Raw genomic sequence first — 115,343 nt, 5'->3', positions numbered from 1 at the left:
ACGATGCCCGGAGCCTGGCCTGGCTCCGCGATGCCGAAGACAAGGCCATGAGCTGGATCATCGCCAACCAGCTGCCCGAATACCTCGCCGAGGTCCAGCTACGACGGCTTGCGGAGCTGGAGAAGGTTCGTGACCTGGTGACCAAGCGGCTCAGCTCCGAGAGCGAACGCCTCCTGCTCGACGCCGCCGTGGCATCAGAGAAGGAACAGAAGGGTGAGAAACCCAAGGAATCCTCCGACAGCCTCAACCGCAAGGCGGTCGAGCTCGATGCCCGCCTCCGCAAACGTCTCGCTTTACTTGATCAGCAACAGCTGATGTCGACGAAGCCTCCGCATATCGTGACGGCCGCATTGGTGCTTCCGATCAGGATGCTGGAAGACGATATCCCAGCCGCCGCGCCCATCCACGCCAAGGAGACAAAGGAGGTGGAACGCCGCGGTGTCGACCTTGTCCTGGCCTGCGAGCGCGAGCTGGGGCGCAAACCGGTCGAGCAGGCCTTCAACAACAAGGGTTTCGACATCCTCTCGACCGACACCAACGGTGACACCTACCGGATCGAGGTCAAGGCCCGCATCGAGGGCGCCAAGGATTTCTTCGTCACCCACAACGAAGTTATGACCGGGAAAAACGCCGTGCCGCGCTACCGGTTCGTGCTGGTCAAAGTCGATCCGCGCGGCGCCCAGTTCGACGAGGTACGCTACCTCGACGACCCCTTCGCCACAACGGATCTCGGCGACTTCGAGGCCACCGGCATCCGGGGTGACTGGGCGAAACAATGGGCCAAGGGGAGGCAGCCGTTCTGATAGACCGGGACGACCAGGCTCGCGGTCCACTCGTTGCGGTGTTGAGCAATCCGCCGGTTACCGATGGCCGCCGCACAGCCCGCCGTGTTGATTTGGCCACGATGATCCTGGGCTTCGACGCTTACCGCATCGTCAACATGTTCGCCTGGCCGTCGCACGCGACAGGGGAACTCAACCAGCTCGGGACCGCGGACTCTGGCTGGGCCGAGGCGCGACCGGACATTGTCAGTGCCCTCAACAGTGCGGGCGGAGTGCTCCTCGGCTACGGGTCGACGGCTCCCGTCGGGGCGGCGCGCATTCAGTTTCGTGCTCAGGTCGATTGGCTGAAGGGACAACTGTCGACGCTGATGCTTCCCGTCTGGCAGTTCGGAGATGGGCCAAGGCATCCCTCGCGCTGGCAGCGCTGGACGTATCGCGCACATCCCAATATTCCGTTCGACGAGGCAGTTCGCCTGAGCCTTGTCCCAGTGGGTCACGGACCTGTCGGTGTTCCCACTAGAGTCTGACGCGCAAGTTTGCGGCGCCACGCCGCATTGGTCGAGCCGGGTCTTGAGGCCGCGGAGGAACGAGGATGCACGTGCGTAAGCGGAAGCTCATCGAGGTGGCGCTACCGCTGGAGGCGATCAACAAGGAGTCGGCGCGGGAGAAGTCGATCAGGCATGGCCACCCGTCGACGCTCCACCTCTGGTGGGCGCGACGGCCGTTGGCTGCTGCACGCGCAGTGCTGTTCGCTCAGCTCGTGGACGACCCGTCCGCACGGCCCGAGGAGTTCCCCACCGAGGAGGCCCAGCGCACGGAGCGCGAGCGGCTGCATGAGCTCATTGAAAGGCTGGTGGTCTGGGACAACGTGCGCGACGAGAAGCTCCTCGCCGAGGTGCACGCCGAGATCCTGAAGTCAACCGACGGCAACCCGCCCGCGATACTCGACCCATTCGCCGGCGGCGGCACCATCCCGCTCGAAGCCCAGCGCCTCGGGCTGGAGGCCTGCGCGAGCGACCTCAATCCCGTCGCTGTGCTCATCAACAAGGCGCTCATCGAGATTCCGCCGAGGTTTGCTCATCGACCGCCCGTGTTCCCCGGCGCAGCCGACTCCCAGCTCGGCGGCTGGCCGCGCACGACTGGCCTCACCGAGGACGTACGGCGTTACGGCGCTTGGATGCGCAACCGCGCCGAGGAACGCATCGGTCACCTCTACCCTAAGGCCACCCTGGCCGATGGCAGCGAGGCAACCGTCATCGCTTGGATCTGGGCCCGCACCGTCACCTGCCCCAATCCCGCCTGCGGAATCCAGATGCCACTGGTCCGCTCTTGGTGGCTCGGCAAGAAGAAGGGAAAGGAGGCGTACATCGTTCCGACGGTGGTCGACGACTTCGCAGCACCAGGCGGGCGGCGTGTCGAGTTCAGCATCGGGCGCGACCCGGCTACCGCGCCAACGGGTGAAGGTGACGGCACTGTGGGCCGCACCGGGGCCGAGTGCCTGGCTTGCAGAACTGCGGTTTCTCTCGACCACGTCAGGTCCGAAGGGCGTGGAGGGCGCCTCAGTCAGCAACTGATCGCTGTAGTCGCGGAGGGGAGCCGTCAGCGCGCATACCTCCCGCCGTCGCGTGATCAGGTCGAAACGGCAGCCGTGGAACGTCCGGCAGAGGCTCCGCCAGGTGCACTCTTTGATTGGCCGGGGTACATCAACGTAGTCCGCTACGGCCTGACGGATGTTGCCGACCTGTTCTCCGGTAGGCAGTTGCAGGGCCTTGTTGTGCTCTCGGATCTGGTCGAAACCGTTCGTGAGCGAGTACTGACTGATGCACTCGCAGCGGGGCTACCCAACGGGCCACGCCTCGTCGACCTCGATCAATCGAGCGGCGTCGGACCAGGGGGCGAAAGTGACCCAGCCGCCTTCATCCAGCATTCACCAAGCGCGGAAGCTTATGCCGATGCCATAGCCAGCTATCTCGCGCTCGTCGTCAGCAGAACAGTCGATCGTTCTTCAACCATCGCATCCTGGGATTCTTCACGGGAGAGCATACGTAATACTTTCGGTCGTCTTGGCGTACCGATGACTTGGGACTTCTGCGAAGCAAATCTTCTATCAAATTCATCGGGAGGGTTCGCATCTCAAATCGACTTCTTGACGAACGCAGTCGATTCGCTGCCTGCGCAGACGCCAGGTGTCGCGGAACAAGTTGACGCCGCTAGTCGGGAATATCGGAACGTCGTCGTTTCCACAGACCCGCCGTACTACAGCAATATCCCGTATTCGGATTTTAGCGACTACTTCTACGTCTGGTTGCGACAAATGCTTCGCTCCGTTTACCCCAACTTGTTTTCGACAATGGTGGCACCTAAGACCGAAGAATTGGTCGCAAACCCATATCGTTGGGGCGGCAAGGAAAATGCGCAGAAATTCTTTGAAGAAGGGTTCCGGCAGGTGTTCACCCGTGTTCGGCGCGGGGTGGAATCAGAAACCTCGACGGCGGGGTTCCCGATCACGGTGTACTACGCATTCAAACAGAGTGACACGACAGCCAACGAAACCGCATCAACTGGCTGGGAAACGCTGCTAGAGGGAATGATCCGATCGGGATGGGAGATTACCTCTACATGGCCCATGCGGTCTGAGCTAAGTAACCGATTCCGCGCATCGGGAAGTAACGCTCTGGCATCGTCAATCGTGCTATCACTACGGCCGCGTCCGGAATCCGCGTCGACTACCGATCGACGTGGCTTCATCGGGGCCCTCCAGGCTGAACTCCCGGACGCGCTTCGCAATCTCGAGCAAGGGCAGATCGCGCCGGTCGATCTTCCCCAGGCCGCGATTGGTCCAGGCATGGCAGTGTTCAGTCGCTACAGCGCGGTTCTCGAACCCGACGGCAAAAAGATGACGGTGCGGTCCGCGTTGGCTCGTATCAATGAGATTCTCGATCAAGTACTCAATGAGCAAGAAGGAGATTTCGATTCGACGTCGCGCTTCGCCATCGCTTGGTACCGCCAGCACGGATACGGCGTTGGCAAGTTCGGCGACGCGGACAACCTCGCCCGTGCTCGTAATACGAGTGTCGACACGATGGATCGCGACGAGATTCTGACGAGCCGCGCTGGCAACGTCCAGCTCATCAAGCCATCAGACCTGTCGTTAACCTACGACGTCCTCAAGGACGTGCACACGAGCAACTGGGAAGCCTTTCACCACCTGATTAAGGTGCTGGAGCGTGATGGCATCGCCCCGGCGGGTGACTTCCTGCAGGCGGCCCTGAGCCGCCCCGACGGTGCCATCGACGCGGACCTTGTGAAGGAGCTCGCTCATCTCTTGTTCCGCATCGCCGAAGGGAACGGCTGGACCAAGGACGCACTGAGCTTCAATACGCTGGTCACGAGCTGGCCCGAGATCCTCGAGGTTGCGAGAAGCGTCAAGAAGCCTGCGGCCGATCAGAGTGCGTTCGACTTCGACGAGGGTGACGACTAATGAAGGACCTCACCGCAGGCGAGTACCCGCTGCGCAAGATCTTCTCGAGCGACTACGAGTTTACGATCCCGGACTATCAACGGCCATACGCATGGGGCAAGGAGCAGGCTCTCCAACTGCTGGACGATTTGGAGGGCGCCCTCGTCCGTGACACCGACGAGCCCTACTTCCTGGGGTCGATCGTGTTGGTCAAGACGGGATCTGACCCTCGCGCCGAGGTGATCGACGGTCAGCAGCGGCTGACGACCCTCAGCATTCTCTTCGCAGTGCTTCGTGATCTGACGGATAACTCGAAGCTTGCGGCGGAGCTGGCCAAGGTGGTTGTCGAGCCGGGCGAGATCCTTGCCGGCACTCAGGCGAAGCCGCGGCTGACGCTGAGGAAGAGGGACGCCAAGTTCTTCGCCGACCGAGTCCAGGCCGAGGGCGCTACCGAAAAACTCGTCGCACTCGACGACGCTCACCTCAAGACGGACGCACAGAAGGCGATCCGCGACAACACAACTGTGCTGCACGATCGTCTCGCGGTCTGGTCCGATGACAAGCGGCAGCGCCTCGCGGCCATGCTCGGTACCCGCACTTTCCTGGTCGTCGTGAGCACTCCTGATCTCAACAGCGCGCACCGCATCTTCAGCGTCATGAATGCGCGCGGACTCGACCTCACTCCGTCAGACATCTTCAAATCCAAGGTGATCGGCGACGTACCCGACCAGGACGCCGCCGAGTACGCCGACAAGTGGGAGCAGGAGGAGGTCGACCTCGGCCGCGATGCCTTCGCGAACCTATTCGGGCACGTCCGCATGATCTTCAAGAAGGAACGAGCAACCAAGGTTCTACTTCAGGAGTTCGATGAGCAGGTACTTAGTAAGTACCTGCCGGGCAAGGGACGTGAGTTCGTCGATGAAGTGCTGATCCCGTATTCCGATGCTTACGAACACCTACTGACCCAGAACTATCCCGACGATGTGAACTGGTCCCCGGTGAACAACTGGCTTCGCCGCCTTATTCAGATCGACAACGACAACTGGCAGGCACCGGCGCTGTGGGCCCTGAAGGAGCACGGAAACGATCCCGCGTTCCTGGCGGAATTCCTCCGCAAGCTCGAGCGCCTAGCAGCGAGCATGCTGCTGCGACGCGTGTACGCGACGCCGCGAGGCTCCAGGTACGGCGAACTCCTCAAGCAGCTTGAGAAGGGCGATGGGCTGTCCGCGCCAGCCTTCGACCTCACGCCCGAGGAAGTGGCCGAGACGAAGGACCGCCTAGCTGACCGCCTGTATCTGGTTGCGCCCGTGCGTAAATACGTTCTCCTCCGGCTGGACGACTTGCTCGCCAAGCAGCCCGGCGTCAGCTATCAGCACAAGATGATCACCGTCGAGCACGTCCTACCCCAGAACCCTAAGGGCAGCAGCGGGTGGAAGCAGGACTTCACCGACGAACAACGCCTGCACTGGACGCACCGACTCGGCAATCTGGTGTTACTCAACCGCGCCAAGAACAGTGAGGCGCAGAACTACGACTTCGCCAAGAAGAAGGCGAACTACTTCACCAGCGCGAACGGCAGCGCCGTCTTCGCACTCACGACCCAAGTACTCACGCATGGTGAGTGGACGCCGGCTGTGATCGAGGCCCGACAAGCGGACCTGTTAGCTGTGCTTCATAAGGAATGGGAACTGAACTGACATGGCTCAGAGCAACCGCGACCGTATCGACCGCATGTTCCAAGTACTTGCGCCGGCACTCGACGACTTCATCTCAACCGTCGTTGGTCAGGGCGATCCGTCACTCGGGGCCGCGTGGACCAAGCTCGTTCAGGCCAAGGATGGCAAGAACGGGGCTCCGTCGACGAAGACGTACGACGCCCTGGACCCGCAGGTACAGTTCAGGATCCTGACCGAAGGCAACATCACCACCGGGTTCAAGCCTGGGTGGCGCCCGTTCAATCAAGCCATCGGCCGCAGCGGCGAGACATTTGCCAACGAACTTCGCGAGGTGCGCAACCAGTGGGCACACAACGGCACCTTCACCGATGACGACGCGTACCGCGCCCTCGACACGGGTGAGCGGCTCCTCAAGCTGATCGGTGCCGCGAAGGAAGCCGATGAGGTCCGAGGGATTCGGCACAACCTTCGTCGCGTCACCGCGGACAAGGATGACAAGAAGGTTCTGAAGGCCGCCGTCGACAACCCCGAGGCTGCAGGTCTTCGGCCCTGGCGCGAGGTGCTTCAGCCGCACGACGACGTCGCGACCGGGAACTTCCATGCGTCGGAGTTTGCGGCGGACCTCTACAAGGTCGCCACAGGCGGCGAGGTCGACTCCGACTACGCCGACCCCGTCGAGTTCTTCCGCCGCACCTACCTGACCGAGGGTCTCCGTGACCTGATCGGCCGAGCTGTCCGCCGGCTCGCAGGCGACGACAATGCCTCTCCGGTTATCAACCTGCAGACCAACTTCGGTGGCGGCAAGACGCACTCGATGCTCTCGCTGTGGCATGTGGCGTCGGGCTTGCCGGTCGGCGATTTCCCTCAGGAGACCCAGGAACTTCTCACCGCCAGCGGATACTCAGCCACCAAGGTCAACCGCGTCGCCATCGTCGGCAACCACTTCAGCCCGTCCGGCGTCACGAAGGATGACGGCACCCATGTGAACACGATTTGGGGTGAGCTCGCGTGGCAACTCGGTGGGCCGGAGGCCTACGCGGTCGTCGCTAAGGCTGACCACGACCGGACCCACCCAGGCGACGCTCTCCACGAGCTGCTGGCCAAGTACGCGCCCGCCGTCATCCTCATCGACGAGTGGGTCGCCTACGCGCGGTCACTGGTCGGTCGTGACGACCTTGCCGGCGGCACGTTCGACGACCAGTTCACGTTCGCGCAGTCGCTCACCGAGGCGGCCAAGGGCACCAAGGGCGTTCTGCTCGCGATCTCGATTCCGGCGTCGGAGACAGGCGACGCCAACGACAAGATCGCTGCGGGCAACGCGGAAGAAGTGGGCGGACAGAACGGCCTGGAAGCCCTCAAGCGCCTCCAGAACGTCGTTCGGCGCGTCGCGGACCAGTGGCGCCCCGCCTCGTCCGACGAGGCCTACCACATCGTGAAGCAGCGGCTCTTCAAGCAGCCGGATGCCGCAGCGCTCGCGGCCATCGGCGCGACTGCTCGCGCGTACGTCGAGATGTACCGCAAGTTCTCTGACGACTTCCCGCGCGAATCACGCGACGGAGCCTACGAGGACCGGATCAAGCGGACCTACCCGATCCACCCGGAGCTGTTCGACACCCTCTACGAGGAATGGTCGTCGCTGGAACGCTTCCAACGTACCCGTGGCGTCCTGCGCCTGATGAGTACGGTCATCCATGCTCTCTGGACCGGTGAAGATCAGTCGCCACTGATCATGCCTGCGTCGATCCCGCTTGCCACCGCGAACGTGAACTCCGAGCTCACGCAGTATCTCCAGGACTCCTGGAAGACGATCATCGATGCCGACGTCGATGGCTCGAATTCCGAGCCGGCTCGTATCGACAAGGAGAAGCCGCTCTTCGGTCAGCGGGCGTTGACCAAGCGCCTCGCCCGCACGGTCTTTTTCGGAGCGGCTCCGACGATCGCACCCGGATCGGTCCACAAGGGCATCGGTGCCCAGCGGGTCTTCCTCGGAACCGCGATCCCCGGCGACGTCCCCGGCAACTTCCACTCCGCGCTGACCCAGCTCGGCGACCGCGCGACGTACTTCTACTCCGGTTCGGGCAAGTACTGGTACGACGTCCAGCCCAACATCACCCGCACCGCGAAGGACCAGGCCGAGCGTCTCCACAAGGAGGATGTGTGGGCCGAGATCGTCCGACGACTCCAAGACCAAGGCCGCAAACGAGGCGACTTCGCCGGCGTCCACGTCTGCCCGGAATCAAACGCGGACATCCCTGACACCGACGAGACTCGACTGGTCATCCTGCACCCGAAGGTCGCCCACAAGCGGGGTACGGAATCTGCGGCAAAGGAATTCGCCCACACGGCCACTGAGCACCGCGGCAGTTCGAACCGAACAAACCGCAACGCACTCGTCTACCTTGCCGCGGACGAGGCGCGACTCGAAGAGCTCGAGAATGCGACCCGCGACTACCTCGGATGGACGCACGTACTCGCCAACGAGGCCGACCTCGATCTGACCCAAAACCAGAAGAACCAGGCGTCGCAGCGGGCGGCTCAGGCCGACAAGACTGTCACCGCACGTCTGCTGCAGAGCTTCACGTGGGTTTTGGTGCCCGCGCAGCCCGACCCGGGTGCGCCGTTCCTGATCAAGGAGACCAAGGTCGAGGGTCAGTCCGACGCCCTCGCGGACCGAGTCTCGCGACGGCTGGGCAACGACGGTGATCTTTCGACGCGGCAGGCCGCGGCAACGATCCGCCTCGCAGTCGGCAAGGTCCCGCAGATCTGGAAGGACGGCCACGTCTCATTGGGCTCGTTGTGGAGGCTGTACTCGCAGTACCCCTACATGCCGCGCCTACGTGACCGGTCCGTTCTCGACGCGGGCATCCTCGATCTGCCGATGATCTGGCAGACAGATGCGTTCGCCCTTGCGGCGGGCTACGACGAGGACGCCGGCCGGTACATCGGCCTTTGGACGCCGGAGGACAAGGAGCGCGCGCCGGTCGCAACCGACTCGCTCCTCCTCGTCCGCCCCGACGTCGCGGAGAAGCAGCGCGCGTCCGAACCCGGCCCTGTGCCGGCACCGGGACCCGGCCCCGAGCCGGCTCCGGGTCCCGCGCCGAACCCGCAGCCGGGTCCCGGCCCGACGCCGACTCCGAGGGTCGACATTGCCTGGCCGACGCGCTTCTACGGAGTGAAAACCCTCAACCCCGACAAGATCGCTCTGGAGTTCAAGAATGTTGCCGAAGAGGTTCTCGCGCACCTTCGTTCCGGGGAGAACACCAGCGTGACGGTGCGGATCGAGATCGAGGCGACGGACTCCGATGGCTTCAACGAGAGCCGCGTTCGAACCGTCTCCGAGAACGCGAGGACGCTCAAGTTCGACCAGTCCGGATTCGAGGAAAGCTAGGCCGGCACGGGCTGCGGAGACTGATTATGAACGCGCTTTCGCGCATTCGTCATTCCTAGGGAGGCTGGTCGGGTTCGTCGCCGATGAGATGCTCGGCGATGGACCCATAGCTGATCGCGACCTTGTGTTGAGACTTCAAAGCGCGGGCGGAAGGCGTCCGTCCGGCGGTAGCGGATGTGCCCGCCAGTTGATAGGTGCGGTGTGAAGTGCCGTCGAGGCTGCGCCCTGTCCGCCGCCCCTGTCCTAAGAGAGACAGGGGGGCTTTCGGAACAGGTCTCGCGTAAAGCCTGCTGTTCCGGGTAGTTCCAAACCTGTTCCGAACAGCTCCGAGCTGCGAAACGTGGTGACCTGTTCCGAACACCCAGAACAGTTGCAGGGTCGGAAAACCTGTTCCGAGACCTGTTCTGAGCCCCGTGGTTTGCGATCTTGTCCGGGAACAGGTCATTCGTCGTCCAATACGGTGGTCTGGGCCTTCGCATTCCGTATCCCGACCACGCGGGTCATGAATGCGGCGCTCCGTGTCGGCATGCCGTTGTCTTTCATCCACGCGATGGTCTTGTCTCGGCCAAACACCGGACAGCCCAGCCGGTCGAGTTCGTTCGCCATTTGCTGTTCCGCGTCGATCTGCTGTTGCAGCGTCGGCGCTTCGACCTTCACGGTGACCTGGTGGGTATCCGCGTCGGAGTCGAGTACCACCCGCGCGGCAATCTGCCTCTCGCCTGCCCTGCCTGCCGGACTCGCGCCGCGCACATACCCTGGCCGGTCCTTGCTGATCTCCAGTCGCAGGACGCTGGTCCGCCCCCGCGCAAAAGGAGGATCGTCGGAGCTGACGAGGTAGCACACATCGGCCAGTGCGCGCTTGGACTGCGCACCGATCGCGTAGTTCCCGCGCGTATCCTTCGCCTTGGTCACATGATCGGTGGACACCACGGCCGCGCTGTTTCGCGCGACGGGTTTCAGCAGTCTCTCGGTCCAGATCGCGACGTCGTCGTTGGAATCGCCCTTGAAGCCGAATGTGCTCAGACATGCGGTCACACCGTCGATTACCGCCAGCGCGTAGCCGGTCAGCGTGGCTGTGTCGTTCGCGGTGGGTGGCATCTCCGGCTGTCGATAGTCGAGGTATCGCAGTAGGTCGCCCTTGGGCACACCCATCGCGCGCAGTCGCCCGGTGATCTCGGCGGCGTCCGTCTCGTAGTCGAGGTAGAGAACCCGCTCACCGAGTGCGATCTGTTCGGCGACCGCCTGTAGCGCGATCCAGGACTTCCCTACTTCCGATTCGCCGATGAACGAATGCGCCTTGCCCGGATAGATCAGCCCGATGTCGTCGGATCGGCGCAGTATCGTCGCGCGGGGCGGCTCGTAGTCGTCGGCGAGGACTTCGGCCAGATCGACCTTGCCCCACGGTGAAACCGGCTCCGTCACTGCCGTATCCGTTGACATAGTCGTGTCAACCCCAGCCGCCGGCTCGTCTTCGGTGGTGGTCCGCTCGCGCAGATCCGGGGGCAGCCCCTCCAGTGGCCTGCGCCGCCACTGTGCCTCCCAGATCTTTCCGATCTTCGGCAGGTCGAAGCCGGGGTCGCGCGGTGCCTTCTCCACCAGCACCTTTCGCGCCTCCGCCTCGGTCAGCGTGTTCCAGTGCTCACGGGCGAGTTGCCCCAGCCGCCACGCCGCGTCGGCGGTGATCTTCTGCCAGCCATTGCCTTTCGCGTCGCGCTGGCCCGGCGTCCAGTCCTGCAACTCGCGCAGTTCCTTGCCGATCCTCTCCCGCGTGCTTTCGATATAGCTGTCCACGCGCGCGCGCTGGTTCTCGGTCAGGTCGGCGTATTCGACATCATGCTCACCGGGTGATTCATCTTCGGGTGCGGCGTCGCCCACGCGGGCGGTGCCGACCATCTCCGCGATGTGCGCGCCCGAGTCGTCGGTGGGGCCGTCCTCGGCCAGCCTGTCCAGATCCGGCCGCGTAGTCCATTGGTAGGCACGGATTTCGCCGTCCACCTTCGACTTCTTCCGCGTCGGCGCGATGAACAGGAAACCGCAGCCCGCACCGTCCACGCCCGCCTTGACATCCAGTCCGTTGCTGATGCCGTCGCGGCTACGCACACCAAGTGCTGCGACCAGATCATGACCACCGCCGCTCGGGGTCGCTGCCGTGCCATACGTGGTCGGCCATACTCCGGCGCTGAGCATTCCGTCGCGGGTGACATCGCCACCATGGCGCGTGTCCCAATCCAGCCCATCCAGGCCATGACCACAGACCATGCCCAGTGCGTCGCCGTCGCGGTAGGTGTCGAGCACCGCCGGGTCGGGCTTCGTGTGCTGCCATGCGGTCGGCAGCCGGTATCCGCAGTTGCCGGTGCCTCCGTCCGGGTCCCAATTGCCCTCGGCGTTGGTTGCCTTGGGAGCGACGAAAACCGGGATGCCGTGCTCGATCAGCTTTCGCGCGATCGTCAGGTCGTCTTCGCTCATTCGCGGCCACCGCCCAGCGAAAACGAGCCGGAGAAAACGCGCCGCCCGTCACGGCTGACCGTCAGCGTTCCGAGCACGCCCACACCGAGCGCTGCCGTCAGGAAAGCCCGTTCAGCAGCAGTCAGCGCGCGGGTGTATTCCGTGGCATCGGGATAGCGGGCAAAGAACTCGCGGTCACGGTTTCTGCGCCTGTTGTGTCGGTGTCGAGAGACTCGAGTAGGCTTGCAGACGCCGAACCGAATCTCTCTGGTGTTGGTATTGCCCCCGGTGCTATTGGTCACGCCGGGGGCTTTCTTCGGGCTCATCCGGTACCGCCGCCTTCGGCGTGCTGTGCGGCTTTCTTTTTCGCGCCGTACCGTTCGCGGTCGCGCTCACGCTTCTTCGCCCTGACTTCGGGATTCGACAGCCGTTCGCGGCTTCGGCTCCGGTTGCATTCAGCGTACTTGAGATAGCGCCCGTCTCTATACAATCCAACGTTGGCCAAGACGTGGCCGTTTATGCAGCGGCCCGAATCTCTCGCGCGGACTCTCTCGGCGGTCAAACCGACACCTCGCTTGAGGTTGATGCGATTCGTGACCGCCTCCAAATGCTCAGGTTTCACGCACGATGTATTTCGGCAAAGATGGTCCAGCACAAGCCCTCCGGGAATTTGCCCGCGAAACACCGTGTACGACACCCGATGGGCACGGAAGCCCTGCCCTTTGCGGTCGATATACCCGTAGCCTTTGGAGCTTCTCCGTCCCTGCCACACCCAACACGGGGTCCCGACAACAGGATTCGGTGTCTCGGAGACAACAACATTGGCGTGGATATCTCCGCGTGTGAACAGCCCAGCAGGAATCGGCCTGCACCTCATGCGACACCGCCGCCGAAAGGTCGTAGGACAGCGCCCAGGTCGGTCAGCCGAATCCGAACGGCCTTGGTTCCGAGCTTGTACGCCTTCAGTTTTCCGTCGGCGATGAGACGGCGAATCGTGCGCTCGTCGCAACTGAGGATCGTCGCTGCACCCTGAAGATCTGTGTACTCCGGCGCGGTTACTACTGTCTGCTTCGCCATTGTTTTGCTCCCTGCTTTTAACTCCGAATAGTCACGGACGTGACCGGTCAGATGCTGCAGCAGGAGCGGAAACAGGTGCCCGAGAACACAGCGCCCTCAGAACTCAATAATCTCAGCGGTTCACAGCAGTCACACCATGCGATGTGCCGTGTCGGGTGAAATTGCCTCTACGCCATCACAATTTGCAGAAAACGATGAGCGCAGACAAGAAATGAGAGAGTCGACGCCCCCCAAGGAGATTTATTTCGTGGCGATCTTCGACAACAGCGCCGCGATTTCGGCGTCCCGCCCTTTGGCTACGTGCTGATACCGCAGCGCGGCAGCGGATGTGCTGTGCCCCAGGCGATTCATCAACTCGGCCAGCGTCGCCCCGGTCGCAGCGGCCAGGGTCGCCGACGTATGCCTCAGGTCATGGAATCGCAGGTCACCGCGCCCGGCCGCCTCCCGCGCGGGGTACCACCAGCGGTAGAAAGTCGCCGGGGCCAGGGGCTGACCATGCACCGCCGGAAACAGGAGTGCGTCGGGCTCGGTCCCCACATGGTCGTCCAGATGCGCGGCGACGATCGGGCACAGATGCGGTGGAATGGCCACGTCCCGGCTACCGGCCTGCGACTTCGGTGTCGTGACCTCGAACCCGTCGTCGGTGCGCACCACCCCGCGATATAGGCGAATCTCCCCGGACCACACCGTCTTCCGCTTCTTCTGCTTCGATTCGAGGCGAATATCGCTGCGCCGCAACTCGGTCAGCTCCCCGAACCGCAATGCGCACCACGCCGCCAGCAGCACCATCGCCCGATAGCGTTCGGGCATCGCGGCGGTGATCGTCTCCAGCTCCGGCAACGTGGCGGGGCGAATCTTCACCACGCGCTTGGCGCTTCCGGCACCCCGGATATGGCATGGGTTCGCGCCGATCTTTCCCTCACTCGCGGCGCTTCCCAGGATGGCCCGCACTAGCCCGTAGGCATGGCTGCGCATGGTCGGCCGGTCGGTCAGGGTCACGGCGTGCCAGTCACGGATGTCGTCGGCGGTGATCGAACCCAGCAGCTGCTCTCCCAGCATCGGCAGGATGTTCTTGTCCAGCAGCCGCCGGTAGTGCTCGCGGGTGCGCGTCTTGAGCGGCCGGTGCTTGAGCCACTGCTCGGCGTACTCGCGGCAGGTCACGCGCTTACGATCCGGTGCCTGCGGCGGCTGCCATACCTTGCGGATGATGTCGGCCTGTTGCATCGCCAGCCAGCCGCGCGCGTCCTGCTTGGTGAGGAATGTGGTCGGTGCCTTGTACCGCTTGCCGTCGCCGTCCGGGCCGTAGTACAGCGCCCTGAAACGTCCGCTGGGCAATTTCTGCACCGTGCCGAACGTTCCGGTCTGCCTGGTTTTCCTGCCCTCGCCACGTGCCATCGGGAATCGCCTGTTTCGTGAACTGAACGTGAACTGAGATGTGGCACTCTGTGTCCGAATCTGTCCACAGCTGCCTGCTTACACATCCACTGTACGCGCAGGTCAGAACACTATTTGCGCAAGCAAGGGACTTTCCCGACAGTAGGCTTAGAACTGGTTCAATCCCAGTATCGCGCACCAACGAAGAACAGGTCAGCCCCGGTTTCGACCGGGGCTTTCTTGTATCCGGACCCGAAACGAACGCGTCCGCCGCCCCTCGACTGGGATACGGTCGAACAACAAGCCGAGCGACAAGGAGGGATGTCGTGCGCGATTCGGTAACCGTCCATATGGCGGCGTCGCCGGCGCAGGTGTGGGCGCTGGTCAGCGATGTCACCCGGATCGGCGAGTTCAGTCCGGAGACGTTCGAGGCCCGATGGGTCGGCGGGGCAACGGGCCCCGCGGTGGGGGCGAAGTTCCGGGGGCATGTGCGGCGCAACCAGGTGGGGCCGGTGTACTGGACCACCTGCCGGGTCGAGGTGTGCGAGCCCGACCGCGAATTCGCCTTCACCGTCCTGGGCCCCGGGGGAATGAGTATCAACAGGTGGAGTTACCGGCTCGAGGCGCGCGACGGGGGCACCGATGTCACCGAATCGTTCGAACTGGCGGCGATCGCGCCGTTGCGGCTCTACTGGACGGCGCTCGGCTGGGCGCGCGGCCGGCGCAACCACAACGACATGGCCACCACGCTCAACCGGATGAAGATCGCGGTCGAGCACGGCTGAAGCCGGTCCGGGCTAGCCGGCGAGGTCGACACCCAGCACCCGGTCGAGCACCCGCGCTCCGCTGTCGGTCAACCGCAGCGTGCGGCGGGTGCCGGGGCGTTCCACCCAGCCCGCGGTTTCCATGCGGGTCAGGACCGCGGCGCCGAGCGCGCCGCTCAGATGATGGCGTTGCTCGCTCCAGTCGACGCAGAAACGCAGCAGCGGGCGGCGCCGGCCACGGGCGGCGTCGAGATCCACGCCCAGCTCGGCGAACAGGGGCTCGGCATTCGGGCCCAGGCGGTACGGGTGGTCCGTCATCGGCGCGGAGATCGGATCTCCCTGTGCGCGTGCGGTTCCCGCGACACCGTCGGTCCGGGTCAAGGCCTGCCGATCGAGCAGCGCCTCGGTGACCGCGACGCCCAGCCGACCGGCCAGGTGGTCGTAGCAGCTGCGGGCCCGGCGCAGCGCCGCCGCGCGGGTGGATTCGCGCAGGGAGCGCACGGGCCGCGTCGGCGCCAGCACGGCCAGCGCTTCGATCGCGGCGCCGACCCGCGAATTCGCGATGCGGTAGTACCGGTGCCGGCCGGATCGCTCGACGGTCAGCAGCCCGCCCTCGACCAACCGCGCCAGATGTTCACTGGCTGTGGATGCCGCGACCCCGGATTCCGCGGCCAGTACCGACGCGGGCAGCGCGCGACCGTCCGCCAGGCCGATCATCATGCGCGCCCGGGTCGCGTCGGCCAGCAGGGCGCCGACGGCGGCGATATCGGCATATCCGTAGAGAGGTCGGCGATCGGTCATGATCCGAGTCTGCCGCGACAACACTTCGGTGCCCACCGAACCGTCGTCGCCCGCAGGACGCGGCGACATCCGCCGACCGGTGCGCGACCCGGCTTCGCGACCTTGACTACCGTCCTGGTTCGGCCGACATTGAGGTGGTGCGTGTGCGTGCGGAGGAACTGGATGCGCCACCGACCGAGGGATTCGACCCGATCGGAACGGTCGAGATGACGCTGAGCGCGTTCGGCGCCGGCGACATCCACGGCTCGATCGACGAGATCGCGTACGCCGCCGCCGACCTGGGTGGTGAGTACTTCCACGTCACCGACTCCCTGGGCGCACGGGTCACCGCTGTCGTGTATCGCCGGAGTCGCCGCCGGCGATGGTTCCGCCGCCGGACCTGACTCGCGCCGCCACGGGCGAAGAGCGAAAGAAGCGGCGGGAGATGGATGTTCGTCGTCACGAGCCGCTCCGTCGCCGATACTTCGGTCCGGGCCGAAAGGTTCCGCACCCACACTGCGGATATGACTTCGACTCCACAGGTGCGCAATCCGGCCGTCATCCTCACGGTGATGTGCGCCGGGATGTTTCTGGTGTTGCTGGATGTGACCATCGTGAATGTCGCACTGCCTGCGATCGGGCGTGGTCTGCATACGGACGTCGCATCGCTGCAGTGGGTGGTGGACGGATATGTGATCGCGATCGCGGGACTGCTGCTGGCGGCGGGGACCGTCGGCGATCGGACCGGTCATCGCCGGATGCTGCTGGCCGGATTCGCGGTCTTCGGGCTGGCGTCGCTGGCCTGCGCACTGGCTCCGGCGATCGGCGTGCTGATCGCGGCGCGGGTCGTCCAAGGCGTGGGCGGCGCGCTGCTGTTGCCCAGCACCATGGCCGTCATCGTGGACGCCTTCCCGGATCGGGCCCGACAGGCGAAGGCATTGGGTACCTGGGCGGCGGTCTCCTCGCTGGCACTGCCGGCGGGGCCATTGGCCGGCGGAATTCTCGTGGACCGCTTCGGGTGGCGGCCGGTGTTCTGGATCGCGGTGCCGCTGACGATCGCGGCGACCGTCGCGGCGCGGGCCGTGGTACCGACCACACCAGCACGGCGTGGCGGGCGTATCGATGTGCCGGGGCTGGCCGGGTTCGTCCTCGGCCTGAGTGCGCTGGTGTTCGCCATCATTTCCGCGGGCCACCACGCGGCGACGGCGGTCGTCGGCATCGCGGTGGTGGTCGCGGTGGGCGCTCTGGCGGGCGCCTACGGCTCGGCGCGGCACAGCACGCATCCGTTCCTGCCGGTGGACCTGTTGCGGCACAAGGAATTTCTCGCCCCGAATGTCGTGGCCCTGATGATGAACCTGATCTTCAACGGCATCCTGTTCATCGGCATGCTGTATCTGCAGGACACGCTGGGCCGCTCCCCCGTCGCGGCCGGCGTCAGCGTGCTGCCGCTGGCCCTGCCGCTCGTGCTGCTGGCACCGGTCTCGGGGCGGTTGACCGCCCGGTACGGGCCGCGCCCGGCGATCGCGATCGGCTGTGCCCTCGCGGCCTGCGGTTCCGCGATGCTGCTGACGCTCGACGGCCGCGGTGGAAGCAGCGGACTGCTGCTGAGCTTCACCGTGCTCGGCTGCGGGTCCGGCCTCATCACGACGTCGGTGGTCGCGGCGACGGTCCGCGCCACACCGGCGGACCGGTCCGGGCTGGCGACGGGTGTGTCCAATACCGCACGGCAGGTCGGAACCGCTTGCGGTGTCGCGATATTCGGTGCGGTGGCCGGATCACCGACCGGGGCGCGCTTCGTCGGCGCCATCCACACGCTGGCGATCGGATCGGCGCTCGCGTGGGTGGTGGCGCTGCTGGTCACCGTGTTCGCCATCGAAGCCGGCGGGTCGCGAACGGCCGAAGCGAGCCGACAGGGCCGCCTCACCGAACCGGCTCGCCGCTGAGTCACCGAGCGGCTCGCCGCTGAATCCGGTCACCACATCGGCGGACACGCCCGCGCGCGAGCGCCCGGAACCCGCACGAGGGCATAGGCTTTCGAAAGGACGTGCGAGACAGCGAAAGGCATGTGGTGACCACCAACCGGATCGAGGAGATACAGGCCGGGCTGCTCGACGACCTGCGCGACGGCATCTCCTTCACCTCCGAGCAGATGGCCGACACGCTGGCGGACATGGTCGCGGCCCAGACCGAGGAACGCCCCCGCGACGGCGAGCTGCTCACCCGCCGGCTCGGGCTCGACGGTGCGCGCCCGGAGACCTTGACACTGCTGGGCGCCCGCTTCGAACTGTCCCGCGACCGGGTGCGCCAGCTCTACACGCGGGCGGCGGGGCAACTGCTGCGGCGAGTACAGGCCACCGGCTACCCCGACCCCGCCGTGTTCGCCGGGCAGTATCCGGTCGGCTGGGGCGATCAGCGGCTCACGCGCACGCTGCTCATCGAGACCTACGTCGGAGATTGCGATATCGCCGCCCAGGATCTCGCCTATCTGAAGCTGCGGCTGGCCGGGCATTCGCTCATCGACGCCAAACGGGTCGCGGGTTTCGTCTATCAGCGCATCGCGGGATGGCAGCAGCGTGGCCGGTGGCATCTCGATCGCCCTCGTACGGCCGAACCCACTGCCGGGCAACTGCTTCCGCTGCTGCGGCGGGTGGAATGGCCGAGCGCGGATCCCGACGACCTGCCCGAGCTGCCCATCACGACGGTCGATGCCGACGACGACGCCCGCGGCCACATGTTCGCCGAGAAGCTCGGCCGCGAAACCACATTCGACACCGCGCTGCAGGCCCGGCTGCTGCGCATACTCGACGACGGCGAACAGATCGACAGCTACACCGAGCGGCCCACGGCTGTCGACTTCACCGTCGACGGCGTCGCGGACTCCTACTGCCCCACCGTCGGCGCGCGGCTGACCGACGGACGGGTACTGCTGATCGACGTGGTCGCGTTGGGGCAGTTGGGGTTACACGCCAACCGGGTGCGTCTGGCGGCGGCCCGGGCGCACGCGCATTCCCGCGGCTGGGGGTGGCTGGTGTTCACCGGCAGCCGGCTCGGGGAACCGGATCTGTTGCGGCACACCGTACCCGCTCGCTCGGAGAACATCCTCCGCAACCGGATCGCCACCGGCGCCGTGCACTGGACCGAGTTCCACGGCCTGGCCGACGAGACCGGCCTGGAACCGGTGGACCTGATCGCGCTCGTCCTGCGCCACGGCTGGCGCTGGGATCGTGCCCCGTTCCGGCTGAGCGCGACCTGACCGGTCCTACTTCAGCATGAATCCCGCCACGATGAACGTCACGATCACCAGCATCGCGAAACAGGTCATCAGCTGCCAGTGCAGCACCGCCTCGCGCTGACGCGCGATCCGTACCCGCAAGCCGGCCTCCAGACGGTCGCGGTCGGACAGCCGGCGTTTAACCGCATCCAACTCCCCGGCGACGAGTTCGGCGCGTTCGAGCCGGTGCATCATCTTGTGCATCTGTTTGGCTTTGTCGCGAGTCGCCCTGCGCGCCAACGCCAATTCGGTGCGCTGGTCGAGCAGTTCCTGCCGCTGCTGCGCGATCATCATCGCCTGTGCGTGGGTGTGGGCCTCCCAAGTGCTCACCGTCGCCCACCCTCTCGTGTCCTCGTCCAGATACCCGCAGGCCAACGTGCCCCCGACCCAACCATCGATGAATTCCCTTATTCCCCACGGGGTTTGCCTGTGGCTGAGGATACCGTCGGAATCGAGGTCCAGCCCGCCCGACAATGCCCGGTACTCACAGCCGGCGGCGGCGAAATCGTCCACGCCCAGTGCCGGTATCTGCCCGATCCAGTATCCGGTCGGACACAGCCACAACACCTCGTCACAACCCACCGCCTTCAACCGGGCCGTGCGTTTTCGCGCGTGCTCGATCGAGACCGGCGCGCTGCGCACCTCGATAGCGCACAACCGGTTCCCGCGCCGCCACAGCAGACCCGGCGTCTGCGCACCCAGCGGTTTGTCCACCTCGGCATCGTCGGCGCCCGCCGCCAGCAGCCTGCCGCGCAACCAGTACTTGAGCCGCTGCACATCCCAGTGACAGTCGCCACATCCGGGTTCCCGACACCGGTCACCCGCCTGATGTCCACGCGGATTCGGCTCCACCACAGGCAGTTTCACCGGCTCCAGGGGAGCCAGCGTCGTCGTCTGCTGCCTCGTGTCGGCCCGTTCTGTCGTACTCACGCGACCACTCCCCTACCCGTGCACCAGCGGCCCGTGCGGTCCGCTGTCTCCAGAGTGCCGCACCGGCCAGGGGGCTACACGTCCCCGTGACCGGTTTCGTTATCCAACCGGGAGCCCGACGTGATCATCGACTCCGGTGAACTGCGGAATCGTCCGCCGTCGGACGGCGGCGTAATCGCGACGTTGCGAAGCCGGAACGTCCGCCGCACGGCCTCGGGGCCCGAGCCCTCCGCTACCGCCAACGGGCACTCACCCATTAGGCTGCGCAGATGTTCGACCGCGGATACATTCCTGTATCGACCACCCTGCGGGCCGCCCGCACCGCCAATTCGGTGGCCTTCGCGCTCCAGGGCTTCTTCCTCGCGGTCGTGCTCACCGAACTGCCGCAACAGCGGGATCGGCTCGGGCTCACCGACACCGTCATCCTGGTCGCGGTCGTGATGATCTCCGGCCTGGCCGCCGGCGGCAGCCTGCTCGCCGAGCGGGTGGCGGTGCGCTGGTCGAGCCGGGTGGCACTGCGGGCCGGGCTGACGCTGATAGCGGTGAGCGGGCTCGCGATCGCGGTCGCCCCGAATATCGTGGTCGATCTGATCGCGCTCGGCTGCTACGGGGTCGCTGTCGGCATGGTCGACGCGGGCACGAATATGCAAGCCGTCTTCATCCAGCACGGGTACGGGCGGTTCGTGCTGTCGTCGTTCTACGCCGCGTGGAGTGCCGGCTCGATTCTGGGCGCACTGTTCGTCTCCGGCTGCGAGAAGGTCGGCATCACGCTGCCCTACGCGGTCACCATCGCCGCCGCGGTGGTCGCGGTGGCGAGTCTGGTGTTCGGGCCGCGACTGCTCGGCGCCGGCCAGGCCGAGGCCCAGCCCACCGACTCCGGCCGTACCCCCGAACCCCTTGCGGCCGTTGCGCTGCGGGCCTATCTCGCCCTCGGAATCGCGATGGCGCTGGTGTTCGCGATCGATCTGGCGGTGGGCAACTGGTCGGCGCTCTACCTCACCGACGATCTGCTGTCCTCGTCGGCGACGGCGGCCCTGGCACTGGCCGCCTATCAGGGCGCCTCGCTGCTCACCCGGCTCAGCGGCGACTGGTGGGTGCGCCGCTACGGCGCGCGGGCGGTGGTGCGGGTGGCCGCCGGTATCGGCGTGCTCGGACTGACGCTCGTGGTGGCCGCGCCCGGACCGGCCACCGCGCTGGCCGGATTCCTCATCGCGGGCCTCGGCCTGCCCGTGATCGCGCCGCTGTGCTTCAGCGAGGCCGGTCGGCTCACCGAAGGCCGCGGACTGGACGCGGTGATCGCGCGGCTCAACCTGTTCAACTACGCGGGCACGCTGATCGGCGGCGGCGTGGTCGGTGCGGTCGCCGCCGCGTCGAGTCTGCGGATCGGGTTCGTGATCCCACTGCTGTTCGCGCTCGTCCTCATCGCCACCGCCCGCTTCTTCCGGCCACGTCCGGCGCCCGGCGACCTGTCGGCGACGCACACCGGACATGTTGTACTGGACCCATGACCGAGCAGGAAGTCGTCGTCGACCGCGCCGGACTCTGGGACGCCGAGGAATTGAGCGACGTCGCTACCGCGACGTTTCCCCTGGCCTGCCCGCCGGAGCTGAGCGAGGAGAACATCGGCACCTTCATCGCCGAGGTGCTGTCCGGCGAGCGCTTCGGCGACTATCTGAGCGATCCGCAGCGGATCGTGCTCAAGGCCGTCCTCGGCGGCGACATCGTGGGCTACACCATGCTGATCTCCGGCGAACCGGTCGACGCCGCCGTCGCCGCCCTGATCGAAGCCCGCCCCGCGCTCGAGATCAGCAAGATGTACGTGATGCCCGGCCATCACGGCAGTGGCGTTTCGACCGCTCTGATGAACGCGGCGGTGGATTACGCCCGCCGCGGCGGATATCCGGTGATCTGGCTCGGCGTGAACCAGCGCAACGAGCGAGCCCAGCGCTTCTACGGCAAGCACGGTTTCCGCCGGATCGGCACCAAGACCTTCACCGTCGGCGACCAGTTGTGCCACGACTTCGTGATGCAACGGGAGTTGTGAATCCGGCTGTCGCGCAACCGGATTCCACCCGCGTGCCGAAATCCGCGGTCAGGACAGCAGTTTCGCCCTCAAGGTCGCGATATCGCCGTCGGTCAGCTTCAATCCGTCGTGCACGTAGTTGTCGAAACCGCCGTAGCTGCGATCCACCTGATCGAAGGCGGAATCCAGCGCCGACTGCACGACACCGTTGACCGCGTCGCCCGCGGCGGCGTCGCGGTAGTAGTTCGACAGCAGGAAGTCGTAGTTCACCGTGTGGCGATCCACGCCGAGGATCGTCAGCAGCACGGCCGCGGTCCAGCCGGTGCGATCCTTACCGGCCGAGCAGTGGAACAGCACCGAACCGTCGCTGCCGGCGACGTCGTGCAGGACTCCGGCGAACGCCTCGCTCGCACCGGGAGCCGTGACGAACGCGCGGTACAGGTCGCTGCCGGCACTCAGCGTCGACGCCATGACCTGCGGCGGCGCCTGGCCGATCACATCGCGGATGTTCAGCGTCGCCCCCGCCGGCACCCGGTCCTGCCCCAGCGCGCGCTCGTAGCTCGTGCGCAGATCGTCGACGACCCGCAGTCCGCGCGCGGACAGCGCGGCGGAATCGGCGTCGGACAGTTTGCTCAGGTCGGCGGTACGGAACACCAGGCCGGTCCGGACGACGTGGCCGTCGGTGGTGCGGTATCCGCCGATATCGCGGGCATTCTGCACACTGGCCAGACGCAGTGACCGGTTCTCGGTGTTCACCGCGACCGACGAGGGCGCCGCGGGCGGGTCGGCGGCGACCGCGACACCCAGCGCCGGACCGGTCGCGATCAGGGCGCCGGCGGCGACGGTGGCGGCGAGGCGAATCGAACGATGGGCCATGTCAGCTCCGTTCAGAGGGAAACTGGACAGTCGTCCATGGTGGAAATTCGCCTCCCGACAGTACGCTGTACGAACCGGGCTCAGCCCGCCGGGACCTCGAATCGCGACAACGCCAGCAGGCGCGAGATCGCGCGCAGGTACTTCTTGCGGTAGCCGCCGCCGAGCATCTCCTCGGAGAAGATCTTGTCCAGCGGCGCGCCCGACACGGTGACCGGCGTGCCGGCGTCGTAGAGCCGGTCGGCCAGCACCACCATCCGCAGCGCCACCGCCTGATCGGTGATGGTGTGCACCGCCGAGATGTAGACCGACGACACCCCGGCGATCAGCGAACCGTACTTCGACGGATGCAGCGTGCTCAGGTGGGCGAGCAGCGCGTCGAAGTCGTCGAGCGTGGAATCCGGTGTGGCCGCGGCCTTTTCGGACAGCAGTCCCGGATCGGTCGGCTCCGGCGCGGGCGGCAGATCCCGGTGGCGGTAGTCGGGGCCGTCGACGCGGACGGCGTCGAACAGCGAACCCAGCTTGCGGATCTCGCGCAGGAAGTCCTGCGCGGCGAACCGGCCCTCGCCCAGCTGATCGGGCAGCGTGTTCGACGTCGCGGCCACCGACACGCCCCGCGCGGTCAATTCGGTGAGCAGCCGCGACACGAGCATGGTGTCGCCCGGATCGTCGAGTTCGAATTCGTCGATGCACAGCACGCTGTTGCCGCCCAGCCGTTCCACCGCGTTCGTGAAGCCCAGCGCGCCGACCAGATTGGTGACCTCGCCGAAGGTGCCGAACGACTTCGGGCCGGGCGAAGCGTGGAAGATCGAGGCCAGCAGGTGCGTCTTGCCGACGCCGAATCCGCCGTCGAGGTACAGCCCGGCGCCGTCGACCTGCTTCTTCTTCCCGAACAGGGATTTCCTACCGGCGGCCGCGTGGATCTTGCCGACCCGCGCGGCGAAATCCTCGGCCGCGCGCACGGCCGCGGCCTGGCTCGGCTCCTTGGGGTCGGGAATGTAGGAGGCAAAACTCACCTCGTCGAAGGTGGGCGGGGGCACCATCTGGGCGATGAGTTGATCGGCCGGAACCTCCGGATGACGATCGACGAGGCGTTGTTGCACGCTTGCAGCGTACTGACGTGGTGTGATCGGACCTTATGCAGCGTGTCCCCGATGCGATCCAGTTCACAGCACTGACCACCGACGGTGCCGGCGAGATCACCGACCTGGTTCAGCTCTACACCTATCCGACGGCCCTGGAGCGGCCGTGGATCCGGGTCAACTTCATCGCCAGCCTCGACGGCGCGGTCACCGTCGACGACCGTTCCGGCGCCCTGGGCCGGCCCGCCGACGCCACCGTCTTCGCCATCCTGCGCGACCTGGCCGACGTGATCGTCGTCGGCGCCGGGACCGCGCGCGTGGAGAACTACGGCGGTGCGCGCACCGACTCCCGGCGCCGCATGCGCCTGCACCACCACGGGCTGGGCGGGGCGCGCGACGGTGCGCCGCCGCCGATCGCGGTCGTGACCGCCAGCGCCGCGCTGGATCCGGCCAGCCGGCTGTTCACCGACACCCAGCGCCCGCCGATGATCCTGACCACCGCCGCGGCCGACGGCGAACGCAAACGCCTGCTCGCCGAGACCGGCGCGGAGGTGATCGAGGCCGGGCAGAGCACCGTCACCGCCGCCGACATCCGCCGCGTGCTGGGCGAGCGCGGACTGCTGCGGGTGCTGTGCGAGGGCGGGCCGTCGCTGTTCGGCGAACTGATCGGCGCGAGCGCGGTCGACGAGTTGTGCCTGACCCTCTCGCCGCTGCTGGTCGGCGGTACAGCGGGCCGAATCGCGGTGTCGCCCAATGCCTTGCCGACCCCGATGAGCCTGCGCCACGCACTGATCGACGACGACGGCACGGTGCTGACACGGTGGGAGCGCAGCCGCACCCAAGGCTGAAACGGCGCACCGGACCTGGCAGGCTGTAACGCATGCGTTGGACTCGCGCCGCTCTGCTGGCATCGTCGCTGACGGTTCTGCTGACCACCGCCTGTGGTGCCGGGCCGTCGCAGCGGCCGGGCGTGGCGGTGGAACAGCCGCACGGCGGCTCGGGTCCGGCCACCAGCACCAGCGCCGCGCCGGCGCCGCCACCGCAGGCCCAGGTCCCCAAAACCGATCTCGCCTGGCACGATTGCGCGGCACCCACCTTCGCGCTGCTGGGGACCGGGGCGCCCCCGGCCGGGGTCGGTTTCGATTGCGCGGAGTTCTCGGCGCCGATCGATTCCGGTGGCACCGTCCTGGGCACCTTCCGGATCGCCGCGGTCCGCGCGCGCACACCGCAGACGCCCGCCGACGCCGCGCCGCTGGTGGTGACCTCCGGCGGTGACCGTTCCTCCACCGCCACCGTCGCGGGCCTGGTCTCCGGCCCGGGTGCGGCGATTCTGGCGAGCCGGCCGGTGGTCGGGGTGGACCGGCGCGGTATCGGCAGCTCCCAGCCCATCGACTGCCTGCCCGACGACACCCGGCAGGGACTGGCAGACAACGCCCAGTTCGCGCCCGGTGGCGGCGACCGGGTTGATGCGGTGGCGACACTGAGCCAGAACGCCACCATCGCCTGCCAGGACTTCCTGCAGCCCTATCAGGGCACCTTCGACGCCCCGCACGCCGCCGACGACATCGAACAGCTGCGCAAGCAGTGGCAGGTCGACCACATCGATCTGCTGGCCACCGGAAACGGTGCACGGGTGGCGCTGAGCTACGCCGCCAAATTCGGCGACCGGCTGGCACGGCTGGTGCTCGATTCGCCGGAACCGGCGAACACCGATGCGGTGACCAGGACCGAACAGCAGGTCAAGGGCGCGGAAGCGGCGCTGACCGGATTCGCCCGCCGCTGCGCCGATCTCGGGTGCTCACTCGGCGCGGATCCGCGCGCCGCGATCACCGATCTGATCAACCGGGCGGGGGCGGGACAACTCGGCACACTCTCGGCTTCGGCGCTGACCACCACGATCACCGCTTTCCTCGGCGCTCCGCGCGCGGATCAGGCCGCGCACACCACCGAACTCGCCGACGCGCTGTCGGCGGCCGGACGCGGCGATCAGGGGGCTTTGCAGACTCTGGTCACCCGGGAGGCGGCGGCGGTGGGAGCCGACGGGCAGTTCGTCTCCCGGTGTAGCGACGACCAGCAGCCTGCCACCCCCGATCGCGCCAAGCAGCTCGAAATCGACTGGGCCGCCAAATATCCCGCCTTCGGTAAGACCGCGGCGACCGGACTGATGGAATGTTCGGCGTGGCCGGTGGCGCAGGCGCCGCGACTGCCCGACAAGTTCACCCTGCCGGTGCTGGTGCTGGGCACGACCGCCGACCCCGTCGTCGGCGGCGACGGGCGATCCTCGGTCACCGGCGCGCTGGGTGCGGCCGGTGCGCGCACCTCCACCGTGCAGTGGCAGGGCTGGGGGCATCCGGTGTTCACCCATTCGGGCTGCGCGCAGCAGAACATCATCGGCTACCTGAAGGACGGCACACTGCCGGCAGACGGCACCGCCTGCCCGGCCTGAGGTGATCGTGCGCGGGCGCACGAAGTGGCGTGGCACACTTCCGGCAAAAGCGGTCTCCGGCGCGCCTGACGGCGGGTCCGCGCAACCACCGCCCAGGTTTCCGGTGTACCGTGCCCCAGTGTTCCTTCGTCAGCTCGAGCCGCGCACCGCTCGCACCACCGCCGAAGTGTTCAACTTCGCACTGTGGCCGTTTGCGATCCTCACAGTGCTGCATCAGGTCATCGTCAAAGGGACCAACTTCTCCATCACCGACGATTTCGCGCCCGTCTACAAGGCCTCGCTGGCCTTCCTCAACGGACGCGCCATCTACGGCGAGAACTTCGACCTGGTCGACCCGCACTACCTGTACCCGCCCAGCGGCACTCTGCTGATCGCGCCGCTGGCGCTGATCGACCCGGAGAAATCGCGCTGGTGCTTCATCGCGCTCAACGCGGTGGCGATCATCCTCGCCTGGTATCTGCTACTGCGGCTGTTCAAGTACTCGACGAGATCGGTGGCCGCGCCGCTGCTGCTGTTGCTGATGTTCGCCTCCGAAACCGTCATGAACACATTGGGTTTCGGCAATGTCAACGGCTGCCTGCTGCTGGCCGAGGTGCTGTTCATCCAACTGCTGCTGCAGCGGCGCGATCTGCTGGCCGGACTGGTCATGGGGCTCACGATCGCGGTCAAGCCGACGCTGGCGCCGCTGCTGCTGATACCGCTGGCGCGCCGCCAGTGGCAGGTCTTCATCACCGCGATCGGCGTGCCGGTGGTGCTGATGGCGGTCGCGTGGCCGCTGACCAAGGATCCGATGGACTTCGTCCACCGCACGCTGCCCTACCTGCTCAAATCGCGCGACTACTTCAATAGCGCGCTCGTGGGCAACGCCGAGTACTACGGCCTGCCGATGTGGCTGACCTGGAGTATGCGCATCGTGCTGGGTGTGCTGGTGCTGATCTCGCTGTGGCTGCTGTACCGGTACTGCCGCGAGGACGAACTGTTCTTCGTCTGCACCACCGCCGGCATCATCCTGACCGCGTTCTGGCTGCTGTCGGGGCTGGGACAGCAGTACTACTCGATGATGCTGTTCCCGTTCCTGATGACGGTGGTGCTGCGTAATTCGGTGCTGCGCAACTGGCCGGCCTGGCTGGCGATCTTCGGGTTCATGACCTACGACAAATGGCTGCTCGACCACTGGCAGAGCGCCGGGCGAGCGCTCGAGTACCTGCGCGTGACCTTCGGCTGGGCGCTGCTGCTGATCGTGACGTTCTGCGTCCTCGGCGACCGCTACCTCACCGCACGGCGTGAGGGCCGGCTGGATTCAGGCATCGAACCGGCGTTTTTGCTGCCCGAGGCGGCCACGACTCCCGCCGCTCCCGCCGAGCCGGCGCCGCGCATCGAGCGCCACGAACCGGTGCCCGGTGACGAGACGCTGGATCCGACGACTCAGTCCGAGGCCGGCGCACTGCGCTGACCTGCGGCGATCCGGCGAGGCCCGGTAGTGGTCGCGCGGCGCCACTAGACTCGCGTCATGAGCTCACAGGATGGTTCGCCCGCGACCTCATCGCTTCCGGCACCCAAAATCGAGCTGAGTCCGCAGCAGTGGCGGACGCGGCTGACCCCGCAGGAGTACGCGGTGCTGCGCGAAGCGGGCACCGAACGCGCCTTCACCGGTGAATACACCGATACCGAAACCACCGGCGTCTACACCTGCCGGGCCTGCGGCGCCGAGTTGTTCCGCAGCACCGAGAAATTCCATTCGCACTGCGGGTGGCCGTCGTTCTTCGACCCGGCCGATTCCGATGCGGTGATTCTGCGGGCCGACGACTCGCTCGGTATGCGCCGGGTCGAGGTGCTGTGCGCCAACTGCCACAGCCACCTCGGGCACGTCTTCGAGGGCGAGGGTTATCCGACCCCGACCGACAAGCGGTATTGCATCAACTCGATCGCGCTGCGCCTGCACCCCTCGGACGACGCGGCGGGCTGATCGCGACAGGGCGAGGTTTCGAACCCGCCGCCCGAGTGCCGGATGCGATCCGCCGACCGCTGCGGATCGCGCGCCGAGCAGGCGCGCGACCGAGCTGACGGGAAGATATTACGGGCCCGGCCGCGCCCCGGCACGCCCCTAGTTCCGGGGGCACCGATCGATCGCGCGGCTCAGGGGAGGGCGTTGACCAGCTGTTCGACATCCACGCGCGGGCCGCTGAAGAACGGAATCTCCTCGCGCACGTGGTTGCGGGCGTCGGTGGCACGCAGATCGCGCATCAGGTCGACGATGCGGTCCAGTTCCGGGGCCTCGAAGGCGAGGATCCACTCGTAGTCGCCCAGGGCGAACGAGGCCACTGTATTGGCCCGCACGTCCGGATAGGAGCGGGCCTGCTTGCCGTGGTCGGCGAGCATGCGGCGACGCTCCTCGTCGGGCAGCAGGTACCAGTCGTAGGAGCGCACGAACGGGTAGACGCAGATGTAGTTGCCCGGTTCCTCCCCCGCCAGGAAGGCCGGGATGTGGCTCTTGTTGAACTCCGCCGGACGGTGCAGCGCGGCGTTGCTCCACACCGGCGTGCTCGCACGGCCCAGATCGGTGGTGCGGCGGAAATCGGCGTAGGCGGCCTGCAGATCCTCGATCCGCTCGGCATGCCACCAGATCATGAAATCGGCGTCGGCGCGCAGGCCGGCCACGTCGTAGAGCCCGCGGACCACGACGCCACGCTCCTCTAGCGAGTCGAAGAACTCCCGCGCCTGCTTGACCACGGTGTCGCGCTGATCGCCCAGCACCCCGGGTTTGACCTGGAACACCGAGAACATCAGATACCGGATTGTCGAATTGAGAGCTTGGTAATCGAGTCGCGCCATAGCCTCCATCGTGCCACTGAGCGCCGCGGGACAGGACGGCCGGACCCCGTGTGCTGCGGCACGACAACGGTCATGGGGTCACGCGGATGCGCCGGTCCCCATCGCACGGATCACTCGGAACGCGCACCCGGCTGGGCCCCGGCGACAGAATGAGCGGGGAGTAGCGGCGAATCTGGTTCATGGGCTTGCCGAGCCGTTCGCTTGCAGCCCATGACTCCTCGGCCGGGGCCCGGTCCCCGCCCACCGGTGAAAGCAGCGCGCTCTCAGCGCGACAGAATGCGTTGTGCCGCAGCGGTTCCCGAGGCAGCACAGGCCGGCACGCCGACGCCGTGCAGGTAGGCCCCGGCGATTGCCAGGCCGGGCAGTGCCTCGACCGCCGATTCCAGTTCCGCGATGCGGGTGGTGTGACCGGGCGCGTACTGGGGCAGGCCACCGCGCCAGCGCTGCACGAGGGCGGTTTCCGGGCGGATCGGCAGTCCGGTGACGGTGGACAGATCGGCCACCGCGGCCGCGACGAGGTCCTCGTCCGACCAGTTCAGCGGTGTGTCGTCACCGAAGCGTCCGAAGGATGCGCGCACCAGCGCCACATCGCGTTCGGCCAGATGCGGCCATTTGCGGCTGGAGAGCGTGAATGCCTTGGCGCGCAACGATTCTCCGGTGGCGACCAGGATGCCGGAATTGTCGGGCAGGGGGGTGTCGGCGGGAAGTCCGAGCGCCACCACGGCCGAGGACGACAGTTCGATGGTGGCCGCGATCGCGGCGGCCGCGGGGGTGACCGCGCCCAGCAGCGTCGCGGTGACCGGGGCCGGGGTGGCCACGATCACCGCGTCCACCTCACCGATGGGGTCGACCCGCCAGCCCGTGGCCGTGCGAGTCAGGCCCGTTGCCGCGGTATCGGTTTCGACCTTCGGCGCGGCGGCTTCGCGCAGGGCGGCGAGGAGTACGCGATATCCGTCGCGCAGGCCGCCGAAGACCGGGGCCGTGGACGGCGGCGGCAGGGCGTCGGCGACCGCGCGGGTGAGATTCGGGGCGCCGGTGTCGAGGGCGGCGGCCAGGGTCGGCAGCGCCGCCCGCACCCCGATCGACTCCGCGCGCCCGGCGTACACCCCGCCCAGCAGCGGATCGACACTGCGCCGCACCACCTGCGCGCCGAAACGGTCCCCGACCAGTTCGGCGACCGAGACGTCACCGCCGCGTTCCCAGCGCAGCGGCCGGGTGGGCTCGGCGGCGATGCGCTCCAGGGTGCCGGCGTCGACGAGGCCCGCCACGGCCTCGGGCCCGGCGGGAATGCCCATCAGGGTGCGTTCCGGCAGGGGGTGGGCGGTGCCGCCGGACCAGATCAGCGGTCGCCGCCCGGCCGGATGCACCAACTGCTCGGTCAGGCCCAATTCCGCGAGCAGCGCGGGGATTTCGGGCCGGCGGCCCACGAACGCCTCCGCTCCCAGATCCACCGGCTCGCCCGCCAGCTCGGCGGTGTGCAGAATGCCGCCGACGCGGTCGCGCCGCTCCAGCAACACCAGTTCGAGTTCCGAGCCGAGGGCCGTCCGCAGCCGATACGCCGCGACCAGACCACTGATCCCGCCCCCGACCACCACGACCCGCATAGTCTGCTCCTCACTCGTACCCGCGCCGCCGCGCGGCGCTACCGCACCCTCTGCAACGTACTCGCCACGCGATGGGTGCCCAGGTACCGCCTCGATCCACGCTCACGGTTCCACGCGCCCCGGCATTCGGCGGCACACCGGAGAGAGTGCCGCTTACAACGGCGTAGGCAGGCTGTGGATCAGCTCGACCGCCGCGGTGATCGCACCGGGGTCGGTGTCGGGCAGCACGCCGTGGCCCAGGTTGAAGATGTGTCCGGTGGCGCCGAGGGTGATCGCCTCGTCGGCCTCGTGAGCGATGCGGCGGACCTCACGGTCGACGACCTCGCTGCCGGCGAACAGAACGGCCGGATCGAGATTGCCCTGCAACGCTTTTCCGGGTCCGACCCGACGCGCCGCGGCGGTCAGCGGCACCCGCCAGTCGACGCCGACGACATCGGCTCCGGCCTCCCCCATCACGCCCAGCAGTTCACCGGTGCCCACGCCGAAGTGGATGCGCGGCACACCGGCTTGCCCGATCTCGGCGAAGACCCGTTCCGAATGCGGCAGAACGAATTCCCGGTACTGCGCCAGTGACAACGCGCCCGCCCACGAGTCGAACAATTGCACCGCGTCCACGCCGGCCGTGATCTGGGCGCGCAGGAATTCCACGGTGATGTCGGTGAGCACACCGAGCAGCGCGTGCCAGGTCTGCGGATCGCCGAGCATGAGCGCCTTGGTCCGCTCGTGGTGGCGGCTCGGCCCGCCCTCCACCAGATAGGACGCGAGAGTGAAAGGGGCACCGGCGAATCCGATGAGCGGCGTCTCGCCGAGTTCGTCGAGCAACAGCCGCACCCCGTCGGTGACCGCGCCCACCTCCTCGCGCCGCAGCCGCGGGAGTGCGCGCACATCGTCGACCGAGCGCACCGGATTCGCGATGACCGGCCCCACGCCGGGCACGATATCGAGATCGATGCCGGCCGCCTTGAGCGGAACGACGATGTCGGAGAACAGGATTGCCGCGTCCACACCGTGACGGCGGACCGGCTGCATGGTGATCTCGCACACCAGCTCGGGGTCGAAACACGACTCCAGCATCCCGATGCCCGCGCGCAGTTCGCGGTACTCGGGCAGCGACCGGCCGGCCTGCCGCATGAACCAGACGGGACGGCGGCCGGGTCCGGCGCCGGTGGCGGCGGCGAGGAACGGCGCATCGGGCAAGCGGCGGCGGGTTGGAGTGCTCATCCCCGCTATCGTATGCCGCCGCCGAGCGCCTACCCGCGCGGCCGTCCCCGCCCGGTCAAGGGCCCCGTAGCGGCGCGCCTCCGCGTGCCGGACACCGGAGAGGTCTACCGTTCACAGTCGTGACACCGCTCGACTTCCGCGACGGCGCCGCACCGACCCCGGGCCCTGACAGCGAACCAGCCCAGTTTCGCGCCGCGGTCGATGCGATGGGCACCGCATCCGTCCATCCTCGGATCGAGCTCGCACCGATCCGGCCCCCACAACGCCTGGCACCCTATTCGTACGCCATCGGAGCCGAGGTCAAACATCCCGACACCAATGTCATCCCGGTCGATTCCGACGACGACGCCTTCGGCCGCCTGATCCTGCTGCACGATCCGAACGGGCACGAGGCCTGGCACGGGGTCTTCCGATTGGTGGCCTACATCCAGGCCGATATCGATGCCGCGCTGGCCGGCGATCCGCTGCTGCCGGAGGTGGCCTGGAGCTGGCTGGTCGACGCCCTGGAATCGCGCGGCGAGGAGTTCACGGCCCTGGGTGGCACGGTGACCTCGACGAGTTCGGTCCGCTACGGCGATATCGCCGGGCCGCCGCGCGCCTATCAACTGGAGTTGCGTGCCTCGTGGACGGTCGGCTCACCCCAGCTGGCCCCGCACGTCGAGGCGTTCTGCGAGGTGCTCGCCTACGCCGCGGGACTGCCCCCGGCCGGCATCACCCATTTGCGGCCGCATCCGCAGATTGCCGACGACCAGTTCTGAGCGACACGTAGAGTTCGGGCTATGCCCGAAGCCGACGAGTCCGACACCATCGCGAGGACATCACAGCCACCGCAGCAGCCCACGCAGCACGACGCGGACAGCGCGGTTCCTCTGCTCGCCCCGGCCGACGGCATCCCCCCGGTTCTCGATTCCGCCCGCGAGATCGCGGACGCGGCCGCCGCGCTGGCCGCCGGTTCGGGCCCGCTGGCCGTCGACGCCGAACGCGCCTCCGGATTCCGCTATTCCAACCGGGCCTATCTGATCCAGCTGCGCCGGCGCGGCAGCGGAACCTTCCTCATCGATCCGATTCCGGATCCGGCGGCGGTGGACGCGTTGGCGGCGGTGATCAACGACCTGGAGTGGGTGCTGCACTCCGCCGACCAGGACCTGCCGTGCCTGGCCGAACTGGGGCTGCGACCGGCCCGGCTGTTCGACACCGAACTGGGTGGCCGGTTGGCGGGATTCGAGCGGGTCGGCTTGGCCGCCATGGTGGCGCAGCTGCTCGGCCGGGAACTGCGCAAAGGGCACGGCGCCGCCGACTGGTCGACCCGGCCGCTGCCGCAGGACTGGCTCAACTACGCGGCCCTCGACGTCGAACTGCTGGTCGAACTGCGCGACGAGGTCGCGGCCGTGTTGACCGAACAGGGTAAATCCGACTGGGCCGCACAGGAATTCGACCATGTGCGTACCGCCCGCCCGGCCCCGCCGAAGCCGGATCGCTGGCGGCGCACCTCGGGCATCCACACGCTGCGGCGGGCGCGACAGCTCGCGACCGTGCGCGAATTATGGACGGCCCGTGACGGTATCGCGCGCCATCGCGATGTGGCGCCGGCGCGGATTCTGCCGGATTCGGCGATCATCGCCGCGGCGCAGGCGGATCCGAAGACCGTCCCGCAGTTGCGCACGCTGCCGGTGTTCGGCGGACCGCGGCAGCGGCGCTATTCGCGGGAATGGCTCAACGCGGTCGAACGTGCTCGCGCGCTCCCGGATTCGCAGTTGCCGCCGATGTCACAGCCGTTCGACGGCCCGCCACCGGTCAATCGCTGGGAGCGCCGCGATCCGGTCGCGGCGGCTCGTCTGGCCGCTGCCCGGGCCGCGATGAACGGGCTGTCGGAACGACACGCGGTGCCGGTGGAGAATCTGCTGACCCCGGATCTGCTGCGCCGGCTCTGCTGGGACGGCCTGCCCGAATTCCGTACCGGCGCAACGCCGTCGGACCCGGCGGCAGCGATCGGCAAATATCTCGAGGCCGGCGGCGCCCGGGCCTGGCAGCGGGAACTGGCGGTTCCCGAGCTGACCGCGGCGTTGTTCCCGGGACCGGATCAGTCCTCGTAGATCGGGGTGCGCCGGTCGCGACGGGCGCGGATGGCCTCGTCGAAATTCTCGGTGGTCAGCCGCACGTACAGTTGCGCCGTACCCTCGTGCTGCATATGCGATTCCAGGCTGCCGGCCTCCATCCCGCTCCACAGCATGCGTTTGGTGAGTTCGGTGCCCACCCGGCTGTAGCCGATGATGCGTTCGGCCAGTTCGTAACACGTGTCGAGGAGTTTGTCGGCAGCGACCGTTCGGGAGACCAGGCCGATCCGCTCGGCCTCGGCGGCGTCGATATCGCGGCCGGACAGCATGATCTCGAAGGCCCGGGAGGCGCCGATCGCGCGCGGCAACAGATAACTGATGCCGAGTTCGGCGGAGGTCAGGCCGTTGTTGATACCGGCGGCTCGGAAATAGGCCTGCTCCGACGCGATGCGGATATCGGTGGCCATGCTCAGGCAGAACCCACCGCCGATCGCTGCCCCGTTGATCGCCGCGATCACCGGCTGATGCATCCGCCGCAGCGTGGTCATCACGTTGTCGAGCAGGTCCATCGAACGCCGCGCCACGGTGGTACGGGTGAGGCCCTCGATATTCGGCACCCGGCCGGCGCCCTGCAGATCGGCGCCGGAGCAGAAGCCGTGGCCCGCGCCGGTGAGCACGACGACGCGGACGTCGTTGTCGGCGGCTACCGACTCGAGCGTTTCCCGCAGCGGGATCATGACGTCGAACGCCATGGCGTTCATACGTTCGGGCCGGTTCAGGGTCACCAGCGCGATCTGCGGGCGAGGCTTCTCGACGAGCACGAACGACGACATGCAGACTCCTACCGGCGACGAAAACTGTAACCGGTTTCAGAATCTACACCGCACCTCCGGTCAGCCACCGGGTAACGCGCTCGGCGATGTTCTCGGCCGTCAGACCTAGTTCCTGATGGATCTGGGCACGCGAGCTGTGCTCGAGGAACTGCTGCGGCACGCCGAGTTCGCGGGTCGGCACGTCGAGCCCGGAATCGCGCAGCCGTGCCGAGACGGTGCAGCCGATACCGCCGTGCAGGCCACCGTCCTCGACGGTGACCACCATGCGATAGTTCTCGGCGAGTTTGACGATTGTGTCGGAGACCGGCAGCACCCAGCGCGGGTCCACCACCGTCACCGAAACTCCACGGTCCGCCAGCAGATCCGCCGCGGCGACCGCGGTGGCGCCGAGCGCGCCGACCGCCACGAGCAGAACGTCACCGCGCACCGCCTGCGCCGAGGAGCCTTCCGGCATCCGCAGCACGTCGATGCCGTCGAGCCGTTCCAGCGCCGAAACCTCCTCGACGACAGGGCCTTTCGGAAAACGCAGCGCGGTCGGCCCGTCGGCGACGGCCAGCGCCTCGGCCAGTTCCTCACGCAGGGTCACCGCATCGCGCGGGGCGGCGACGCGAATACCGGGCACGATGCCCAGCACCGACAGATCCCACATGCCGTTGTGGCTGGCGCCGTCGTCACCGGTGATCCCGGCGCGGTCCAGCACCAGCGTCACCGGCAGTTTCAGCAGCGCCACATCCATCAGCAGCTGATCGAAGGCGCGGTTGAGGAAGGTCGAATAGATGGCGACCACCGGATGCAGGCCGCCCAGCGCCAATCCGGCGGCGGAGGTCATCGCGTGCTGTTCGGCGATACCCACATCGAACAGCCGGTCGGGGAACCGCTCACCGAACGGCGCCAGCCCCGTCGGACCCGACATGGCGGCGGTGAGGGCGACGATGTCGTCGCGCTGTTCGCCGTGGCGGATCAGTTCCTCGGAGAACACCGACGTCCACCCGACGGTCTTGCCGCCGGTCGGCCGTCCCGTCTCGGGGTCGATGGCGCCGATGGAATGCATCTGGTCGGCGACGTGGTCGACCGCGGGCTGATATCCGCGGCCCTTGAGCGTCACCGCGTGCACCACGACCGGACCGCCGAAATCCTTGGCGCGCCGCAACGCGGCCTCGAGCGCCACCGGATCGTGCCCGTCCACCGGGCCGACGTATTTGAGCCCCAGATCGCTGAACAGCTCCTGCGGCGCGACCGCGTCCTTGATGCCGGCCTTGAGCGCGTGCAGCATCGAATAGGCCGAGCTGCCGACGCGCGGTATGCCCTGCACGAACCGCTTCGTGGCGTCGAGTGCCTGCTCGTAGGCCGGTTGCATGCGCAACGCGGTCAGCCGGTCGGCCAATCCGCCGATGGTCGGCGAATACGAGCGGCCGTTGTCGTTCACCACGACGATCAGTGACCGATCCGGACCGGCGGCGATATTGTTCAGCGCCTCCCAGCACATACCACCGGTGAGCGCGCCGTCACCGACGACGGCGACCACATGGCGCTGCTGCCCGGTCAGCGCGAAGGCCTTGGCCAGACCGTCGGCATACGACAGCGAGGCCGAGGCGTGGGAGGACTCCACCCAGTCGTGCTCGCTCTCGGCGCGGCTCGGATACCCGGACAGGCCGCCGTGTTTGCGCAGCCGGTCGAATCCGTCCTTGCGGCCGGTGAGCATCTTGTGCACGTAGGCCTGGTGCCCGGTGTCGAAGATGATCGGATCGGCCGGCGAGTCGAAGACCCGGTGCAGGGCGATGGTCAATTCCACCACCCCCAGGTTCGGACCCAGATGGCCGCCGGTGACCGCTACTTTGCGGACCAGGAACTCCCGAATCTCCTCGGCCAGTTCGCGCAGCTGCGGCACCGTCAGCCGGCGCAGGTCCTCGGGCGTATCGACCCGGGAAAGAACTCCCACCGTTCTCGCTCCCTCTCCGTGGCTCATCTGTTTCGAACAGTCTACGGAGCCGCATCAGGGCCCGACGACGGGAACGACCGGCGAGCTGCGACATCCGATCTCGGTGTGAGGCTCGACATAGATCGACCGCATTACAGTGGGTGGCTGCCCGTCCCGCCCGCAGGAAGGACGATATGACCGCCGAGCAGCAACGAGCCGACTCTTCGGCGCGGCAGCGACACGCCATCGTCACCACATTCGGACACGGTGTGGCGACCGCGACTCCCGACCGGATGCAGGTATCGATCTCGATCGAAACCCGCGCCGAGGCGGTGGCCGTCGCCTACGGCCGGGCCGGCGAACGCACCGCCGCGGTCACCGCCGCCCTGCGCGCCGACGGGGTGGCCGCGAGCGATATCGCCACCACCGGCTTGTCCGTACGGACCGAGACGACCTGGACCGAGAACGAGGGCACCCGCATCACCGGTTACGTCGCGACCACGTCGCTGACGGTCAGCCTGCGCATCCCCGGCGCTCCCACCGCGTCCGCCGCCGATCTCGGCACCGCGACAACGGCCCGGCCCGACGCGCCCGCACCGGCCGATCCCGCCGCCGTCATCGCTCGTGCCGTCGAGGCCGGGGGCGACGACGTGCGCCTGGGCGGGTTGAACCTCGCTGTCGCCGACCGCGCCGACCTGCTGATCCGAGCCCGCGAGGCGGCCTGGGACGACGCCCTCGACCGCGCCCGCCGTTACGCCGCGCGTGCCGGCCGCAGCCTCGGATCGGTCCTCGAGATCACCGAAAACGCCGAACGCACACCGGAACCCCGAGGCGACATCCGTTTCGTGGCCGCTCGTTCGGCCGCCCCCGGCGCCCCGGTTCCCGTCGAATACGGCGAACACGAGGTCACAGCCGACCTGCGCGCCACCTGGCACTTGGCCTGAGCGGCAACGATCTTCGCCGCAAAAGCCGGTAACCGCCGACGTCTCCGTTACGCCCGTTCGAGCAGGGCCAGACACTCCACATGGTGTGTTGCGGGAAAGGCGTCGAACGCGCGCAGTTCGCGCACCCGGTACCCCGCCTCGCGGTAGAGACCCACGTCGCGGGCGAAAGACGCTGGGTCGCAACCGATATGAACGATACGCGCGGGCGCGGCGGCAGTGAGCGGGGTGACGACCTGTTTTCCGGCGCCGGCCCGGGGCGGGTCGAGGACGACGACGTGCGGTGCCCGGTCCTGGGTGGCGATCCAGCGCTCCACCCGATCGGCGTGCAGGTCGACGGCGGGGAGATCGCGCAGCGCGGCGACGCCGTCCGCGACCGCCGAGCGGGACGATTCGACGCCGAGCACCGATCCACGCGGTCCCGCCTGCTCGGCCAGCCGGGCCGCGAAAACCCCTACGCCGCAATACAAGTCCCAGGCGGTGGAGCCGGGGCGGAGGTCCGCCCAGTCGGCCACCACATCCGAATAGCGTTGCGCCGCATCGCGATGCGGCTGCCAGAAACCCGTCGCCGAGACGTCCCAGCGGCGGCCCGCCACATACTGCACCGCTCGCCCGCTGCCGGACACGACGCGTTCCGCGCGCCGCGCGTGGGCGGCGGCCCGGCGTGCGGCGGTAGCCCGACGATCGCCTCCGCGCCGCGGGGGCGCGGCCGGCGGCGCGAGTTCGACGATATGGCGCAGGCCGTCCCCGTCGACCGAGATCACCAGTTCGGCGCCGGGGGTCCACGCGCGCTCCGCGATGCCGTCCATCGCTCCCGAAACCGGTTGGGGGCAGCGCAAATCCGTGATCACGTCACTGCTGCGATACCTGTGGACTCCGGCGCGGCCCTCCGCATCGACGACCAGCCGCACCCGAGTCCGCCACCCCACCTCGGCGCCGGACGCGGCCGTGGTCGCGTTCTCGCCGAGCCGGTGGTCGACATCCGGCTCGGATCCGGCCGCCGGCCCGTGGGAGCCTCCGGCACCACCCGCCGGTGACCCGTCCCCGGGCTCGCGCACCGGAAGCGGTTCCACCACGATGTCGGTGTCCCAGTGCGCGAGCCGCTGCAACTGCTCCCGCACCACCGCCGCCTTCAGGCCGCGCTGCGCTTCAGGGGTGGCGAAGGCGAAATCGCAGCAGCCGGCGCCGCCGGGGCCCGAAACCGGGCAGTTCGGCGTCACGCGGTCCGCGGACGCCTCCAGGATCTCGATCGCCTCGGCGCGGCAGAACGAGCCGCCGCGGTCCTCGGTCACCCGTGCTCGCACCAGCTCACCGGGCAGGCCGTGGCGGACGAACAGCACCCGGCCCTCGTGCCGGGCGACACAGAAACCACCGTGGCCGGGTGGCCCCAGCCGCACCTGCAGTGCGCGCCCGGACCAGTCCGGCCCGGCACTCACGAACGGTCCTCGTAGCCGCGGCGAACCGCGCCCGGCGCGTTGACCACTTCGGGACGGCGTGCCTTGGCCGACGAACTCAACTGCCACGGCACACTCGTCACCATCACACCCGGCTCGAACAGCAGCCGGCCCTTGAGCCGCAGCGCACTCTGGTTGTGCAGCAACTGCTCCCACCAGTGGCCGACCACGTATTCGGGGATGAACACGGTCACCACGTCGCGCGGCGAATCCTTGCGCACCCGCTTGACGTAATCCACCACGGGCTTGGTGATCTCACGGTAGGGCGATTCGATCACCTTGAGCGGCACCGGAATATCGCTGTCGGCCCACTCCCGCACCAGCGCCCGGGTGTCGGGCTCGTCGACGTTGACGGTGACCGCCTCGAGCGTGTCCGGCCGGGTGGCCCGGGCATAGGCGAGCGCGCGGCGCGTCGGCAGATGCAATTTCGACACCAGCACGATCGAATGGGTGCGGCTGGGCAGGACGCCGGTGAACTCCTGCTCCTCGAGTTCGCGCCCGACCGTGTCGTAGTGGCGGCGGATCAGCCGCATCAGGCCGAAGATCGCGGCCATGGTCACGATCGCGATCCAGGCGCCCGCCAGGAACTTCGTGATGAGCACGATGATCAGCACGGCGCCGGTCATGGTCAGGCCGATAGCGTTGATCACGCGCGAGCGCAGCATCCGCCGGCGCACCGCCGGATCGGTTTCGGTGCGCAGCAGCCGCGTCCAGTGCCGCAGCATGCCGGTCTGGCTCAGCACGAACGAGACGAACACACCGACGATGTAGAGCTGGATCAGCCGGGTCACCTCGGCGCCGAACAGCACCACGAACGCGATCGCGGCGCCGGACAGGAACAGGATGCCGTTGCTGAACGCCAGCCGGTCGCCGCGGGTGTGCAGCTGCCGGGGCAGGAACCGGTCCTGCGCGAGAATCGAGCCGAGCACCGGGAAACCGTTGAAAGCGGTGTTGGCGGCCAGCACCAGGATCAGCGCGGTGACGATGGTGATGTAGAAGAAGCCGGCCGGGAACCCGGAGAAGATCGAGTCGGCGAGCTGCGCGATGAGCGTCTTCTGCTCGTAGCCGGGTGGCGCGCCCACGAGATCCGCCTTGTCCGCGGCGAAGACGACGCCCAGTTTGCGCGCCATCAGGATGATCCCCATCAACAGGGTGACCGCGATGGCGCCGAGCAGCAGCAGTGTGGTGGCGGCGTTGCGCGATTTCGGTTTACGGAAGGCCGGCACGCCGTTGCTGATCGCCTCCACACCGGTCAGCGCCGCACATCCGGAGGAGAACGCGCGCGCTATCAGGAAGGCGAAGGCGATGCCCTGCAGATGCGACTCGTTGCCGTTGAGACTGAACCCGGACGATTCGGCATGCAGATCGTCACCGAAGACGACGATCCGCACCACGCCCCAGGCCAGCATCAGGAAGACACCGATCATGAAGCCGTAGGTGGGAATCGAGAACGCGGTGCCCGATTCCCGCACGCCGCGCAGATTCACCGCGGTCAGCAGGACGATCGCCGCCACCGCGAACAGCACCTTGTGGGTGGCCACGAACGGCACGGCGGAACCGATGTTCGACGCCGCCGAGGAGATGGAGACCGCGACGGTGAGCACATAGTCGACGAGCAGCGCGCTGCCCACGGTGAGCCCGGCCATCGGGCCGAGATTGACGGTGGCGACCTCGTAGTCGCCGCCACCGGACGGATAGGCGTGCACGTTCTGGCGGTAACTGGCGACCACGACCGCCATCACGGCCGCGACCGCCAGCCCGATCCAGGGCGTATAGACGTAGGCGGACAGGCCGGCCGTGGAGAGCACGAGGAAGATTTCCTCGGGCGCGTACGCCACCGACGACAGGGCGTCGGAGGCGAAGACGGGCAGCGCGATCCGCTTGGGCAGCAGGGTATGTCCCAGGGAATCGCTACGGAAAGGGCGGCCGACCACCATACGCTTGACGGCCGTCGTCAACTTGGACACTCGGCACAGCATAAGGGCACGGCCTCGAGGGGCATAGCGGGCGGTTCACTCGCGTTTCGGTGCCGGCGAATGGGGGAACGTGCTGCGGGGAACCGTCAACGGGTACGGTTCCCCCGAGAGGGAACCAGACCGCACACCACGGTTTTCGGCGGAATTGGGGTTGACACGGTGTACGTAGTGATCATGGGGTGCGGCCGAGTCGGCTCCGCATTGGCGCGCGCCCTGGTCCGGATCGGCCACGAGGTAGCCGTGATCGACCGGGATCCGGGCGCATTCCTGCGCCTGGGCAAGGATTTTCCCGGTGAGCGGGTCACCGGCGTCGGCTTCGATCGGGGCGTACTGATCCGCGCGGGGATCGAACGCGCCGGGGCGTTCGCGGCGGTGTCCAACGGCGACAACTCCAACATCATCTCCGCGCGCGTCGCCCGCGAGACCTTCGGGGTGGAACGGGTGGTGGCCCGCATCTACGACGCCAAACGCGCGGCGGTCTACGAGCGGCTCGGCATCCCGACCATCGCCACCGTGCCGTGGACCACCGACCGGTTCCTGCGCACGCTCACCGGCGACGAAACCACCGCCACCTGGCGCGATCCCACCGGCACCGGCTCGGTCACCGAACTCGTCCTGCATGAGGACTGGTACGGGCGTACCGTGCGTGATCTGGAGGATGCGGTGCCGGTGCGGGTGGCCTTCCTGGTCCGCTTCGGACAAGCACTGCTGCCCACCAGCAAAACGGTGCTGCAGGCCGACGACACGGTCTACATCGCCGCCGTCTCCGACAAGGTCGGCGAGGCCGTCGCCGTCGCCGCCACCGCACCTTCGAGCGAGGACAAGTCGTGAACGTAGCGATCGCGGGAGCAGGCGCCGTCGGCCGCTCCATCGCCCAGGAATTGCTGCGGGGCGGGCATCGGGTGACCCTGCTCGAGCGTCGGCTCGACCATATCGACCCGGCTGTCGCGCCCTCGGCCACCTGGATGCACGGCGACGCGTGCGAACTCGAACTGCTCGAGGAAGCGGGCCTGCAGGACTACGAGGTGGTGATCGCGGCCACCGGCGACGACAAGGCGAATCTCGTGTTCAGCCTGCTCGCCAAGACCGAATTCGGGGTGCGCCGGGTGGTGGCCCGGGTCAACGATCCGCGCAACGAGTGGCTGTTCGACGGTTCCTGGGGTGTGGATGTCGCGGTCTCGACACCACGGCTGCTGGCCTCGCTGGCCGAGGAAGCGGTCTCGGTCGGCGACCTGGTCCGGCTGATGACGCTGCGTCAGGGCCAGGCGAATCTGGTCGAGATCACGCTGCCCACCGATACCGCGCTGGCCGGCCGCGCGGTCCGCACGCTCTCGCTGCCCCGCGATGTCGCCCTGGTGACGATCCTGCGCGGCGGCCGGGTGATCGTCCCGCAGCCCGACGATCCGCTCGAGGGCGAGGACGAGCTGCTGTTCGTGTCCACGGTGGAGGCCGAGGAAGAACTGCGCCGCAGACTGGCCACGGAGCCGGCGGGCGCGGCGCCCACCGGCGCGGAGCCGCCCGCCTCGATCTGAGCGTGGCTCAGGCGCTTTCGGGGACGAGCTGCGCGCGCAGCTTGGTCAGCGCGCGATGCTGCATGACCCGGACCACGCCGGGGCTCGTGCCGATCGCCTCGGCGGTCTGCGCGGCTGTCCAGCCGAGCACGATCCGCATCACCAGCACCTCGCGATGGGCGGGCGCGAGGATCTTCATCAGCTCGCGGGTGGCCTGGCGGCGTTCCAGATTGAGCGCCAGCTCCTCGGGTCCCGGTGCGGTGGATGCGCTGTCGGGGAATTCGGCCACCGGATAGGACGGGTGCTGCTGGGCGCGGCGGAACGCGTCGGCCACCTTGTTCGCGGAGATGCCGTAGACGAAGGCCAGAAACGATTTTCCCTGATCACGGTAGCGGGGAATCGCGGTGACGGTCGCGATGCATATCTCCTGCGCGATGTCGTCGGCGGTGACGTGCGGGTTGTTGCTGCTTCCGACGCGCGCGGCGCAATAGCGGCGTACCAGGGGATGCACGATGCGGATGATCTCGGTGACCGCGCGCTGATCGCCCGCGGCGGCCGGCCCGATCAGGCGGTCCAGTTCGGCGGCGGCGCGGCGGCTGTCGGAACTCGCGGGCGCCGATCTCGGTGACCGCACTCCCGCACCCTTCGCCGGGCCGGGCGCCGTCACCGTGTTGTTCTCGGTATCCACCGAAGATCCTCTCGCCGATCGCTACTGACTACCACGATCGTGCGCCGAATCCGGTTCGCGGAATAGATACCCCAGGGGTGGGTTCACCCCACCCCGTCGTTGCGTGCCCTCAGAATTGGTGGCATAACCCGACTTCGAGTCGGTTCGGTCCGCCGGTCGATCCTCCGGCGCGCTATTCGGTGGCCGAGGAGACCGGCATATGGCCGGCGCGGCGTACCGCCCACACCGTGACCAGCAGCGCGACCGCGGTCAAGGGCCAGCCCATCGCGATGCGGGCGGCGGCCAGCCAGCCGGTGCTGTCGGTGTCGTAGAAATGGTTCTGCACCAGGTAGCGGGCGCCGAAGACGACCACCCACACCACGGTGGCCAGATCGTAGAGTCGCATCGCGCGCCGGTCCGAACGCCAACTGTGGCCGTGCCCGTTGAGCACTCCCCAGATGACCCCGGCCAGCGGCCAGCGCACCAGCAGCGACACCAGGAAGACCCCGGCGTAGACCAGGCTCGCCCAGATACCGAAGAGGAAATATCCCTTCGCCGCGCCGGTGCGGTGAGCGATGAAGGCGCAGACCGCGACCCCGATGAATCCGGAGATCGCGGGCTGGATCGGCGACCGGCGGATCAGCCGCCAGACCAGGACACCGGCGGCGGTGGCCAGCGCCGTCCAGATGGCGGCCGTCAAACCCCACAGCGTGTTCGCGGGGACGAACACCACCACCGGCAGCGTGGAATAGATCAGTCCGCTGATACCGCCGAGCTGCTCGAGCAGCGTCTGCTGGATCTCTTCCTCACGGTCCTCGCCGGTGTAGGCGTGGCCGTCATCGCCCGCGGCCGGATGCCGGGCCGGGGATTCGCCGTCGGACTCGCGCAGGCGGTGACGACCGCGCCCCGCAACGGGGTTCGCGCGGAGCCGGGCCCCGGCGGCCGGGTCGGCGCCCTCGTCGTTGTGGGGTATCGGCATACGTCAGGAATTCTCGCGGAGTTCGTAGTAGGGGTTGAACATCACCTTGGCGCCATCGCGTTCACCGATGCGGCCACGGACCAGGATACGGCGTCCCGATTCGACACCGGGTATGCGGCGCCTGCCGATCCATACCAAGGTCACCGCGTCGGTGCCGTCGAAGAATTCGGCCTCCACCGAAGCGCTCACTGACTTCGGACACGCCTCCACACTGCGCAATCGCCCCAGCATGGTGACCTCTTCGCCACGTCGGCATTCCGCCGCCCTGCACGCGCCCGACGCTTCGGAGGTCTCCGCCAGCTCCTCCGCATCGAGGACGTCGAGATCGGCCGTCAGACGACGCCCCAGGCGCCGGAAATAACCGCTGTCGGGTCCTACCTTGCCCGCGGCACCGGGACCCGCCTTGTTTCCGCCTGTGAAAGGCATCTTGCAACACTTCCTGCACTACAGACGGCGTGGGTCACACGTCGTCGGTTTCCCACACGACCGGCTGATGGGCCGTACACCGCCACTGTAGATGCACCCGGACGCCCTCGCTACGGGAGCCCGCACCACCGAGACGGCGCTGACCGCACCGTGTGCTGGGTTCCCCGCCCATCCGCGCGCGAACCCTCGGATTCGAGTGGTCGACAACACGTTTTCCGAGCCTCGCGACGCGGGTTCGCCCGGCCCACCGGCTAGGCTGCGGCCCGTGTCAGAGCTACCCCGTTCCGGCGGCCCGCGCCCTGCCGTCGTCGTCGCCCTGCCGGGGACCGGATCCGACGCCGACTTCGCCCGGCGTGCGTTCGAAACCGCTTGTGCCGCCAGGGATCTGCCGTTCATGGCGGTGGAACCGGATCCGCGGGCGGTGGTCGCGAGCTGCCGGGCGGCCCTCGACGAGGCGGCCCGCACCGGGCCGGTGCTCGCCGCCGGAATCTCGCTGGGCGCCGCGATCGCGGTGGAATGGGCCGCCGCCCATCCGGAATCGGCGTTCGGTGTGGTCGCGGCCCTGCCGGCGTGGACCGGCTCCGACATCACGGGATGCCCGGCGGCCCTGAGCGCGGCGACCACGGCGGCTCAGCTGCGCGCCGACGGCCTGGAGCCGGTGATCGAGCGGATGCGGGCGGGCAGCCCCGCCTGGCTGGGACAGGCACTGACCCAGTCGTGGCGCACCCACTGGCCCGATCTGCCCTCGGCACTGGAAGAGGCCGCCACCTACGCCTGGCCGGACACGGAATTGCTTGCGGCACTGCGGGTTCCGACCACAATCGTCGGCGCGATCGACGATCCGGTGCATCCGCTGACCGTCGCCGAACAGTGGTACGAGCTGATCCCGCAGGCGCGCATCCACCGCATCACCCTCGACGAACTCGGCGCCGATCCGGGGATTCTCGGCGCCCGGGGCATCCCCGGCCTGATCGCGCCCACACTGCAGGCGTGACGGCCGCCGGGCGCCCGCGCTACTTCCGCGGGCGCCCGGTGCCGATCAGTTGCGACCGAGTTGCTGCATCGCCGAACCTCCGGCGCCGCGGCGCGGTCCCTGCTGTTCGGCGGTGACCACGGGGAAGGTGCCCGTCGCGGCCGCCTCCGCCGCGGCCGCCTGCGCGGCCAGCGCCTGCTGCTGCGCCTCGACCTGCTGCTGATGCGCGGCGATCAACTGGTCGGCGAGTTCCTGCGGCAGCACCACCGGCAGCGGTTCCCGCACCGGCATCGGCTCCTCGCCACGACGCACGACGGTTTCGGCGAGGATCGCCCGAGCCGCCTCGACCAGCGGACCGCCCTCGTCGGCGGCGCCCGACGGCCCCGCCGCTACCAGCCGGACCATCCAGCGATAGCCGTCGACACCGATGAAACGCAGATCGGCGCCCTCGGTCACCGCGTGCAGTTCACGGCCCCACGGCCCGGTCTGCACCGAGACCTGCGCGCCGTCGGCCCGCAGCGATTCCGCCAGGTCCGCGGCAACGGTCCGCCACTGGCCCGGCGACTTCGGTGCCGCGTAGGCGGCCACGGTGAGACGTCCGTGCGGGGTCGCGAGATGGACCGCCTGCGGCGTGCCGTCGGGCGTCATCTCCACCTGCAACTGGCCGCCGTCGGGGACGGGGAGCAGCACCGAACCCAGATCGAGATGCTGATCGGAGATCTCGGCGAGGATCTCGGACACCTCTTCGTAATCGAAGGGCCCGGTCCGCGGGGCGGAATCCTCGGCCTCGCCGTCCTCGTCGTCGCCGTCCTGGTCGTCGTAGCCGTCGGCGTCGTACTCGTCGTCGTAGTCGGAGTAGCCGGCGTCGTACTCGCCGGCGTCGTGACCGAGGGATTCGGCGTCGTAGCCGTCGTCCTCGGCATACGCCTGCGCACCGGCATAGGCGGAACCGTCGGCGTAGCCCGATGTTCCGGCGGGCTCCTCGGCGTAGGCATCGGCGTACTCGGAAGCTTCGCCGTACGCGTCGCCCGTATGCGCCCCGGCCGGCTGCCGGTAGGGGTCGGCAACGGCGAAACCGCCTGTGGCCGGGCCGGATTCGGCGGGATCGTAGCCGTGGTCGGCGTAGGAGTCCGGCACCGCGGCACGCGGCTGCGCGGGCTCGCGATAGCCGGCGTCGACATCCGCGGGACGATGGCGCCCCCGCTGCGGGTGGCCGTAGTCGGCGTCACCGGAATCCGGGCGCTGGTGTGCGGGCACCACGGGGTGCCGGCCGGTAGCCGTCGGCGCACCCATCGGCTCCTGCCTGCGTCGCGGCGGAAGCGGAGCTCCCGCGGGCGGGCTCGCCGGAGCCGGCCTCCCGCCCGGCCCGGCACCCGGCCCCGGCGCCGGACGTCCGGGTCCGGCGGGAAGGCGTGGGACCGAGCCCGTCGGCGGGCCTGCCGGGTTCGCGCCGGGCGGAATCCGCCGGACCGCTCCCGTCACCGGCCCTACCGGACCGGGCGTGGCGCCGGGAAGCCGCGGCACCGCACCCGTGCCTTCCGGTCCCGTTGGGTTGCGCCATGTCGGGCCCGTACCGGCCGGAGGGCCGGGATTGCGCGGCACCGCACCGGTGTCGCGCGGGCCGCCGGGAATCCGCGGCGTGGCCCCGGCGCCGGCCGGACCACCCGGAATCCGCGGCGTCGCACCCGTTCCCGCCGGACCGCCCGGAACGCGCCGGGTCGCACCGCTACCGACCGGGCCGCCGGGGACACGCGGGGTCGCACCGGTGCCGCCCGCGATACGCGGCATCGCGCCGGAGCCCGCCGGGCCGCCGGGGACGTGCGGGATCGCACCCGTGCCGCTCGCCTGCCGCGGAGGCAGCGGGCCGGGTGGAATCCGCGGAATGGGCCCGGTGTCGTCCATATCCCCGTGCGCCGGTGGCAGATCCGGACGCGGTCCGCCCGGCGCTCGGCGCGGCGGACGGGCCGGCGCCTCACCGCGCGGCGGAGTACCGGGACGCGCGGGAACTCGTGCGTGCGTGCCCGTCTCGTACGGCTCCGGTCGCCCGCCGGGATACGGCGGAGGCGCCGGTCGGCCGGGCGCCCCGTACCCGGGCGGAGTCATCTCGTGGTCCGGCTCCGCGCGGCCGTGCCGGCCCCCGGTGCGCCCGGCCGGATACTCCGGCTCGGAATAGCCGGTGGCGTAGCCGGATTCGCCGTACTCTCCCCCGTCCCCCAGATCCGGTGCCCGGTGGGTCCCGGTCCGGTAGCCGCCCTCGGCGTATCCCTCGCCGTAATAGGAATCGCCGTAGTCGGTGTCGTCGCGCTCGGAGTCATGATCGGATCGATGATCTCCACGGCCGAACATGTTCATACCTCCCCTCCGGCGCGGCCCACCCCGCCGGATTGCGGCGACAGACTGTGGTGTCCGCCGCTCGACCCGTAACCGCCTGCGCCGCGCGATGTTTCGTCGAGCTGGTCGACCTCCACGAAGTCCACCAGTTCCACACGCTGCACCAGCAATTGTGCGATTCGATCGCCGCGACGCAACTGAATCGCCGTACGCGGGTCGTGATTGATCAGGCAGACCTTGATCTCACCCCGGTAGCCGGCATCGACCGTGCCGGGTGTGTTGACGACAGACAGACCCGTCTTGGCGGCCAGCCCCGACCGGGGATGAATGAGGCCGACGGTGCCCACCGGCAACGCGACAGCGATTCCGGTGCCGACGAGCACCCGCTCGCCCGGCTCCAGGATGACGTCTTCGGTGGTGCACAAATCCACTCCGGCATCGCCCGGGTGCGCACGCGTGGGCACCGGGACGCCGGGATCGAGCCGCAGCAGAGGTATGGGTGCAATTCCGGTCACGTCCAGCGAGCCTACGCGTCCGGCGGCCGGGCCGTGGGAGCGCCGGGCTCCGATGTGGCGGCGACGATTCGACGGCGGTCGCGGACGGCGCGCAGCGGCTCCCGCCGACAGCGAATATGTCGGCCTGACCTAGCATGATGTGGTGTCCGACCAGTCCCACGCAGTACCTCCCCACGACTCTCCGGCGCCCGCGCACGCCGACGGCACCGCCGCGGTCTATTCCGAACGGCTGTGGGTCCCCCTGTGGTGGTGGCCGGTGGCGCTGGCGGTGACCGGTCTGCTGGCCGCCGAAATTCACATGGGCGCGCCGGGGATCCGGGCGTGGCTGCCGTATGTGCTGCTGTTCCCGGTGCCCGTCTGGGCGCTGATATGGATGAGCCGCCACCGGGTCGAGGTGGCGCCGGATGCCGACGGCATCCTCGAATTGCGCGCGGACCGGGCCCACCTACCGGTAACGTATGTATCCCGGGCGGTGGCGGTGCCGGCCAGCGCGAAGAGCGCGGCACTGGGTCGTCAGCTCGACCCGGCCGCATTCGTCCAGCATCGTCCGTGGATCGGGCCCATGGTCCTGCTCGTCCTCGACGATCCGGACGACCCCGCTCCGTACTGGCTGATCAGCACGCGTAAACCCGAACAGGTACTGGCCGCGCTCGGCGTACCGAGCGCGGGCTGACGAGACCTGCCGGGCTGTTTGTCGTCGTTTCTTCTGCTACCCGCGCAACGAATCCGCTGCGGCCGCACAGATCCGCTCAGGCGGCGCAATCCATGCAGATCATCTGCCCGCCGGCCTCGCTGGCGAGTCTGCTGCGGTGATGAACCAGGAAGCAGCTCGAGCAGGTGAACTCGTCGGCCTGTTTCGGGATCACCCGGACCGAGAGCACCTCCTCGGACAGATCCGCGCCGGGAAGCTCGAACGACTCCGCGGTATCGGATTCGTCGATATCCACGACGGCGGACGCGGCCTCGTTGCGACGAGCCTTCAGCTCCTCGAGCGAGTCCTCCGACACCTCGTCGGATTCACTGCGCCTAGGTGCGTCATAGTCGGTTGCCATGTCGTCTTCCCCTCGTCCTTACTCCGTATATCCCGGACCGGCTCCGCCGAACGTCGATCCCTCTCGGAATCGCCCGGCGATGCCGCCCCGCCGTGGTGTACGTCACGTGTACACCGCTCGCCGCCCGGCCGGATCACCCTGACCCATACCGGATCGCGCTCGGTCAACGCAGGACATGCCCTGGTTGTTCCCGAAATCGCTTCCCTGATTCACATCAGCCGATTCGTATCGGGCCGCCAGACAATAGCGGACGCCGGGGCAAAAGTCGCAATCAAAACTCGAGCGAGTCGAAACCGACGGATAATCGTCACTGCGACCGCACGGGTGTGGCGATACGCCACCGCTTCGTGCCCGGCGGTTCCCCGGCCCGTGACCCGATCGCGATCCCCGCGGCCTCGCCGATCGTTACGATCCCGATATCCACCACGGCCGTAGCTGCCGATTTCCACCGCAGCCGTGGCCGCCTGGTCCGTCGTGGCCGCCCTGGCGATCGGCGCGCAGGTGTCCGCGTGCGCGACCGCCGCCCGCCAACTCGTAAGGTGTGCGTGTGGTTTCACTGATCACCGAAGGCAGCGCGGTCGACAACAAGGGCCGTCCGTTCCTGCGGCGCCGCTACCAGCCGTGGGTCGCACTCATCGCGGTTCTCGCCCTCATCTGCGCAATCGTGTGGATCAAGGCGCTGACCACCGCCGATGCCACCCATACCGCCATGGCCTGCAATTCGCCGGCTCCGGCTACGGATCCGAACGCGCCGCAGCCCGCGCCGCTGGGCGAGGTGGTCTCCCCGTCGCGGTTGCACGATGTGGAGCCGGCGCCGCTGGCTCAGGCGAAGGTGCGGGTGCTCAACGGTTCCGGCCAGCGCGGCCTGGCCGAGCACATCGCGTCGAAACTCGGTGACTACGGCTTCGCCAGCCCGCCGGCCCCGGTCTTCGGCAACGATCCGGTCTATCTGAGCGGCGATCTGGTGTGCACCGGCCAGATCCGCTACGGCGTGAGCGGGCGCCCCGCCGCGGCCGCGGTACAGCTCGTCGCGCCGTGCGCGGAGCTGATCGAGGACCAGCGCACCGACGACACCGTCGACCTGGCCCTGGGCACGCTGTTCGGCAACGATCTGCAGCCGAGCACCGATGCCGAGGAAGTACTGCGCGCCCTGAAGAACCCGGCCCCGAACGGCCCGGACGTCGATTCGGCGCTGCTGCAGGCCGCCCGCACCGCCCGCTGCTGAGCCGCACTTACCCCTCCGGGGTGGGGCCGCGCTCACTGCTCCGGAATGGGGGCGGCGACGCCGAGCCGGTCGAAGAGTTCGGCGAGTTCGTCGGCGATGCCCGCGGCGGCGGCCACGGTCAACGCCCCCTGGGCACCGGTGGAGTCCGCGCCGGGCAGCCGCAGCACGGCGCCCGCCTCGGCCGCGATCAGCGCTCCGGCGGCCCAGTCCCACGGATTGAGGCCGTGCTCGTAGTGGGCGTCCACGCGTCCCGCCGCCACCATGCACAGGTCGAGGGCGGCCGAGCCGATCCGGCGGATGTCGCGGACTCTCGGCAGCAGCCGCGCCACCAGTTCGCCCTGCCGTTCCCGGCGCGCCGCGCCGTAGCCGAAGCCGGTGGCCACCAGGGCCAGCCGGACCGAGTCGATATCGTTGCAGCGCAATGCGATCGGCTCGGTGTCGCCGCCGGCCACGGTGGCACCCGCGCCCAGTCCGGCGCTGTAGGTGAGCTCCCCGGCCACGTCGACGACCGCACCGGCCAGGGAGCGGCCACCGCGCATCGCGGCCACCGATACCGCATAGGCCGGGATGCCGTACACGAAGTTGACCGTGCCGTCGATCGGATCGACCACCCACACGATCTCGCCGGCGGCTCCGAGGCTGCCGCCGCCCTCCTCGCCGAGGACCGTCTCCCCCGGGCGGACCTCGGCCAGCAGCGAGCGGATCAGCCGCTCGGTTTCCGTGTCGACCACGGTGACGGGGTCGGTGGGTGTCGATTTGGTACGGATCGAGCCGTCCTCGGTCCGCCCCGGGCCGAAGACCTCGGGCCGGCGGCGGCGGACGTGTGCGGCCGCGGTCTCGGCCAGATAAACTGAGACACGGCGTAATTCGGCGATTTCGGCAGGATCGAGGACGGGCGCTTCCGCGATATCGGCGGGTGAATTCGTCTCGGACACGGTTTCCATCCGACCACAGATCCGCCCGGACTCGCATCTGCGCGGTCGCAGCCGTGGGCGCGTCGCGCGGTGTAACGTGCCGCTGGCACCTTCATCGGCCTAGACCACAGGGAACGAGGAGTTCGCGATGTCCGCTCGGGGGCAAGCATTCGGTATCGATATCGGGGGCAGCGGGGTGAAGGGCGCGGTCGTCGACCTCGCCACCGGCGACCTCGCCCACGAACGGATCAAGATCTCCACGCCCCACCCGGCCACCCCCAATGCCATCGCCGAAACCGTCGCCAAACTCGTCACCCAGGCCGACTGGGACGGCCCGGTCGGCCTCACCCTGCCCAGCGTCGTGGTCAACGGCATCGCCCGCACCGCCGCCAACATCGACAAGAGCTGGATCGACACCGACGCGCGTCAACTGTTCTCGCTGGCGCTGGGCGGACGCGAGGTCGTGGTGCTCAACGACGCCGACGCGGCGGGCCTGGCCGAGGACCGCTACGGCGCGGCACGCAACATCGACGGCCTGGTGATGCTGCTGACGTTCGGCACCGGCATCGGCTCGGCGCTGCTGAACCACGGCGTCCTGGTTCCCAACACCGAGCTGGGCCACCTCGAGGTGCACGGCAAGGAGGCCGAGCATCGGGCCGCGTCGTCGGTGAAGGAACGAAAGAATCTGTCGTACAAGGAGTGGGCCGCCGAGGTGACGAAGGTACTGGTCACCCTGGAGGACTTGTTCTGGCCGACGGTGTTCGTCGCCGGCGGCGGGATCAGCCGCGATGCCGAGCACTGGATACCGTTGCTGGCCAATCGGACTCCGGTCGCGGCCGCCCATCTGCGCAATACCGCGGGTATCGTGGGCGCCGCGATGGCCGTGGATAGCGGGATCGCGCCGTGAGCACTCGTTGCCGATAGTTACAATGGAACGAGACCGGCGGTGAGCCGGAAAACAACCCCGGCACGTAGAGCCGGGTTCAACCCCGACAGAACCGCTCCGCCGGATGATTACTCTGGCGTGACGCCGCACGAGACCGTCACGAAAGGGCGTACGTGGTAGCCACGAATACCCGACAGACCGCCGAATCGGCCGAAGCTGCCGACTCCGCAGAAGGCACCGCAGCACGGCCGGTCCGCAAGGCTGCCGCGAAGAAGGCCCCAGCCAAGAAGGTCGCCGCGAAGAAGGCCCCCGCCAAGAAGGCGGGAGCCAAGGCTGCGAAGAAAGCGCCCGCCAAGAAGGCCACCACGAAGAAGGCGGCCCCCGGCGCGGACAACGAATCCGACGAGCACCTCGACGACGAGTCGCTGGAACTCGACGATCTCGGTGATCTGGAGGTCTCCGAGGACGATCTGAGCGACGAGGGCGAGGATCTGGTCGAAGAGACCGCCGAGGACGAAGAGGCCGAAGCCGAGGACGAGGAAGCCGACGAGCCCTCGGAGAAGGACAAGGCCTCCGGCGACTTCGTCTGGGACGAAGAGGAATCCGAGGCACTTCGCCAGGCTCGCAAGGACGCCGAGCTCACCGCGTCGGCGGACTCGGTGCGCGCCTACCTCAAGCAGATCGGCAAGGTCGCGCTGCTGAACGCGGAGGAGGAGGTCGAACTCGCCAAGCGGATCGAGGCCGGTCTCTACGCCACCGAGAAGCTGCGCGAATTCGCCGACAAGGGCGAGAAGCTGCCGGTGGCCACCCGCCGCGACCTGCAGTGGATCATGCGCGACGGCAACCGCGCCAAGAACCACCTGCTCGAGGCCAACCTGCGTCTGGTCGTCTCGCTGGCCAAGCGCTACACCGGCCGCGGCATGGCGTTCCTGGACCTGATCCAGGAGGGCAACCTGGGTCTGATCCGCGCGGTGGAGAAGTTCGACTACACCAAGGGCTACAAGTTCTCCACGTACGCCACCTGGTGGATCCGCCAGGCCATCACCCGCGCGATGGCCGACCAGGCCCGCACCATCCGTATTCCGGTGCACATGGTCGAGGTCATCAACAAGCTGGGCCGCATCCAGCGCGAGCTGCTGCAGGACCTGGGCCGCGAGCCCACGCCCGAAGAGCTCGCCAAGGAAATGGACATCACGCCGGAGAAGGTCCTCGAGATCCAGCAGTACGCGCGTGAGCCCATCTCGCTGGACCAGACCATCGGCGACGAGGGTGATTCCCAGCTCGGCGACTTCATCGAGGACTCCGAGGCGGTCGTCGCGGTCGACGCGGTGAGTTTCACGCTGTTGCAGGATCAGCTGCAGTCGGTGCTGGAGACGCTGTCCGAGCGCGAGGCGGGCGTGGTCCGGCTGCGCTTCGGGCTCACCGACGGCCAGCCGCGCACCCTCGACGAGATCGGCCAGGTCTACGGGGTCACCCGTGAGCGCATCCGCCAGATCGAGTCGAAGACCATGAGCAAGCTGCGCCACCCCAGCCGCTCCCAGGTGCTGCGCGACTACCTGGACTGATATTCCCGTCACCGACGATGCCGCCGAGGTTCCGCCTCGGCGGCATCGTCGTTATGTCCGGCGCATTGCCGCGACGGCACCCTAGGGTGGGCTGTCGTGGATCAGTTGGTGTTGGTTTTCGTGCTGGCGTTCGCGACGATCCTGGCGCAGCCACTGGGCCGGCGCATCGGTTTGGCGCCCGCGGTGCTGATGACGGTCTTCGGACTCGTCATGGCCGTCCTGCCGTTCGTGCCCGATATCGCGCTGGCGCCCGACCTCATCCTCCCGCTGGTCCTGCCGCCGCTGCTGTACGCCTCGGCCCGGCGCACCTCCTGGCAGCAATTCGCGTCCAACGCGGGGGCGATCCTGTTGCGTGCGGTCGGCCTGGTGGTGGCCACCGCGGCCGCGGTCGCCGCGATCTTCCACGTCTGGTATCCGGCGCTGCCGGTGGGCACGGCCTTCGCACTGGGTGCGGTGGTGGCGCCGCCGGATCCGGTGGCGGTGAGCGCGATGGCGGACCGGCTGGGCCTGCCGCGGCGTCTGGTGGCGGTGCTCGAAGGTGAGGGCCTGTTCAACGACGTGACCGCGGTGGTGCTCTACGACGTCGCGGTGCACGCGGTGGTGACCGGGCAATTCTCGGCCTGGCGGACGGCGATCGACTTCGTGATCTCCGCGGTGGTGGCGGTGGCGGTCGGACTCGCGCTCGGCTGGGCCGGCAGTGCCATGATGCGGCGGCTGACCGAAGCGCCGTGGCAGGTGGCCCTCGGCCTGCTGCTCCCGTTCGCCGCCTACGGGCTGGCAGAGGCCGCCCATGGTTCGGCGGTGCTCGCGGTCCTGGTGTGCGCGCTGTATCTCACCGATGCCGCGACGGATTTCAGCGATGTCGGGTACCGGATCGTCGGCGATTCGTTCTGGGACGTGATCGACATGCTGGTCACCGGATTCGCCTTCGGATTGGTGGGCCTGGAGCTGAGCACGGTGCTCGCCACCACCGGCCCGAACTGGCCGCGGCTGCTCGGCGGGGCGGCGGCGGTGGTCGGCGTGGTGGTCGCCCTGCGGCTGGTGTGGCTGCTCGCCAGTACCGGGCTGTTCCGCGGATGGTGGCGGCGCCGGCGCGTGGACGAGCCCTACACCTGGCGCGAAACCGTGGTCACCTGGTGGGCCGGCATGCGCGGGGTGGTGACCGTCGCGCTGGCGCTGGCGTTGCCGCTGACCACCGATTCGGGGGCGGACTTCCCCGGCCGCACCGAGGTCTTGTTCATCGCGTTCGTCGTCGTGCTGTTCACGCTGCTGCTGCAGGGGCCCACGCTGCCCCTGGTGGCCCGCTGGACCGGAGTGAAGGCCGATACCGAGGTCGAGCGTGCCATGGAGCGGCGGTTGTGGACGCGGATCCTGCGCGCGGAACTGGCCCGGCTGGAGGAGATCGCCGACAACGAGGATCTGCCCGACGAGGTGTATCAGCGGCTGCGCGACACCGTGGAACGCCGGTTGATGCGCGCCGATCCGGAAGCAGCGGAGGCCGCCGACGGCAGCAAGGCCGTCGAGCACGCCATGCGACTGACCGGCAAGTTGCGCACGATCAGCAACGACGTCCTCGACGCCGGGCGCGGTGAGGCCCTGGCGGCCCGGCGCGAACCGGGAATGCCGCCGGATCTGGTGGACCGGGTGATGCGCCGATTGGATCTGCGCCCGCCGCCGCTGCTGTGAGATTGCGGGGACCGCGGCGCGGTCGAGTCCCCTGAACACGTGGCGACGATCGGCGGCCGGTCGGGCGAACCGCCGATGTGAACTGGGGTGGAGCTCCGGCAAACATCAGCTATTTTCCAGGACTAACGTTCGGGAAATTTACTACCTGCGAGTATATCGCTAATGTGCGGACGGTCACCGGCATGGGGATGCGGTGACGCACTTTCGGCAAGGAGTCCGCATGCTTCAGATCGACCAGTTCACCTACGGGTGGTTGACACCCACACTGGCCTACGTCATGTCCGTCATCGGTTCGTTGCTCGCACTGCGCTGCATGGTGCGCGCGCGAGCCAACCCCGGGCACCGCGGATGGATCGTCACCGCGGCGGTCGCCCTGGGCGGCACGGGCGTCTGGGTGATGCACTTCATCGCGATGCTGGGCTTCTCGGTCCACGGGGCGACCATTCGCTACAACATCCCGGTCACGTTGATCAGCGCCGCGATCGCGGTGGTCGTGGTGTGGATCGGCCTGTCGCTGGTGAGCCGCCGGCAGGGCGATACCTCCGCGCTGCTGACCGGCGGGGCGGTCACCGGGCTGGGCGTGGCCGCGATGCACTACGCCGGCATGTACGCGATGAAAACCGATGTCGCGATGCACTACGACCCCTGGCGGGTCATCGTCTCCATCGTGATCGCGGTCGTGGCGGCCACCGCGGCGCTGTGGTTCGCGCTGCACGTGGAGGGGCTGTTCGCCACCATCGGTTCGGCGATGATCATGGGCGTCGCGGTGTGCGGTATGCACTACACCGGCATGTACGCCATGCAGGCCCATATGGCCGACCATATGCAGGCGCCGTCGGGCGCCCAGGCCAATGAGCTGCTGACGCCGCTGATCATCGGCGTGAGCATGGTGACGCTGCTGCTGTTCCTGCAGGTCGGTATCACCGATATCCACGAACCGGATCTGTCGCGTATCCGTGGGCAGCGCGCGAGCCGGTACTGGCCCAGCAGCACCGAGTCCGAACCCGCGGCGGCGGAGCCGTTCGCTCGCGAGGAGCACCCCGCCGATGAGACACATCGGCACCGTCGATAACGACCGCGGTGGTGAACCCGCGCAATCCGGTGATCGCACAGCTCGCTCGCAGGAATCCGCCGCGAGGCGAACTCGCGGCACCGGATTACGCGGGTCGGTGGGCGCGGCGGCCCGGCGCGGGCGACACTGGCATACGTGGCGTCCTCCGCATTGAATCACTACCGGTCCCCGTGGACCCGGACTCTCGACCTCGATGCCGGGCGGCGGCAACTGCTGGACTGGTGGCACGGCCCGGACCGGATCTACCGGGCCGGGAAGGCGATTCACGACCATCTGGCCGGTGCGCCCGCTTCCTGCGCCTACGCGTTCACGCTGTTCGTGACCTGGTGGACGCTGCGCGGGATCAGCGATTTCGCCGGGCATCGGCTGATCCTGTCGGCCTCGACGAATCTGCACAATATGCGCCGCGAGCCAGTGCAGGTGCTGGTCGCTTCGGCGTTCTGGACCGATGGCGGATTCCCGTGGGTGATCATCCTCGGCTTCCTGACCGTGATGGCCTTCGCCGAACGCTGGCTGGGCACGTTGCGCTGGATCATGGTCTTCGCCTGCGGCCACGTCGGCGCCTCGATGCTCGTCGTCACCGGCATCGCCTTCGCGGTGCACCACGACCTGATCCCGCTGCGCATCGCGGTGGCCTCCGATGTGGGGTCCTCCTACGGCTCCACCGCGGTGCTGGCCGCATTGAGCTTTCATCTGCGCGGCACGCCCCGAGCCGTGTGGGCGGCGGGGTTGCTGGCCTGGTTCGGCTTCGCCGCCTGGCACGGGCGCACGTTCACCGACTACGGCCACCTGACGGCGCTGTGCATCGGCTTCGCGGTCGGGGCGGTCGCGGTGGCGTTGTCGCGGCGGCTCGAGCGCATCCGCGACCAGCGGCCCGCGGGCACGCGCCGTCTATCGGGCGATACCGCGCCCGGGCCGATCGATTCTCCGGCGTCGGCGGACGCCTCGGTGCGGCAGAACCAGCCCTCAGCCGACGGCCGGAGCGAATCGACGCTGCATTGAGCGCACCACCGGTTCCACCACCCGCGCGGCGACCGGTCCGAGGATCGCCATCAGCAGGACGTAGGCCGAGGCCAGCGCCGCCAGCTTGCCCGGCACCGCCCCGACCGAAACGGCAAGTCCCGCAATGACGATCGAGAATTCACCGCGGGCCACCAGGGCGGCACCGGCGCGCGCACGACCCAGGCGGCCGATGCCCTGCCGCTTGGCCGCGAACCAGCCGGTCGCGATCTTGGTCAGCGTGGTGATCACGGCCAGCAACACCGCCCAGCCGAGGACCTGCGGGATCTTGTGCGGATCGGTGTTGAGGCCGAAGGCCACGAAGAAGATGGCGGCGAACAGATCCCGCAGCGGTTCCAGCAGTTTGGCGGCGCTCTGCGCGGTGGACCCGGAGATCGCGATGCCCAGCAGGAACGCGCCGACCGCGGCCGACACGTTCAGCCCCGAGGCGATGCCCGCGACCAGCAGCGCCGCACCCAGCAGCTGCAGCAGGAACACCTCGCGATCCTTGCTGTCCACGATCGCGGACACGAAGCGGCCGTAGCGCAGCGCGATGACCAGCACGATCGCGATCACGAGGAGGGCGAGCGCCAGCGAACGCAATCCCGCCATCCAGCCGACACCGGCCAGGATGGTGGTCAGGATCGGCAGGTAGATCGCCATCGCCAGATCCTCGAACACCAGGACCGACAGGACGACCGGCGTCTCCCGGTTACCGAGCCGGCCGAGATCGTTGAGCACCTTCGCCGCGATGCCGGAGGAGGAGATGTAGGTGACGCCGGCCAGGGTGATCGCGCCGGTCGGACCCCAGCCCAGCAGCAGCGCCACCACAGCGCCGGGCGTGGCGTTGAGCACGATGTCGAGCAGGCCGGCCAGCCAGGACTTGCGCATTCCCGACACCAGTTCCGGTGCGGTGTATTCCAGGCCCAGCAGCAACAGGAGCAGGACGACGCCGATTTCGCCTGCGAGATGGCCGAATTCGGAGGCGGCCTTGACGGTCAGCACACCGCCGTCGCCGAAGGCCAGGCCGCCGAGCAGGTAGAGGGGGATCGGGGACATGCCGAAACGCCCTGCGACGCGCCCCAAGACACCGAGGGCGAACAGGACCGCTCCGAGCTCGAACAGGGCTAGTGCGGTCGACTCCACCGGCTCACCCGCCGGTCAGAATCTCGAGCGCCTCGTCGAGGCCCTGCGGGGTTCCGACCACGACCAGCAGATCGCCCGCGACGAGCACGAAGTCCGGACCGGGCGAGGGATAGATCTGCCCGGCCCGCATCACGGCCACGATGGATGCCTTGGTGCGGGTACGCATGCGGGTGTCACCGAGCGCCCGCCCCGAATACGGCGATTCGTCGCCGATCGGGAGCTGGCGGGTGGTGATGCCCGGTAGATCGCGATGATCGTCCTTGAGCTTCTCGACCAGCTGCGGTGCGCCGAGCAGATTGGCGAGCACAGCCGCCTCGTCGACGGTGAGTGGTACCTGGGCGGCGCAGTCGTCGGGATCGTCGTGTTTGGAGACGATGAGATCGATGCCACCGTCGCGATGTGCGACCACTCCGATCCGGCGACCGGACCGGGCTTCGAAGTCCTTACGGACGCCAATTCCGGGCAGTTGTGTCACATCGACGTTCACGAAATCCAGCCTAGATCAAGCACTTCGAGAGGCAGGCCACTGATCCGGATCAGCGGTGAGCGCCGGAAATGTCCCTTTTTCATCAAGTGCATAGTAGCTGGTGCGCACCACCGCCGTGACGGGAAGTGGGCCGTAGAGGTGCGGAAAGCGCATCGAACCCGGATCGTCGGCCACACCCGGCTCCCAGCGCAGCGGCGCGGTCAGGCGGGTGACGTCGATCCAGAGCAGCACCATATCGTCGCGACCGGCGAACAGCCGGTTCGCCGGCAGATGCACTTGATGCGGCGCGGACAGGTGAAGGAACCCCTCACTCTCCAGCGAGGGTGCCACGCGTTCGCCGATCCGCTGCGCCTGCTCCCACTCCGCGGGGGTGCAGAGGTGAACCAGCATGCGCCCGTTGATGTTCTCGGCGTCGGCGGCGGAGGCAACGTTGTCGGCAGTCACGGCAGCACCATACCCAGCGTGGCGCGCGCGACCCGCCGAAAGGAACGAAGCGGACGTTTGATTGAGCGGTTGATTGTCGGTGGGCGCGGGTAATCTGCGAGCAGACAACTGGATCGGCCTTTTTCCGAAGTGTTGAACCACAGGTGGTGAACCGAGGTTCCCAAGGATGGCCATGGTGTTCGCCCACAGCGAAATACCTGGTCATGTTAGGGAAAACACATACAAACATCTTCGGGAACAAAGCCCCCGTCCCGAACGTCTGACAGAGTAGTCATCAGCCACTGCTGGGAAGTAGCGGTAGCGAGCCCGCGGAAGGGACCGCGGGCCCCACACCAGGCGAACGGCTTTCTGCGCCGGGAGCCAGGACGGAGGAGTCATGCCAGGAACACTGACAAGCACCCCACTGACCGCGGTCGATCGTTGCGACCGCTGCGGGGCGGCCGCGCGCGTGCGCGCGACACTTCCCGCCGGTGGCGAGTTGCTCTTCTGCCAACACCACGCGAACGAGCACATGGAGCGCCTGCGCGAGCTGGAGGCAGTCATCGATACCGAGTCGGCACCGGCACCATAGGTCGGCTCCTCACGTCCCTGTCAGCCAAGGGCGGCCTTCGGGCCGCCCTTTCCGTGTCTCCGCTCACACCGGCCCGGGTACGAGCCCGTCGAGCAGACGAGCCAGCCCGAACTCGAAGGCGCCGTCGGGATCTCCGGGCGCCTGATACTGCTCCCCCACCGCGGTACCCACCCGCTCCGCGAGCGGAAACGACTGGCCCGTCATGGCCTCGGTGAGCAGCGGCCCGTACACCTCCCACCACCGCGCATCGCTCATCTCGTCGGCTTCACGCCGGGCCGCGACCGCCGTGCGAGCATTGCCGGTCGCGAAATCCGACAGCACGGCGATCGTCCGGTCCATCTCGACATCGGTCAGTTCCGACCCTTCCAACGCGCTCAGCTGCCGCTCGTAGCGGCGCAGCCGCCCCGGGCCCAGATCCAGCCGCCACGGCGGCACCTCGAGCAGCCACGGATGGGTGAGCAGTTCCGCACGCACCCCGCGAGCAACCGCGGCCAGACGCTCGCGCAGCGGCGCGGCCGGATCGATCGGCGCGTCTTCGCCGGCCACCCAGTCGACCATCGCGATGATCAGCGCCTGCTTGTCCGGGACGTAGGTGTAGAGGCTCATCGGCCCCAGCCCGAGCGCCGTGGCCACCGCGCGGATGGACACCGCCCCGTAGCCGTCACGGTCGGCGATGCGGACCGCCGTGCGAATGACCTCGTCCACCTCGACCGTCTGCTTCGGCCCGCGTAACACCGGCCGGGCCGGGAGTTCGCGGCGCCACAGCAGAGCGATCACCCGTCGCGCCCGGTCGGACGCGGATTTCTGTGCCACGACGCTCCTCGGGAATCTCATTACACCGTACGGGGTTATAATACTCCGTACGCTATACGTAGATAAGCGAGGGCCCTCTGCACACCACACATGCCACCTATCTGCCCGACCGCCATGCCTTCGCCCTGTGGAACTGGGCAGGCCGGGTGACCGAACCCCCGCCGCACGGCGCGCGCGAGACCGTCCGGCTCGCCGTGCCGGAGCCCGACGGCGCCTCGATCGAGGTGAGCGAGGTCACCTGCACCGTGGTCGACGCCGACCGGCTCGATGCGCTCGAGGTGGGCCACGCCGGTTCGTCGCTGTCGGCCTGGCAGCGCGTCGCGCGGGAGGCGGGCGGGCCGGAGCTGCTGCCCGCCGCCGCGCACGCCGTGCCCGATGCGGCCGCCACCGCGATCGTGTCCGCCGATCGGGCGGTGCGGGCCTACCGCGAAACCGAGGAGGTCGTGCGGGCGTTGCGCGAGCCACTGCGCGCGCGGTTGCGGCCCTATCAGGCGCGCGGGATCTCCTGGCTGCACCGGACGACCGCCGAATACGGCGGCGCGGTGCTCGCCGACGAGATGGGGCTGGGAAAGACAGTGCAGGCCATCGGCTTTCTGCTCGGACGCGCCGACGACGGCCCGCAACTGGTGGTCTGCCCGACCTCGCTGGTCGGCAACTGGGTGCACGAGATCGGCCGCTTCGCGCCCGGACTGCACCCGATCGCGTGGCGGGGCGGGGAGCTCGGCGATCTCGCCTCCGAAGCGGTGATCGTCACCGGATATCCGACGCTGCGCGGTTACGGGCCGGCATTGTCCGATATCGAGTGGGCCACCGCGATTTTCGATGAGGCGCAAGTGCTGAAGAACCCCCGCACGCAGGTCTCGCGGGCGGCGCGGGGCGTGCCCGCGCGAGCAAGGGTCGCGTTGACCGGTACGCCGGTGGAGAACCATCTCGACGAATTGTGGGCGCTGCTCAATCTGGTTACGCCCGCCGCGTTCACCCACAAGGCACAGTTCCGGCGACGCTTCGTCCGGCCCATCGAGGAGGGCTCCACCGCTGCCGTGCGGCGACTGCACGACACCATCGAGCCGATCGTGCTGGCCCGCAGGAAACTTCAGGTCGCCGCGACCTTGCCGCCGAAGATCCACACCGATCTGGTCTGCGATCTGACCGCGGAGCAGCAGCGCCTCTACGACGAACTGCTCGACCGGGCCGAGGCCGACGGATTCGGCGCGGGCGCCGAACGCCATGCGCGCGTGCTGGCCGCGCTGACCGCCCTGAAGCAGGTCTGCAACCATCCCGGGCTGGTCACCGGCGATCTCGACGAGCTCACCGGGCGCAGCGGAAAGTTCGATGTCTGCTCCGACATCCTCGCCAACAACCTGGAACTGGACTGCCCGACACTGGTTTTCACCCAGTATCGGCGCACCGGCGAGTTGCTGGCACGCCACTGCGCGCAGCGATTCGGTGTGGCGGCGCCGGTTTTCCACGGCGGCCTGTCACAGGCCGAGCGCGACGCGATCGTCACGGCATTCCAGAGCGCCGACGGCCCGCCGATCCTGATCCTGAGCCTGCGCGCCGCCGGAACCGGCCTGACCCTGACCCGCGCCGCGGACGTGGTGCACTACGACCGCTGGTGGAATCCCGCGGTCGAGGCGCAGGCGTCCGACCGCGCACACCGCATCGGGCAGACCCGCCCGGTCACGATCACCACCTTGACCAGCGCCACCACCGTCGAGGAACATATCGCCGGCATGCACGATCGCAAATCCGCGCTGGCCGGACTCGGCGCCGGTGACGGACGGTCGGCGGTGGCGCGGCTGGCCCGATTGGACGACGACCATCTGCTGGCGGCGCTGCGCCGGAAGCGAGGCAATTGACATGCCCGACAACGAATTCGGCTACACGCCGTGGGGTATGGGCTGGGTGCGGCTGGCCGAGCCGATCCGGACCGCACGTCCCGAGCCGCTGCTGCCCCGGGCCCGCAGTATCGCCCGCAACGGCGGCGTCCGCCTGGATGTCGACGGCACGACGGTCTCGGCGCATATCCACCGCGGCGGGCAGGCATCGGTGACATCGCTGGAAATCGCACCGCTGCCGGCGTCCGTGGTGAACGCCATGGCCGAGCACATCCCCGCGCACCTGGTCCAGCTCACCGACGAGGTGCACGCCGTCCTCACCGCCGCCGGCGTGGCACCGATACCGCGGCTCGGCGCGACCGACTGCTCGTGTTCGGCCCGCAATCCACGGTGCCTGCATCTGCTGGCGGCCTGCTACGCCCTCGCCCGGGCGGTGGACGAAAACCCTTGGCTGTCCTTGGAACTGCAGGGCTACCGGTCCGGTGGCGCACCGGAGAGCGCAGGCGCGGACGCCCCGCCCGCGCGGTGGACCCCTCTCGATTCCCTCGACCCCGCAACATTTTTCACCGGCATGGTGCCGGATGAGCCGGTGCGACGACACTCTGCCGGTTAGGCGGCGCTACTGCCGCAAGGCTCGGGTGGTCGCCGTCGTGCGGGCCCGTACGGCGCGGCCCGCACGACGGGACTTCAGGCGTTGGTACCGCCGTCGACGGTGAGGGTCGCGCCGGTGAGCCGGGCGCCGGACGGACCGGCGAGGAAGGCGACGACACCCGCGACGTCGTCGGCCTCGCCGAAGCGGCCGAGCGCCGAATGCCGCAACTGGTTCTCGGCGTGCGAGGACGCGGCCGGATTCATGTCGGTGTCGGTGGAGCCCGGCTGGACGAGGTTGACCGTGATTCCGCGTGGGCCCAGTTCCCGGGCGAGGGCACGGGTGAATCCGTTGAGTGCGGATTTGCTCAGGTTGTAGAGCGTCAGCCCCTCGAACAGCGCGCGCTCGGACAGATTCGAGCCGATGCTGATGATGCGCCCGCCGCGGCCCATGTACGCGAGTGCGGCCTGCGCCGCCACGAAAGCCGCCCGGGCGTGGATGTGCAGCGCCTCGTCGATCTCGGCGACGGTGAAATCGGTGAACGGCTTGGCGGGGAAGATGCCCGCGTTGTTGACCAGGATGTCGACCCCGCCCAGTTCCGCGGCGGTGCGATGGACCGCCGCGGCGACCTGCCCGGCGTCGGCACTGTCGGCGCGCACCGCGATCGCGCGCCGCCCGAGGGCACGGATATCGGCGGCCACCGCCTCGGCCGCGTCGGCGCCGCCGCGGTAGGTCAGCGCCACGTCCACACCGTCGGCGGCCAGCCGCCGCGCGATCGCTGCACCGATGCCCCGGCTGCCTCCGGTCACGAGAGCCACGGTCGACTCGCTCATCTGCACTCCAATTCTGTGTCGATCAATACAGAAATAGACAAGCAGGTCTAACCGGCGGTCGTCAAGAGATATATTTAGTGATCGACACAGAAAGAGGATTCGATGGCCGAACGCGGACGACCGCGCGGATTCGATCGTGACATCGCGCTGCGGCGCGCGATGGAGGTGTTCTGGGCACACGGCTACGAGGGCGCCGCGATGAGCGATCTGACGTCCGCGATGGGCATCAATTCCCCTAGCCTCTACGCCGCCTTCGGATGTAAGGAGCAGCTGTTCCGCGAGGCCGTCGAGCTCTACGGGCGCACCGAGGGCGGGTACACCGCCCGGGCTCTCGAGACCGCGCCGACCGCTCGCGCGGCCGTCGAGGCGATGCTGCGCGACAACGCCGCCGCCTACTGTGACCCCGCCACGCCGCGCGGATGCCTGGTGGTGGTCGCCGGCACTACGGCGGGGCCTCGCCACGGCGCCGTCCGCGATCTGCTCGCCGAGTGCCGCCGCCACACCACCGAAGCGGTGCGGCAGCGACTCGACCGCGGCATCCACGACGGCGATCTGCGGGCCGATGCCGATATCGAGGGTCTCGCCGACTTCTACACCGCCGTGCTGTTCGGACTGTCGGTGCAGGCCAGTGACGGGACGGACCTGCATCGGCTCGCCCGGACCATCGACCGGGCACTGCAGGCCTGGCCGGAACCCGTGCCCGCCGAACAGGGCTGACGCGCCGGCTACCGAAAATGCTGCGGACCAAGGCTTTTCGCCGCAGCGTCCCGGCGACGGCTACATGCGCCGCAACGCCGCGATGCGCTGGGACAACTGATCGGCGGTCGCCAGTGCCGTCGGCGGTCCGCCGCATTCGCGCCGCAACTCGCCGTGGATCACCCCGTGCGGTTTCCCGGTGCGGTGATGATGCATGGCGACCAGCGAGTTGAGCTCGCGCCGCAACTCCCCCAGCCGGTCGGCGGTCGCGACGCGCTCGGCCGCGGCCGCCGCGGAGGGCCCGGCGTCGGGCGCCTCGGCCACCGAGACGGCGGCGCTGCGTTCGCGGATCTGGCGAGTCTGGCGGTCGCGCAGCAGGGCCCGCATCTGGTCGGCGTCCAGCAGGCCCGGAATGCCGAGGTAGTCGGCCTCCTCGTCGCTGCCGGAGAAGGTCGCGGTACCGAACGAATCGCCGTCGTAGATCACCTGATCCAGTTCGGCGTCGGCCGCCAGCGCGACGAAGGCGCGTTCCTCCTCGCCCGGCTCGTCCTTCTGCTTGTTGGCGTCGATCAGCAGCTCGTCGTCGAGAGCGTTCTTCTCCCGATGCGGTTTGCCGATGACGTGGTCGCGCTGCACTTCGAGCTGGGCGGCCAGATCGAGCAGCACCGGCACCGACGGCAGGAAGACACTCGCGGTCTCCCCCGTCCGGCGCGCACGCACGAAACGCCCGATGGCCTGGGCGAAATACAACGGGGTCGAAGCGCTGGTGGCATAGACACCGACGGCCAGACGCGGCACGTCCACGCCTTCGGACACCATGCGCACGGCGACCATCCACGGGTCAGTGTTGCTGCTGAACTCCCCGATCCGCTGGGAGGAGGTGGGGTCGTCGGAGAGGACCACGGCCGGTTTGCTGCCCGAAATATGTTCCAGCAGTTCGGCGTAGTCGCGGGCCTTCTCCTGATCGGTCGCGATCACCAGGCCGCCCGCATCGGGCATGCCGGTGGCGCGCAGCTGCCGCAACCGGGTGTCGGCGGCGGTCAGCACCTTCGACATCCAGTCGCCGGCCGGGTCGAGGGCGGTACGCCACGCGCGCGCGGTCTGTTCGGCGCTCAGCGGTTCACCCAGCCGGGCGGAATACTCCTCACCCGCGCTGTCACGCCACTGCGCCTCACCGGAATAGGCGAGGAAGACCACCGGCCGGACCACGCCGTCGGCGAGAGCCTCGGAATAGCCGTAGGTGTAGTCGGCACTAGACCGCGGGAAACCGGATTCGTCCGGTTCGTAGTTGACGAACGGAATCTGCGAATCGTCGCTGCGGAAGGGCGTACCGGTCAGCGCCAGGCGGCGGGTGGCGTCACCGAACGCCTCGGCCACCGCATCGCCCCAGCTCTTGGCGTCACCCGCATGGTGGATCTCGTCGAGAATCACCAGGGTCCGGCGGTTCTCGGTCCGCACCCGGTGCTTGAACGGATGCGAGGCGACCTGGGCGTAGGTGACCACGACGCCATGGAAGTCGCCGGAGGTACCGCCCGTGCTGTTGGAGAAGTTCGAATCCAGCTGGATGCCGAGCCGCGCCGCCGCCGCCGACCACTGATGCTTGAGGTGTTCGGTGGGCGCGACCACGGTGACCTGGTCGACGGTGCGGTCGGTGAGCAGCTCGGTCGCCAGCCGCAACGCGAACGTGGTCTTACCCGCGCCGGGCGTCGCCACAGCCAGGAAGTCACGTGGTTTGGTCGTCAGATATCTGGTGAGTGCTCTGCGCTGCCATGCTCGTAACGAACCGCCACCACCCGAAGTCACTCGACAGACAGTAGCGACCGGCACCGACACCTAGCCAATTCGACACCACGTGATCTGCCGCGAATCCCGCGACGGCACGGCTCACCTCGCAGATCACGGCGGACCTGTGCGGCAGAACACTGACGACACGTTCGCAGCCCGTTGCTGCCGTGGCGCCCTCGGTGGGCAATGCTGTACTCACGATGTGTTCCGACCGACCGGCCTCGACGTCCGGCGCAGCGCGCTCCTGGCAGCGGCTGCGCGGTCGAGTCGTGGCCGCACTGCGGCGGATCTGGCAGGTGATCGCGCGAGTCGCAGAGAAGGCATGGGGAGATTCGATCTTCGCCAAATCGGCCGCCGCGGCGTTCTGGCAGACGCTGTCGCTGGCGCCACTGCTGCTCGGACTGCTGGGCAGTATCGGTTACGTCGGCGGACTGTTCGGCCCCGACACCGTCCATATCGTCGAGGGCAAGATCGTCAGCTTCAGCCGCAACCTGTTCAGCGCCAACGTCGTCGACGAGATGATCGCGCCGACCGTGCGCGACGTGCTCCAGCGCGGACGCGGCGCGGTGGTGTCGGTGGGTTTCGTGCTGTCGCTGTGGGCGGGATCCTCGGCCATGGCGACCTTCGTCGACTCCATCGTCGCCGCGCACGGACAGGCCGATGCCCGCCATCCGGTCTGGCAGCGGATCTTCGCGCTCGGGTTGTATCTGCTGTTCCTGGTGGCGGCCGTATTCGTGCTACCGCTGGTGGCCTTGGGCCCGACCCTGATCGGGCGTACGCTGCCACCGGACTGGCGCGAACCCGGGCTGCGCCTGATCGACACCTTCTACTATCCGGCGGCCGGGCTGCTGCTCATCGTCGGCCTGACCACGTTGTACAAACTGGCGCTGCACCGGTCGCTGCCGTGGCATCGGCTCTTCGGCGGGGCGCTGGTGGCGGGCATCTTCTTCATGGCGGCCAGCGACATCCTGCGCCGCTATCTGACCTACGCGGCGCGGGCCGGCGTCAGCTACGGGGCGCTGGCGACACCGATCGCCTTCCTGCTCTTCACGTTCTTCCTGGCGTTCGCGGTCATTCTGGGTGCGGAGTTCAATGCCACCGTGCAGGAGTTCTGGCCGGCCCGGGCCACCCGGTTCGAACAGTTCAAACAGTGGTGGGCCCGGCGCAAGCACGGGCACGACGGCCGCGACGACGAGGGCGAGACCGCGCGGACAGACGGTGAACCGCCCGCGGATCGGCGCCGGACTCGGTCCGATGACCTTGAAGCCGCGGATCCGCACCACTCGGACGGCCCGCTTCAGGACGTCCGGCCCGACGACCCGGCCGGTGGTTCCGCCTACCGCGCCGACACCCGTCCACCGTCGGTTCTCGACCAGGGCCGGATCCGCCCCACCGGATAACCGGCGACGATCGAACCGGCGCCGGGCATGCGGACCATCGTCGCCCCGGTCGGCATGTGCCTCACTTCCCGACGGGCAGCGGATGGTCGCGGAAGAAGTCCCAAGTGATCCGGTTCGCGCTGATCGCGGTCGTGGTGCGGCCGACCAGCGGTTCCGGCGAGATCACCGACGCGGTGCCCGGCCAGGTGTGGCCGCCGCCGACTACCGCGTACAACTGCACGGCCGTCTGCTCCGGGCACGGATAGGTGTAGCGCACGACGTCCGGCACGAGACCGTGCGAAACCACCGGAACGTCGCGATACACATGTACTGCCCACCTCGCGGAATATCGTTCTCACCGAAGAGAACAATGATCACACAAGCGAGGCGGGCGTGGGCGCAAACGGACGAGACGGCCCGGAACGGCCGCTCGATCCGTCCTCCGAGTTCAGTCCTTCTTCATCATTTCGTAGATGCGTTTGCAGTCCGGGCAGACCGGCGAGCCTGGCTTGGCCGAGCGCGTCACGGGGAACACTTCGCCGCACAGCGCCACCACATGGGTGCCCATGACGGCACTTTCGGCGATCTTGTCCTTCTTCACGTAGTGGAAGAATTTGGGAGTATCGCTGTCGGTCGTCTCGTCGGTGGTCGTATCCGGACGAACCAGGGTGTCGGTGCTCACCCCATCGATTCTGCCATCGGTGCGCGAGGGTGGTGAGCGGGTGTCGCCAACCTCATCGGACAACCCGCCGTTCGACGGTGCTTGCGCGGTGGCGGGCGCGTGTGCATTCGATCATGCGGAGTGGAAGACTCGACGTATGCAGCGTGACGGCGACTCCTCCGACCTACCGCCCGAGACCCGGACGTCGGGCCCGGGACGGGTCGGTTCGGAGCGCGACGAGGCACGCGCGGCCGAACCCGGCGTCTCCGCGGAGGCTCCGGACATCTCGGCGGCGCCGGACGATCCACGGCCTTCGGGCGCGACGTTCGAACGCCGGCCACCCGGTTCGATCCCCCGCCCCACCCGTGCCTCGACCGGCTATTTCCCCGGTGAGGACAAGCATCCGGTATTGATCACCGAGGCCGCGCCCTCACTGGACCAGCAGCACCGCGCCCGCGTGAAGCGCTACATGATCCTGATGGGTTTCCGCATTCCCTGCCTCGTACTGGCGGCGGCCGCGTACGGCCTGTGGAGCAATGCGCTGATCTCGCTGGCCATCATCGGCGTGTCCATCCCGCTGCCCTGGATCGCCGTACTCATCGCGAACGACCGGCCACCGCGCAGCAAGGACGAGCCCAGCCGCTGGGACGACCGCCGCGCGGCGAAAGCGCTCGAATCGGGACAGCATCGCTCCATCGACGGCTGAACGACACGGGCGACCTGCCCGGCCCCGGCGAGCACGGCACTCCGTACCAGGTGGCAGAGTTCTCGTGTGCCTGCCGACCGGACCACCACCTCCCTGCTCACCGCCCTCGCCCCCGCGCTGCGCGCCGCGCTGACCCGGGTCCGTTACGACGCCGACACCGTGCTCGAGGCCATCGGCGCCGACGCTCACGCCGCCCTCGGACGCTCCGAACCGGTCCCGGTGCGCCGGGCCGCGCGCGACGCCGGTGAGCTCGGCACGCTGATCCGGCTGCTGCTGCTCGGCGACGCCCTGCCCGAACGGGAGGTGGCCGCGGCCTTCGCCCCGCTCGACATCGACCGGGCCGCCGCCGCGGGTCTGCTCGAGCGCGACGGCGACTCGATCCGCGCCGCGCTGGACCTACGGCCCGTGGATCTGGGATCGGGCACCCGCTGGGTGCTGTCGGATCTCGACGACTCGATGCGGCGGCGCACCCTCAGCGCCGACCACGTCCTGGGCGTGGGCCAGGCGTCGCTGTCGCTGCTGCGCGCGACGCCGACCGATCCCGTCGGATCCGTGCTGGATCTCGGCACCGGCTGCGGTGTGCAGGCGGTGCACGCCGCGGGCTATGCCCGCACGGTGACCGGCACCGATGTCAGCGGCCGCGCGCTGTGGCTGGCCGAGGCGACCGCCGCGCTCAACGGCCTCGACATCGAGTTCGTCGAGGGCTCGTGGTTCGAGCCGGTCGCCGGACGCCGCTTCGATCAGGTCGTGGCCAATCCCCCGTTCGTCGTCGGGCCGGCCCGGATCGAGCACACCTACCGCGATTCGGGCCTGGCGCTCGACGGCGCCAGCGAACTGGTCGTCTCGCAGGCGCCCGATCTGCTGAATGCGGGCGGCACCGCCGCGATGCTCGCCTCCTGGGTGCACGCCGGCGATGCCGACTGGCGGAGCCGGGTGGCGAGCTGGCTGCCCGATCATGGGGTCGACGCGTGGATCGTGCAGCGCGATGTGGCCGATCCGGCGCTGTATGTCGGTACCTGGCTGCGCGATGCGGGACTGGATCCGCGCGATCCCGAGGCCCAGCGGCGGGCCGAGCAGTGGCTGGCCGCCTTCGACACGGCGCAGGTCGAAGGCATCGGCTTCGGCTTCGTCTATCTGCGCGCGATCGACGGGCCCACCGAGGTGCTCGCCGAGGATCTCACCCACGGTTTCGACGACCCGCTCGGCGCGGAGGCGCCGGCCTACTTCCGCCGTTCGGCGTGGCTGCGGACGGTTGTGGCGGACAACGAGGTCGCCTGGCGGGCGCGATTCACCGTCGACGCCGCGACCGCACTCGAACGCGTCCTGCTGCCGGGGGCCGAGGGCTGGCAGGAGCGCGTGGTCCGGCTGCATCGCGGTGACGGCCCCCGCTGGCAGCACGAGATCGACGACACTCTGGCGGCGTTGCTCGCGGGAATGCGGCCCGACGGACTGCCGTTGGAAGAACTGGTCGAATTGCTCGCAATCGGCCACACCGGAACCACCGCCACGCCGAAATTCCGATCCGAGGCGTTGTCGGCGGTCACCGGACTGGTCCGGCACGGACTGATCACACCGGACGAACTCGACGCGACCCCGGCCGACGCCGCGCGCACCCCCGTATCCTCGGAGTTCCCTTCTTAAGAACTTCTCAGACGGAGGATGTGAAAGCCGCAGCTCAGCACGGTTTATCGGCGCCAAGGCGGGGAACTTTCCCAGTGTCGGGTCCGTTGTTCGGAGTGAGACACCACCGACAGGAGGCAAGTCATGACAAGCCCCGCCACCACTGGAGTGCGCGCCATCGATTCGGACCTCGACGCCCAGAGCCCGGCAGCCGACCTGGTACGTGTGTACCTGAACGGGATCGGCAAGACCGCGCTGCTGACGGCCGCCGACGAGGTCGAGTTGGCCAAGCGCATCGAGGCGGGCCTCTATGCCCAACACCTGTTGGAGACCGGTAAGCGGCTCTCGGCGACCCGCAAGCGGGACCTGGCGATCCTGGTCCGCGACGGTCAAGCCGCCCGTCAGCATCTGTTGGAGGCCAACCTCCGCCTGGTCGTATCGCTGGCCAAGCGCTACACCGGCCGCGGTATGCCGCTGCTGGATCTGATCCAGGAAGGCAACCTGGGTCTGATCCGCGCGATGGAGAAGTTCGACTACGCCAAGGGTTTCAAGTTCTCCACCTACGCCACCTGGTGGATCCGGCAGGCCATCACCCGCGGTATGGCCGATCAGAGCCGCACCATCCGCCTTCCCGTGCATCTGGTGGAACAGGTCAACAAGCTGGCCCGGATCAAGCGCGAGCTGCATCAGCAGCTCGGCCGCGAAGCCAGTGACGAGGAACTGTCGGCCGAGTCGGGTATTCCGGTGGAGAAGATCGCCGATCTGCTCGACCACAGCCGCGACCCGGTGAGCCTGGACATGCCGGTCGGCAACGACGAGGAAGCCCCGCTGGGCGACTTCATCGAGGATTCGGAGGCGACCTCCGCCGAGAGCGCCGTCATCGCCGGGCTCATGCACCGCGATGTGCGCAGCGTGCTGGCCACCCTCGACGAGCGCGAACAGCAGGTCATCCGGCTGCGCTTCGGCCTCGACGACGGCCAGCCGCGCACCCTCGACCAGATCGGCAAGCTGTTCGGTCTCTCGCGTGAACGCGTGCGCCAGATCGAGCGCGAAGTCATGGCCAAGCTCCGCAAGGGTGAGCGGGCAGACCGCCTGCGCGCCTACGCCAGCTAGGTCACACAGACGCTGGGCCGCCCGGAATCCGGCCCAGCACCATCCCGGTGACCGGATAGCGTGGTCACCTCCGCTGCGCCGGCCGACGCCGGTGTGCCCTTCCCCCTCCGGGGCACATCCGTCGGCCGGCGTGCTGTATCGATTCGCCCGTCGCGAATCCCGTTGCCGCGACCTCGAATTGCGCGGCTAGCCCGAGTTGCGCAGGGCCGTCGCCAGGCCGTTCATGGTGAGCAGGATGCCGCGCTCGACCAATTCCGATTCGTCCCCGGCGCGCCTGCGCCGCAACAGGTCCACCTGCATCTGGTTCAACGGTTCCAGATATGGGAAGCGGTTGCGGATGGATTCGGCCAGGGCCGGATTGTCCGACAGCAACTGATCGCTACCGGTGATCGCCGCATGCACTTGCACCGTGCGGTCGAACTCGTCGCGGATCATGCCGAAGATGGTGGTGCGCAACGTCGCATCCTCGACCAGCCCGGCATAACTGGCGGCGATATCCATATCCGCCTTGGCCATCACCTGCGCCAGATTGGACATCACGGTGCGGAAGAACGGCCAGCGCCGGTACAGGTCGCGCAGCGTCTGCCAGCGCTCGGAGTCGGTACCGGCCCACTCCTGGATGGCGCTGCCGGTGCCGTACCAGCCCGGCAGCATCACCCGTGACTGGCTCCACGCCATCACCCAGGGAATCGCCCGCAGATCCGATACCGAACTGGTGGGTTTGCGCGAGGCGGGCCTGCTGCCGAGATTGAGGTCGGCGACCTCCGCGATGGGTGTGGAGGCCCGGAAGTAGTCGACGAAGCCGGGCGTCCGATGCACCAGCCGCGCATAGGCCTCGCGCGCCGCGTCCGCGAGCTCCTCGAACACCTCGTAGGCCGCCTCGGCGCCGGACCCCAGACCTTCGACATCCAGCAGCGACGATTCCAGTGTGCCGGCGACCAGCGATTCCAGATTGCGGTGGGCGGAACCGGATTCGGCGTATTTGGTGGAAATCACCTCCCCCTGCTCGGTCAGCCGCAGCGAACCGCGCACCGCGCCCGCCGGCTGGGCGAGGATCGCGTCGTAGCTGCGGCCGCCGCCGCGGCCGACGGTGCCGCCCCGACCGTGGAACAGCCGCAACCGGATTCCGGTTTTGCGGGCGGTTTCCACCAGGTCGAGTTCGGCGCGGTACAACGCCCAATTCGCCGCCAGATATCCGCCGTCCTTGTTGGAGTCGGAATAGCCGAGCATCACCTCCTGCGCCATCGCGCGGGCGGCCACCAGGCGGCGATAGGCCGGAACCTCCAGTGCCGCGCCCAACGTCGCCGCACCGCCGCGCAGATCGTCGATCGTCTCGAACAGCGGAACCACCCCGACCGGGGAGTGCGGCGCGGTCTGATCGTCGCCGGGATCGAGAATTCCCGCCTCTTTCAGCAGCAGCGCCGCCTCGAGCATGTCGCTCACCGAGGTGCACATGCTGATGATGTAGTTCGGCACGGTATCGGGCCCCAGCGCGTCGATCGCGGCGCGGGCCGCGCGTACCACACCCAGCTCCTTGGTGGCGAGTTCACTGAGCCGAGCGTGCGGGCCCAGCAGTGGCCGTCGCGTACTCAATTCGGCTGCGAGCAGCTCGACGCGCTCCGGTTCGGACAGGCTGCGATAGTCCGCGTGCACACCCGACCAGGCCAGCAGTTCGGCCACGACCTGTTCGTGCACCTCCGAGTTCTGGCGCATGTCCAAGCCCTGCAGATGGAACCCGAAGGTCTCCACCGCCCCGCGCAGCGCGGCCAGGCGGTCGTCGGCCAGCAGGCCGTCACCCGATTCGCGCATGGAGGCGTCGACGGTGTTCAAGTCGTCCAGCAGCTGGTCGGGGCCCTCGTACGGCGAGACGCGGGCGAGTTGCTCACCGGACAGCTCGAACACCGAGGGGAATTCGGCGGCCGAGCCGAGCGCACGCTGTGCGGACGCGGCGAGGCGCAGGCGAATGCCACGGATCGCGCGACGATACGGCTCGTCGGCGCGCTGCGGTGAATCGTCGCCCGCGGCGTCGGCCAGCCGGGACAGTTCCGGGGTGATCGCGACCAGCCGGATCGACTGCGACAGCGACTTCTCCAGGGCGACAAGCTCTTTCAGATAGTGGCCGAAGATCACGGTGGCGGCCCGGCGGGTGGCGCGTTCGACCACCTCGCCGGTCACGTTCGGGTTGCCGTCGCGGTCGCCGCCGATCCACGAACCGGGCCGCAGGATCGGGCGGGCGAGCAGATCGTGTCCGGGCCACCGGGTCCGCAGCGCGTGGCGCACCTCGGCGTTGATCCGCGGAATCACCTCGAGCAAGGTGAGGTCGTAGTAGCGCAGTCCGACCTCGATCTCGTCGGAGATCCGCAACCGCGCGAGGCGGATCAGCGCGGTGCGCCACAGGGTGAGGATCTGGCGGCGAAGGTCGTGGTCGATGGTGGCGTACTCGGGTTCGTCCTCGCGGTAGCGGGCCCGCCGGCGCATCAGTTCGGTGATGCGGGCCTGAACATCGAAGACAGTGCGGCGGCGCGTCTCGGTGGGATGGGCGGTGATCACCGGCGAGACCAGCGCGTCCTCGAGCACCTCCGCGGCGAGCGCGCCGTCGACGCGAGCGTGGTCGAGCGCCCGATACGTCGCGGCCAGGCTGGATTCCTGCGGCGGCTCACCGGCGGCGACGTGCACCGCGCGACGGCGGTCGCGCTGCAGATCCTCGGCGAGGTTGGCCAGCAGCAGGAAGTGGCTGAACGCCCGGATCAGCGGTATCGCCACCCGCAGGTCGGTATCGCGCAGCATCTCCGCGACGGCGCTGCGCTCCACTTCCGAACGCCGCACCCGGAAGGCCTCGACCCGCACCCGTTCGACGAGGTCGAACACCTCGGGGCCCTCGTGGTCGCGGATCGTCTCGCCCAGGATCGCGCCGAGAAACCGGATATCGTCCCGCAGGGGCGCCGTAGCGCTCTCGATCTGATCTTCGCGCATACGGCCAGTATCGACCATGTCCGCGGACCGGCCGCGGTGGCGCTGGTCACCACGGTATGGCGGACCGGGCACCGAACGCCTCACACCAGGCGGCGCGGACCGTTGTCGAAGCGGCTCGGTTCCGGGCCGATCCGCACGCGCGCGTACAGGATCGCGGCGCCCTCCGGTGAGGCCAGCACCGGTTCCACCGACAGTTCCCGTACCTCCGGCAGATCGTCGCACAGCGCCGAAATGCGTTGCGCCAGCGCGGCCAGCGCCTTCTTGTCCACCGGTTCGCCGATGGTGCGGCCCGATCCGGCCTGTCCGTCGAGCAGCGGGGCGGCGCGGGGGGCGTCGATCAGTTCGACCGCCTCGGCCTGGGTCAGTGGCAATGCCCGGTAGGCGCGGTCGCCGAGCAGGTCGATGATGGTTCCGGAGAGACCGAATCCGATGACGGATCCGAACGACGGGTCGTCCTGCACCCGCAGCACGCACCCCACCCCCTTGGTCGCCATCTTCTGGATGTGGACCACCGCGTTGCCGGTCAGTTCCGCCAGATCGGTGTGGGCGCGCCGGACCGCGGTGTCGCGCCACAGGTCGAGGCGGACACCGGTGAAATCCGGTCGGCTGCGCCACATTTCGCCCGTGGCCTTGGCGGCGACGGGATATCCCAGTTCGGCGGCCGCCGCGACGGCGGCCTCGGGATCACGTGCTTCCCGGAATTCCACCACGCGAATGCCGTAGCAGGCGAGCAGTTCCGCGGCCTCCAGATCGCCGAGCCAGTCCCCGTCGGGACTGCGAGACATCCACTGCTCCACCAGTTCTCGCGCCCGCCCGACCTCGAGGCCGTCCGGGCGCACGACCAGGGAGGCCGGGCGGGTCCGCCACGCCGCGTATCGCCGCACCCGCGCCAGCGCTCGCGCCGCGCGTTCCGGATCGGGGTAGGACGGGATGGAACCGCGGTCGACGATGCCGCCGGCACCGCGCACGGTGAGCAGATTCGGCATGCCGTGATCGGCGACGAAGGTGGTGAGCACGGGTTTGACCGCATCCTGCGCGCCGGCCCGGATCGCCTCGGCGAAGGCGGTGACCGCCGCCGGCACCGGCGGCGCGAAGATGACGATGACAGCGTCGACCTCGGCCGAATCCATCGCACTCGCCACGGCGGTCAGGTAGTCGGCCGGTTCGGCCTGCGGCCCGAGATGGATCGGCTCCCCGACCTCCAGTCCCTCCCCGCGCGCCGCGTCCACCGCCAGCCAGCCCAAGGCGGCGCTGTTACCGATCACCGCGAGCCGCGGGCCGTCCGGCAGCGGCTGGTAGGCCAGCAGCATGGCACAGTCGAACAGTTCGGCGATCGTATCGACCTGCACGATGCCGGCCTGGGCGAACAGATCGCGCTCCACGGAACGTTCCAGACCGCTGACCGGCACGTTGGCGGCGTTGCGGCCGCTGCTCACCGCCACCACCGGTTTGGTGCGGGCCACCCGGCGGGCGATGCGGGAGAATTTGCGCGGATTGCCGAAGGTCTCCAGATACAGCAGCACGACGTCGGTGTCGGGATCGGTATCCCAGTACTGCAGCAGGTCGTTACCCGACACGTCGGCGCGATTGCCGGCCGAGACGAAGGTCGACAGCCCGAGCTTGCGCGCCGCCGCCTCGGCCAGGATGGCCGCGCCCAGCGGCCCGGACTGGCAGAAGAATCCGACTCGGCCGCGGCCCGGCAGCACCGGCGCGAGCGTCGCGTTCAGCGAGACCGCCGGATCGCTGTTGGCGATACCGAGCGCACTCGGTCCCACCACGCGCATGCCGTGGCCGCGCGCGGCGTCGACGAGAACGCGCTCGGCGCGGAAGCCCGCCGGCCCGGTTTCGGAGAATCCGGCGGTCAGCACGAGCAGGCCTTTGACTCCCTTGGCCATACAGTCGTCGAGAACGGATTTGATCTCCTCGGCCGGTACGGCGACCACCGCCAGATCCAGTTCGTCGGGGATGTCGTGCACGGTCGGATAGGCGCGCACACCGCGCACGGAGGTCCGGTTCGGATTCACCGGGTACACCGGGCCCTGGAACACGCCGGACAGCAGATTCGCCAGCACCGCCCCGCCGACCCGGCTCGCCGCCGGGGTGGCGCCGATGACCGCGATCGACCGCGGCGCCAGCAGATTGCCGACACTGCGTGCCTCCGAGGCCCGCTCCCGCGAATCCCGCACCGACAGCAGCGCTTCGGTGGGGTCGATGGCGAATTCGAGGTGCAGCACGGATCCGTCGCGGCTGCGCTGCACCTGGTATCCAGCCTCCCGGAAGACCGTGACCATGGTGTGGTTCTCGGCGAGTACCTCGGCGACGAAGGTGTCGATATCGTTCTCGGCGGCCGCACCGGCCAGATGCTCGAGCAGGATCGACCCCAGGCCGCGGCCCTGATGTTCGTCGGCGACGACGAACGCCACCTCCGCCGCGCGGGGACCTTCGCGATCGGTGAGCAGTTCGTAGCGGCCGACCGCGATGATCACCGACCCCAGTTCGACGACCAGCCCCACCCGGTTGTGGTAGTCCACGTGGGTGGTGCGGTACAGATCCTTCGGTGTCATCCGCGGGTACGGGCCGAAATATCGCAGATAACGGGTCCGATCGGACAACGCCGCGTGGAAGGCCTGCATCGGCTCCGCGTCGTCGGGGGTGATCGGCCGCAGCCGGACCACCCCGCCGTCGGCGGCGAGCACATCGGCGAACCAATGCTGCGGGGGCGGCGGCGGATCGGCGGGAGTGTTCTCGGCGTCCGGTGCGGGGGCGGATGATTCAGTCACGGGGGTCCTCCGGGTCCAGGCCCAGCAATCCGTAGGTCGCGCGGCGGGTGGCGAGCACCGACGTGTCGATCGCGCGTTGTGCGCGGTCGAGATGGGCGTCGCCGGTGTCGAGCGCGCCGCCTGGCCCCTCCCAGGGGATGAAGGCGGTGTCGCCGCCGTCGCCCATCGTGGTCGGCGCCGGCACGGTCGGGGCGTAGCCGCGCACCAGCTCACGCCAGTCCTCGGGAATGGCGGTGCCCGGATCGATCTCGCGATCCAGCGCCGTCGCCAGCAGGTGGGTCCAGGCTCGCGGCACCACGCGGACCAGTCCGTAACCGCCGCCGCCCACCGCGAGCCAGCGCCCTTCGGCGTACCGGTCCGCCAGTTCACGCATGGCACGAAACGCCGCGCGCTGGCCGTCGACGGTGAGTTCGAGGTCGGCGAGGGGATCTTCGCGATGGCTGTCGACCCCGCACTGACTCACCACCAGTTGCGGCCGGAACGCCGCCAGCGCCCCGGGCACGATGGCGTGAAAACCGCGCAGCCACTGCGCATCCCGGGTGCCGGGCAGTATGGCGAGATTTATCGCGGTGCCCTCCGCCGGGCCCGCGCCGATCTCCTCGGGCCAGCCGGTGTTGGGCCACAACGTCGCCGGATGCTGATGCAGCGAGATTGTCAGCACGCGCGGATCGTCGTAGAAGGCACGCTGCACGCCGTCGCCGTGATGCACGTCGACGTCGACGTAGGCGATGCGGTCGAAGCCGTTGTCCAGTAGCCACGAAATGGCCACCGCCACATCGTTGTAGACGCAGAACCCGGATGCCGCGTCGGGCATCGCGTGATGCATACCGCCCCCGATGCTGACCGCCCGCCGGGCGCGGCCCGCCGCGATTTCCGCGGCGGCGGCGAGGGTTCCGCCGACGATCACCGAGGCCGCCTCGTGCATACGGGGGAAGACGGGATTGTCCATCGAACCGAGCCCGTGCGGAGGTGCGGCCGGGGGTGTCGTGCCCGGAGGGGCGGGAACGGCGTGGCGCACGGCCTCGAGGTAGGCGGCGGTGTGAATGCGCAGCAGCTCACCGTCACCGGCCGGGCCGGGTGCGAGGGTTTCGATGCCGTCCAGCAAACCCAGACTGCGCGCGAGCGCCATCGTGAATCGGAGCCGGGCCGGTTTCATCGGATGTTCCGGGGTCCAGGTGTAGTCCAGGAAGCGGTCGGTCCACACCACGGCGGCGTCGTCTGCCATAACGGTCACGCTAGTCCACCGCGGCCCGTCGCCGTGGCGTTGCTCGCACCGGCGGGGACACGGGAAGCAGACCACCCGCGTTGTCGTTGTCATGCAGTAGAAATGCAAGACGACACCGGGCGCGCCTGTCGCCCGCGCGCATCCGGTCGCGCGCGCAGGTATCGGCGAGGTTCGCGCAGGACGTGCGAAATATGCTGACGCCGATTGTGCAGCCGGGCGTGGGTAGAATTCGTGCCGACGAAGGGGTAACAGGTGAAGGATCTGGTCGACACCACGGAGATGTATCTCCGTACCATCTACGACCTCGAGGAGGAGGGCGTGGTGCCGTTGCGGGCGCGTATCGCCGAGCGCCTCGAGCAGAGCGGCCCGACGGTGAGTCAGACGGTCGCGCGGATGGAGCGCGACGGTCTGCTGATGGTCGCCGGCGACCGCCACCTCGAACTCACCGACAAGGGCCGCGCGATGGCCGTGGCGGTCATGCGCAAACACCGGCTGGCCGAACGGTTGCTGGTCGACGTGATCGGGCTGGACTGGCAGAACGTGCACGCCGAAGCCTGCCGCTGGGAACACGTGATGAGCGAGGAGGTGGAACTGCGTCTGCTCGAGGTGCTCAATCACCCCACCACCTCGCCCTACGGCAACCCCATCCCCGGCCTGGACGAACTCGGCGTCAACTCCATCAATTCCGGTGAGGAGACCCTGGTCCGGCTCTCCGATCTGCCGCCCGGACAGGTGTCGGCGGTCGTGGTGCGCCGGCTGTCGGAACATATTCAGGCCGATCCGGACGTGATAGGTCAGCTGCGGGAGGCGGGGGTGGTTCCCGACGCCCGCGTGACCGTCGAGACCAAGCCCGGTGTGGTGATCATCTCGGTGCCCGGGCACGTCGGTTTCGAGCTGTCCGACGAGATGGCTCACGCCGTCCAGGTCAGGCTGGCCTGACGGATGAAACTTCTGGTGACCGGCGGTGCCGGATATGTCGGCGGAGTCTGCGCCCAGGTACTGGTTCAGGACGGCCACGAGGTCGTGGTGGTCGACGATCTGTCCACCGGCAACGCGGAGGGTGTGCCGGCCGGGGCGAAATTCGTCGACGGGGATATCGCGACCACCGGCGTGGAGCTGATCGAATCCGAATCCTTCGACGGCGTCCTGCATTTCGCGGCGCAGTCGCTGGTCGGTGAATCGGTGCAGCAGCCCGAGAAGTACTGGTACGGCAATGTGGTGAAGACGCTGGCGCTGCTGGAGGCGATTCGTCGCACGCAGACCCCGCGGCTGGTGTTCTCCTCGACCGCGGCGGTTTACGGTGAGCCGGAACAGGTTCCGATTCTCGAGTCCGCGCCGCCCCGCCCGACCAACCCCTACGGTGCCTCCAAGCTCGCGATCGACCACGCGATCACCTCGTACGCCGTCGCGCACGGTCTGGCCGCCACGAGTTTGCGGTATTTCAACGTCGCCGGCGCGTACGGAGGGCTCGGCGAGAACCGCGTGGTGGAAACCCATCTCATCCCGCTGATCCTGCAAACGGCTCTGGGACATCGGGATTCGATTTCCGTATTCGGCACCGACTATCCGACGCCGGACGGCACCGCAGTGCGTGACTATATCCACATTCGTGATCTCGCCCGCGCGCATGTACTGGCATTGGCGCAGTCGCGGCCCGGCGAACATCGCATCTTCAATCTCGGTAGCGGTACGGGTTTCTCGGTGCGCGAAGTGATCTCGGCCTGTGAGCGCGTCGTGGGCCGGCCGATTCCGGCGGTGGACGCGGCGCGGCGCGCCGGTGATCCGGCGGTGCTGATCGCGTCGAGCGCGAAGGCGATCGACGAACTCGGCTGGCAGCCCGAACACAACGATCTCGACGAAATCGTCTCCGACGCCTGGGAATTCCTCACCTCGCTCGGCGACCGCGCGCACAGCGCTCGCTGATACGCGCGGCCTCCGGGCCCCTGATCGGGTCGCTGTCATCGCGACTCCGGTTCGCCGGGATCGGTGATGACGAGGTCGACACCCAGACCCGCGGCGATATCGCGGCCGCTGACGGCGAGTTTGCGCACATCCTCGGGGCGCATGCCGGTGCGTAGCGCCGCATCCAGCAGTCGTGCGATGCGGTGAGCCGGGTCGGCCTGCAACGCCGCCTCGAACGCGACACCGGCCAGCGGTCCGTCGCCGCGGGTATAGGCGCTGTAGCCGAAGAGGGTGGCCAGCTCGGCCCGGTCCGGGCCGGTGAGGCCGCGGCAGGCACGAGACCACAGTGCCTCGGCCGCCGCGGCGTGCGCGCCCAGTGCCACCGCGAACAGGGAATCGCGCACCGCGGTGTCGCGCACGGCGACGGCCAGATCCGCGAGTTCGCGTGGATCGAGGTCATCGCCCGATTCGACCGTACTGATCTGCCACAACACCATGTCCAGGGCCGCGCGGCTGTAGGAGCGCGGCTCCCCGGCACGCAGTGCGCGCCGGAACCGCTGCCTGGCGGCCTCCGCGGCGTTGCCGATCGCCGCGTCGACCTGGACACGCAGCGGCGTGTTCTCCGCCACCGCGGCGGTGAGCTCGGTGCGCGAGCCCCGGATGGGACGGCCGTCGAGCACCTGCGCGAGCGCGACCGGTGAGGCCGCCGGATCCGCTTGCGTACCGGCACTGTCGGTATCGAGCACGCTCCACCAGTCGGCGCCCGGGGTGATCTCGCCCACGGCCCATGCCTCGGCGAGAAGCACGTCCTGGCTCTGCAGCGCACCATCGAGCACCCGCACCAGATCGCGATGGCGGGCCGCGCGCCGCCCGGCCCGCCCCGTCCGCGGCGCCGTCGCGCGATCGTCGACGATCAGCGCCACCACACCGACGGCTTGCTCCTGCCCGCAGATGGCGGCCAGTTGTGCGGCCAGCCGCACCCACGCCCCGCAACCCGCCACATCGAGATCGTGCCGGGCCACCGCGCCGAGATAGACCGCGCCCGGATACTTCTGCGACCGCAGCAGCAGGCACGCCACCAGCGAACGCTGCGGGCGAAATCCCAGGAGTGCGGGCACGGCCGCGATGAACTCCGCCGGTTCGTTCATGGTCAACGCCGTCGCCGTCCACAGCTGTTCGACGCCTTCTGCGCGCGTGCGGTGCCCCTCCGCACCACCGACTCGGTCGCCGGAGATGTCGCCGTCGCCCGGGCCGGACACACCCGGTTCGGACTCGCTGTCGAGGCAATCTCCGCCGGGCAGTGTCGAACCCGGCCCGGCGATCGGCCCGTCCGCTACGCTCCCCGCGAGTCTCGGCGGCGTATCGTCCTGCGGTGGCAGCGGTTTCGCCGTTTCACCACCGGTGTCCACCCTATCGTCCGCGTTGCGCGCAGCACCGTATTCCTGGTCACCGCTGTCGCTTCCGTGAATATCCGCACGCGGCCGCAACACCTGGTCGGACCCACAACACAGACGCCGCTGCGGCCCCGTCGTGTCGCCGCAGCCGTCTTCGCATTCGCGCACGGCCGCGTATCGGGTGGCGGGACACGTGTCGCGCGACGCGTCCACGCATGCGCTCCTGCGAATTGTGCCGCAGGGCAACCGAACTGGTCCCGTCGGCGCGGCGCCCGTCGTTCCGCCCACCGTGCGAGTGACCCCGGCCTGTGAGCGACAGATCCGGTTCGCGCGTGCGGCGACGCGCCGCGAAGAAGGCGACGACGCCGCGCCGCACTCACTGTCCGTAGCGGCTTCGTCCGCCACCGCCTTCGTGGCCGCCGAGGCCTCCACCTTCCGCGCATGGCCTGTGGTGGCGGGGGCGGTGTCCTCCGGCCCGGCGTGCCCTGCCGTCCGCGCATGGCCTGTGGTCGCAGGGCAGCCGTCTGGGTCCGCTGCGCCCTCCCGCACCTTCGACTCGGGCAGTGGCGGGGTGCCGGGGGCGGTCACGACTCGTATCGTGTCCGGCTCCGGCGAAGCCGAGTCGGGATGCGACGCAGTGCTCGAGGGCGACGGCGTTCGCACGGCATCGGGGCGGTCGGCGCTGCGCCGGCTGGGGTCGGTGTGTGTGGTCATGGCCTTCACCCTGCCCGTGCGTCATCGTCGAGCCGCCAGGCTGAGCTGGGCTTTTATTTCGTCTGGGGAATCGGTCGAAAACTGGGGATCGCGGTGCCGACACGCGGTGTAACCGGGCGGGGATGTCGGGGCCTGCTGTTACCGTTGCGCCGGGGAGAGCTCAGTCGCCACAGGCTTCAGCGGGTGCGGACCTTGGCGACCGCCGCCGTGAAGACCTGGTCCAGGCCGGTCGTGTCCGGCGCTGCGGCAGCGAAAGTCATTGCCGTGGTTTCGATTCGGATGTCGCCGATCTGGGCGAGCAGGGTCCGCAGCGCCGGATCGGCGGCGCTGCCGGGCGGCGAACCGGTCACCGTGCGACCGAAGGCCACGCTGTCGTCGGCGTCGACCGGCGGGGGCGGCAGCAGCCGGGTGGTGATCGTGCGATCGATCGCGCCGTGCCGGGCATGCACCGTGGTGCAGCGCGAAAGCTGGTCTTCCAGAGCGGACAACGGCTCGTCGGTACGGCTCAGCACGACGGTGATCGTGGCTCGGGTCCGGTCGTCGGTCCCGACCGTCGCCGCGATGTCGGCGGAATCGTGCGGGGCGGGTGCGCAGTCGGGCGGATCGATCTGCGCTCCCGGCGGAATCGCGGTGAGATCCGCGGCCGCCGCCGCGGCGCGATCACCGGAGGCGACGACGGTCGTATATCCCGCCGGGAATCGGTCCTGGCCGGGCAGCATCGCCGTCAGATCGCCGTCGATATGCCGGGTGACCACACTCTGCCGCATCGCCGTCGGATGCCCGGACACCGTGGAACCGCACGCGGCGAGCAGACAACTCAAGGCCGCGTACCCGACGGTGTGGCCGAACCCGCGGCGCCTCCGCGAGGCCGGCGGATTCGGGACGCTCACTCCCCCACTATGGCCGATGCCGCCGCCCCCGCCGATCTGCCACGCCGACCCGGCGGGAATACCCGCCGCCGATCCGGAGTTGTGTTCTCCGGTAGGGCATGAGCGTGGCCTACCTCCGCCGGGTACGCTCCCCGACCGCTACTCTGCGGGGGTTACATCCCCCGGTGGACCGGCGGTTTCCGTCGGATGTCACCGCCCCGCACGCCGACCGGTACGCGACACCCCCGCGCGTACCCTGGACGGTGGCGAGGTGGTGAGATCCGACACCGGACCACTACTGAAAACGACTGAGGCGGACAGGGCTTGACCAGGGAGTTTGGCAAATGAGCAGTATGTACGAGCTGGAGTTCCCCGCTCCGCAGCTGTCCTCGGCCGACGGCGAGGGTCCGGTGCTGGTGCACGGCCTGGAAGGTTTCACCGACGCCGGCCATGCGGTACGGCTGGCAACGACCCATCTGCGCGAAAGCCTCGAATCCGAGCTCGTCGCCTCGTTCGACGTCGACGAATTGCTCGACTATCGCTCGCGGCGGCCGCTGATGACCTTCAAGACCGACCATTTCTCGGACTACGCCGATCCGGAACTGAACCTGTGGGCGCTGCGCGACACCGCCGGCACCCCGTTCCTGCTGCTGTCCGGCATCGAACCGGATCTGCGCTGGGAGAAGTTCGTGACGGCCGTGCGCTTGCTGGCCGAACAGCTCGGTGTGCGCCGCAGCATCGGCCTGAGCGCTATTCCGATGGCGATTCCGCATACCCGGCCGCTGGGTATCACCGCCCACGCCAGCGACCGCGATCTGATCGGTGAACATCAGCGCTGGCCCGGCGAGCTGCAGGTTCCGGGCAGCGCGTCGTCGCTGCTGGAGTACCGCATGGGACAGCACGGCCACGAATCCATCGGATTCTCGGTGCACGTCCCGCACTATCTGGCGCAGACCGCGTATCCGGAGGCCGCGCAGACACTGCTGGAGAACGTCGTCGACAACGCGGGCCTGGAACTTCCGCTGGCGGCGCTCGGTGAGGCCGCGGCCCGCGTCCGCGAACAGGTCAACGAGCACATCGCCGGAAATGCCGAGGTGGAGACGGTCGTCCAGGCGCTCGAGCGTCAGTACGACAGCTTCGTCACCGCGCAGGAGCGCCGCTCCAGCCTGCTCGCCGGAGAGGCCGACCTGCCGACCGGTGAGGAACTGGGCGCGGAGTTCGAGCGCTTCCTCGCCGAGCAGACCGAATTCGGCGACGGCGACGAGCCCCGGGACTGACCCGCACCCCATCGCCCGGCGCGCACGGTTCACCGCCGTGGCGCCGGGCGATGCGGTACTCGCGACGGTTCGTCGGTAACGTGGACGCACGTGCAGCTGTCCGAACTGGTTCCCGACCGTGCCGTGCCCGACGTGGATGCCGACTGGCTGTACGAAACCTTCGCCGAATGGGCCTCCGCCCAGGGGCTGACGCTGTATCCGGCGCAGGAAGAGGCGCTGATCGAGCTGATGACCGGCGCGAACGTCATCCTCGCCACACCCACCGGCTCGGGAAAATCGATGGTCGCCGTCGGCGCGCACTTCGCCGCGCTGAACCGGGGTGAGCGCAGCTACTACACCGCGCCGATCAAGGCGCTGGTCAGCGAGAAGTTCTTCGCGTTGTGCGAGGTGTTCGGCGCCGACAAGGTCGGCATGGTCACCGGCGATGCCGCGGTGAATCCGACGGCCCCCATCATCTGCGCCACCGCCGAGATCCTCGCGAATCTCGCGCTGCGGGAGGGCGCGGACGCCGATATCGGCCAGGTCGTGATGGACGAATTCCATTTCTACGCCGATCCCGATCGCGGCTGGGCCTGGCAGGTGCCGCTGCTGGAACTTCCGCGCGCCCAATTCCTGCTGATGTCGGCCACTTTGGGTGAGGTGGACCATTTCGCGCGGGATCTGGAACGGCGCACCGGACGATCCACCGCGATCGTCACCGGATCCGAGCGCCCGGTGCCGCTGCTGTTCTCGTATGTCCGCACCCCCATCACGGAGACCTTGGAAGACCTGGTGACCACCAGCCAGGCCCCGGTCTACGTCGTGCATTTCACCCAGGCCGCCGCATTGGAGCGCGCCCAGGCGCTGACGAGTGTGAATTTCGCGTCCAAGGCGGAGAAGGACGCGATCGCCCAGGCGCTGGGCGGTTTCCGGTTCGCGACCGGATTCGGCAAGACACTGTCGCGGTTGATCCGCCACGGCATCGGCGTCCATCACGCCGGGATGTTGCCGAAGTATCGGCGTCTGGTGGAGCGGCTGGCCCAGGACGGGCTGCTGAAGGTGGTCTGCGGCACCGACACCCTCGGCGTGGGCATCAACGTGCCGATCCGCACGGTGCTGCTCACCGGATTGACGAAATTCGACGGGGTGCGCACGCGGCGGTTGAAGGCGCGCGAATTCCATCAGATCGCGGGCCGGGCCGGGCGCGCCGGATACGACACCGTCGGCACGGTGGTGGTCCAGGCGCCCGAGCACGAGGTGGAGAACGCCCGGCTGGTCGCCAAGGCCGGCGACGATCCGAAGAAGTTGCGCAAAATCCAGCGGCGTAAACCGCCGGAGGGTTTCGTGTCCTGGTCCGAGGACACCTTCGACCGGCTCGTCGCCGCGCAGCCGGAACCGATGGTGTCGCGGTTCCGGGTCACCAATTCGATGCTGCTCAATGTCATCGCCCGGCCCGGCAACTGCTTCGACGCGATGCGCCATCTGCTCGAGGACAATCACGAACCGCGGCCTGCGCAGCGCAAACACATCCTGAAGGCGATCCGGCTCTACCGTGCGCTGCGCGATGCGGGAGTGGTCCAGCAACTCGACGAACCGGATGCCACCGGCCGCCGGGCGCGGCTCACCGTCGACCTGCAGCGCGACTTCGCGCTCGACCAGCCGCTGTCGCCGTTCGCGCTGGCCGCGCTGGAGCTGCTTGACAAGTCAGCTCCCAGCTACACACTGGATGTGGTGTCGATCATCGAATCCACACTGGAGGATCCGCGCCAGTTGCTGCTCGCCCAGCAGCACCGGGCGCGGGGCGCGGCGATCGCCGAGATGAAGGCCGACGGCATCGAATACGACGAGCGCATGGAGCTGATCGAGGAGATCACCTGGCCGAAGCCGCTGGCCGAGCTGATCGAACCGGCCTTCGAAACCTATCGCGCCGGCCATCCGTGGGTCTCCGAATTCAGCCCCTCCCCCAAAGCCGTGGTGCGCGAAATGATCGAGCGCTCACTGACTTTCGCCGAACTGGTCTCCCAATACGAGCTGGCGCGCTCGGAGGGCCTGGTGCTGCGCTATCTCGCCGACGCCTACCGCGCGCTGCGCCGGACCGTCCCCGAGTCGGCGCGCACCGAGGAACTCGAGGACATCACCGAATGGCTGGGTGAGCTTGTCCGCCAAGTGGATTCGAGCCTGCTCGATGAATGGGAACAACTCACGAATCCGGGCGCCGAAACCGACGACGACCAACTCGCCTTCGGCGCCGACACCGTGCGGCCAATCACCGCGAACGAACGCGCGTTCCGGGTCATGGTGCGTAACAGTATGTTTCGCCGGGTCGAGCTGGCCGCGCGGCAGCGCTGGGACGAACTCGCCGAATTCGACGACGGTCCGGACTGGGCGGACGATCTGGCCCCGTACTTCGACGAATACGGTGCGATCGGCACCGGCCCGGACGCGCGCGGCCCGGCGTTGTTCGCCGTCGAGACCCGACCGGGTTTCTGGCGCGTGCGCCAGGTGCTCGACGATCCGGCCGGTGATCACGGCTGGGCGCTCGAGGCCGTCGTGGATCTGGCCGAATCCGATGCCGCCGGCGAGGTGGTCTTCGACGAGATGACGGTGCGTGCCGGATGAGCGCGAACGTCCTCGACCTCCGCCGCGATCCCGCCACGACGCTCGTACGCCGCCGAAAACCCGGTGCCGACGCGCTGATCTGATCCGGCCACCGTCCCCGGTGCGGGCCGCGCTCACCCGAGCGTGATCAAGCTGACCCTCGTTCCGGTTCGTTTCCCGTGCCCTCGCGCTGATACTCTCTCGCTCGCTGCCTGCAGCGGGAGGCTGCCCAGAAGAAAGAGAGTTCCCTTAGATTGACCGGTACAAACGCGCCCGAGTCGCCCTGTCTCGTCATCGACCTCGATCGGGTGCGCGGCAACTTCCACGCTTTCCGTGCGGCCTTCCCGTCGGCACGAATTCGCTTCGCTGTCAAAGCATCTCCGATGCCGGAGATCATCCGGCTGCTCGATTCCGAGGGCGCCGAATTCGACGTCGCCAGTATCGGCGAGATCGAGATGTGTGTGGCGCTGGGCGTCGACCCGGCAGCGCTGTGCTACGGCAATCCGATCAAGAAGGCCGCCCACATCGCCGCCGCCTACGCCGCGGGTGTCCGCCGGTTCGCCTTCGACACCGAGGACGACCTGGAGCGGATCGCCGAACTCGCACCGGGCTCGGAGGTGGAGTGCCGGTTCCTGGCCTCGGCGCCGCAGTCGCAGACCCCGTTCGGCACCAAATTCGGCTGCGCGCCCGGTGAGGCGGTGCGACTGCTGGTGCGCGCCCGCGACCTGGGCCTGCAGGTCGCCGGCCCCTACTTTCACGTGGGCTCCCAGCAGCTGGATCCGGTGGCGTGGCGGATCGGCATCGAGCAGGCCGCGGCCATCACCGAGGCGCTGGCGGTCAAGGACATCCCGGTGGCGTCGGTGAATATCGGTGGGGGCCTGCCGATTTCGTACGCCGACCCGGCGCCGGAGCTGTCCGAACTGAGTGTCGTGATCACCGAGTCGGCGACGCGGCACCTTCCCGAGCACACCGACCTGGTGGTGGAACCCGGCCGCGCCCTGGTGGGCAACGCCGGCGTGATCCACGCCGAGGTCGTGAACGTGCGCATCGCGCCGGACGGGCGGCGCTGGGTGTATCTCGACATCGGCCGCTACAACGGCATGGCCGAGACCGAGAACGAGTACATCGCCTACCGGATCGACACCGACCGAGACGGTGACCCCGCCGACGAGGCGGTGATCGCGGGCCCGACCTGCGACGGAGACGATGTACTGTATCAACGCACGCGAGTCCTTCTGCCGACCACGCTGCGAGCCGGTGATCCCGTTCGGATCCTCGATACCGGCGCTTATACGGCGAGCTATTCGTCGGTGTCCTTCAACGGTTTTCCGCCTTTGACTGTGCATGTCATCGGCGCTGAGCGAGAGTGAGTTTGCCCATGACGGCAGAATTCACCGGCTGGCACGTGCTGGCCGAGTTCGGTGGTGTCGACGTAGCCCTCTGCGACGATCTCGAACGACTCGAAACAGCGCTTCGACAATCGTTGCTCGCCGCGGGAGTGACGATCTGCGAGGTGGTGCACAAGAAGTTCGAGCCCCACGGCGTGACGGTGCTGGCGCTGCTGTCGGAATCGCACGCGTCGATCCACACCTATCCGGAATCGGGCGACATCTTCGTCGACGTGTTCACCTGCGGCAGCATCGGCGCCGGCGCCACCAAGGCGGTCGAGTTGCTGCAGGATGCGTTGCAGCCGGAATCGGTGCACATGGAGGTCGTGCAGCGCGGGCATCACGCACGCCGGGTGCACGAGCCGGTCGGCGAGGGCCTGACGCGAGTCTGGGATCTGTCGGAGGTGATCGTCGATGCGCGAACTCCGTTCCAGCACATGGTGATCGCGCGCACCGCGCAAGGTGTATCGCTGTTCTCCGACGACGACCGGCAGTCCACCGAGTTCTCTCAGCTGACCTACCACGAGGCGATGCTGGTCCCCGCCTACGCGCTGGCGGCCAAGCTCGACAACGTGCTCATCATCGGTTCCGGTGAAGGCGTGGCCAGCCAGATGTCGGTGGCCGCGGGCGCGACCCGGGTCGACCACGTCGATATCGACCGGATGGAGGTCGAGCTGTGCGCCCGGCATCTGCCCTACGGATACACTCCGGCCGATCTGGAGGCCGCGGTCGGCGGTGAGGGCGCGATCCGGATGCACTACGCCGACGGCTGGGATTTCCTGGCCGAGGCCGAAGCCGCCGGTGTGCGCTACGACGTGATCGTCATCGACCTGCCCGACGAGCGGGTCGAGGACGCCCAGCACAACCGCCTCTACGAGGAGGAGTTCCTCACCCGATGTAAGGCGTTGCTGGCCGAGGGCGGTGTGCTGGCCGCTCAGGCCGGTTGCCCGACGATGTGGCGCAACGAGACGCTGAAGCGGTCGTGGCAGCGGTTCACCGATCTGTTCGACACCGTGGTGCCCTACGGCAGCGACGAGCACGAGTGGACGTTCCTGTTCGGTGTCGCCGAGCGGATCGAGGACCCGGTCGCGGTCATGTGCGAGAAACTGCCGAAGCTGCCCTACCGCGCGGAGACGGTCGACGAACGGGCGCTGGTACGCGGCGCCGTCGAACCGTACGCACTGCGGGAGATCGCCGCTCGGGCCTGATACGGCCGACATGCGCAGCGCGGGGATCGCCTTGCGCGGCAATCGAATACGAGAAGGACCGCCCGGGACAACCGTCCCGGGCGGTTCGCGTCTCGGTCACCGGCGCCACCGAACCGGCCGCACAGCCCGCACCCGGCGTCTCACGACCCGTGGACGGCCGGCGACGCTCAGGCGCGCTCCTGCCGCCACTGGGCGGCGCGTTCGACGTAACGGTCGAGGTGGTGGGAGACGAACACCTCGGGCAGCCAGTCGTTGCCCGTGACCGCCGACGACCAGACGAAGGTCCGCACGGGCTCCTCGCATCCGATGAGCTCGATCGGGCGCAGATCGTATTCCGGATCCTCGAAGGCTTCGATGATCCGCCAGTCGGCCGCGGTCAGCCCACGCAGCACCAGCCCGCCCGCCATCCGCTCGGGCTCGGCCACCAGCCCCGGATAGAGCCGCTGCGGCAGGGCCGCGACCCGCCAGCCCCGCGCGACCGCGACATCCATGTCGGGAGTGCGGCCCAGCAGCACCTCGAGTACCGGACCGAATTGCAGGGTGCCGTAGGCGAACAGGTCCGGGCCCGGATCGTCGGGGCGCGCGCGTCGTTGCGGCGCGGGCTTCTTCGCCGCGGTCATCGGATCACCCGCCCGCCATCTCCGGCGCCGCCCTCCGCGCGCCTATCCGTCGTTACGTCGAACCATCCATTCCTACTCGCACACCCGTTTCGCATCCCTCCACTGTGCCGAATGCGCGGGCGGCACCTCACACCGGGTAAACGTGACCTACATCACAGCTCGGGTCCTCGCTGGTCACGGGTTGCCGAGAAGTCGCCATACCGGAAAAACCTCGCTCCCACCGGGTATGCGGGCGGCGCTCGGGGGGCTATCCGACAGGCCGCACCGAATTCCCGCTGACCCGGGCGAACAGGTCCGCGTCGTGGGAGTTGACGATGGTGATCGCATTGCCGTGCGCGCGGCCCAGTTCCACCAGTCGCCGGCGGTTCTCCAGATACGCGCCGCGCACGATCGAGCCCAGCTCGAACGACCACCAGAACAGCGGCGTCTTGGGCCCTGCCGGGTCGATCTCGCTCGCGACGTAGAACGCGTCACCGGCGTGCAGCAGCCAGCCCGATCCCGTGTCGACGGCGACCCCGACGTGGCCGCGCGTATGGCCGGGAAGGGGGACGACCAGGATTTCCGGCGGCAGTCCCGGCAGGTCGCGTACCGCGCGGAAACCGAACCACTCGTCGGTGCCGTCGAGTTCGTTGACCATCCAGCGCGGACCGTGCGACCACTGGGCCGCGCGATAGCGCAGCCGCTCCGACAGCGTCCGGCCGGCGGTCGCCGCCCGAAATTCGGGGCCGTGCACGTGAATCGTGGCCTCGGGGAAATCCGCCAGTCCCGCGGCGTGGTCGAGATCGAGGTGGGTGAGGATGATGTGGCGTACATCGGCGGGGTCGTAGCCCAGCGCCTGGATCTGCCGGATCGCGGTGTGATGCTCGGCGGGCCGGATACCCAGCAGGAAGCGGCCGGGGCCGACGAAGCGGCCGGGATCGCGTACGCAGTCGAGCCCGAATCCGGTATCCACCAGCACCAACCCGGTCCTGGTCTCGATGAGCAGGCAGTGGTCCACCATGCCCATGGCCATGGTGCCGCAGTTGAGGTGATGAATCCGCACGCGACGAGCGTTCCAGACGCCCACCGGCCGGTCAATCGGGATGGGAGACGATGGAATTTCTCATATCGGGCGTTGTGCCCGAATGATTTCCGCCAGCTGTTCGTAGTCCTCCACGCGCGCGGTCGAACCCCGGAACACCAGGCCGACGGTGCGCCCCGGCGCCGGCGCCGCGAAACGGGCGATATCCAATGTGCCACGGGAGGTTTCGGCCGCCACGGCCATCTCGGGAATCAGCGTCACCCCGAGCCCTCCGCCCACACACTGCACCACCGTCGTCAGCGAGGCCGCGCGGGTATCGCCGACCGGTCCCGGACGCACGTCCTGCGACCGGCACAGATCCAGGGTCTGATCCCGCAGGCAGTGCCCCTCGTCGAGCAACAGCAGCGGCAACTCGTCCAGGGCCGCGGGTGCGATGTCGCTCCGCCCGGCCAATGCGTGCCCGAGCGGTGTGACCAGCACGAATTCCTCTGTGTACAGCGGGATTTCGACCATGCCGGTGGCCTCGGACGGCAACGCCATCATCGCGACGTCGAGGACGCCGCTGCGCAATCCGTCGAGCAGCCGCGCGGTCTGATCCTCGATGACGTGCGGTACCAGGGCGGGCAGCCGCCTGCGCAGCTCCGGCAGCAACGTCGGCAGCACATAGGGCGCGACGGTGGGAATGATGCCCATGCGCAGGGTGCCGCCGAGGCCGTCGCCGGCCGCGGTGGCGACGAAACGGTCGGCGGCCTCGAGGGTCGCCATCGCCTGCGGCAACAGCCTTTTCCCCGCGGCGGTCACCAGCACCCGGCGGGTGCTGCGCTCGATCAACTGCAGGCCCAGTCCGTTTTCCAGTGATGCCAGCGCCTGCGATAACGTGGGTTGGCTCACATTCAGGTGAGCCGCGGCGGTCCCGAAGTGGCGATATTCCGCAATCGCCACGAACGCACGCAGCTGTGACAGGGTGGGCTGATAAGTCTGATCAGTCACGCCTATCAGTATAGTGCAACTGATCACCTTTACCTTTTACTGGGTTTTCGGCATGATCGACAGCGAAATGCTTCGACGGTGTCCCGCACAAGGGCGATCCGTCATCCGTGTCCCACTACGACGAAGGAGACAACATGGCTCTGCTGACCATCGGCGACCAGTTCCCCGCCTACAACCTGACGGCGGTCATCGGCGGTGACCTGTCGAAGGTGAACGCGCAGCAGCCCGACGACTACTTCACCCAGGTCTCGAGCGACGACTACGCCGGCAAGTGGCGCATCGTCTTCTTCTGGCCGAAGGACTTCACCTTCGTGTGCCCGACCGAGATCGCCGCCTTCGGCAAGCTGAACGAGGAGTTCGCCGACCGCGACGCCCAGGTCCTGGGTGTGTCGGTCGACAACGAGTTCGTGCACTTCCAGTGGCGTGCCCAGCACGAGGATCTCAAGACCCTCCCCTTCCCGATGCTGAGCGACCTCAAGCGTGAGCTCGTCACCGCGACCGGCGTGCTGAACGCCGACGGTGTCGCCGACCGCGCGACCTTCATCGTCGACCCGAACAACGAGGTCCAGTTCGTCTCCGTGACCGCCGGTTCGGTCGGCCGCAACGTCGACGAGGTGCTGCGCGTGCTCGACGCGCTGCAGTCCGACGAGCTGTGCGCCTGCAACTGGAAGAAGGGCGACCCGACCATCGACGCCGGTGAACTGCTGTCCGCGAGCGTCTGATCACCGAAAAGGAAGTGCCTGCCCGTGTCTGTTGAAAACCTGAAGAATTCGCTTCCCGAATACGCCAAGGACCTCAAGCTCAATCTGTCGTCCATCGCGCGCTCGACCGTGCTGAACGAACAGCAGCTGTGGGGAACCCTGCTCGCCGCGGCGGCCGCCACCCGGTCGGCCACCACCCTGCGCGAGATCGGCGAGGAGGCCGCCGACACCCTGTCCGCGGAGGCCTACAACGCAGCACTGGGCGCGGCCTCGATCATGGGTATGAACAACGTGTTCTACCGGGGCCGGGCGTTCCTCGAGGGTCGCTACGACGATCTGCGGGCCGGATTGCGCATGCAGATCATCGGCAATCCGGGCGTCGACAAGGCCGATTTCGAGCTGTGGTCGTTCGCGGTGTCGTCGATCAACGGCTGCCAGCACTGCCTGGAGGCCCACGAGCACACCCTGCGTGAGGCCGGTGTGTCACGCGAGGTGATCTTCGAGGCGCTGCGTGTCGCCGCGATCGTCGCCGGCGTCGGCCAGGCCGTGCAGGCCAGCGAGACACTGGCCGCCGCCGCGGTCTGATAGTCGAAACGCGTCTCCCACGATGCCCCGTCCCGTCCATCGGGACGGGGCATCGTGGGTGTTGCCACGGGTACGCTGGGACAGCATGAGCCAATGGGAAAGCGACGGCACGCAGGTCGAGGTGGTTCGGGTCTTCACCGACGTCACCGGCCGGCTCGGTAACCCACTGGGCATCGTGCGCGCGGCCGCGGTGACCGAGGTCGATCACCAATTACTGGCGGCCCGGATCGGTCACAGCGAGACGGTGGTCCTCGACGATCCGGTATCCGGCCGCACCCGGATGCGCATCTACACCCCCGCGCGGGAGCTGCCGTTCGCAGGACATCCGACGGTCGGCGCGGCATGGTGGCTGGCCGATCAGGGGCATCCGGTCAAGATCATCGATGTCCCCGCCGGTCCCGTCGAAATCCAGATGCTCGACGACGGACTGGTCTGGATTCGCGCCCGCGCCGAGTGGGCGCCCGAATTCACGTTCGACGAATTCTCCGATGCCGCCTTCCTCGACACGGTCGACCCCCGCCACTTCACCGACGGCCAGCACTACGTGTGGGCCTGGACGAACGAGGCACGTGGTGCCGTCCACGCGCGAATGTTCGCTCCCGCCTTGGGAATCGCCGAGGACGAGGCGACAGGCGCGGCCGCGATCGCACTCACCGCGAAGCTGCGCCGCAGCCTGATCATCACCCAAGGGGCGGGCTCGCAACTGTTCACCGAATGGGATTCCGACGGCTGGGTGCGCCTGGGCGGGCGCGTCGTGGCCGACCACCCTGTGCTCCTCTGAGGAGACGGGGCTCAGGCGACGGCGGCGATCAACATGTACGCGGTCCCGAGGTCCATCACCACGTGCGGAATGGCGCCGATCGCGCCCGGCGCCCCGGCCGGATGCGAAATACTGTGCCGCAGGGCGGTTCTCGTCCGTGGGAACATCAGCAGGAGACCGTCGAGCGCGAACAGGGCGGCCACGAGTGCCACGGGCACGACCGGCAGGCCACCCGTGCCGCGCATCTCCGCATGCCCCATACCGTGGTGATGCCCGGCCATCACCCACAGCATCGCCGCGGCCGCGACCAGGTGGTAGACCACCGCCGGAAGGCGGAATTCGGCGCTACCGTCCCCGGATGTCGTCCGCCAGTGTGCGATGCGCACGATCGACAGCCCCGCGTACACGACGATCATGGCGATGAGCACCCCGCGGATCGCATCGGGGGCGGCAGCCGCGGGGAACAGCAGCATCGCGAGCATGACCAGGCACATCAGGAGATGAGCCGCATCGGATTCGTGCTCGTCGACGCCGATCGGCCACGTCCCCGGCCGCGGTCCACCCGATCCTCCCGGCGCCACCGGCACCGCCACGTGCCGCACGAGGACGATGCCCGCCGCGGCGACGAACGCCACGATCACGCCCCAGCGCAACACCTCGTGCTCTGTCACGAAAGAGCCCACACCCCACCACCTTCCGACGCGCGGCGTGTCCGCCTTCGCACACCATGCTCGCACGGCGAGGCGCCGGGCACCGCTCATCGAGCGGCCCGGGGCACCGAAGAGGCAGCTGACGGGCAGAGCGCGTACTCAGCCCAGCGCGCGGCCGATCGCCGCCGCGAGCTCGGCGATCTGCTCGTCGGTGATGACGAACGCCGGCGAGATCTGCAGCGCGCCCTGCCCCGCCGACCGGGTGGAAACACCTTCGGCGCGTAAGGCTTTCACCATGGCCGGCCCCTCGGACGGATCGGCGAGCTGGATCCCGGCCACCGCGCCCAGCCCACTGCGTACCTGCGCCACGCGGGGATGTCCGGCCAGCGGCGCGAGGTGTTCGTGCAGTAGCGATTCGATGTTCTTGCTGGCGTCGAGCAGATGCTCGCGTTCGATGATGTCGAGATTGGCCATCGCGGCGGCGGCCGATCCGGCGTGGCCGCCGTAGGTGTAGCCATGCCGGAACCACACGCCGCCACCGAAGAAGGGTTCGGCCACCCGCGGCGCCACGAAGACCGCGCCCATCGGCAGATAGCCGGAGGTCAGGCCCTTCGCGGTGGTCATCAGATCCGGTTCGAGCCCGAATCGGGTGGAGGCGAACCAGGATCCGCCGATCCGACCGAAGCCGGTGACGACCTCGTCGGCGACGAACAGGATGTCGTTGTCGCGGCAGAGGCGGCGAACCTCGGTGAGATATCCCTCCGGCGGCAGATACACCCCGCCCGCCCCGATGATCGGCTCGCAGAAGAACGCCGCGATGCGGTCGGCGCCCACCTCCTCGATCAGCGTCCGCAGCGCCTGCGCCTGGTCGAATTCCACCGTGCGGGTGTCGGCCATCAGCTCGCCGTAGCCTTCGTGATTGACCTCGATGCCGGCCAGCGCCGTTCCGGCCACGTGCATTCCGTGATAGGCCAGCCGGCGGCCGACCAGCAGCGTCTTGTCCGGACGGCCCTGTTCCCGCCAGAACCGGCGGGCGAGTTTCGCGGCGGTGTCGACCGAATCCGACCCACCGGAGGTGAACATGATCTTGCTGCCCGGTACCGGCGCCAACTCCGACAACCGTTCGGCCAGCCGTTGCGTCACCGGCGCGGTCAGGTCGCCGAAGTTCGAATAGTGTGCCAGCGTCGACAATTGCGCCGCGACCGCGTCGGCGATCTCGCGGCGGCCGTGACCGACGTTGGTGAACCACAGCCCCGCCGTCGCATCGAGGTAGCGCCGCCCGGCCTCGTCCCAGATGTAGGCGCCCTCACCGCGGGCGACCACGAAGGCGCCGTCGCGCTCCACCGCGCCCATATCCGCGAATCCGTGCCAGAGCGAACCCATGCTCGGCTCCTCTTCCCGTCGTCCGGTGGCGATGGCCCTACCCGATCGCCTGCGCCGCCAGACTACCCGCGCCGCGCCCGGACAGGCCTGGTCGTCCGGCGCGCGCAATCCACCGGCAACCGCGCGATCAGACCGGGACGGGAGCGTCGCGACGGTGGTGCAGCGACCCGAGCCACGCCACCGCGATCGCCAGCAGCGTGATCACCGCGGCCAGCATCACCACACCGATCAGCAGCGACGGATAGCCGTGCACTCGCGGATCCAGGAACGGGTACGGATACCAGTCCACGATTTCGCCGCGGATCAGGCTGTAGCCGCAGTAGACGATCGGATAGACCAGCCACCCGCCGATGAGCGCGGCCGAGACCCGCAGCCGTGCCGACACCAGAATCCAGTCGGCGACCACCACGATCGGCAGCACCCGATGCAGTGTGTCGTTGATCCATTTGTCGGTGAGCATCACATCGATGTTCGCCAGCAGCACCGCGTAGATCACCGCGGTGATCAGCAGATACAGCGTGGCCGCGCCGCGCACCACCTGCCAGCGCCGCGCGGCCGGATCCAGCAGGCCCCCGCCCAGCAGAACCAGCACGCCGGCGATAGTGGATTCGATGGTGAAGTAGCTGAGGTAGTTACCGAGGGAGAAGTCCGGCGATCCGTGGGAGCGGAGCAGAATCCACAGCAGCGCAACAATTCCCAGCACGCCGACGGCGATCCGCAGGATCCGGATCCAGATCGGCGTCCCCGCACGGGCCATCATCGTACGATCCTCGCATACCGGTCGGCCCGCGAGGCGTTTCACGACCGGCACCAGCGGCGGGCAGACGACGACCCCTGCCACCGGCGTCATCCGGTGGCACGAGAAGTTCTCCGTGCCTAGGCCGATCCGATCGGCGAGGTGCGCTGCCTCGTCGCGGGCTCCGCCGCCACCGGCCGGCGCAGCGTGTTCGACGCGGTCGTCGCGACCGCGTGCACGCCCTCGCGAACCAGTGCGGCAATGCCCAGCAGCACCGACACCACGCGCAGTCCACGGACCCACATCGGCGTTCCGGAACCAGCAGTCATGGCCCGATGGTGGCATATCCGGCCCCGGCAGGGAACCAAGATCATCCAATAGCAACGATTCGGTTATCTTCACGATTCGGCGTCCCGACCAGCGCGGGAACGGGCCGGACGGCCGGTTTCGCTACGCTGGTCGATGCAATGACCTCGACTGCCACCACCCGCGAGCTGCGCGCTCGCCTGGCCGACCTCTCCCTCCGCGACGAACACCGGCTGCGCCGACGGCTGGACAAGGCGCACGGCGACGACGGTGAGATCGAGCGGCTGGAGCGCGAGATAACCGCCGCGCAGGCCCGTATCGAGACCCGCCGCGGCGCCGTCCCGGCCATTCGCTATCCCGAACAACTGCCCGTCTCCGCCCATCGCGACGACATCGCCGCCGCGATCGCCGCCCATCAGGTCGTGGTGATCGCCGGGGAGACGGGCTCGGGTAAGACCACGCAGATCCCGAAGATCTGCCTGGAACTCGGGCGCGGGATCCGCGGCACCATCGGCCACACCCAGCCTCGGCGATTGGCGGCCCGGACGGTGGCCGAACGCATTGCCGCCGAACTCGATACCGAACTCGGCGACGTCGTCGGCTACACCGTGCGCTTCACCGATCAGGCCTCCGATCGCACCCTGATCAAATTGATGACCGACGGCATCCTGCTGGCCGAAATCCAGCGCGACCGGCTGCTGCGCCGCTACGACACGATCATCATCGACGAGGCGCACGAGCGCAGCCTCAACATCGACTTCCTGCTCGGCTACCTGAGGTCGCTGCTGCCGAAGCGTCCGGACCTCAAGGTGATCATCACCTCGGCGACCATCGACCCGGAGCTGTTCGCCCGCCATTTCGCCGATCCGGTCTCCGGCGAGCCGGCGCCGATCGTCGAGGTGTCGGGCCGGTCCTATCCGGTCGAAATCCGGTATCGCCCGCTGGCTCCCGAAATGACCGACACCGACGACGAGGACGAGTTCGAGGAGCAACCGGCGCCGCGGCGCGGCCGGCCGAGCGGACGCGGCAGCGCCGAGGACGCTCGCGACCAGACCGATGCCATCGGCGACGCGGTGCGCGAACTGCTCGCCGAGGGCGACGGGGACGTGCTGGTCTTCCTGTCCGGTGAACGCGAGATCCGCGACACCGCCGACACCCTGCGCGACCTGAAACTGCCACGGACCGAGATCGTTCCGCTGTACGCGCGACTGTCCGCGGCCGAACAGCACCGGGTCTTCCAGCCGCACACCGGTCGCCGTGTGGTGCTGGCCACCAACGTCGCCGAGACCTCGCTCACCGTGCCGGGCATCCGCTACGTGGTGGACCCGGGCACCGCGCGCATCTCCCGCTATTCGATGCGCACCAAGGTGCAGCGCCTGCCGATCGAGCCGATCTCACAGGCCTCCGCACGGCAACGGTCCGGACGCTGCGGACGTGTGGCCGACGGTATCTGCGTCCGGCTCTACTCCGAGGAGGACTTCGAGGCCCGCCCCGCCTTCACCGAGCCGGAGATCCTGCGCACCAACCTGGCCGCGGTCATCCTGCAGATGACCGCGCTGGGACTCGGCGACATCGAGAGCTTTCCGTTCGTGGAGGCACCGGACCGGCGGGCGATCCGCGACGGCATCGCGTTGCTGCTGGAACTCGGCGCGCTCGGGCGCCCCGGCGAGACGCCCGCGCCCACACGCGGTGCCCGCCGGCGCCGCGGACGCGGCGGCGATGCTGCCGCCGGGGGCCATGTGCGCGCGCCGGAGGGCGGAGACGAGCTGGCACTCACCGCGGTGGGACGGCAGATGGCCCAGCTCCCGGTCGATCCGCGGATGGCGCGCATGCTCGTCGCCGCCGAGGCCAACGGCTGCCTGTCCGAAGTGCTGGTCATCGTCGCGGCGCTGTCGATCCAGGACGTGCGGGAGCGGCCGGCCGAATTCCAGCAGGCCGCCGACACCAAACACGCCCGGTTCACCGTCGAGGGCTCGGATTTCCTCGCCTATCTGCGATTGTGGGACTACCTGCGAGGTCAACGGAAATCGTTGTCCTCCAATCAGTTCCGGCGACTGTGCCGCGACGAGTTCCTGCACTATCTGCGCATCCGGGAATGGCAGGATCTGCAGGGGCAGTTGCGCACCATCACCAAGAGCCTCGGCTGGTCCGCCGCGGAATCGATCGCGCCGCAACAGAATCCGGAAGCGCTGCCGTGGGACGGCGACGGGATCCATCGCGCGCTGCTGGCGGGCATGCTGTCGCACATCGGTGTGCGCGAGGCGGAATCGCGGGAATTCCTCGGCGCCCGCGGCGCGAAGTTCATGATCTTCCCCGGTTCGGCTCTGGCGAAGAAGCCGCCGCGCTGGGTGATGGCGGCCGAACTGGTGGAAACCTCGCGACTGTGGGGCCGCATGGCGGCGCGGATCGAGCCCGAATGGGCCGAACGGCTCGCCGGCGACCTGGTCAAACGCAATTACTCGGAACCGCACTGGTCCTCCCGGCGCGGCGCGGCGATGGCCTACGAGCGGGTCACCCTCTACGGCATTCCGCTGGTCACCCAGCGCCGCGTCGACTTCGGCCGCATCGATGCGCAACTGTCGCGGGAACTGTTCATCCGGCACGCACTGGTCCAGGGCGAATGGCAGACCCGGCACGGGTTCTTTCACCGCAACCGCGAACTGCTCGACGACGTGGCCGATCTGGAACATCGGGCGCGCCGGCGCGACATTCTCGTCGACGACCAGGTGCTGTTCGATTTCTACGACCAGCGCATTCCCGCCGACGTGGTGTCGGTGCGGCATTTCGACAGCTGGTGGCGCAAGGCCGAGCGTGAGGATCCGCATCTGCTGGACTTCTCGACCGCCACCGTGGTCAATGTCCAAGCGGCCCAGCTGGATCCGGCCGCCTACCCGGACAGCTGGCGGCAGGGCGAACTGAGTTTCCCCCTCACCTACCAGTTCGAGCCGGGACAGGCCGACGACGGCGTGACCGTGCACATCCCGGTCGCCCAGCTCGCCCATGTGCGGGCCGTGGGCTTCGACTGGCTGCTTCCCGGATTGCGTGAGGAACTCGCCGCCGCGCTGATCAAGACCCTGCCGAAACAGCTGCGCCGCAGCGTCGTGCCCGCGCCGGACTTCGCGAGGGCCGCGCTGGCGCGGCTGACCCCGCGCGCCGAACCGCTGCGCACCGGCCTGGCCCGCGAGCTGTCGGCACTGGCGTCGACCTCGATCGCGGCGGCCGACCTCGACCCCGGCGCCCTGCCCGATCATCTGCGGATGACGTTCGCCGTCACCGGTCCCGACGGCGCGGTCCTCGCCCGAGGCAAGAGCCTCGCCGCCTTGAAAACCCAGCTGTCCCAGCAGGTTTCGCAATCGGTGGCGAAGGCGACGAGCGCGGCCGAACGAGCGCCGGCGACGGTGTGGACGGCGCAGACGCTGGGTACCGTGCCACAGACCATTCGGCGTGAGGTCGGCGGCCAGACCATCACCGGCTATCCCGCCCTGGTCAGCGAGGGTGACGGGGTGGCCGTGCGGGTGTTGTCGTCGCCGGCGGCACAGCGGGCCGCGATGCGCACCGGCACCAGGGCGCTGCTGCTGCGCGAGATGCCGGCCGCGCAGCGCTCGGTCACCTCGGGACTGTCGGCCTCCGATCGCCTCGCGCTGAGCCAGAACCCGTACGGATCGACGGACGCGCTGCTCGACGACTGCCGCGCCTGTGCGGCCGACGAACTGATCGCCGCACACGGTGGTCCGGTGCGCAGTCCGGAGGAGTTCACCCGGCTCGTCGACCAGGTGCGACCGCAGTTCGCCGGTGCGGTCGCGCGCGTCCTCGCACTGGTCGTCCCGGTGCTGGCGGCCGCACACCGGGTGCGCACCGCCTTGTCCGACACGACCGATCGCGATATCGCCGACGATGTCGCCGGGCAGCTCGACGAACTGGTCTTCGCCAGTTTCGTCAGCGAATTCGGCACCGCCCGGCTACGCGAGATTCCGCGATATCTGCACGCCGCCGAGGCACGGCTGCTCGCGCTGCCCGCCTCGGCCGATCGCGACCGTCAAGGCGCGGCCGAACTGGACCGGGTGCACGCCGCGTACGCGCGACTGCTCGATCGTCTTCCCGGCCCACGTCGCACGGCCGCCGACGTCACCGAGATCTGGTGGATGATCGAGGAACTGCGGGTGAGCCTGTTCGCACAACAGCTGGGCACGCCATATCCGGTGTCCGCCAAGCGCATCATCAAGGCCATCGACGGAATCGGCGCCGCGCCGGCCGGGGCCCGGCCCCGCTGATCAGTCGGCGCCGGCGGCCACCGACCGTTCGGCGCGGTGGCGGCGCAGAGCGTCGATTTCGCGTTCGAAATCGTCGGCGGAGCTGAAGGACCGGTAGACCGACGCGAAGCGCAGATAGGCGACCTCGTCCAGATCGCGCAGCGGCCCGAGGATGGCCAGACCGACCTCGTGGCTCGGCACCTCCGGAGAACCCTTCGCGCGCACCGCATCCTCGACCTGCTGGGCGAGCAGGTTCAGGGCGTCGTCGTCGACCTCACGCCCCTGGCAGGCCCGGCGGACGCCACGAATCACCTTCTCGCGGCTGAACGGTTCGGTGACACCGCTGCGTTTGACCACCGAGAGGATCGCGGTCTCGACCGTGGTGAAGCGGCGCCCGCACTGCGGACATGCGCGACGGCGCCTGATCGCGCTGCCTTCCTCGGCCTCACGCGAGTCGACCACCCGCGAATCCGGGTGCCGACAGTACGGGCAATGCATCCGGGATCCTTCGTCGATGCCTGCGTCGGTTCGCGACGAGCTGCCTGTTCTCGACCTGTTCCGCCGATACAGCCGCACTCACCACGTATGTCCTGAGCGTCTTTCAGGATACCCGTACGGCGTTCGCCCCGGCCCATGCGGACCCGCGACCGGGGCCGCTCACGCCGTCAGTTGCCACTGGCTCGTCAGGTCGGTGAGCAGATCCGGTAGGCGATTGAGCAATCGTCCGGCAGCGAGATCACCGGCGAACGGCACCGACAGCACCTGGCGGGCGAGCCCCGGAGCGGCCTGCATCCGTTCGTAACACGGCACCAGATCGCCGGTGATGTAGGTCCAGCGCGGGTCGCGGTCGGCCCAGTTGAAGGCGGGCAACGGGGTGCGCAGCGTCATCGCGCGCCCGTCGACCTCGGCCGATACGGCGGTCGGCGCGAACACACCCGGTGCGCGAACGCCGGGCACCGCGGGTTTGGCCGCCAGGGTGCTGACGTAGGTCATCACCCGGCCCATCGCACCCTGTCCCCGCGAGGTGACATCCCATTGATCGGCGATGATCTGATTCTGTTCGCGATCGGTCATCCGCATCAGCGCGTCGTCGTACCCGGCGACCGTGCCCGTGGCGAGTGAGCGCCAGGCCTGCACCGCGTTGTCGTCGAGCACACCGGCGGCGTACATCTCCTCGATCGCGGGCAACCCTGCGGCGATATAGGCCTCGTGCATCGGCACCTGGTCGAGGAAGATGTGCTTCTGCATGATCATCAGCCGGGTCTGGAACCACGCCAGATCCTCGGCGGTGAGTCTCGGCCCCTCGGTGGCCAGGAGCCGGATGTCGGCGGGCAGCACCGCGACGAGCTGCGGCGGTGTGGCCCGCAGCAGATCCGCGACCGCGCCGCCGAGCTGGTGGATACCCGGCACGCTGAGAATCGTTGCCACATCGCTCATATCGAAGAATCCCGAGGCGAACGATCCGCCTGCCAGTCCGGCCAGCCCTGTCCAGTAGAACTCCGGATGGGCGGTCGTCAGCCGGAGGTAGTTCACGTAGACCTGGGTGAAGGTGCGCGAATTCGCGGCCACTCCACGGATCGGATCCCACGCGGCCAGGTCGATGTCGGCATCGGCGGTGGCCACCGTCAGCCAATACTGGTGTAGCAGGGCCGCGTACCGCCGTGGTGCGATCCCGTCGGCGCGGGCCTGCTCGAGCGCCGCGGCCAGCGTCGAATTGTCCAGTGGCAGCTCCGGATTCAGGCCGCCGGCGCTCTCCCCTGCGCCATTCACCACCGGAATGTCCAGATATGCGGTGTATCCCGCCTCCGCGCGCACCGCGGGTGCCGCGGCACAGGCGATCACGAAACAGATGAGCAGTGCGGCCGTGCGTGCGAACAGTCGCGGCAGCGCCCGATGGAGGGTGTGCACCATGATGCCTCGTCCTCGAAATCCGTTGGCGGAGAATGTAGCCCCGATCACATTCCGAGCAGAGTAGCAACATGTTTCAGTTGTGGATCAATAAATCCGGCCATGCGACGGCGCGCCCCGGGACCCCTCGACCACGGCTTATCGCGATGCCGGAACCACGAGCGTGCGCCCGGCGGCCACTTCGGTGCCGCGCAGTCCGTTCAACTCCACGATGCGGGCCACCGTGTCGCGCACCGCACCCTTCGGCGCCACCCGCTGCGCGAGGTCGGACAGCGATTCGCCGGGCTGCACCTGGACCGTCTGCGTGGACGCCGGACCGCCCGCGTCTCGCAGCTGCGCCACGCCCAGGAGGCCACAGACCGCCGCCGCGGTGAGCAGTGCGGTCGCCGCGAGGGTGGCCAGCCCGATGCGGGCCTGTTCCACCCTCTGGAGCGGATGCGGCCCGCGGGCCGGAGTGGCGACCGGCACCCGGTCGTAGCCCGCCACGACATGCGGGCGCTGCGGACCACGGGGACGCCGGAGGTCGGCCCGGCGGTGGCGCCGGACCGGCCGCACGGTGTGGACGGGAGCGTCGCCGGACGAACCGGCCCGGACGCCGATCGTGCTGAATTCATCGATCGCGGTACGCATCTGACGACCTCCATGAATGCTGTGACGAGTGCTGGGCGGATGGATCACAGGGGTATGAGAGTTGTGGCGTATTCGCTCATCTGTTCGAAGAACTGATGTTCGAATTCTTACCACGCGGGGGCGACAAAGTCACCAGCCACGCCGACATGCGTCGAACAGATGTTTGAAACCTGGCCGCGGGCGGACTACATTCGAAGCACGCGATCCGGCGGCGCCGGCAGAACCCCGCGCCGGCAGAACCCACGTCGGCAGAACCCGACAGACACGCCCCGGCAGACAGACGAACGGAGGACGGCGAGCGTGAGCGAACGTACGGTGGTCGGACACGAGGAGGCGGCCGGCGACGGCACGGTCTCCCCCGACGGCGCCCAGGTGCCGGCCGGTGACACCGAAACCCCCGGCAACGGAGCGGATCTCACCGTCCGCCAGCGCAAGGTACTCGAGGTCATCCGGACCTCGGTGAACGAACGCGGCTATCCCCCGAGCATCCGTGAGATCGGCGACGCGGTCGGACTCACCTCCACCTCTTCGGTCGCGCATCAGCTGCGCGCGCTCGAGCGCAAGGGCTATCTGCGCCGCGACCCCAATCGACCCCGCGCGGTCGACGTCCGCGGCCTGGACGAGACCGCCGTGCGGGCGGCCGGTGCCGCGCCGGTGCTGCGCGCGGTGGCGACCGAAACCTCCGACGCGACCCCCGCCCCCGCCTATGTGCCGGTACTGGGCCGTATCGCCGCCGGTGGGCCGATCCTCGCCGAACAGGCGGTCGAGGACGTGTTCCCGCTGCCGCGCGAACTGGTCGGCGAGGGTTCGCTGTTCCTGCTGAAGGTCGTCGGCGAATCGATGGTCGACGCGGCGATCTGCGACGGCGACTGGGTGGTGGTCCGCCAGCAGAACGTCGCCGACAACGGCGATATCGTCGCCGCGATGATCGAGGGCGAGGCGACGGTCAAGACGTTCAAACGCACCGGCGATCAGGTGTGGCTGATGCCGCACAACCCGCTGTTCGATCCGATCGACGGTAACGACGCCCAGATCCTGGGCAAGGTCGTCACGGTGATTCGCAAGATCTGAGCGCGGTGGCGCGTCCGGGCGGCATCGTCGGCTGCCGTCCGGACGGGCGAATCCGTCAGCGCCGGAAACGGTCGCGCAGCACGGGATCGTTCTCCCACCACAGCCCGCTCTGGACCGGCGCCTCCGCATGCGCCGCCGTCGCGGCCGAGGTCCGCGCCACCTCGCTCGCCGGTGGCGCCGAAAGTTCTTCGGCCGCATCGAGTTCGGCGTCCATCCGCGCGGCGTTGCGACGTTCGTCGGCCGCCCACGACCGCATCAGAGTCAGCAGATAGGGCAGGCCGAGCACATCGCCGAGCACCCAGATGATGCCCGCGCCGATGATCTGGTCCATCCGCAGATCCGGGCCCCACGTCCGGCCCACCTCGGTGTAGTAGTCCACCGCCACCAGCGGCCCGAACCACAGCACCAGCCCCAGCACTCCGTCTGCCAGTGATTCGAACACCGTGATCAGCAACGAGACTGCCTGCGAATAGCGGTGCGGAACGGGATCGGTCTGCAGCCGCGAATAGAAGTACAGGAATCCGACGGCCACCAGCAGCAGTCGGGTGAGGGCGTCGATCGCCCCGTGCCGCAGCACCGCTTCGAACCACGGGGTCAGAATCAGCAGCCAGGGGGTGGCCAGGATGGCGATCGACGGGACCAGCGGATAGGTCACCACCCGCGCCGGCGCCGAGGCGAGTACGCGGTCCAACCGCTCGCGTCCCGCCGGTCCGAGCGCATCGCGCAGCACCGTCAGCGGCCGCCCGGTCGCCAGGCCGAACGGCACCACATAGAGCAGCAGCAGTATCTGCAGCGCCCGCATCCAGAACAGGGTGCCGGAATACACGCCGATCACGCTGATACCGGTCAGCAACCACACTCCGAGGCCCACCGCGCCGAACGCCCAACTGCGTCCCGCCGACTCCGCACTCCCGCGCCGGTCGGCCCGCCGGCGAGCCAGGCCGTAGCCGAGCCCCAGCGCGGCGGTCACCACGATCGTCGAGGTGTCCCAGCGCCATTCCTCGATGACGGACTGCACGGTCAGCGGCGTGTCGATCCATCCCACGGCAGCCAGTATCCACCCGGTATTCGGGAGCGTTTGCGCCGGTCCGGCGGGGTGTCCGGTTAGTTCTGATTACCGGATTCGTGAGTGTGCGCGACATCCCCTGAGCGGTGCGCGGGGCCGTGCGACTGGGCGCAGTGGCCGCTCGGCACGGCGCCGAGTTCGATCAGTTCGGGCTGTGCGTGATCGACCTGCAGTGTGGCGTGCTCGATGTGATGGTCGGCGGCCAGCCACCGCGCCAGATCCTGACGCACCGCATGGCAGTCGCGGCCGGGCTCGACGAGCACGTGCGCCGAGAGAGCCGGGGATCCCGAGGTGATCTCCCAGATGTGCAGATCGTGCACCTCGACGACACCGTCACGCGCGGCCATGCCGACGCCCACCGCCGCCGGATCGATATCGGCGGGGGCGGCCTCCAGGAAGATCCGGCTCGAGGCACGGACCAGGCCGACACCCGCCTTCACCATCAGCGCGACCACCACCAGTGTCGCGATCGCGTCGGCGCGTTCGAAGCCCGTGAACATGATGACCACACCGGCCACCGCGGTCGCGAGGAAGGCGTAGAGATCGGTGAGGATGTGCTGGAACGCGCCCTCGACATTCAGGCTGCTGCGGTTGGCGCGCGAAATCATCCAGGTGGCAGCGAGATTCACCGCCACACCCACCAGCGCGGTCGCGAGCACCAGTCCACCGGTGACCGAGGGTGGCTGGATCAGGCGGCGGATCGCCTCGTAGAGCAGCCAGGCCGACAGGACCACCAGCGTCAGGCCGTTGGCTTGCGCGGACAGGATTTCCACCCGCTTCCAGCCGAAGGTCATCCGCCCGGCCGGCGGTCGCGCCGCGAGGCGAATCGCCCACAGCGCCAACGCGATCGAGGCGGCGTCGGTGAGCATGTGCGCGGCATCCGACAGCAGGGCCAGCGAGCCGGCCACCACACCCACGACCACCTCGCCGAGGAGGAAAGCCACGATGACCGCGAGCGCCCCGGCGAGCCAGCGGCGGTCGCTGTCGGGAGTGGCGTGCGCATGACTGTGCGCGTGCCCGTGGCCCGAGCCGTGTGTATGTCCGGCACCCATGCCCCGTACTCCTCTCCGTCGCTGCCGCTCGCCATCATATGCATACATCACTATGTATGCAATATCCCCTGCTCGCGCCCGCCTGCGGGGATCGGCAGCCGGGTACCCGCGTGCCGATCCCTTTATCCGAACCCGGCGATCCGAACTCCCGGGCAGTGTCCGAAGACCGCGAGCATTCCGATAACTTTTGCGGTCCTCGCACTAAATGCGTCCGGCCGATTCTTTTCTCATTCCGGGAACATTCACGATCGAAACCGCCCGAATAGCACGGGATTCACTACGGCCGCTCACAATACGGTACGGTATACACAATCCCAGTTGCTCCGTGTCAGTGCGAAAGGGCTCGATCATGGCCAAGAAAGTCACCGTCACACTCATCGATGATTACGACGGGAAGTCCAAAGCGGATGAGACCGTGCAGTTCTCGATCGACGGTGTGGCGTATGAAATCGACCTGTCGACATTGAATGCCGGGAAGCTGCGCGGGGCACTCGAACCCTGGACGGAAAAGTCCCGCAAGGTCGGCCGCCTGAAGTCCGGCGGCGGCACCCGCACCAAGTCCGCGGCCGACCGCGAGCAGACGGTCGCGATCCGGGAATGGGCCAAGAAACACGGCTATAACGTCTCCGCGCGCGGCCGCATTTCCTCCGAGGTTGTCGCCGCCTATCACAAAGCGAGCAAGTAGCCGGCATCCGATCTTTCGACCGAGATCGCACGTACGCTACGCACCCAGCGGGCCCGCAGCCTCACGTCACAGCCGTGATCTTGCGGGCCCGCTCGGCGCGGTAATCTGGTTCTCTGGTTCGGCGCCGCGCCGTACTCACAAGTCGCTGGGAGTAGTTCCGAGGCGGGGTTGGTGTGCATGACAGGGGAAACCGGGATCGGTGAACTGGCTCGACGATGGCGCATCGCGATCGCCGACACCGGTTTCGTTCCCATGTCCACACGCGAGCTGGAGGAACTGCTGGCGGGTCTGCTCGAGCAGCTCGTCGCGATTGTCGGGGCCGAACCGTTCGACGCCGCGGCCGCGGCCACCATCGGCGCCGCCCTGGTCCGCGCCAACCTCACCGATCCGCAGGTCATGCCCCGCTCCGCCGGTGCGCTGACACCACTGGCCACTACTGTGTTCCCGCCGGGCGATCGGGTGCTCGCGGTTCTGGGCGAGATGGCCCGCGGATATACCGAGGAGTTACTCGCCACCCGGGCCCGGCATCAGGAAATGTTGCACTCGGCGATGGCCGACGCCCGCAATGCCGCCGAGGCGCGATTCCGGGTGGTATTCGACAATGCCGCCATCGCCATCGGCATCGGTGACGCGGAGGGCCGGGTGGTCGACGTGAATCCCGCGATGGCCACGATGCTCGGCGTCAGCCGCGAGTATCTGCTCCAACGCGCGGTCACCGATCTGATACATCCGGACGACCGCATGGAATTGCGGCGCCGCGTACTGGGCGAGCTTTTGCACGCCGGCTCGGGCACGGTCCGGATGGAATTGCGGTATCCCCGTCCCGAGGGCGTCGACGGCTGGGCCACGTGGGCGATCACCCTCGTGCCGGCAACCGGTGGACGGGCGGCGTATCTGCTGGTGGTCGGCGAGGACACCACGCAGCGGCGGGAATTGCAGGCCGAATTGCATCGGCAGGCCCGGCTGGATCCGCTGACCGGCCTGCCCAATCGGCGGCAACTGGTCGAAGTGCTCTCGGCCATCATCGCCGACGCCGGGCCCGAAGACTGCATCGGCTTGTGTTTCATCGACCTCGACGGATTCAAATCGGTCAACGACACCTACGGCCACGGAGTCGGTGATCGGCTGCTCGTGGCCGTCGCGGAGCGGCTCTCGGCGGCGGTTCCGGCGATCCTGCTGGCCCGGGTGGGCGGCGACGAATTCGTCGGTCTGGTACGCCCGGCCTGCGATACCGAGCACATCGCCGCGGTGGCCCAGCGCCTGCTCGACGCGCTGGCCGAACCCATCCCCGTCGACAATCACGACCTGATGATCTCGGCGTGCATCGGCGCGATCGTCACCCCTGTCACCGGCACCGACGCCGAGCGGCTGCTCGATGCCGCCGACGCCGGGCTGTACCGCGCGAAGGCCAGCGGGCGCAACCGCTGGGTCCTTCATGCGGCTGATGTCGCCGCCCGGGTGCGCGGCCTAGGATGAGCGGCGTGCAACCTCTGTTACCCGACTGGGCAGCCGACGACATCGACCCCCGGATTCCCAGCCCGGCGCGAGTGTACGACTATCTGCTGGGAGGATTCGCCAATTTCGAGGTGGATCGGTCGGTCGCGGCGCAAATGATCGAGGTCATTCCCGACGTTCCGCGCACGGCCCGTGCCAACCGTGCATTCTTGCAGCGTGCGGTCGGTTTTCTCGCCCAGGCGGGTATCGACCAATTCCTCGATCTGGGCTCCGGAATTCCGACGGCGGGCAACGTGCACGAGATCGCGCAGCGCGTGGTCCCGGATGCGCGGGTGGTCTATGTCGATATCGATCCGGTCGCGGTGACCATGAGCCGCAAGCTGCTCGCGGACAATCCGAATGCGACCGCGGTGCACGGGGATTTCACCGATATCGACGGAGTACTCGAGCATCCGCAGGTCCGCGAGCTGCTCGATTTCGATCGGCCGGTCGCCGTCCTGCTGGTATCGATGTTGCATTTCGTGGCCGACGACGCCTTGGCCGCGACGGTATTCGAGCGACTGCGCGCCACCATCGCTTCCGGTAGTTATCTGGCGCTGTCGCATCTGACCAGTGAGGGACCGCCCGAGCAGATGGACCGCATGCTCGCGGTGACCGAACGCGTCACCGGTCGCGGTGACCGCCTGCGCACCCGCGCCGAGATCATGGAACTGCTCGGCGATCTGGTCCTGGTCGAACCCGGCCTGGAATATCTGGCCCGGTGGCGGCCGGATCCGGACGAGCCGCTGCCGGAGGTCCGGCCCCTCGACGGCTACGCGGGTGTCGCCCGCAAGCCCTGATCCGAGCCGCTAACCGGCGAGCGCCCGCGCGAAACCGGGCCACGCCTCGTGCAGGGACCGCTGCCAATATGGCCAGTCGTGCAACCCGCCCGGCGTGTAGCGGTACGTGGCCGGGATTCCCCTGCTCTCGGTCACCTCCTGCAGGCGCCGGGTGCATTGCGCGACCACCGATTCCAGGGCCCCGCCACCGGCGGGATCGGCGACGGCCGGACCGCCGGTCGCACCGCCGGGCCGCGGCACGCCCGCGGTCACGAAAAGCTCTGTCCCACGCAGTTTTTCCACATTCGCGGGCGTGCTGGGGTCGGCGTCGGTCCAGCCCGGCGAACCGTCCGGGCCCCACATGTTCCACGGATTGCCGCCGCCGGAGGCCACCACCGCCTGCACGAAGCGACGGCCCGGGTCGGTACCCGTCTGGGCGCATCCGCTGAACGATCCCACCGCGGCGTACAGGCCGGGAGCCGCCTGCGCCAGCGCGAGCGCCGACGTCGCCGACATCGACACCCCCGCTATGGCGTTGCGGCCCGAGGTGTGCAGCGCGGCGTCGACGAGCGGCGGCAGCTCACGCGTCAGGAATGTCGTCCACTCGTTGCGACCCAGCACCGGATCGTCGGCGAGCCAATCGGTGTAGTAGGTGTAGCGGCCGTCGAGGATGGTGACCACGGTGACGTCCTTGTCCGCGGTGAAAGCGTCGACGTCGGTGCGGGTTTCCCACGAGGTTTCGGTGCCGCCGGGCCCGATGCCGTCCTCCGCGCCGTCGAGCAGGTACAGCACCGGAGCCGGCGACGAGGTCTCGGCGGGCCGCAGCACTCGCATGCTCACCGTGCGGTCCATGGCCTCCGAGTACACGATGAGCGTGGCGTGGCGGGCATCGTTCTCGATGATCCGGTCGATCCGGGATCCGTCCGCGAACGCCGAGGCGCCGGTCGTCGCCGCGGCGACGCCGGTCGACAGCGCCGCCACGACTGCCAGCGCCAGGCACAGCACCACCGGGCGCCGGTACCACGACCCGAATCGCCTGCTCATCGAGCTCACACATCCTTTTCCGGCGGGGTCCGGCACCGTTGTGACGCGGGACAGCCGCTGGCTCAACGATCGAGGCGGCGGGCGATGTTCCGTTGCGGGCTGCGACGCACATCACGCCCGGACGCTCGGCGGCGAACTCACAACCGCGGTCCCGGACGCGCCGGGAATTGTCACAAGGCATCTTCTGCGCCGAGTCGATCCCGGTTACAAAGGAATTCCCGCCGGTGCGCTCGAGGAACCGGCCCGCGAGAAGTGTAAGAAGTTGGCTACCGAGGTTTTCGACACCGCCGTCGAGCTGCCGGTCGAGCGCAGCGCCGTCTGGGAGCTGCTCGTCGACCCGCAGCTGTATCCGCGCATCTTCACCGGGATCGGCGCCGGTGAACGGCTCGAGACCGTCGCCGATGCGCCGCTGTGGCAACTGCGCGTCGGAACCGCCGACACCGAGATCCGGACCCTGTCGCTGACGGTGCGGGTGGGCCCGCGCGGGGAAGCTTTCGAGTTGTACTGCGCGGCGACCGGGAGCTTCGCCTCCGTGCGGCTGCGCGATATCGAGGGCGGCACCCGGGCGGTGATCACCTGTTTCGCCGCCGGCCGGATACATCCGATCGCCGCGCGTACCTCGACCGCCGGCGCGCAGGCCTGGCTGGACGCCGGGCTGCGGCGACTGCGCGAATTGGTCACGGCCGCACCGACTTCGGTCGTGGTCAACCGCGAGAACACGCCGCTGCGGCGGCACGCGGACGTCGCGCGCCACATCCTCGGCACGGGCGTGGTGCGCACCGCGCGACCGGACCGCAGTGTCGGGCAGCTGCGCGGACTCGCGCGGTGGGGTTTCAATCTCGCCGGCGGCTACGCCGCCGCGGCCGCGCATTCCCCCACCCGCATCGCCGTCGTCGACGATCGGCGCAGCCGCACCTTCGCCGACATCGACCGGCGCAGTACCGCACTGGCCGGCGGAATGGCCGGACTGGGCCTGCGCACCGGCGATGCGATCGGCCTGCTCGCTCGCAATCACGCCGGCATGGTCGAAACCATGGTCGCGGCGGGCAAGCTCGGGGTGGACACGATCCTGCTGAACGCGGGTCTGTCGGCCCGGCGCATCGAGGAGATCGTGCAGCGGCACCGGCTGGCGCACGTCTTCGTCGACGCCGAACTGGAGCAACTGATCCACTATCTGCACTCCGACATCGTCCGCATCGCCACCGACGACGGCGCCCCCGGCCGCACCACCATCGAGGATCTGATCACCCACGGCGACAACGGTTTCGACAAACCGGCGCGGCCGGGTCGATTGATCGTGCTGACCTCCGGAACCAGCGGCACCCCCAAGGGCGCGCGCCGCCCGCACGCCAAGGGGTTCGCCACCGTGGCGGCCCTGCTGTCGCGTATCCCGTTACGGATGAACGACACCATGCTGATTCCGGCGCCGCTGTTCCACACCTGGGGTCTGGCCGCGTTGCAATTGAGTACCGCGCTGCGCGCCACGGTCGTCCTGCCGGAGCAGTTCGATGCCCGCGACACCCTGCGCCGGATCGCCGAGAACCGGGTCGGCACAATGATTCTGGTGCCGACCATGGTGCAGCGGATCCTGGACCTGCCGACCCCTGTGCGGGCCCGTTACGACACCTCCAGCCTCCGTATCGCGGCCAGTTGCGGCGCCCCGCTGGCCGGTGCCACGGTGCTGCGGTTCGCCGACAACTACGGCGATGTGCTCTACAACATCTACGGCTCCACGGAGGTGTCGTGGGCGACCATCGCCACCCCCGAGGATCTGCGGACCGCGCCGACCACCGCCGGGCGGCCGCCGCTCGGCACGAAAATCGCTGTGCTGGGCCCGAATCGGAAGCCCGTGCCGATCGGCGCGACCGGGCGCATCTACGTGGGCAACCACATGCTCTTCGACGGATATGTCAATTCGGCGCCGCCGGACGAGACCGACGGCATGCTCGATACCGGCGACCTGGGATATCTGGACGCCGACGGCCGGCTGTTCATCGCCGGCCGCGACGACGAGATGATCATCTCGGGCGGTGAGAACGTCTTCCCGCGGCCGGTGGAGGAGGCACTGTCGCATCTGCCGCAGATCGCCGACGTGGCCGTGGTCGGGGTGCCGGACCACGAATTCGGGCAGCGGCTGGCCGCGTTCATCGTCAAGCGGGAGGGTTCGGGCCTGGACCCGGACATGATCCGCACCTACGTCCGCAATCGGCTGAGCCGGTTCTCGGTGCCGCGCGATGTCACCTTCCTGTCGGCACTGCCGCGCGGCGAGACCGGCAAGGTGCTCAAGCGCCTGCTGATCGGCGGGAATGCCGAACTGACCGGCCCGTTTCATCCGGCGGCCGAGTTGTGACCGCTCACCAGGCCACGCCCGGGCGGCCTCCTCATTTGTCACGAGGATGGGCGAAAGACATCCATCGGGGTCTCGTTACGGTTACGTTATAAAGGCAGCGCAGTAAACGGGCGGGGGAAGGAAGTTTTCGCCAATGTCTGTTGCCACGCCGGGTTCTGCCGCCTCGCCGGGATCTACCGCGTCCCGCGGGCCCCTCGCGGCGCCGGACGTTTCCGGCGACGCCACCGCCACCTCGACGCGTCCCGGTCTGACCATGTCCGGTCAATTGC

99 protein-coding genes and 2 pseudogenes (1 of these 101 running past the window's edge) are annotated in these 115,343 nt (G+C 68.5%); 51 read left to right on the top strand and 50 right to left on the bottom strand.

The window, feature by feature from the left end; all coding sequences use genetic code 11:
• From IRT45_RS15970 to IRT45_RS15950, 5 genes are all read left to right on the top strand, one after another.
• Positions 1–803, top strand: the 3' portion of a protein-coding gene (locus tag IRT45_RS15970; protein ID WP_194806636.1) for a helicase-related protein. The gene continues 2,608 nt to the left of window position 1, outside the view; only the last 803 of its 3,411 coding nucleotides appear in the window; its start codon lies off the left edge, out of view; its stop codon occupies positions 801–803.
• A 38-nt stretch (positions 804–841) separates the two neighbouring features.
• Complete coding sequence (locus tag IRT45_RS15965) at positions 842–1,309, top strand: DUF1643 domain-containing protein (RefSeq protein WP_194806635.1); 468 nt, start codon at positions 842–844, stop codon at positions 1,307–1,309.
• Between the two features lie 65 nt (positions 1,310–1,374).
• On the top strand, positions 1,375–4,263 hold the full coding sequence (locus tag IRT45_RS15960) for a DUF1156 domain-containing protein (RefSeq protein WP_194806634.1): 2,889 nt from the start codon (positions 1,375–1,377) through the stop codon (positions 4,261–4,263).
• Positions 4,263–5,939 carry a DUF262 domain-containing protein gene (locus tag IRT45_RS15955; protein ID WP_194806633.1) on the top strand — a complete coding sequence of 559 codons (1,677 nt, stop codon included), beginning with the start codon at positions 4,263–4,265 and terminating at the stop codon, positions 5,937–5,939. Before IRT45_RS15960 ends, IRT45_RS15955 begins: the two co-directional genes overlap by 1 nt.
• A gap of 1 nt (position 5,940) precedes the next feature.
• Complete coding sequence (locus IRT45_RS15950; RefSeq protein WP_194806632.1) at positions 5,941–9,306, top strand: Swt1 family HEPN domain-containing protein; 3,366 nt, start codon at positions 5,941–5,943, stop codon at positions 9,304–9,306.
• Positions 9,307–9,747: 441 nt separating this feature from the next.
• Here IRT45_RS15950 and IRT45_RS37765 read toward each other — a convergent pair whose 3' ends face one another.
• The 6 genes and pseudogenes from IRT45_RS37765 to IRT45_RS15925 all read right to left on the bottom strand — a co-directional run bounded on the left by IRT45_RS37765 (position 9,748) and on the right by IRT45_RS15925 (position 14,223).
• Positions 9,748–11,601 (bottom strand): AAA family ATPase, encoded by a 1,854-nt coding sequence (locus IRT45_RS37765; protein WP_194806631.1) that lies wholly within the window; start codon positions 11,599–11,601, stop codon positions 9,748–9,750.
• Positions 11,602–11,768: 167 nt separating this feature from the next.
• Entirely contained in the window at positions 11,769–12,077 is a 309-nt protein-coding gene (locus IRT45_RS15940; protein ID WP_194806630.1) for a hypothetical protein, read from the bottom strand.
• Positions 12,074–12,313 carry a hypothetical protein gene (locus IRT45_RS36885; RefSeq protein ID WP_228534406.1) on the bottom strand — a complete coding sequence of 80 codons (240 nt, stop codon included), beginning with the start codon at positions 12,311–12,313 and terminating at the stop codon, positions 12,074–12,076. Before IRT45_RS36885 ends, IRT45_RS15940 begins: the two co-directional genes overlap by 4 nt.
• Before the next feature lie 30 nt (positions 12,314–12,343).
• Positions 12,344–12,628, bottom strand: a pseudogene (locus IRT45_RS38030) (HNH endonuclease signature motif containing protein); the annotation flags it as partial.
• On the bottom strand, positions 12,625–12,828 hold the full coding sequence (locus IRT45_RS15930; RefSeq protein WP_194806628.1) for a helix-turn-helix domain-containing protein: 204 nt from the start codon (positions 12,826–12,828) through the stop codon (positions 12,625–12,627). The pseudogene IRT45_RS38030 and the gene IRT45_RS15930, both read right to left, overlap by 4 nt.
• A 240-nt stretch (positions 12,829–13,068) precedes the next feature.
• Positions 13,069–14,223 carry a tyrosine-type recombinase/integrase gene (locus IRT45_RS15925; RefSeq protein ID WP_194806627.1) on the bottom strand — a complete coding sequence of 385 codons (1,155 nt, stop codon included), beginning with the start codon at positions 14,221–14,223 and terminating at the stop codon, positions 13,069–13,071.
• Positions 14,224–14,528: 305 nt separating this feature from the next.
• On the opposite strand from IRT45_RS15925, the gene IRT45_RS15920 reads away from it, so the two are divergent.
• Positions 14,529–14,987, top strand: coding sequence for an SRPBCC family protein (locus IRT45_RS15920; protein WP_194806626.1), 459 nt, complete (start codon positions 14,529–14,531; stop codon positions 14,985–14,987).
• A 12-nt stretch (positions 14,988–14,999) separates the two neighbouring features.
• On the opposite strand, the gene IRT45_RS15915 is transcribed toward IRT45_RS15920, so the two are convergent.
• Positions 15,000–15,767 carry a helix-turn-helix transcriptional regulator gene (locus tag IRT45_RS15915; RefSeq protein ID WP_194806625.1) on the bottom strand — a complete coding sequence of 256 codons (768 nt, stop codon included), beginning with the start codon at positions 15,765–15,767 and terminating at the stop codon, positions 15,000–15,002.
• Between the two features lie 137 nt (positions 15,768–15,904).
• Between IRT45_RS15915 and IRT45_RS15910 the strand changes: the two genes are divergently transcribed.
• The 3 genes from IRT45_RS15910 to IRT45_RS15900 all read left to right on the top strand — a co-directional run bounded on the left by IRT45_RS15910 (position 15,905) and on the right by IRT45_RS15900 (position 18,999).
• Complete coding sequence (locus IRT45_RS15910; protein ID WP_228534405.1) at positions 15,905–16,150, top strand: hypothetical protein; 246 nt, start codon at positions 15,905–15,907, stop codon at positions 16,148–16,150.
• A 120-nt stretch (positions 16,151–16,270) separates the two neighbouring features.
• Entirely contained in the window at positions 16,271–17,689 is a 1,419-nt protein-coding gene (locus tag IRT45_RS15905) for an MFS transporter (RefSeq protein ID WP_228534404.1), read from the top strand.
• 101 nt (positions 17,690–17,790) lie between these two features.
• Positions 17,791–18,999 carry a hypothetical protein gene (locus IRT45_RS15900; RefSeq protein ID WP_309240987.1) on the top strand — a complete coding sequence of 403 codons (1,209 nt, stop codon included), beginning with the start codon at positions 17,791–17,793 and terminating at the stop codon, positions 18,997–18,999.
• Between the two features lie 6 nt (positions 19,000–19,005).
• Here the strand turns inward: IRT45_RS15900 and IRT45_RS15895 are convergent, their stop codons facing one another.
• Complete coding sequence (locus tag IRT45_RS15895; protein WP_194806623.1) at positions 19,006–19,947, bottom strand: hypothetical protein; 942 nt, start codon at positions 19,945–19,947, stop codon at positions 19,006–19,008.
• 269 nt (positions 19,948–20,216) lie between these two features.
• Between IRT45_RS15895 and IRT45_RS15890 the strand changes: the two genes are divergently transcribed.
• Together IRT45_RS15890 and IRT45_RS15885 are read left to right on the top strand one after the other, a co-directional pair.
• Positions 20,217–21,455: an MFS transporter gene (locus IRT45_RS15890; protein WP_194806622.1), complete on the top strand. Its 1,239-nt coding sequence runs from the start codon at positions 20,217–20,219 to the stop codon at positions 21,453–21,455.
• Positions 21,452–21,991, top strand: coding sequence for a GNAT family N-acetyltransferase (locus IRT45_RS15885; RefSeq protein ID WP_194806621.1), 540 nt, complete (start codon positions 21,452–21,454; stop codon positions 21,989–21,991). Before IRT45_RS15890 ends, IRT45_RS15885 begins: the two co-directional genes overlap by 4 nt.
• 48 nt (positions 21,992–22,039) lie before the next feature.
• On the opposite strand, the gene IRT45_RS15880 is transcribed toward IRT45_RS15885, so the two are convergent.
• Together IRT45_RS15880 and zapE are read right to left on the bottom strand one after the other, a co-directional pair.
• Complete coding sequence (locus tag IRT45_RS15880) at positions 22,040–22,846, bottom strand: tyrosine-protein phosphatase (protein WP_194806620.1); 807 nt, start codon at positions 22,844–22,846, stop codon at positions 22,040–22,042.
• Positions 22,847–22,926: 80 nt separating this feature from the next.
• Positions 22,927–23,946 carry a cell division protein ZapE gene (zapE, locus tag IRT45_RS15875; protein ID WP_194806619.1) on the bottom strand — a complete coding sequence of 340 codons (1,020 nt, stop codon included), beginning with the start codon at positions 23,944–23,946 and terminating at the stop codon, positions 22,927–22,929.
• Between the two features lie 35 nt (positions 23,947–23,981).
• On the opposite strand from zapE, the gene IRT45_RS15870 reads away from it, so the two are divergent.
• The 4 genes from IRT45_RS15870 (at position 23,982) to msrB (ending at position 28,337) form a co-directional block, all read left to right on the top strand.
• Entirely contained in the window at positions 23,982–24,773 is a 792-nt protein-coding gene (locus IRT45_RS15870) for a pyrimidine reductase family protein (protein ID WP_194806618.1), read from the top strand.
• Between the two features lie 32 nt (positions 24,774–24,805).
• Positions 24,806–26,371: an alpha/beta hydrolase gene (locus IRT45_RS15865; protein ID WP_194806617.1), complete on the top strand. Its 1,566-nt coding sequence runs from the start codon at positions 24,806–24,808 to the stop codon at positions 26,369–26,371.
• A gap of 118 nt (positions 26,372–26,489) precedes the next feature.
• Positions 26,490–27,824 carry a glycosyltransferase family 87 protein gene (locus tag IRT45_RS15860; RefSeq protein WP_309240986.1) on the top strand — a complete coding sequence of 445 codons (1,335 nt, stop codon included), beginning with the start codon at positions 26,490–26,492 and terminating at the stop codon, positions 27,822–27,824.
• A gap of 57 nt (positions 27,825–27,881) precedes the next feature.
• Positions 27,882–28,337: a peptide-methionine (R)-S-oxide reductase MsrB gene (gene msrB / locus IRT45_RS15855; RefSeq protein WP_036502993.1), complete on the top strand. Its 456-nt coding sequence runs from the start codon at positions 27,882–27,884 to the stop codon at positions 28,335–28,337.
• A gap of 170 nt (positions 28,338–28,507) precedes the next feature.
• On the opposite strand, the gene hemQ is transcribed toward msrB, so the two are convergent.
• The 3 genes from hemQ to hemE form a co-directional block, all read right to left on the bottom strand.
• Positions 28,508–29,203, bottom strand: coding sequence for a hydrogen peroxide-dependent heme synthase (gene hemQ, locus IRT45_RS15850; protein WP_194806615.1), 696 nt, complete (start codon positions 29,201–29,203; stop codon positions 28,508–28,510).
• Positions 29,204–29,466: 263 nt separating this feature from the next.
• Positions 29,467–30,807, bottom strand: a complete 1,341-nt coding sequence (locus IRT45_RS15845; protein ID WP_194806614.1) for a protoporphyrinogen oxidase — start codon at positions 30,805–30,807, stop codon at positions 29,467–29,469.
• A gap of 153 nt (positions 30,808–30,960) precedes the next feature.
• On the bottom strand, positions 30,961–32,028 hold the full coding sequence (hemE, locus tag IRT45_RS15840) for a uroporphyrinogen decarboxylase (protein WP_194806613.1): 1,068 nt from the start codon (positions 32,026–32,028) through the stop codon (positions 30,961–30,963).
• A 119-nt stretch (positions 32,029–32,147) separates the two neighbouring features.
• Here hemE and IRT45_RS15835 point away from each other — a divergent pair, with 119 nt between their 5' ends.
• Both IRT45_RS15835 and IRT45_RS15830 read left to right on the top strand, forming a co-directional pair.
• The gene (locus IRT45_RS15835; protein WP_081879712.1) at positions 32,148–32,786 is read left to right on the top strand and encodes a DUF3000 domain-containing protein; all 639 of its coding nucleotides are present in this window, start codon (positions 32,148–32,150) and stop codon (positions 32,784–32,786) included.
• A 21-nt stretch (positions 32,787–32,807) separates the two neighbouring features.
• Complete coding sequence (locus IRT45_RS15830) at positions 32,808–34,121, top strand: ribonuclease D (RefSeq protein WP_194806612.1); 1,314 nt, start codon at positions 32,808–32,810, stop codon at positions 34,119–34,121.
• Here the strand turns inward: IRT45_RS15830 and IRT45_RS15825 are convergent.
• Together IRT45_RS15825 and dxs are read right to left on the bottom strand one after the other, a co-directional pair.
• Positions 34,109–34,915, bottom strand: coding sequence for an enoyl-CoA hydratase (locus IRT45_RS15825; RefSeq protein ID WP_194806611.1), 807 nt, complete (start codon positions 34,913–34,915; stop codon positions 34,109–34,111). The genes IRT45_RS15830 and IRT45_RS15825 overlap by 13 nt on opposite strands.
• 43 nt (positions 34,916–34,958) lie before the next feature.
• Positions 34,959–36,854 (bottom strand): 1-deoxy-D-xylulose-5-phosphate synthase, encoded by a 1,896-nt coding sequence (dxs, locus tag IRT45_RS15820; RefSeq protein ID WP_194806610.1) that lies wholly within the window; start codon positions 36,852–36,854, stop codon positions 34,959–34,961.
• A 173-nt stretch (positions 36,855–37,027) separates the two neighbouring features.
• On the opposite strand from dxs, the gene IRT45_RS15815 reads away from it, so the two are divergent.
• Positions 37,028–37,777: an SIMPL domain-containing protein gene (locus tag IRT45_RS15815; protein WP_194806609.1), complete on the top strand. Its 750-nt coding sequence runs from the start codon at positions 37,028–37,030 to the stop codon at positions 37,775–37,777.
• 47 nt (positions 37,778–37,824) lie between these two features.
• Here the strand turns inward: IRT45_RS15815 and IRT45_RS15810 are convergent, their stop codons facing one another.
• Together IRT45_RS15810 and IRT45_RS15805 are read right to left on the bottom strand one after the other, a co-directional pair.
• Positions 37,825–39,210, bottom strand: coding sequence for a TRAM domain-containing protein (locus IRT45_RS15810; protein WP_309240985.1), 1,386 nt, complete (start codon positions 39,208–39,210; stop codon positions 37,825–37,827).
• On the bottom strand, positions 39,207–41,195 hold the full coding sequence (locus IRT45_RS15805; RefSeq protein WP_194806608.1) for an APC family permease: 1,989 nt from the start codon (positions 41,193–41,195) through the stop codon (positions 39,207–39,209). Before IRT45_RS15805 ends, IRT45_RS15810 begins: the two co-directional genes overlap by 4 nt.
• 168 nt (positions 41,196–41,363) lie before the next feature.
• Here IRT45_RS15805 and IRT45_RS15800 point away from each other — a divergent pair, with 168 nt between their 5' ends.
• Both IRT45_RS15800 and IRT45_RS15795 read left to right on the top strand, forming a co-directional pair.
• The gene (locus IRT45_RS15800; RefSeq protein WP_030517211.1) at positions 41,364–42,035 is read left to right on the top strand and encodes a TrkA family potassium uptake protein; all 672 of its coding nucleotides are present in this window, start codon (positions 41,364–41,366) and stop codon (positions 42,033–42,035) included.
• A complete protein-coding gene (locus tag IRT45_RS15795) occupies positions 42,032–42,736 on the top strand; it encodes a TrkA family potassium uptake protein (RefSeq protein WP_194806607.1) in 705 nt (234 codons plus the stop codon). Before IRT45_RS15800 ends, IRT45_RS15795 begins: the two co-directional genes overlap by 4 nt.
• A 7-nt stretch (positions 42,737–42,743) precedes the next feature.
• On the opposite strand, the gene IRT45_RS15790 is transcribed toward IRT45_RS15795, so the two are convergent.
• The 3 genes from IRT45_RS15790 to IRT45_RS15780 form a co-directional block, all read right to left on the bottom strand.
• The gene (locus IRT45_RS15790; RefSeq protein WP_309240984.1) at positions 42,744–43,403 is read right to left on the bottom strand and encodes a sigma-70 family RNA polymerase sigma factor; all 660 of its coding nucleotides are present in this window, start codon (positions 43,401–43,403) and stop codon (positions 42,744–42,746) included.
• A gap of 172 nt (positions 43,404–43,575) precedes the next feature.
• Complete coding sequence (locus IRT45_RS15785; protein ID WP_375540103.1) at positions 43,576–44,361, bottom strand: DUF3159 domain-containing protein; 786 nt, start codon at positions 44,359–44,361, stop codon at positions 43,576–43,578.
• A 3-nt stretch (positions 44,362–44,364) separates the two neighbouring features.
• Positions 44,365–44,787 (bottom strand): OB-fold nucleic acid binding domain-containing protein, encoded by a 423-nt coding sequence (locus IRT45_RS15780; protein WP_194806606.1) that lies wholly within the window; start codon positions 44,785–44,787, stop codon positions 44,365–44,367.
• A 265-nt stretch (positions 44,788–45,052) separates the two neighbouring features.
• Between IRT45_RS15780 and IRT45_RS15775 the strand changes: the two genes are divergently transcribed.
• Positions 45,053–45,781 (top strand): alpha/beta fold hydrolase, encoded by a 729-nt coding sequence (locus tag IRT45_RS15775; protein ID WP_194806605.1) that lies wholly within the window; start codon positions 45,053–45,055, stop codon positions 45,779–45,781.
• A 45-nt stretch (positions 45,782–45,826) separates the two neighbouring features.
• Here the strand turns inward: IRT45_RS15775 and IRT45_RS15770 are convergent.
• Both IRT45_RS15770 and dut read right to left on the bottom strand, forming a co-directional pair.
• Positions 45,827–46,678 (bottom strand): annotated as a pseudogene (locus IRT45_RS15770) (DUF3710 domain-containing protein); the annotation flags it as partial.
• Positions 46,679–48,108: 1,430 nt separating this feature from the next.
• Positions 48,109–48,606, bottom strand: a complete 498-nt coding sequence (dut, locus tag IRT45_RS15765) for a dUTP diphosphatase (RefSeq protein WP_063014616.1) — start codon at positions 48,604–48,606, stop codon at positions 48,109–48,111.
• Between the two features lie 229 nt (positions 48,607–48,835).
• Here dut and IRT45_RS15760 point away from each other — a divergent pair, with 229 nt between their 5' ends.
• On the top strand, positions 48,836–49,279 hold the full coding sequence (locus IRT45_RS15760) for a DUF3093 domain-containing protein (protein WP_228534430.1): 444 nt from the start codon (positions 48,836–48,838) through the stop codon (positions 49,277–49,279).
• A gap of 76 nt (positions 49,280–49,355) precedes the next feature.
• Here the strand turns inward: IRT45_RS15760 and IRT45_RS15755 are convergent, their stop codons facing one another.
• Positions 49,356–49,658, bottom strand: coding sequence for a DUF4193 domain-containing protein (locus IRT45_RS15755; protein WP_025351469.1), 303 nt, complete (start codon positions 49,656–49,658; stop codon positions 49,356–49,358).
• Between the two features lie 547 nt (positions 49,659–50,205).
• Here IRT45_RS15755 and cei point away from each other — a divergent pair.
• Positions 50,206–50,883 (top strand): envelope integrity protein Cei, encoded by a 678-nt coding sequence (gene cei, locus IRT45_RS15750; RefSeq protein WP_194806603.1) that lies wholly within the window; start codon positions 50,206–50,208, stop codon positions 50,881–50,883.
• A 32-nt stretch (positions 50,884–50,915) separates the two neighbouring features.
• Here the strand turns inward: cei and IRT45_RS15745 are convergent, their stop codons facing one another.
• On the bottom strand, positions 50,916–51,827 hold the full coding sequence (locus IRT45_RS15745; protein ID WP_194806602.1) for an inositol monophosphatase family protein: 912 nt from the start codon (positions 51,825–51,827) through the stop codon (positions 50,916–50,918).
• A gap of 118 nt (positions 51,828–51,945) precedes the next feature.
• Between IRT45_RS15745 and ppgK the strand changes: the two genes are divergently transcribed.
• The 5 genes from ppgK (at position 51,946) to IRT45_RS15720 (ending at position 58,008) form a co-directional block, all read left to right on the top strand.
• Positions 51,946–52,704, top strand: a complete 759-nt coding sequence (gene ppgK / locus IRT45_RS15740; protein ID WP_194806601.1) for a polyphosphate--glucose phosphotransferase — start codon at positions 51,946–51,948, stop codon at positions 52,702–52,704.
• 152 nt (positions 52,705–52,856) lie between these two features.
• Positions 52,857–54,248: an RNA polymerase sigma factor gene (locus IRT45_RS15735; protein ID WP_194806600.1), complete on the top strand. Its 1,392-nt coding sequence runs from the start codon at positions 52,857–52,859 to the stop codon at positions 54,246–54,248.
• 96 nt (positions 54,249–54,344) lie between these two features.
• The gene (locus IRT45_RS15730; protein WP_194806599.1) at positions 54,345–55,934 is read left to right on the top strand and encodes a Na+/H+ antiporter; all 1,590 of its coding nucleotides are present in this window, start codon (positions 54,345–54,347) and stop codon (positions 55,932–55,934) included.
• Positions 55,935–56,154: 220 nt separating this feature from the next.
• A complete protein-coding gene (locus tag IRT45_RS15725) occupies positions 56,155–57,006 on the top strand; it encodes an MHYT domain-containing protein (protein ID WP_194806598.1) in 852 nt (283 codons plus the stop codon).
• A gap of 135 nt (positions 57,007–57,141) precedes the next feature.
• Positions 57,142–58,008, top strand: a complete 867-nt coding sequence (locus tag IRT45_RS15720) for a rhomboid-like protein (protein ID WP_194806597.1) — start codon at positions 57,142–57,144, stop codon at positions 58,006–58,008.
• Here the strand turns inward: IRT45_RS15720 and IRT45_RS15715 are convergent.
• The 3 genes from IRT45_RS15715 to IRT45_RS15705 are packed head-to-tail and all read right to left on the bottom strand — an operon-like array spanning position 57,973 to position 60,028.
• Positions 57,973–59,151 (bottom strand): cation:proton antiporter, encoded by a 1,179-nt coding sequence (locus IRT45_RS15715; protein ID WP_194806596.1) that lies wholly within the window; start codon positions 59,149–59,151, stop codon positions 57,973–57,975. The two genes, IRT45_RS15720 and IRT45_RS15715, sit on opposite strands and share 36 nt — an antisense overlap.
• A gap of 4 nt (positions 59,152–59,155) precedes the next feature.
• Positions 59,156–59,638 (bottom strand): cation:proton antiporter regulatory subunit, encoded by a 483-nt coding sequence (locus IRT45_RS15710; protein WP_030517228.1) that lies wholly within the window; start codon positions 59,636–59,638, stop codon positions 59,156–59,158.
• Between the two features lie 15 nt (positions 59,639–59,653).
• The gene (locus tag IRT45_RS15705) at positions 59,654–60,028 is read right to left on the bottom strand and encodes a DUF952 domain-containing protein (RefSeq protein WP_194806654.1); all 375 of its coding nucleotides are present in this window, start codon (positions 60,026–60,028) and stop codon (positions 59,654–59,656) included.
• 430 nt (positions 60,029–60,458) lie between these two features.
• Between IRT45_RS15705 and IRT45_RS36880 the strand changes: the two genes are divergently transcribed.
• Positions 60,459–60,653 (top strand): hypothetical protein, encoded by a 195-nt coding sequence (locus IRT45_RS36880; protein ID WP_228534401.1) that lies wholly within the window; start codon positions 60,459–60,461, stop codon positions 60,651–60,653.
• A gap of 63 nt (positions 60,654–60,716) precedes the next feature.
• Here IRT45_RS36880 and IRT45_RS15700 read toward each other — a convergent pair whose 3' ends face one another.
• Positions 60,717–61,487: a TetR/AcrR family transcriptional regulator gene (locus IRT45_RS15700; protein ID WP_194806595.1), complete on the bottom strand. Its 771-nt coding sequence runs from the start codon at positions 61,485–61,487 to the stop codon at positions 60,717–60,719.
• A 125-nt stretch (positions 61,488–61,612) separates the two neighbouring features.
• Between IRT45_RS15700 and IRT45_RS15695 the strand changes: the two genes are divergently transcribed.
• On the top strand, positions 61,613–63,325 hold the full coding sequence (locus tag IRT45_RS15695; RefSeq protein ID WP_309240981.1) for a DEAD/DEAH box helicase: 1,713 nt from the start codon (positions 61,613–61,615) through the stop codon (positions 63,323–63,325).
• Between the two features lies 1 nt (position 63,326).
• A complete protein-coding gene (locus tag IRT45_RS15690; protein ID WP_194806594.1) occupies positions 63,327–63,917 on the top strand; it encodes an SWIM zinc finger family protein in 591 nt (196 codons plus the stop codon).
• A 74-nt stretch (positions 63,918–63,991) separates the two neighbouring features.
• Here the strand turns inward: IRT45_RS15690 and IRT45_RS15685 are convergent, their stop codons facing one another.
• The gene (locus tag IRT45_RS15685; protein WP_194806593.1) at positions 63,992–64,726 is read right to left on the bottom strand and encodes an SDR family oxidoreductase; all 735 of its coding nucleotides are present in this window, start codon (positions 64,724–64,726) and stop codon (positions 63,992–63,994) included.
• Positions 64,727–64,828: 102 nt separating this feature from the next.
• Here IRT45_RS15685 and IRT45_RS15680 point away from each other — a divergent pair, with 102 nt between their 5' ends.
• A complete protein-coding gene (locus IRT45_RS15680; protein ID WP_194806592.1) occupies positions 64,829–65,443 on the top strand; it encodes a TetR/AcrR family transcriptional regulator in 615 nt (204 codons plus the stop codon).
• Between the two features lie 60 nt (positions 65,444–65,503).
• Here the strand turns inward: IRT45_RS15680 and IRT45_RS15675 are convergent, their stop codons facing one another.
• Positions 65,504–67,225 (bottom strand): DEAD/DEAH box helicase, encoded by a 1,722-nt coding sequence (locus IRT45_RS15675; RefSeq protein ID WP_309240980.1) that lies wholly within the window; start codon positions 67,223–67,225, stop codon positions 65,504–65,506.
• Positions 67,226–67,407: 182 nt separating this feature from the next.
• Here IRT45_RS15675 and IRT45_RS15670 point away from each other — a divergent pair, with 182 nt between their 5' ends.
• Complete coding sequence (locus IRT45_RS15670) at positions 67,408–68,607, top strand: YihY/virulence factor BrkB family protein (RefSeq protein WP_228534400.1); 1,200 nt, start codon at positions 67,408–67,410, stop codon at positions 68,605–68,607.
• A 61-nt stretch (positions 68,608–68,668) separates the two neighbouring features.
• Here IRT45_RS15670 and IRT45_RS15665 read toward each other — a convergent pair whose 3' ends face one another.
• The gene (locus tag IRT45_RS15665) at positions 68,669–68,911 is read right to left on the bottom strand and encodes a hypothetical protein (RefSeq protein ID WP_194806591.1); all 243 of its coding nucleotides are present in this window, start codon (positions 68,909–68,911) and stop codon (positions 68,669–68,671) included.
• A gap of 123 nt (positions 68,912–69,034) precedes the next feature.
• Positions 69,035–69,268: a DUF3039 domain-containing protein gene (locus IRT45_RS15660; RefSeq protein ID WP_030517239.1), complete on the bottom strand. Its 234-nt coding sequence runs from the start codon at positions 69,266–69,268 to the stop codon at positions 69,035–69,037.
• Between the two features lie 328 nt (positions 69,269–69,596).
• Between IRT45_RS15660 and IRT45_RS36875 the strand changes: the two genes are divergently transcribed.
• The 3 genes from IRT45_RS36875 (at position 69,597) to IRT45_RS15645 (ending at position 72,686) form a co-directional block, all read left to right on the top strand.
• Positions 69,597–69,953 (top strand): DUF3099 domain-containing protein, encoded by a 357-nt coding sequence (locus IRT45_RS36875; RefSeq protein ID WP_309240994.1) that lies wholly within the window; start codon positions 69,597–69,599, stop codon positions 69,951–69,953.
• Positions 69,954–70,019: 66 nt separating this feature from the next.
• Positions 70,020–71,594, top strand: a complete 1,575-nt coding sequence (locus IRT45_RS15650) for a methyltransferase (protein WP_194806589.1) — start codon at positions 70,020–70,022, stop codon at positions 71,592–71,594.
• A gap of 123 nt (positions 71,595–71,717) precedes the next feature.
• The gene (locus tag IRT45_RS15645; RefSeq protein ID WP_030517242.1) at positions 71,718–72,686 is read left to right on the top strand and encodes a sigma-70 family RNA polymerase sigma factor; all 969 of its coding nucleotides are present in this window, start codon (positions 71,718–71,720) and stop codon (positions 72,684–72,686) included.
• A gap of 186 nt (positions 72,687–72,872) precedes the next feature.
• Here IRT45_RS15645 and ppc read toward each other — a convergent pair whose 3' ends face one another.
• From ppc to IRT45_RS15630, 3 genes are all read right to left on the bottom strand, one after another.
• The gene (gene ppc / locus IRT45_RS15640) at positions 72,873–75,659 is read right to left on the bottom strand and encodes a phosphoenolpyruvate carboxylase (RefSeq protein ID WP_194806588.1); all 2,787 of its coding nucleotides are present in this window, start codon (positions 75,657–75,659) and stop codon (positions 72,873–72,875) included.
• 80 nt (positions 75,660–75,739) lie between these two features.
• Complete coding sequence (locus tag IRT45_RS15635) at positions 75,740–78,439, bottom strand: bifunctional GNAT family N-acetyltransferase/acetate--CoA ligase family protein (protein WP_194806587.1); 2,700 nt, start codon at positions 78,437–78,439, stop codon at positions 75,740–75,742.
• A complete protein-coding gene (locus IRT45_RS15630; protein ID WP_194806586.1) occupies positions 78,432–79,664 on the bottom strand; it encodes an acetoin utilization protein AcuC in 1,233 nt (410 codons plus the stop codon). Before IRT45_RS15630 ends, IRT45_RS15635 begins: the two co-directional genes overlap by 8 nt.
• 252 nt (positions 79,665–79,916) lie before the next feature.
• On the opposite strand from IRT45_RS15630, the gene IRT45_RS15625 reads away from it, so the two are divergent.
• Both IRT45_RS15625 and galE read left to right on the top strand, forming a co-directional pair.
• Positions 79,917–80,603 (top strand): metal-dependent transcriptional regulator, encoded by a 687-nt coding sequence (locus tag IRT45_RS15625; RefSeq protein ID WP_036503122.1) that lies wholly within the window; start codon positions 79,917–79,919, stop codon positions 80,601–80,603.
• Between the two features lie 3 nt (positions 80,604–80,606).
• Positions 80,607–81,587, top strand: coding sequence for a UDP-glucose 4-epimerase GalE (galE, locus tag IRT45_RS15620; protein ID WP_194806585.1), 981 nt, complete (start codon positions 80,607–80,609; stop codon positions 81,585–81,587).
• A gap of 35 nt (positions 81,588–81,622) precedes the next feature.
• Here the strand turns inward: galE and IRT45_RS15615 are convergent, their stop codons facing one another.
• On the bottom strand, positions 81,623–82,975 hold the full coding sequence (locus IRT45_RS15615) for a DUF4192 domain-containing protein (RefSeq protein ID WP_194806584.1): 1,353 nt from the start codon (positions 82,973–82,975) through the stop codon (positions 81,623–81,625).
• A gap of 875 nt (positions 82,976–83,850) precedes the next feature.
• Entirely contained in the window at positions 83,851–84,564 is a 714-nt protein-coding gene (locus IRT45_RS15610) for a DUF5642 family protein (protein ID WP_194806583.1), read from the bottom strand.
• Between the two features lie 323 nt (positions 84,565–84,887).
• On the opposite strand from IRT45_RS15610, the gene IRT45_RS15605 reads away from it, so the two are divergent.
• From IRT45_RS15605 to speD, 4 genes are all read left to right on the top strand, one after another.
• A complete protein-coding gene (locus tag IRT45_RS15605) occupies positions 84,888–85,820 on the top strand; it encodes a PAC2 family protein (RefSeq protein WP_228534399.1) in 933 nt (310 codons plus the stop codon).
• 90 nt (positions 85,821–85,910) lie between these two features.
• Positions 85,911–88,418: an RNA helicase gene (locus tag IRT45_RS15600; protein WP_194806582.1), complete on the top strand. Its 2,508-nt coding sequence runs from the start codon at positions 85,911–85,913 to the stop codon at positions 88,416–88,418.
• A 287-nt stretch (positions 88,419–88,705) separates the two neighbouring features.
• Positions 88,706–89,767 carry a type III PLP-dependent enzyme gene (locus IRT45_RS15595; RefSeq protein WP_375540104.1) on the top strand — a complete coding sequence of 354 codons (1,062 nt, stop codon included), beginning with the start codon at positions 88,706–88,708 and terminating at the stop codon, positions 89,765–89,767.
• An 8-nt stretch (positions 89,768–89,775) separates the two neighbouring features.
• Entirely contained in the window at positions 89,776–90,993 is a 1,218-nt protein-coding gene (gene speD, locus IRT45_RS15590; protein ID WP_194806580.1) for an adenosylmethionine decarboxylase, read from the top strand.
• A 167-nt stretch (positions 90,994–91,160) separates the two neighbouring features.
• On the opposite strand, the gene IRT45_RS15585 is transcribed toward speD, so the two are convergent.
• The 3 genes from IRT45_RS15585 to IRT45_RS15575 all read right to left on the bottom strand — a co-directional run bounded on the left by IRT45_RS15585 (position 91,161) and on the right by IRT45_RS15575 (position 93,624).
• Complete coding sequence (locus IRT45_RS15585) at positions 91,161–91,613, bottom strand: gamma-glutamylcyclotransferase family protein (RefSeq protein WP_194806579.1); 453 nt, start codon at positions 91,611–91,613, stop codon at positions 91,161–91,163.
• A 247-nt stretch (positions 91,614–91,860) separates the two neighbouring features.
• Positions 91,861–92,655 carry an MBL fold metallo-hydrolase gene (locus tag IRT45_RS15580; protein ID WP_194806578.1) on the bottom strand — a complete coding sequence of 265 codons (795 nt, stop codon included), beginning with the start codon at positions 92,653–92,655 and terminating at the stop codon, positions 91,861–91,863.
• 60 nt (positions 92,656–92,715) lie between these two features.
• The gene (locus IRT45_RS15575; RefSeq protein WP_194806577.1) at positions 92,716–93,624 is read right to left on the bottom strand and encodes a hydrogen peroxide-inducible genes activator; all 909 of its coding nucleotides are present in this window, start codon (positions 93,622–93,624) and stop codon (positions 92,716–92,718) included.
• Between the two features lie 134 nt (positions 93,625–93,758).
• On the opposite strand from IRT45_RS15575, the gene IRT45_RS15570 reads away from it, so the two are divergent.
• The 3 genes from IRT45_RS15570 (at position 93,759) to IRT45_RS15560 (ending at position 95,691) form a co-directional block, all read left to right on the top strand.
• The gene (locus tag IRT45_RS15570; protein ID WP_030517257.1) at positions 93,759–94,346 is read left to right on the top strand and encodes a peroxiredoxin; all 588 of its coding nucleotides are present in this window, start codon (positions 93,759–93,761) and stop codon (positions 94,344–94,346) included.
• A 24-nt stretch (positions 94,347–94,370) separates the two neighbouring features.
• Positions 94,371–94,910, top strand: a complete 540-nt coding sequence (locus IRT45_RS15565; protein WP_036503144.1) for a carboxymuconolactone decarboxylase family protein — start codon at positions 94,371–94,373, stop codon at positions 94,908–94,910.
• Positions 94,911–94,995: 85 nt separating this feature from the next.
• Positions 94,996–95,691 (top strand): PhzF family phenazine biosynthesis protein, encoded by a 696-nt coding sequence (locus IRT45_RS15560; RefSeq protein ID WP_194806576.1) that lies wholly within the window; start codon positions 94,996–94,998, stop codon positions 95,689–95,691.
• Between the two features lie 11 nt (positions 95,692–95,702).
• Here the strand turns inward: IRT45_RS15560 and IRT45_RS15555 are convergent, their stop codons facing one another.
• The 4 genes from IRT45_RS15555 to IRT45_RS15540 all read right to left on the bottom strand — a co-directional run bounded on the left by IRT45_RS15555 (position 95,703) and on the right by IRT45_RS15540 (position 98,768).
• On the bottom strand, positions 95,703–96,353 hold the full coding sequence (locus IRT45_RS15555) for a DUF5134 domain-containing protein (protein ID WP_194806575.1): 651 nt from the start codon (positions 96,351–96,353) through the stop codon (positions 95,703–95,705).
• Between the two features lie 126 nt (positions 96,354–96,479).
• The gene (locus tag IRT45_RS15550; RefSeq protein WP_194806574.1) at positions 96,480–97,703 is read right to left on the bottom strand and encodes an aspartate aminotransferase family protein; all 1,224 of its coding nucleotides are present in this window, start codon (positions 97,701–97,703) and stop codon (positions 96,480–96,482) included.
• 127 nt (positions 97,704–97,830) lie between these two features.
• Positions 97,831–98,463: a Pr6Pr family membrane protein gene (locus tag IRT45_RS15545; protein WP_194806573.1), complete on the bottom strand. Its 633-nt coding sequence runs from the start codon at positions 98,461–98,463 to the stop codon at positions 97,831–97,833.
• A 116-nt stretch (positions 98,464–98,579) separates the two neighbouring features.
• Positions 98,580–98,768 (bottom strand): hypothetical protein, encoded by a 189-nt coding sequence (locus IRT45_RS15540; RefSeq protein ID WP_194806572.1) that lies wholly within the window; start codon positions 98,766–98,768, stop codon positions 98,580–98,582.
• A gap of 138 nt (positions 98,769–98,906) precedes the next feature.
• On the opposite strand from IRT45_RS15540, the gene hrpA reads away from it, so the two are divergent.
• Positions 98,907–103,016 carry an ATP-dependent RNA helicase HrpA gene (hrpA, locus tag IRT45_RS15535; protein ID WP_194806571.1) on the top strand — a complete coding sequence of 1,370 codons (4,110 nt, stop codon included), beginning with the start codon at positions 98,907–98,909 and terminating at the stop codon, positions 103,014–103,016.
• Here the strand turns inward: hrpA and nrdR are convergent, their stop codons facing one another.
• The 3 genes from nrdR to IRT45_RS15520 all read right to left on the bottom strand — a co-directional run bounded on the left by nrdR (position 103,017) and on the right by IRT45_RS15520 (position 105,533).
• Positions 103,017–103,493 carry a transcriptional regulator NrdR gene (nrdR, locus tag IRT45_RS15530; protein WP_194806570.1) on the bottom strand — a complete coding sequence of 159 codons (477 nt, stop codon included), beginning with the start codon at positions 103,491–103,493 and terminating at the stop codon, positions 103,017–103,019.
• 159 nt (positions 103,494–103,652) lie between these two features.
• Positions 103,653–104,906, bottom strand: a complete 1,254-nt coding sequence (locus tag IRT45_RS15525; protein WP_194806569.1) for a hypothetical protein — start codon at positions 104,904–104,906, stop codon at positions 103,653–103,655.
• 135 nt (positions 104,907–105,041) lie between these two features.
• Entirely contained in the window at positions 105,042–105,533 is a 492-nt protein-coding gene (locus IRT45_RS15520) for a LysM peptidoglycan-binding domain-containing protein (protein ID WP_194806568.1), read from the bottom strand.
• Positions 105,534–105,833: 300 nt separating this feature from the next.
• On the opposite strand from IRT45_RS15520, the gene lexA reads away from it, so the two are divergent.
• Positions 105,834–106,604 (top strand): transcriptional repressor LexA, encoded by a 771-nt coding sequence (gene lexA, locus IRT45_RS15515; RefSeq protein ID WP_309240979.1) that lies wholly within the window; start codon positions 105,834–105,836, stop codon positions 106,602–106,604.
• Between the two features lie 55 nt (positions 106,605–106,659).
• Here lexA and IRT45_RS15510 read toward each other — a convergent pair whose 3' ends face one another.
• Both IRT45_RS15510 and IRT45_RS15505 read right to left on the bottom strand, forming a co-directional pair.
• A complete protein-coding gene (locus IRT45_RS15510) occupies positions 106,660–107,640 on the bottom strand; it encodes a cytochrome c oxidase assembly protein (protein ID WP_194806649.1) in 981 nt (326 codons plus the stop codon).
• Between the two features lie 68 nt (positions 107,641–107,708).
• Positions 107,709–108,722, bottom strand: coding sequence for a cation diffusion facilitator family transporter (locus IRT45_RS15505; protein WP_194806566.1), 1,014 nt, complete (start codon positions 108,720–108,722; stop codon positions 107,709–107,711).
• A gap of 349 nt (positions 108,723–109,071) precedes the next feature.
• Between IRT45_RS15505 and IRT45_RS15500 the strand changes: the two genes are divergently transcribed.
• From IRT45_RS15500 to IRT45_RS15490, 3 genes are all read left to right on the top strand, one after another.
• Complete coding sequence (locus IRT45_RS15500; RefSeq protein ID WP_036503185.1) at positions 109,072–109,407, top strand: Lsr2 family protein; 336 nt, start codon at positions 109,072–109,074, stop codon at positions 109,405–109,407.
• A gap of 177 nt (positions 109,408–109,584) precedes the next feature.
• Entirely contained in the window at positions 109,585–110,883 is a 1,299-nt protein-coding gene (locus tag IRT45_RS15495) for a diguanylate cyclase domain-containing protein (protein ID WP_194806565.1), read from the top strand.
• Between the two features lie 5 nt (positions 110,884–110,888).
• Positions 110,889–111,701 carry an SAM-dependent methyltransferase gene (locus IRT45_RS15490; protein WP_194806564.1) on the top strand — a complete coding sequence of 271 codons (813 nt, stop codon included), beginning with the start codon at positions 110,889–110,891 and terminating at the stop codon, positions 111,699–111,701.
• A 9-nt stretch (positions 111,702–111,710) separates the two neighbouring features.
• On the opposite strand, the gene IRT45_RS15485 is transcribed toward IRT45_RS15490, so the two are convergent.
• Complete coding sequence (locus IRT45_RS15485; protein WP_194806563.1) at positions 111,711–112,724, bottom strand: alpha/beta hydrolase family protein; 1,014 nt, start codon at positions 112,722–112,724, stop codon at positions 111,711–111,713.
• Positions 112,725–112,986: 262 nt separating this feature from the next.
• Here IRT45_RS15485 and IRT45_RS15480 point away from each other — a divergent pair, with 262 nt between their 5' ends.
• Complete coding sequence (locus IRT45_RS15480) at positions 112,987–115,074, top strand: AMP-binding protein (protein ID WP_194806663.1); 2,088 nt, start codon at positions 112,987–112,989, stop codon at positions 115,072–115,074.
• Positions 115,075–115,343: the final 269 nt, after the last annotated feature.

The organism is Nocardia sp. BSTN01 (assembly GCF_015354405.1).
GTDB lineage: Bacteria > Actinomycetota > Actinomycetes > Mycobacteriales > Mycobacteriaceae > Nocardia.
This window is presented reverse-complemented; position numbering and strand designations above follow the sequence as displayed.

Coding starts and splice junctions, on each gene's coding strand:
- IRT45_RS15960 (WP_194806634.1), top strand. CDS start 1,375: ATGCACGTGCGTAAGCGGAAGCTCATCGAGGTGGCGCTACCGCTGGAG.
- IRT45_RS15955 (WP_194806633.1), top strand. CDS start 4,263: ATGAAGGACCTCACCGCAGGCGAGTACCCGCTGCGCAAGATCTTCTCG.
- IRT45_RS15950 (WP_194806632.1), top strand. CDS start 5,941: ATGGCTCAGAGCAACCGCGACCGTATCGACCGCATGTTCCAAGTACTT.
- IRT45_RS15940 (WP_194806630.1), bottom strand. CDS start 12,077: ATGAGCCCGAAGAAAGCCCCCGGCGTGACCAATAGCACCGGGGGCAAT.
- IRT45_RS15930 (WP_194806628.1), bottom strand. CDS start 12,828: ATGGCGAAGCAGACAGTAGTAACCGCGCCGGAGTACACAGATCTTCAG.
- IRT45_RS15925 (WP_194806627.1), bottom strand. CDS start 14,223: ATGGCACGTGGCGAGGGCAGGAAAACCAGGCAGACCGGAACGTTCGGC.
- IRT45_RS15915 (WP_194806625.1), bottom strand. CDS start 15,767: ATGACCGATCGCCGACCTCTCTACGGATATGCCGATATCGCCGCCGTC.
- IRT45_RS15905 (WP_228534404.1), top strand. CDS start 16,271: ATGACTTCGACTCCACAGGTGCGCAATCCGGCCGTCATCCTCACGGTG.
- IRT45_RS15890 (WP_194806622.1), top strand. CDS start 20,217: ATGTTCGACCGCGGATACATTCCTGTATCGACCACCCTGCGGGCCGCC.
- IRT45_RS15885 (WP_194806621.1), top strand. CDS start 21,452: ATGACCGAGCAGGAAGTCGTCGTCGACCGCGCCGGACTCTGGGACGCC.
- IRT45_RS15880 (WP_194806620.1), bottom strand. CDS start 22,846: ATGGCCCATCGTTCGATTCGCCTCGCCGCCACCGTCGCCGCCGGCGCC.
- IRT45_RS15870 (WP_194806618.1), top strand. CDS start 23,982: ATGCAGCGTGTCCCCGATGCGATCCAGTTCACAGCACTGACCACCGAC.
- IRT45_RS15865 (WP_194806617.1), top strand. CDS start 24,806: ATGCGTTGGACTCGCGCCGCTCTGCTGGCATCGTCGCTGACGGTTCTG.
- msrB (WP_036502993.1), top strand. CDS start 27,882: ATGAGCTCACAGGATGGTTCGCCCGCGACCTCATCGCTTCCGGCACCC.
- hemQ (WP_194806615.1), bottom strand. CDS start 29,203: ATGGCGCGACTCGATTACCAAGCTCTCAATTCGACAATCCGGTATCTG.
- IRT45_RS15845 (WP_194806614.1), bottom strand. CDS start 30,807: ATGCGGGTCGTGGTGGTCGGGGGCGGGATCAGTGGTCTGGTCGCGGCG.
- hemE (WP_194806613.1), bottom strand. CDS start 32,028: ATGAGCACTCCAACCCGCCGCCGCTTGCCCGATGCGCCGTTCCTCGCC.
- IRT45_RS15830 (WP_194806612.1), top strand. CDS start 32,808: ATGCCCGAAGCCGACGAGTCCGACACCATCGCGAGGACATCACAGCCA.
- IRT45_RS15825 (WP_194806611.1), bottom strand. CDS start 34,915: ATGTCGTCGTTCGTGCTCGTCGAGAAGCCTCGCCCGCAGATCGCGCTG.
- IRT45_RS15815 (WP_194806609.1), top strand. CDS start 37,028: ATGACCGCCGAGCAGCAACGAGCCGACTCTTCGGCGCGGCAGCGACAC.
- IRT45_RS15785 (WP_375540103.1), bottom strand. CDS start 44,361: ATGCCGATACCCCACAACGACGAGGGCGCCGACCCGGCCGCCGGGGCC.
- IRT45_RS15780 (WP_194806606.1), bottom strand. CDS start 44,787: ATGCCTTTCACAGGCGGAAACAAGGCGGGTCCCGGTGCCGCGGGCAAG.
- IRT45_RS15755 (WP_025351469.1), bottom strand. CDS start 49,658: ATGGCAACCGACTATGACGCACCTAGGCGCAGTGAATCCGACGAGGTG.
- IRT45_RS15745 (WP_194806602.1), bottom strand. CDS start 51,827: ATGGAAACCGTGTCCGAGACGAATTCACCCGCCGATATCGCGGAAGCG.
- ppgK (WP_194806601.1), top strand. CDS start 51,946: ATGTCCGCTCGGGGGCAAGCATTCGGTATCGATATCGGGGGCAGCGGG.
- IRT45_RS15725 (WP_194806598.1), top strand. CDS start 56,155: ATGCTTCAGATCGACCAGTTCACCTACGGGTGGTTGACACCCACACTG.
- IRT45_RS15705 (WP_194806654.1), bottom strand. CDS start 60,028: ATGCTGGTTCACCTCTGCACCCCCGCGGAGTGGGAGCAGGCGCAGCGG.
- IRT45_RS36880 (WP_228534401.1), top strand. CDS start 60,459: ATGCCAGGAACACTGACAAGCACCCCACTGACCGCGGTCGATCGTTGC.
- IRT45_RS15700 (WP_194806595.1), bottom strand. CDS start 61,487: ATGAGATTCCCGAGGAGCGTCGTGGCACAGAAATCCGCGTCCGACCGG.
- IRT45_RS15690 (WP_194806594.1), top strand. CDS start 63,327: ATGCCCGACAACGAATTCGGCTACACGCCGTGGGGTATGGGCTGGGTG.
- IRT45_RS15685 (WP_194806593.1), bottom strand. CDS start 64,726: ATGAGCGAGTCGACCGTGGCTCTCGTGACCGGAGGCAGCCGGGGCATC.
- IRT45_RS15680 (WP_194806592.1), top strand. CDS start 64,829: ATGGCCGAACGCGGACGACCGCGCGGATTCGATCGTGACATCGCGCTG.
- IRT45_RS15670 (WP_228534400.1), top strand. CDS start 67,408: ATGTGTTCCGACCGACCGGCCTCGACGTCCGGCGCAGCGCGCTCCTGG.
- IRT45_RS15645 (WP_030517242.1), top strand. CDS start 71,718: ATGACAAGCCCCGCCACCACTGGAGTGCGCGCCATCGATTCGGACCTC.
- ppc (WP_194806588.1), bottom strand. CDS start 75,659: ATGCGCGAAGATCAGATCGAGAGCGCTACGGCGCCCCTGCGGGACGAT.
- IRT45_RS15630 (WP_194806586.1), bottom strand. CDS start 79,664: ATGGCAGACGACGCCGCCGTGGTGTGGACCGACCGCTTCCTGGACTAC.
- galE (WP_194806585.1), top strand. CDS start 80,607: ATGAAACTTCTGGTGACCGGCGGTGCCGGATATGTCGGCGGAGTCTGC.
- IRT45_RS15605 (WP_228534399.1), top strand. CDS start 84,888: ATGAGCAGTATGTACGAGCTGGAGTTCCCCGCTCCGCAGCTGTCCTCG.
- speD (WP_194806580.1), top strand. CDS start 89,776: ATGACGGCAGAATTCACCGGCTGGCACGTGCTGGCCGAGTTCGGTGGT.
- IRT45_RS15585 (WP_194806579.1), bottom strand. CDS start 91,613: ATGACCGCGGCGAAGAAGCCCGCGCCGCAACGACGCGCGCGCCCCGAC.
- IRT45_RS15570 (WP_030517257.1), top strand. CDS start 93,759: ATGGCTCTGCTGACCATCGGCGACCAGTTCCCCGCCTACAACCTGACG.
- IRT45_RS15560 (WP_194806576.1), top strand. CDS start 94,996: ATGAGCCAATGGGAAAGCGACGGCACGCAGGTCGAGGTGGTTCGGGTC.
- IRT45_RS15550 (WP_194806574.1), bottom strand. CDS start 97,703: ATGGGTTCGCTCTGGCACGGATTCGCGGATATGGGCGCGGTGGAGCGC.
- IRT45_RS15545 (WP_194806573.1), bottom strand. CDS start 98,463: ATGATGGCCCGTGCGGGGACGCCGATCTGGATCCGGATCCTGCGGATC.
- IRT45_RS15540 (WP_194806572.1), bottom strand. CDS start 98,768: ATGACTGCTGGTTCCGGAACGCCGATGTGGGTCCGTGGACTGCGCGTG.
- hrpA (WP_194806571.1), top strand. CDS start 98,907: ATGACCTCGACTGCCACCACCCGCGAGCTGCGCGCTCGCCTGGCCGAC.
- nrdR (WP_194806570.1), bottom strand. CDS start 103,493: ATGCATTGCCCGTACTGTCGGCACCCGGATTCGCGGGTGGTCGACTCG.
- IRT45_RS15525 (WP_194806569.1), bottom strand. CDS start 104,906: ATGGTGCACACCCTCCATCGGGCGCTGCCGCGACTGTTCGCACGCACG.
- IRT45_RS15520 (WP_194806568.1), bottom strand. CDS start 105,533: ATGCGTACCGCGATCGATGAATTCAGCACGATCGGCGTCCGGGCCGGT.
- IRT45_RS15505 (WP_194806566.1), bottom strand. CDS start 108,722: ATGGGTGCCGGACATACACACGGCTCGGGCCACGGGCACGCGCACAGT.
- IRT45_RS15500 (WP_036503185.1), top strand. CDS start 109,072: ATGGCCAAGAAAGTCACCGTCACACTCATCGATGATTACGACGGGAAG.
- IRT45_RS15495 (WP_194806565.1), top strand. CDS start 109,585: ATGACAGGGGAAACCGGGATCGGTGAACTGGCTCGACGATGGCGCATC.
- IRT45_RS15485 (WP_194806563.1), bottom strand. CDS start 112,724: ATGAGCAGGCGATTCGGGTCGTGGTACCGGCGCCCGGTGGTGCTGTGC.